Origin of the sequence: Methanoculleus frigidifontis (assembly GCF_030464345.1) — an archaeon.
Classification (GTDB): Archaea; Halobacteriota; Methanomicrobia; order Methanomicrobiales; family Methanoculleaceae; genus Methanoculleus_A; species Methanoculleus_A frigidifontis.
In genome coordinates, this window is record NZ_VCYH01000008.1 from 1 (window position 1) to 109,533 (window position 109,533).

Below are 109,533 nucleotides of genomic sequence, written 5' to 3' on the forward strand. Positions count from 1 at the left end.
GAACTATCCGTATCTCTCGGTGGAGACCTCGGTCAGTCCCGAGACGGTCGCGGTGAACGGGACGATCGATACCACCATCCGGCTGCGGGGCGACGGGTGGGCGCTTCAGCCCGATCCGATCGATGTGGTGCTGGTGATCGACCGGTCGGGAAGTATGCGCTACACAGATGTCAGCCCGTCGCGACTGGGTGCGGCGCAATCGGCGGCGCTAACCTTTATCGACCAGATGAGTTCTGTACGGGATCGGGTCGGTCTCGTTTCTTTTTCCTCTTCCACGACGAGGGACGATGATCTCACCTGTTCCTTTGAGACGGTGAAGAGCGATATTAACAGTCTCTCGCCCAACGGTGCTACACAGTTGCGGCGAGCCATCTATGAGGCGATCCTGATGGAGCAGGAGCAGGGAAGAGCCGAAGCCGTCAAAGCGGTAGTCGTCCTGACCGATGGCGACTGGAATTATGACGGCAGCCCGATCGGTCATGGAAAGGGGTATCCTGCGAACTCCTCCTGGGCCTATACGTTCAGCGGGAGCAGCCTAGAGCCGGACCACTACCGCTACTACGACGGCCTCGGCGGCACGCTCAAGTGGAAGTATACGTGGGGGGGAAATTATCTGTATTGCACCGATGGCGAGTGGACTAACCAGAACATGTCCCGGTTTGCCGATGCCAACGGAGTGAAACTCTATACAATAACCTTCGCTTACAACCCGAGCACGACGGTCCGGGATACGATGAGAGTTCTGGCAAACGCGACCGGAGGGTTCTACGAGCACGCGACCGATGGAACCCAGCTCACCGACATTTACCGACGCATCGCCGGCGAACTGAAGGTCGAAGCAGGCGTGAACACGACGATGGACGTCTGTTTCGAGAACGTGGAGGTGAACGGCACTCCGAAGAATGGCGCAGACGTCTTCGACTACGTCTACGCAGAGGATTATTCGACCCGCATCTGTAGTTACCGCACCTATCCCAACGGCACTACTGTTGATATGTTCCCTGAGTATACCCGGAGCGATGCTCAGAACTGGACAGGAGAAAACCCGGTACTGCATTTCGACGTCGGCACGGTGCGGCTGAACCAGACCTGGGAGACGACGTTCCGCCTGAAGGTGCTTGCGGACGGGAACATCAACGTCTTCGGTTCCGGTTCGACCATAATCTTCAACGACGGCACCGATACCCTCGACCTGCCGGACCTCTTCATCACGGCTATTCCCGACCTGAACAACACCGGCGTGGAGACGGGCTCGCTCGACATCGCGAACCTCCGCTGCACCGGGAGCGGGCCGTACCTGGACTTCCTGCCGCTCGCCTGGGATCTGACGTATACCGGGGCGGACGAGGTTACCGAGGATATCTACTGTCAGAACGACGGCGTTTCCTGGATCTACGCCGCCTCAAAGACACCTGAGATGGCGGGCGGCACGACAATCACCGAGAACTACCTGCTCGACGTGCGGCACCTTCCGCCCGGCACCTATACCGTCCGGGTGAGGGTGACGGCGCCCGATGCTCCGGTAGATCAGGAAACTCTGGCCGTCGTTGACCGGGTCGGCCCGAGTGAAAATTCAGTTTATATCCGGATCCAATAATCCTGCTTTTCGTTCCCCGTCGGGCAACGTCCATCTGCGAGATGGGGTGCTGCACGAAAGATCAATTCCCTTCGGGCAATGCTTCCTGCACCCTGCCTGCCTTGTTTTGAAAAATATTCTGCATGGGTCTGGGCACTCCGAATTCTTTTTAATCCGGATAAATATCTTTTAAATCGTAAAAAGTCTATTCTAAAACGATATTTCTTATAGAAACTTATTAATATTATTATTCTGAACTAGTCCTAGGATGGGGCAACCTTGTCTGGGAGGCATATGAATATGAAATACTGGATCTTCGGCTGCCTGCTGCTCGGTGTCGTCATGCTGACATCTCCGGCAGGGGCTCAGGTACCCGATCAGGTCGGCATCACCGGCAGCACCGCATGGCTGGTCGCCGGCGGGGACGGGAGTGCAGAGATCACCGCCACGGTGCAGAACGGCAGCACCCCGCTTGCGGGGCTGGACGTCGCCTTCTCGGTCGATGCCGCATACGGCAGCATCACGCCGGCGACCGGCGTCACCGATGCGAACGGCCGGGCGACGGCGACGTTCACGCCCGGGACGCTGAGCGGGGACGCCCCGATCACCGTCCGGGTCACCTATCCCGGGGGAGAGATTGTCCGGGATTACCTGCAGCAGATCGACCACGCCGCACCCTATGCCCTCGCTGGTCTCTCGTATGCGTCCGAGGCGACGGTCGGCGAGGAGACGGATATCGTCGTCCGGCTGGCCGACCGCTACGGCAATCCGGTCGATGGCCGGAATGCGGCCGAGTCGGTCGTCTTCGGCGTCAGTTCGGCCGGGGGAACGGCCGGTTTTGTAAACGGCGAAGCATACGAAACTCCGGTTGCCGTTGCGGTGGACGCTGCAGGGGATGCGACCGGCACCCTGCGGGTCTGCGAGCGTGCCGGAGAGAATTTTATCGTCATCGATTCACCCGGACCGATCCCGGATACCTATATCTCCATTCTCGGGGTGGCGAACGGAACGCCCGCGAGCATCATCTCTGTCGTGTCGCCGTCGACGGGCTCGCCGCCCTCCGTGCCTGCCGACGGAACGAGCAACTTTTCGTTCACCTATACCCTCTACGACCGCTACGGCAACCCGACGGAGGGACAGCAGCTCCGGATCACCACCATGGGCGGCGAGGACGCGGTGCTGACGACGAGCTCATCCGGGCAGGTTGCGATCACCTACGGGCCAAAGGACACGACCGGAACGGTGACGATCACCGCAACCGCGGCGGCGAATGCGAGTGTGAGTGTTTCGCAGGAGGTCGCGTTCACCAGCACCGATCCGGTGAACATGCTGCTGACCGCAAGCCCGCAGACGATGCCGAGCCGGGATGCAAGACCCGATTCGGTCGCTCTCGTCCGGGCGAAAGTGATGGATATCAAGGGCAATCCGGTATCCGGCGAAGTTGTCGAGTTTGCCATTGCGAATATCGCCTGCGGCACCTCCGTTCTCGTCGAAGACCCGTACTTCACCTCCCCCTCCAAGCAGACGGCTTCGGCTCAGACAGACGAGGACGGGTATGCCACCGTCCGGTTCTATCCGGGCTCGTTCATAACGGACCGGGACAACCCGGCCTGGAACGGCACCGCCACGGGCACATGCACCGTCCGGGCAGAATGGGGCAATATAAGCCGGATGCTGGCGGTTTCGTGGAAGAATTATCCTTACCTCTCGGTAGAAACGTTTGTTGAGCCCGAGACGGTCGCGGTGAACGGGACGATCGATACCACCATCCGGCTGCGGGGCGACGGGTGGGCGCTCCAGCCCGACCCGATCGATGTGGTGCTGGTGATCGACCGGTCGGGGAGTATGGATGGCACCGATCTCTATCCGTCGCGGATGGCCGCCGCCAAGAATGCTGCGAATGAGTTTATCGGCCGGATGAATCTGGACACCCGGGATCGGGTGGCGCTGGTTTCCTTCGCATTCGATGCACGGCTGGATCAAGGACTGGTCGACGATGCTGGCGTAATCCAGTCGGCAGTCAACGCATTACATGCAAATGGTGCGACGAATATGCGACAGGCCTACTATGAGGCTATCAAATACCTCAAGGGCAATGGGAGGCCTGAAGCGGTGAAAGCGGTTATTCTGATGAGTGACGGCAACTGGAATTATCATGGCTCCCCCCTCGCGGCAGGAACCGGTTATCCGGACAGCGACACCTATCTGTCAACACGATATCCGTCGTATCCCGATGCAATTCTATCCGGGTATCCCTGGAGTGGAAGCAGTTACTCATTCAGCAGTGAAAAATACGAGTGGTACAGCGACCTCCCCGATCCGAAAGGTACATTGAACCGGTGGCTTAAATGGTATCGGTATGATCCTGTTAACGGAGACCGGTGGGGCAAGGTCTGCGATGATGGTCAGTTCACCAATCAGAATATGTCCGTATATGCAACCAGCGGTGATGCCGCTGAGAACGTGCGAATCTATAGTATCGGTTTTGCGTCAAATCTGGATGACAATGTTGAGCGCGATCTCACTGTGCTTTCGGAGGCAACCGGAGGCAAATACGTCTGGGCTGGAAATGAAGATGAGCTGCGACAAGTATACACCGACATCGCCGGAGAACTGAAGACCGAGGCCGGTGTCAATACTCAGATGAGCGTCTGTTTCGAGAATGTGGAGGTGAACGGCACTCCGAAGAATGGCGCAGACGTCTTCGACTACGTCTATGCAGAGGGCAGCTCGACCCGCATTTACAGTTTCAACAACACCGTCGACATTATCCCTGAGTATACCCGGGACGACACTTCCGCGTGGCAGAACGACCACACTCTCACCTTTAATGTCGGCACGGTGCGGTTGAACCAGACCTGGGAGACGACGTTCCGCCTGAAGGTGCTTGTCGATGGAAACATCAACGTCTTCGGTTCCGGTTCGACCATAACCTTCAACGACGGCACCGACACCCTTGACCTGCCTGACCTCTTCGTCACGGCCATTCCCGACCTGAACAACACCGGCGTGGGGACAGGCTCGCTCGACATCGCGAACCTCCGCTGCACCGGGAGCGGGCCGTACCTGGACTTCCTGCCGCTCGCCTGGGATCTGACGTATACCGGGGTGGACGAGGTTACCGAGGAGATCTACTGTCAGAACGACGGCGTTTCCTGGATCTACGCCGCTTCAAAGACGCCTGAGGTGGCGGGCGGCACGACGGTCACCGAGAACTACCTGCTCGATGTGCGGAACCTCCCTCCCGGCGAGTATTCCATCAGGGTGAAGGCGACGGCTCCCGATGCTCCGGCAGATCAGGAGACTCTGGATGTTGCGGACTGGGTCGGCCGGGGGGAGCGCCCGTATATCCGGATCCAATAATCCTGCTTTTCGTTCCCCGTCGGGCAACGTCCATCTGCGAGATGGGGTGCTGCACGAAAGATCAATTCCCTTCGGGCAATGCTTCCTGCACCCTGCCTGCCTTGTTTTGAAAAATATTCTGCATGAGATCCGACACTCCGAATCCTATTTAATCCGGATAAATATCTTTTAAATCGTAAAAAGTCTATTTTAAGACGATATTTGTGGTAGAAAGTTATTAATATTATTGTATGGAACTAGTCCTAGGATGGGGCAACCGTGTCTGGGAGGAGCATATGAATATGAAATACTGGATCTTCGGCTGCCTGCTGCTCGGTGTCGTCATGCTGACATCTCCGGCAGGGGCTCAGATCCCTGATCAGGTCGGCATAACCGGAAGTACGCCCTGGCTGGTCGCCGGCGGGGGGGAGCGTGCAACCATCTCTGTTGAGGTACTTGACGGCACCACCCCCCTTGCGGGGCTGGACGTCGCCTTCTCGGTCGACGCCGCGTACGGCAGCATCACGCCGGCGAGCGGCGTCACCGACGCGAACGGCCGGGCGACGGCGACGTTCACGCCCGGGACGCTGAGCGGGGACGCCCCGATCACCGTCCGGGTCACCTACCCCGACGGGGAGATTATCCAGGACTATCTGCAGCAGATCGATCATGCTGCGCCGTACAGCGTTGCCGGGATAGACTACGCAGCGGAAGTGCCCGTCGACACGACAACGAATGTAACCGTCCGGCTGGTCGACCGCTACGGCAACCCGATCGATAACCGGAACACGGCAGAATCGGTCATCTTCTCCGTCGGATCGGCTGACGGAACGGCCGGATTCGTGAGCGGTGAGGAGTGCGTCTCGACGGTCTCGCGGGAGGTGGACGGTGCCGGGGCGGCTCTCGCCGTCCTTCGGGTCGGCCAGCGTGCAGGTGACAACATTGTCGTGATTGATGTCCCCGATCCCCTTGTCGATCCGCCGTTTGTATCCATTCTCGGTGTGGCCGATGGAAACCCCGACAACATCGTCGGCTATGCCGAACCGAACCCGGCGGTGCTGCCGGCCGATGGCGAAAGTATGTTTTTCCTGACCTTTGTCGTGCGCGATCGGTATGGGAATGCAGTGCAGGATACACCTGTCAGCATCACAAACTCCCGTGGCGGTGAAGCGAACACGTTCCTCACGAATTCGCTCGGCCAGGTAACCCTCAGTTACGGGCCGACGGTGCGTATCGGGGAGGTGACCCTCACCGCAACCGCCGCCGAGAACGATTCGGTCTCTGCCGCTCGAACCGTCGAGTTCGTGAGCGACGATCCGGTAAACATGGTTCTCACCGCCAACCCCGAGGTGATGGCAAGCCGTGATGTGAACGATTCCATCTCCTCTATCATCCGGGCGAAAGTCGTGGATATCAGGGGCAACCCGGTTGAGAACGAACCTGTCTCGTTTGCTCTCCGGAATGTCGACATTGGTGGGTATACAGAGATCGCCTCGCCGGAACTGTCGTCGAGCGTCGCCGTCACCGACAGCAACGGGTATGCCGATATCACCTTCCGGCCCGGCGCCTTCACAAACGACATTCTCGATCCAGGTTTCAACAGCACCGCGAGCGGCACCTGTGAGGTCGCCGCCACGTGGGGGGAGATCACCCGGAACGTAACCCTCACCTGGAAGAACTACCCGTATCTCTCCATTGAAACCACCGTTGACCCGGAAAACGGGACAGTAGACGTGAACGAGACCATTGATGTCGGTATCCGCCTGCGCGGGGATGGGTGGGTGGTTCAGCAGATGCTGCCGCTCGATATCGTGCTCTGCATCGACCGCGGTGAGGATATGCTCCTGAACGATACCGCAAACAAGAAAGAAGGGTGGGATCGGATGATCTATGCCCGTGAGGCTGCCTGGAACTTCACTGAGTTCCTGGCGCTCGGGGACAACCGCGTGGGGCTGGTGACGTTCGGCGACATGTCTATCGATACCCTGCAGCATGCAGCCCCGGCGGAATTTGTCGACGGGTATGTCGACCTTATCAACCTCCCGAACACCTATAACTGGAAGAAGAATCTTGCCAAGGACGGCAACGCGAACGATGACGTGATAGCGGTGAATTCCTACTATCCCGGCAACGGCCGGATCCGGTACCTGGACTTTGCTGAGGTGGTCAAGCCCCTGGACAGCGGAACCTGGCTTGATATCAGGACATCTCTCTGGGACATCGTTCCGGCAAACAGGGAGAAGACCGGCGAGGCTACTGCCCCGCTTCGGAAAGGACTGCATGCCGCAATCAAGCACCTCGAAGTGAACGGCAGACCCGGGGCCGTCAAGGCCGTTGTCGTGCTGATGCAGAACAAGTACTGCTACTACGGCGATCCCTTCGGGCCGGAGAACGGCGGGAGCCCGATGGCCTGCGACCCCGACGATAAGAGCCTCGCTTCGGGAACGGCGGATTACTATGCGTTCGGCGACTGCGACGACGAGAACATGGCGGCGTATGCAAGCGCTCACGGCATCAAAATCTATCCGATCTACTACGCAAACAGCGGTTCGACATCCGAAGAGGACGTTCCCCGCGAACTGGCCGGTCAGACCGGCGGCCGGTACTTCATGGCCGAAGATTACTTCGAGCTTGAAGCGGCACTGCGGGATATCACCCTCCTGCTCCGCGATGAAGCCAGTGTGAACACGGAGATGGACGTTACGTTCGAGTCGGTGACGGTGAACAGCAATCCCGTGCCGGGCGACGATGCTTTCGCATACGTCTACGCGCCGCCGACCGACTCCACGCGGATTTACAGCTACAACCGGACGGCGACGATCATCCCGGCATACGCACGGGACGATACCCTGAACTGGACTGAAAACCAGACGCTGCACTTCGACGTCGGCACCATCCGGGTCGGCCAGATCTGGGAGACGAGCTTCCGGCTGCGCGTGCTCGAAGCGGGCAACATCGAGATCTTCGGGGAGAACTCGTATGTCACCTTCAACAACGGCACGGATACCGTGAAACTGCCGGCGCTGGCGATCACGGCGCTTCCGACAGGTGTATCCGCGCCCCTCGGCGTGGTAAACCTGAGCGTGGATGATCTGCAGTTCACCGGTGATCCGGCACGGCCGGTCTACGACCTTCTCCCGCTTGCCTGGAACGTGAACTACACCGGGGTGCATGAAGTTGCCGAAGACCTCTATTACCGGAGCGACGGGGTTTCATGGATCTACCTCTGCTCCAAGACTGCGGACAACACGACGACCGCTGATACCTATACGGTCGACGTGACCGACATGGCCGCAGGAGAGTACACCTTCAAAGTATACGCAACAGCCCCGGACGCACCGGACAGCGCGACGGTGCTCGCGGTGCCGGTGCGTGTCAAAGACTTGAGCCGCGCGTATATCCAGATCCGGTGAGAAGCGATCCTCACGTCTTTTCTTTTGATGCTGCCCCTTTCCGCTGCCCTGATCTGCTGCGGCATTTCTCCTGCAGAGCGGCCGGAAGCGGATGGAAGGTAGTGCCCTCCGAAACAACTGATACTACCTTTGTTGCGATCGCGTCCGGGTGTTCCCGATTGATTGCAACCCGGAGCACGGCTTTCCCCTGGGTATCGCCATGACTGCCCTCGCCCCTTGAGGGGCGGGGGAGGAGGCCGGAGGCCGGGTAGGGTGGGGTTGATAATGTCTGTGGATCTTCGGGGAGACGGGGGACCCCTCCCCGTCAGCCCCACCCTGGGGGCGATTAGCCACCACGGTCCACGGCATGAGGGCATGCTTTGAGATCACGTATCAGGTATATGCTGGAGCACTACCCGCTGGAATGAATACCTGTAGAGAAAAGCGACGGATCCAGCGGGAATCGAACCCGCGTCCTTGGGTTCGAAGCCCAAGAGGATATCCTCTACCCCATGGATCCCCACACCGTTTTCTATCAGAAGATATTAAGCGTTTTCTTGCAATTATTGTATAGAATGATCCTTTCAGCAAGTGAGATCTCCCGACGCCTCTCTGAGGGGAACCTCATCATCGACCCCTACAGCCGGGAATCCCAGCAGCCGGCATCGTATGATCTCCGTGTTGCGGAGGATACTGTCCTTCCGAAGGGTGCGTGCACGCTCGTCCATAGTATCGAGTGGGTTGAGCTGCCGACCGATGTCGCGGCGACCCTGCGGTGCAGGTCGTCATTTGCCCGGAGAGGAGTCCTCCTCGGTGGTGGCTTTGTGGATCCGGGTTTTCGCGGGCAATTGACGCTCTGCCTCGTCAACGCGGGGTCGGAGGACGTCTGCCTGGAGCAGGGAAACCGTGTGGTGCAGATGATCATGCAGACCGTGTTGAACGGCGATACGTTGTACCAGGGCAGATATCAGGACAGCAGGGGCACGGTGCAGACACGATGAGTATGTCAATTCGATCGGAACGCAAGTATCTCGAGATCCTGCGTATTCTCAAAGAGGCCCATGAGCCCATGGGTGCAAAGCGGCTGAGCGAGCTGATGGCGGAACGGGGTTTTATCCTGAGCGACAGGGCCGTGCAGTATTATCTCCGCTACCTCGACGAGATGGGGTTCACCGTCAAAGTAGGCAACCGTGGCCGCATCCTCACCGAAGAAGGCACTGCCGAGACCGAGAGCGCCCTGGTCGATGAACGGATCGGGTTTATCATATCGAAGCTGGAACGGCTTGCGTTCAGGAGCACCTTCGATCCGGTGACCTGCACCGGAAACCTTGCCTACAACCTGACGCTGGTGCCCGAAGCGGATCTCGACGGGGTGACCGGTGCATTCGATGAGGTTATCCGGGCGGAGTGCGGCTTTTTTGACTCGTACAGGGTGGTCGGCGACGACCCGAGGGTGCCGGACGGTCACGCGGGGATCATCACCATCTGCAGCGTTACGCTGGACGGCGTGCTGCAGAAGATGGGTATTCCGACACGCCTTGAGTATGCGGGAAGACTCGCCGTCAAAGAGGGGTCTGCTGCAGAGTTCGTCGATCTCATCGGATACCGGGGAACCAGCATCGACCCGCTACAGCTCTTCATATCCGCCGGCCTGACGGAGGTAAACCGCCTGGTGACCACGAACTGCGGGATCGCGCTGGCCAATATTCGTGAAGTTCCTCTTTCTGCCGAGGATCTGGTGAAGGAGACCATCAGGCTGATGATAGACAGTGGATTTGCCTTCCCCGAAGGTATCGGCATCGGGAAGTTCAATCTTCATCCGCACCCGTACCGCCTCCCGGTCGTGGCATTCAGCGGCATGAACCTCATCGCAAACGCCATCGAGAAGGGATATCAGATCAGGACGGAGATCGGCGCCGGGAATATACCATTCTCAAAAATGTCGGGTTCTATGTGATCCAGACGATACTATCGTCATCCGGATCGTCATCGCCTTTTCTCTCTTTTTTCTCCGGCTCCGGCTGCACGGTCTCGATGACGTTCAGCCTGCCGCGGGATGGGACCACTTCTTTCGGCCTTCCTCCCCCTCGCTCGAGCCCGCGCCCCGATCTGCCGAGGAGATCGTCCGACGGCCGTGGCTGCCGCGCCCCGATCCGCACCTCGCCGCCGGTGAACCCGTCGTCCCGGGCACGCGGCCCGGCACCTTTCATCGCGATGGCCTCTCCGGTCATGGTGCCGTCCTTCGGCCGCTGCACCTGCTTGACGGCTGCGGTGAATCCTCCGCCGGCGTCCAGCTCCTTCGGGGCATTGACGGTCTTCATCTCCTTGGGTCCGAAGGCTCCTTCCTTCGGTGCGGGGGTTGACGAGACGGCGGTCTGCCGGGTAATATCGATCTCTCGCTTCTGTTCACGCCCCGGGAGTATGATGGCATCGTCCCCGTCCCTCTGCGGAGCACGGGGAATGGTCTCGATCGTATCGTCCTTCGATTCGCCCCGGTTTTTGGATCCGGGAAGCGACAGCATCTCGTCCTTCTCATCAGCGGATGATCCCGTCATCTCGTCATCAGTCTCCTCGTAGTAGTATGGTTCCGTGGGTGTGAGGTCTTCTTCCGCCTCGTCCGGCCATCGGGACTCGTCATCTCCGGCACCGGCCGGTTCCGGCCGTCCCTCCTGCTGTTTCTTCTGGAGTTCCTCCTCGCGTTCCAGCTGATACTCCGTCCTGATCTCCTTCAGCTCTTCGACGCGTGGGATGTTGTGCAGACCCGAGAGCATGACGATGATCCCGACATATGCGGTGCTCTTCACCGGGTAGTCCCCCGAGCGCATCTCAAGGCCGGCGATGCTCCGGTCGATCCATTTGCGAACGGTCTGGAAGCCTTTCATGGAGAGTTCGGCCGATGGGCCGGCGATGAGCACCAGGGCTTTGTCGGCGCTCGTCAGGTCGGCGGGAATCGAGACCTCTTCGTAAACCGCTTTTTTCGCCAGCGAAACGATCCTGGCTGCTTTCTCGTGTGAACCCTCGATGAAGTACTTTGACGACCGCCAGCGGTTGAAGACGTCAAGCCAGCTTCTGGGAAGGGGCTCTGAGGCGTATCCGATCGAGACGTATCCGCTGTTTTTCAGGGTGTTGAGCACTTCCCCGGCATCCAGGACGACCTCCGCGACCTCCACCCCGGACTCATTAAATTCCCCTGCACGAAGGAGCAGTCCCACCTGCCGGGCAATCCGCTCGTTGATGAGGTCGTACATATCCCTGGGGTTCTGCGGGAATGCGGGCGTTCTCCGCTGTGCCTGATTTTTGAGGCTGGTCTTCTCCTTTGCTGCAGCGGTAAGCGAAACTTTCAGCTTGTCGTGCCAGGTCTCGTTGTCGAAGAGAATAACGCCGTCGGTGATCTCTCTGAGGTGTTCGAGATCGTCTGCGGCTTTTGCAGAGATCTTCTTCCCCTCGTTCAGTTCCGGCAGGATGGCAAGCGAGAAGATCGGTTCGATGTAGGACGTGCGCAGCTCCCGTATGATGATCGGGGCGAAGTTGACCATGTTGCCCCCGAGCCCCGTACACAGCAGAATTGCATCGATCTCCAGCGTATCCAGCCGCTGGATGCGGGTCATCACCTCCTCGATGTCGATGGTGCAGGTGACGTCATACGGCCGCTCGGGATCGATAGGGGGGAAAAAGATTCGTGCGGAGTCGGGCAGATGCCGGAGCTGCAGAAGGGTATTTGGTTCAATGTCGATGGCAACTGCGTTCATGCAGCATACCCTGCTTCGCTGATCGTGGTTGTGGAGTTTATCCACGACCCGTGCTCCGGCACCCCCGAGGCCAATTGCCAAAACCCGCATATTGTATCCCTGTATCTGTCTGTGACGGTGCACCCGGAAATGAGCCGACTGCTCTCCGTGATGCACCGGTAAATCATTGTTGTGTTTGGAGGGGCGTGATGATATACATTTCTCCATGGTTCTTTGGGATCGGGGTTTTGCATTCGTTGGATATATCTAATTTTTGGAATTCGCGATCGTTAGTTTATTCTTTTTTTGAATATTCCGACTGTCTGGTTGGAATTTAATGGCAGGGCTGAATTAGCGCCCTGTTTGAGTTCCCAGCAGCGGAGATGCCGTTTGAGCGAACTCAAAATGATAATATATTTAAATCTCGGTAGAGTAACTACTCAATGAGGTGAAAAGGCCTTGAGTTATGGTATTGAATTTGTGCCAGGAAATGTCAATGTCAAGCAGGTTGTAAATTACTGCAAACTTGCGGAATCAAAAGATATTGACTTCGCGTGGATCACCAACCACTACAACAACCGTCACTGCTACCCGACCCTTGCTGCAATCGCAATGGAGACCGATACGCTGAAGATGGGCCCGGGGATCATGAACACCTTCACCGACACCCCGGCCGCGATCGCATCCTTCATGGCGACCCTGAACGAGATCTCCGACGGACGTGCCGTGCTCGGTATCGGACCCGGCGACCTGTCCACCCTCCCCAAGCTCGCGATCGAGCCCACGAAGCCTGTCGCCCGCCTGCAGGAGGGCGTTGTTCAGATCCGTGCCCTCCTCTCCGGAGAAGAGGTCAAGAAGACCGGCGATATGGAGTTCTTCGACTATGACGGAGCAAAGCTGACCGGTGTCACCCTGCCGGGCAAGAAGGGCATCCCGATCTACATCGGTGCACAGGGCCCCAAGATGCTCGAGCTCGCCGGTACTATCGGCGACGGTTCGCTGATTAACGCATCCAACCCGAAGGACTTCGAGGCAGCCATTCCGATCATCAAGAAGGCTCAGGAAGCCGCCGGCAGGAAGAGCCACGATGTCGGTGCATACACCGCCATGTCCATCGACCAGAGCGAGAAGAAGGCACGCAATGCAGCAAAGATCGTTGCCGCATTCATCGCCGCCGGATCCCCGCCGCCCCTGCTGCAGCGCCACGGACTCGACATGAACAACGTCGCGAAGATCAAGGAAGCCCTCTCCCGCTTCGACTTCAAGGCGGTCGGCGGTCTCGTCGGCGATGCAGAGATCGATGCATTCACCATCGCAGGCACCCCCGAGATAGTCAAGCAGAAGTGTGATGACCTCATGGCGGCCGGTGTGACCCAGATCATCTTCGGTTCCCCGCTCGGTCCCGACATGACCAACTCCATCCGCCTGCTCGGCAAGTACGTCGTGTAAGACCAGGGAGTAAATACCCTTCACTTTTTTGCGCCGGTGCTTTGCTGGCATTTATTACGATCAGGCTCCTATCTCTGGTGTGAGGAGCAATGTTCACGGCACAGGAGATCCAGACTGCGCGGGGGACGATACAGTACCGGCGCGAATCACTGACCGGTATCCAGTGCCGGATCAGTCCGGTCCGCCTGAAACGGCGGCTTGATGCAGACGTGTCGATGCAGTATACCGCCGACGGGTGCCCTTTCTGTCCCGGGAAGATCGACGCCGCGACGCCGACGTTCGACGGCGGCTTTCGGATCCTGCACGGCGAGAGCGTCACGTTTCCGAATCTCTATCCCTACTCCGCCGTTCATACGGTGACGGTGATAACGAAAGCTCACACCGTCGACCGCTTCCGAAAGGAGCAGCTCTCTGACGCCTTCCTCGGGATGATCGAGTCGCTCCGGGGCTCGGAGGGGTATCAGAGCATCAACTGGAACAATCTGCCGTCGGCGGGGGCGAGCCTCGTACACCCGCATCTCCAGGGCATCGTCGATCCGGTTCCGTCGTACCTGGCAGGCCGCTACCTGGCCGGCAGCGCAGCGTATCTGCGCAAGCACAACCGGGTCTACTGGGACGATCTGCGTGCACGGGAATCCGGATCCGACCGTTTTCTCTTCGAGGACGACGAGATCTTCTGGTCGGCAAGCCCGGTCCCGCTCGGCGAGCGGGAGGTGCGGGGGCTGCTTCCCATTGCCACGCTCGATGAGCTTGAGCCGTACGTCGACCCCCTGGTTTCAGGGCTTCTCACCGTCATCGATCTCTACCGGAGCCTCGGGACGTATGCCTTTAATGTTGCTCTTTTCTTCGATAAGCCGGGTCATGACCGGGGGTATCGTGCCTTCTGCTCGGTCATATCGCGGATAAACCCGAACCGGCTCTGCATCTGCGACTCGGCGTTTATGGAGCGGCTGCACCAGGAACCGGTCATCCTCACCCTTCCGGAAGATCTCGGGCGGCTCTTCCGGGAGGGGCGCACCCGATCCTGAAACCTCAAATCGTTGAACGGCCCAACGATAGTTTATGCGTGACCCTGTTCCCTTTCTGATCGGCGGCGAGCGGCGCCGGAGTGCCGATGTCGCTGATATCCGTTTCCCGTATACCGGCGACGTGGCCGGGTGCGTCTTCCTCGCGGGAGACGGCGACGTCGAGGATGCCGTCCGTGCTGCGACCGCCGGCTTTGCGGTGACCCGCAGGCTTCCTGCGTATGCCCGGTCGCGGGTCCTGGATCGGCTTGCGGATCTGATTGAAGAGCGCGGGGACGAACTCGCCGAAGCGATCGTCCTCGAGGCGGGGAAGACGAAGACGCTTGCCCGGGGCGAGGCGGCACGCGCAGCCGAGACGATCCGGATTTCGGCCGAGGAGGCGCGCCGCATCCATGGCGAAATTTTGCCGCTCGACTGGAACAGTGCAGGCGAGGGGTATACCGGCTACACCCGCCGGTTTCCGATTGGCCCTATTCTCTGCATCACCGGGTTTAACTTCCCGCTGAACCTGGCATGCCACAAGGTCGGGCCGGCGATCGCCGCAGGGAACCCGGTCATTCTCAAACCCGCGACGAAGACACCCCTCACCGCTCTCCTGCTCGGCGAGATGGTCTTGGACGCCGGTTTCCCGCCGGAAGCGATCAGCGTTCTCCCCTGCACCACCGGGCGTGCCGAACGCCTGGTGGCAGACGACCGGATCGCCTACGTCAGTTTCACCGGCAGCCCGGACGTCGGGTGGCATATCAAAGCGATCGCCGGGAGGAAACGGGTGGGGCTCGAGCTCGGGGGCAACGCGGCGGCGGTCGTCTGCGAGGATGCCGATATCGTGCATGCCGCATCCCGGGTAACCGCCGGGGCGTTCTCGAACGCCGGACAGGTCTGCATCTCGGTGCAGCGGGTCTTCGTGCATGCGTCGGTGTACGATCGCTTCCTCGACGAGCTCCTGCCGAGAGTCCGCAGCCTGAAGGTCGGCGACCCCCGGCAGGACGATACGGACGTCGGGCCGATGATCTCGCCGGAGGCGGCCGCCGGGGCGCACGAAAAGGTCGCGGAAGCAGTTCGAGAGGGCGCACGCGTTCTGGCGGGAGGCTCGTGCGACGGCACGCTCTTCGAACCGACCGTCCTCGTCGATACGGCACCCGCGATGCGGGTTAACAGGACGGAGATCTTTGCGCCGGTCGTCACGGTCACGCCGTACGACGCGTATGCCGAAGCGCTGGCACGTGTCAACGACTCGCCCTTCGGACTGCAGGCCGGGGTCTTCACCCGGGATATGCGCCGCATCATGCAGGCGCTTGAGGAGCTGCGGGTCGGCGGGGTGGTGATCGGCGATATTCCCACCGTCAGGATGGACCATATGCCCTACGGCGGGGTGAAGGCGTCGGGGCTCGGGCGTGAAGGCCCGCGCTACGCCATCGAGGAGATGACCGAGATGCGGCTGATGGTCGTCAACGCGGGCGGTTGGGAATCGTAATCGGACTTGCGTTCTTTTTGGAAAACAGGACCCGTGAAGGTGGGGTCAGGGGAGAGGGCGAGCCCCCTTCTGCCCCAAGATGCTCGGAAATTGGTAATGCCCGAAGAGAATGCTGACAACCTCTATGCGGGCATCTGATGCGGTGTGCACAGCCACTGTCTGTCCCGACCTGGTGATTGCAGGGGCAATCGCGTTGGGGGAGGGTACCAGGGGAGGGGAGGCATCCCCCCATATACGCTAGCGTACCCTATGGGTGCACTGAATTCCTGTTGAGGGTATCTCAATACTCTCTGGCAGGAGGGGGAGACCCCCTCCCGCACCCACCCCCCGCACGATACCCCCAGAAATATCGTGCTTATAGGTTCTGCCTCTGATGCACTTCCCTTACGGATACATCGAGAGGAGTGCGTCGATTCAGATCGAACGTTTCCATCCACGAATCTTTTTGGGATGTGCTCGTTGCTATCGGTGGGGCTCAGGCAATTGATGCGGTCGGAGCTATTGCTCCGGATGACCGCAATCCGGGGTATCCGGGGCACGGCTTTCCCGTGGGTATCGCCATGACTGCCCCCGCCCCTTGAGGGGCGGGGGAGGAGGCCGGAGGCCGGGTGAGGTGGGGTTGATGATGTCTGTGGATCTTCGCAGGAGACAGGGGAGGGGAAAACCCCTCCCCGTCGGCTCCGCCCCGGGGGCGATAGCCGCCACGGTCCACGGCATGGGAAGACGCCCGGGAAAAAGGTCGTCCCCGGCACCAGCCTCGTCAGGGGAAGGACGCGGGAGACGCGCAAATCCCCGTATCGGAGGGTAGCGCTAATGGGGCCCGGCTCCTCCCCTGGCCCCACCCCCGCGAAGATCTCCCTCACGGATCCGGAGAGTCACCGCGAGACCATTACTCCAGGTTAGTCCGGTTTTCCGAAATTTTTGTATTCTCCTATGGGGTTCTTCAGGAAAATTCCGGCCTGCGCAGCCCGTTCAGGAGAAAACCTCCACTCCTGGATCCCGGCTCATTCCAGAAGAAACTGCCCGCCGCCCGTGGTATCCCGGGTGCGTGTCTGCTTCGCTGCGTGCACACCGGTGCTCATCCTCCACGGGGACAAACCAGCGCTAGCCGGGAACCTCCCGTCCCCTCTGCAGGAACGTCGCGGTAAAGCCGGCTGCCCGCCGGCACACAGAAAAAAAGTGTATTGTGGTTTACTCGGGTTTGCTGATGAGTGCCGTCTTGCTGACGATCTCACCGGTCTTCTTGTGGGGTTTGCGGATGACTGCATCCATGCCCTTCTCGAGTTCGCGTGCCTCTTCGCAGAGGAGCATGGCCTGGCGCATCATCTCGTGGGCGCTGGAGACGATCGGGATGTACTTCTCCCACTCCTTGGTCATGAAGCAGCCCTTGACGTTGACACCGGCGACGGCCTGTGCGATCTCGTATGCCGCACGTGCCTTTGCAAGTGCGTAGGGGTTCGAGAACTCGCCGTCGACGGCCTTGTCGGAGGTCATGACAACCTTGGGGAGTGCGAGGTCTGCACCCTTCTTGCCTTCCTTGACCTGGTCGATGACCTTGTCGAGTTCCAGCTGCATCTTGCGGAATGCGCCGGTGACGGAGAGAACCTTGACGAGGTTGCCGTTGTAGTCGGCCATCTCGATGGGGTCGAGGAATTCACGGCGGGCACCGATCATGGCGTCTGCCTTCATGATGATGTAGCCGAAGGCGCTCTCCTTGAGTGCGGCGAAGTCGTCCTTCTTGGTGGTGATGTCGTCGGTGATGACGACGCAGGGTATGCCTGCAGCGGCGAGGGCCTCGCGGGCACCCTTCGGTCCGGGGAGCACACCGTTCGGGGAGACGACGATACAGAAGTCGGGCCCCCATGCCTTCATATTGTTGACCACACGGTCGATGTCCTCGGGCTGCAGTTTGGTGCCGGACGTGGCCATGAACGTGATCATGTCTTCACGGTCTGCACGCTCATCCAGAAGCAACTCAGCCATGACACCGCTTGCGATGTTGCCCAGTTTGGCAATTCCTACTTTAACTACCATATTTACACCTCTCAATTTTGAGAACACGATAATATCACTCATTTCTCATATAAACATTTTGAAATCTCCCTTGTCGGGGCTTCTTCCGGGGGAGGATGTTAAGGAAAAGTGTTTAAGTCGGTGGATTGTATATAATACCTGATGAAGCAGGGTCTCCTCACCGATCGCCAGAAAGAAGTGCTGCGGTACCGCAGGAAGGGTCTTACCCAGCAGCAGATCGCCGAGATCATTCATACATCCAAGGCAAATGTCTGCACGATTGAAAAGGCAGCTTTAGAGAATATCTCCCGTGCACGGGACACGATTGAATTCCTCTACACCCTTGATGCAGCACACCTCTGCACGCTGAAGGCGGGTACGGACCTTTTGAAGACGCCGGAGCTCATCTACGATGAAGCCGAAAAGGTCGGCATCAAAGTCAAGTACGATACCATTTCGCTCATCAACCGGCTCCGCGACTCAAATCCCGAGCGATTCAGGGCTCGATACATCCGCGAGGATGTCGAGGTCTACATCAACGAAGACGGCGAACTTTACTTCGGGTGAGCTCCAGCTCCCGTGCCGCCTGCTCCGGGAGCGCACATCCCGAATGCCTGCTCAGGAGCTGCCCCGTTCATCAAAACACCCGGTGCAGACCTGGGAAACAGGTGCCTGCTGCCTGTTGCAGGTACAGCCCGGGCGGAAACGGCTCCGCAGAATTTCCGGATTCTCGCTTTTTTATGAGAAAGTTTATATTCGATTTAAGGCTATGTTTAAGAAACCGCTCTGCGAAGCGCCGCTATTTCACGTGAACAAATGGGTCAAAATCTGGCTTCTGTTTCACGTGCCAGGAGTTCTCCGGCATTTCATGCCGGGGGATGGGTATGCGGCGGCGGGTCGCAGGCTCCAGCGGGTGACAAACACACATGGTCGAACCCTCCGTCGGGAGGGCGATATCGAGAAGGAGTTGTGCTTTGCACAACGGGTTGACAGAAGCTGGATCTGACTGAGGTGGTGGGCGAACGCTTGTGCAGCGAGCCCGGTTCCGGATTGATCTTTCGGAAACACCAAAAAGATGTCAGGATCTATTCGCGATGACTGGACGTGCCGGTGCACGCCGGACTGAATCGTTGGCTGGTGCCGTCGGGGAACGAGCGGAGTGACAGGAGCGCCTGTCGCGGATCGCAGGAAACCTTCGGTGAACTTCGAGCCGATACTACAGTCATATACCGTTCCCTTCACGACATACCGCGCCGGGAACCGCAGAGAGGCGGGTGAATGCTCGAGCTGCCTCTCTTTGCCCGGTGCCGTATTGATGTCATGCCCCTTGCGGGTTCGCCGACATTGAATTGACAACTGTGCCGGATCACTCCGGCAGACCGCGCGCGAGAATCCATGCAGGGAAGCAGTCCGTGCAGATCGGCGCAGCAGAATGCAACACATGAAGGGCTGATAGAAACATGCCGAAGATTAACAGACCACGCAGGGGTTCTCTTGCATACAGTCCCAGGAAGCGTGCAAAGAGCCAGGTTCCGAGATACGGTGCATGGCCGGAGTACGCCGGGACGCCGATGATGCAGGGATTTGCAGGGTACAAAGTTGGTATGACCCACATCGTCATGGTGGACGATCACAAGAACAGTCCCAATGAAGGCAGAGATGTGATGGTTCCGGTGACGGTCATCGAAGTGCCGCCCATGAAGATCGCGGGGGTACGTGCGTACACCAGCGATACCTACGGGAAACACGCACTGACCGAGGCCTGGGCCGACTCGTTTGACGACGAACTCGGGCGCCTGATCACCGTACCCAAGAACCACGACCGCGAAGCAGCCGTAAACGCTATCAGGAGCGCAATCGAGGCGGACAGAGTCGCTGAGGTCTACGCCCTTGCGTACACCCGGCCGTCCGAGCTGACCGGCGTTCCGAAGAAGACCCCCGATCTCATGGAGATGCGGGTCTCGGGCGGCAGCATTGCGGACCAGTTTGCATACGCAGAGGCTCTGCTCGGCAAAGAAGTGTCCATCTCCGACCTCGTTGCCAACGGGGCGTACGTCGATATCACCGCTATCACGACCGGCAAAGGCACGCAGGGCCCGGTCAAGCGCTGGGGCATCCAGGTGCGCAAGCGTAAACACTCCCGCGGCGGGAAGAAGCGCCACATCGGGAACCTTGGTCCCTGGACACCGCACCACGTGCGGTGGCAGGTCCCCCAGATGGGGCAGTGCGGATACCACCAGCGTACCGAGTTCAATAAGCGCGTCCTGAAGATCGGAACCGACGGCAATGAGATCACGCCGGCAGGAGGGTTCCTCCACTACGGCCTGGTTCGCGGCCCCTATGTCCTGATCAAGGGATCCGTTCCCGGCCCGACAAAGCGGCTCGTTCGGATGAGACCCGCTATCCGGCAGGGTGAGCACGAGGCCCGGGCACCTGCGATAAACTTCGTCAGTGTCCAGAGCAAGCAGGGGTGAAGCGTCAATGAAGGCATACATTCACACACTCAAAGGGGAGCGCGGACCTGAGGTCGATCTTCCTGCGGTATTTGCCGAAGAATACCGGCCGGACCTGATCAAGCGCGCAGTACTTGCGTTGCAGAGCACCCGGTTCCAGCCTCACGGGACAAACCCGTATGCCGGCCTGCGCACCTCCGCAGAATCCTGGGGGAGCGGCCGCGGTGTCGCACAGGTGCCTCGCCTGAAGAACGGCAGCAGGGTCGCCAGGATCCCGCAGTCCGTGGGAGGGCGTGTTGCGCACCCCCCGAAGGTCGAGAAGATCCTCGTCAAGCAGATCAACCAGAAAGAGAAGCAGAAGGCCGTCCGCTCGGCGATCGCCGCTACGGTGAACCCCGAACTGGTCAGGGGACGCGGACACCTCTTTGCAGGAGACCTCCCGCTTGTTCTCGAGGACGGGTTCGAAGCGCTGGCGCGGACCAGCGATGTCATCGCCGCTCTCTCTGCAGTCGGCGTCTATGCCGACGTCGAGCGTTCGAAGGGGAGCAAGAAGGTCAGAGCCGGCCGTGGAACCATGCGCGGCCGCCGTTACAAGCAGCGTAAGAGTGTCCTGATCGTGACGGGAGACGAACCGCTCCGCGCCGCCCGGAACCTTGCCGGTGTCGACGCGGTGACGGTGGGGCAGCTGAACGCGGAACTGCTGGCACCCGGTACGCAGGCAGGACGCCTGACGATCTGGACGGAAAGCGCGCTCCGGAAACTGGAGGGATACTAAATGGTTCTCGAATATCCGTTCGTCACTGAAAAAGCGACGATGATGCTGGAAAACGAAAGCAAACTCCAGTTTATCGTTCGGAATAGTGCATCCAAGCAGGACATCAAGCGGGAGCTTGAGAAGGTGTTCGGCAAGGAAGTTACGCAGGTCCGCACGATGATGACCATGAAAGGCCGCAAAAAGGCGATTGTGAGCTTTGCGGACGAAAAGGCCGCTGAAGAGATCCTCAGCCGGCTTGGTATAATGTAAAGGTGAGTGGCAATGGCACATCGAATTATCGCACAGAACCGTGGACGCGGAGGGCCGACGTATCGGGCACCTTCGCACCGGTACAAGGCTGCCCTGCGGCACATCGGAAACAACAGGACGACCCTCACCGGGCGCGTCGTCGATATCGAGCACGACCCGGCACGCCACACCCCGATTGCCCTCGTTCAGATCGAGAACGGGAGCAAGGAATACATGCTGGTGACCGAGGGTGTCGGTGTCGGCGATGCGGTTGCCTGGGGGCCTGATGCAGAGGTGAAGAACGGAAACACGCTGCCTCTCAAAGGTATCCCTGTCGGGGCATATGTCTGCAACATCGAGGCCCGGCCGAACGACGGCGGCAAGTTCGTCCGCTCGGGCGGTGTTCAGGCACTCATCATCGGCAAGTCCGAGGATGGCAGGGTCGGCGTCAGGATGCCCAGCGGCAAGAACAAGTGGTTCAACGGCGCCTGCATGGCGACGGTCGGCATTGTTGCCGGCGGCGGACGCGGCGAAAAGCCGTTTGTGAAGGCTGGTAAGAAGCACTATCACGTCAAGTCCTCTGCAGAGAAGTGGCCTCGCGTGAAGGGTGTCTGCATGAACGTCATCGACCACCCGTTCGGCGGCGGTGGGCACCAGCACTGCGGTCGGCCGAAGACCGTTGCGCGCGGCACGTCCCCGGGAAGAAAGGTCGGACACATCGCTGCCCGGAGAACCGGCAAGTGGAAGAAGTGAGGGGTAGAGTATGGCAAAGAAGACACAGAAGCGACTGCCGAGACGGCGGGAGGAGTTCACCTACCGCGGTTTCAAGATTGAGGAACTGCAGCAGATGGGTGTATCCGAACTGCTGCCGCTCATGCCCTCTCGTGCACGCCGCAAGTATGAGCGCGGACTATCGCAGGGGCATGAAAAGCTCCTCTCCGAAATCCGGGCAGGGGATGAGAAGATCCGGACGCACCTGCGTGACGTGGTGATCATGCCCGAGATGGTCGGCAAGACGATCGAAGTCTACAACGGCAAGGAATTCATGAAAGTGGAGATCCAGCCCGAGGCGATCTTCCATTATATCGGCGAGTTCGCCCTGACCCGCAGAAGAGTATCGCACGGAAGTGCCGGTATCGGTGCAACCCGGTCGAGTAAGTATGTACCGCTGAAGTGATGACTATGGCAAGGACGGATTATTCGGTTCAGACGCAGGGTGACAGCACCGCACGGGCGAAAGCCAATGAGCTGCCGGTTTCACCCAAACACTCCATTGAGATTGCCAGGTTCATCCGGAACAAGAACACTGTCGAGGTCCGGGCGTATCTCGCGGACGTTGTGGCGCTGAAGAAGGCGATACCCTTCAAGCGGTTCAACCGCAACGTCGCCCACAAGCGCGGTCTTGACAGGTGGGACGGCGGCCGCTACCCGGTAAAGGCTGCCGAGGCGTACATCAGGCTGCTCGAGTCGGTCGAGAAGAACGCCGAGTACATCGGTCTCGATACGGAAAAACTGGTTGTCGACCACGCTTCGGCAAACCGCGGCCGTGGTTTCAAAGGCTTCTTCCCCCGTGCAATGGGTCGGGCGACACCGAAGCGCAGGGAGACCGTGAACATCGAGATCGTCGTCAGAGAGGTGGAGTGATGGCAGTAGAGAGGAAATTCATCAGTGATGGCGTTCGCAAGGTCTGTGTCGAGAAGTACCTCTCGAAGGAGCTCAAGCGCGCCGGCTACGGCGGCATGGACATTACCCGGACGCCGCTCGGCACCCAGGTGACTATCTGGGCTGAAAAGCCCGGTATCGTCATCGGGAAGGGCGGCAAGCAGGTGCGCCAGATCACCCAGGACCTCGCAACCGACTTCGACATCGAGTCGCCGCAGGTCGAGGTTCAGCAGGTGCAGAACCCGAACTTCAACGCACAGATCATGGCGGAACGTCTGGCGAACGCGCTTGAGCGCGGCTGGTACTTCCGCAAAGCCGGTCAGAGCACGATCCGGCGTGTCATGGAATCCGGTGCGCTCGGGTGTGAAGTCATCCTGGCCGGCAAGCTGACCGGTGCACGTTCCCGGACGCAGAAGTTCGTCGAGGGCTACGTGAAGCACTCCGGCGAACCCAGTGAGACCATCGTCGAGAAGGGCTACGCAATCGCCATCAAGAAACTCGGTCTCATCGGCGTCCAGGTCAAGATTGTTCCGCCGGATGCACGGCTGCCCGACTCCTTCGAGGTCCTCCCGCCCGTCCGCAAGACGGTTGAAGAGCAGCCTCTTGAAGTCGAAGAGGTCGGCGAGGAGTTCGAAGAGGAGCTTGAAGAGTTCACCGTGGAAGAAGAATTCGAGGAGGAGCGGTAAATGGCAATCTTCCGTGCGGAAGAGGTGCGCCAGCTCTCCGACGTCGAACTTCAGGAGCAGGCGCAGAAACTGCAGCTTGAACTCATCCAGGAGCGCGGCAAGGTCAGCGCCGGCGGTGCTACGGAGAACCCCGGCCGGATCCGTGAGATCAGAAGAACGATCGCACGGCTCAAGACCGAGCAGAATGCCAGGAGGAGTGCATGATCTCTCCCCAGAACGTTCTTCGGCACGAGCTGATCGGCCTGAACGTTCTGGTAGCCAGCGCCAGCAATCCGAGCCACGTCGGCGTATGCGGCCGGATCATAGACGAAACCCGAAACACGCTGGTCATCGAGACCGGGCGGGGTTTGAAGCGGATACCAAAGAAGTATAGTATATTTCAGATCCGGCTTCCCGGGGAATGCGTTGTTGAAGTCGACGGCTCGGCGCTGGTCGCGCAGCCTGATAAGCGCATTACAATGCGTATACAAGTATAAAGGTGAATCATGGCAAAAGACATTGGATTAAACGTCCCGGTTCCGGAGAAGGACTGCAGCGACGTGAACTGTCCGTTTCACGGCAGTTTGCCGGTACGCGGCCAGGTGATTACCGGCAAAGTCGTGAGCGATCGTATGAACGGCACGGTCGTCGTAGAGCGGGATTACCTGCACTACGTCAAGAAATACAAGCGATATGAGAAGCGCAGCTCGAAGCTCCACGCGCACAGCACCCCGTGCATCAACGCGGCTGTCGGCGACACCGTGAAGATTGCGGAGTGCAGACCGCTCTCCAAGACAAAGACGTATGTCGTGGTGGAGGTGCTGAAGGAATGAAGGCGAAGAAATCGACCATTCCACGAGCGCTGAACACCGGTTCCCGGATGGTCTGCGCCGACAATACCGGCGCCCGCATGGTGCAGGTCATCTCCGTCGACCGGTTCCACGGTGTGCGGCGGCGCCAGCCGTGCCTCGGCATCGGCGACATGGCGACCGTGAGCGTCAAGAAGGGTACGCCCGAGATGCGCCGCAAACTCGAGAAAGCGGTCGTCATCAGACAGAGAAAAGAGTTCCGTCGGCCGAACGGTCTTCGCGTCTCGTTCGAAGACAACGCAATGGTCATCGTGAACGAGCGCGGCGAGCCGAAAGGGACTGAGATCAAAGGCCCTGTCCCCCGTGAGGTGGCGGAGCGCTTCCCGAAGATCGCCTCCATGGCGACGACCATCGTATGAGGTGCGGAGAATGGTACGCGTAATCAGTAAGCAACCCAGAAAGCAGCGGAAGGCACGCTATACCGCTCCCATTCACCAGCGGGGCAGGTTCCTCTCCGCACCGCTCGCTCCCGAACTGCGGGAGAAGTACAACACCCGCAGGGTACGGGTGGTCACCGGAGATACCGTCAGGGTGCTCCGTGGCGATTTCGCCAATGAGGAGGGCGTTGTCGACGGGGTCGATACGAACTCGTGCAAACTGCTCGTGCACGGCGTAGCAGTAACCAAGGCGGACGGAACCGAAGTTCCGCGTCCGATCGACCCGTCCAACGTGCAGATCACGAAGCTGAACCTCAAGGACAAACTGCGTGAGACGAGGCTCGGGGAGGGTACATAATGTCCAAACATCTGAAACGTCTGGTGGCGCCCGATTCGTGGCACATCCCAAAGAAAGTAAAGAAATTCGTATCGAAGACCGCACCCGGGCCGCACAACGCCCAGGCAATGCCTATCGGGGTCTGGCTCCGGGAGCATGCCGGCCTTGCAAACAATATGAAAGAGGTCAAGCAGATCCTCTCCCAGCGTGCGGTCATTGTGAACGGCGTGCCCGCCCGCGACCCGAAGATCGGCATCGGTGTCTTTGATATCATCTCCATCCCGAAGATCGGCCGGCACTACCGGTTCCAGCTGGATATGCGCGGCAGACTCTCTTCCGTCGAGATCTCGCCGGAAGCGGCGGAAACAAGGCTCTGCAGGATCCGGAACAAGACCATCGTCAAGGGCGGCAGGGTGCAGCTGAACCTCAACTACGGTGCAAACGTCCTTGCAGACAACACCTACAAGCCGAAAGACTCGATCGTCCTCACGCTTCAGGGCGAGAACCGGTTCGCGATCGTCGATCACTTCCCCTTCGCAGTCGGCAACCCCGCCATGATCATCGGCGGCCGCCACACCGGGAAGGTCGGCACGATCGTCGAGATCACCAAGACTGCAGGCAGCGTTCCGAACCGCGTGACGCTCGAGGATACGAATACAAGCACCCGGTTCGATACCATCGACGATTACGTCTTTGTGGTCGGCAGATCCGGCTACATCCCCGGCGAACTGAACCTGGAGGCTGAAGCATGAGTGCAATGCAGGAGATCTATATCGATAAGGTCATTGTGCACATGGGTGTCGGCGAGAGCGGCGAGCGCCTGGTGAACGCCGAGGAGATCGTCAAAGCGATCACCACGCAGAAACCGGTCCGCACCATCGCCAAGAAGACGCAGCCTGCGTTCGGTGTCAGAAAGGGTGCGCCCATCGGGTGCAAGGTGACGCTGCGGAGGAAGAACGCCGAGGCATTCGTCCAGACGGCTCTCGATATCATCGAGCGCCGCCTCGCGATGTCGCAGTTCGACCGGACCGGCAACGTCTCGTTCGGTATCGAGGAGCACACCGACTTCCCGGGCATGAGCTACGATCCGACGATCGGCATCTACGGCATGGACGTCAACATCGTGCTCGAGCGGAAGGGTATCCGTGTCGCCCGGAGAGCGATCGAGCAGAGGAAACTCTCCGACCGGCAGAAGGTGAGCAAGGATGAAGCGATAGCCTTCATGCGCGAGCGCTACCAGGTGGAGGTGTAAGGCGATGGCAGAAAAGGCAACGACAGGCGGCGAAGTCAAAAAGTTCGGCCGCGGAGCAAACGAATGCCGCATCTGCGGGCGGAAACAGGGTCTGGTGCGCAGGTACAACATCTACTTCTGCCGCCAGTGCTTCCGTGAATGGGCTTCGAAGATGGGCTTTAAGAAGATGAACTGAGGGATACGACAATGGCACGATTAAACCCTATTGCCGATGCGATGTGCACCATCAAGAACGCCGGTGACGCCGGCAGGAGCGAAGTGTACGTCGAACCGGCAAGCAAAGTCCTGGGCGCAATGCTGCGCATCATGCAGGAGAAGAACTACATCGCCGGGTTCGAGTTCATCGATGATGGACGTGGCGGTCAGTTCCGTGTTCATCTTCGGGGCACCATCAATAAGTGCGGTGCGGTCACGCCGCGCTTTGCACTATCACTCGACGATATGGAATACTGGGAGTCGCAGTACCTTCCGGCAAAGAACTTCGGGATTCTCATCGTCTCCACGTCGCGCGGCGTTATGTCGCACGAGCAGGCCCGAGAGGAAGGCATCGGCGGTCAGCTGCTGGGATATGTCTACTAGAGGAGGCAGGGAAACATGGGAATTACGAGAACAGTTGAGGTCCCCGACGGCGTGAACGTCACCCTGGAAGGGACGATGCTGAAGGTCTCCGGCCCGAAAGGCACCCTCGAGCGCGACATGCGGTTCCCGCAGATCACCATCGGGATCGAGGACGGCGCGGTCGTCGTTGCAACGGACTCGAACAAGAAGAGAATCCTCGCGATGTCCGGCACGCTGGCGGCACACACCAGGAACATGATCAAAGGTGTGCAGGAAGGCTTTGAGTACCGCATGAAGGTGGTCTACAGCCACTTCCCGATTCAGATGAAGCTGCAGGCAGGCCGCCTCGAGATCAACAACTTCCTCGGCGAAAAGCAGCCGCGGATCGCAAAGGTTGTTGAGGGCGTGACCGTCACGGTCGGCAACGACGAGGTCACCGTCAGCGGCCTCGACAAGGAGAAGGTGGGTAACACCGCTGCGAATATCGAACACGCAACCAGGATCACCAAGCGGGACCCCCGCGTGTTCCAGGATGGTATCTATATTGTCGAGAAGGCGTGATGGAGATGGAAGAGAGAAAGAGATTGATCCGTGTCCGTTCACAGCACAATAAACCGAGCTTCAAGAGACGCGGTCTTGCCCAGAAGAAGAAGCTCGAGGATACGTGGAGACGGCCACGCGGTCTGCATAACAAGCAGCGGAGGCAGTTCAAAGCCAAGGGAGCACTGCCTCAACCGGGATATGGAAGTCCCGCTGCAGTACGCGGTCTTCACCCGAGCGGCTACGAGGAAGTCCGAGTCTTTACGCCTGCCGAGCTTGCAGGGCTGAATCCCGAGACGCAGGCCGTCATGATCGGCGGAACGGTCGGTGGGAGAAAGCGTGTGCTCATTCAGGAGCAGGCATTGTCGCTCGGACTGAAGGTGCTGAACGCGAAAGATCTGACGGCACCCGAAGCAGCTGAACCTGTCGAGGAGGTCGAGGAGAATGAGTGACCTCGCCAACCAGAAGCGCGTCGCTGCGTCCCTCCTCAAGTGCGGTGTAAACCGCGTCTGGCTCGATCCCGAACGGGCGGCCGATATCGAGGCAGCCATCTCGCGTGACGACCTCCGCGGTCTCATCGAAGACGGTGCCGTTCAGGCTCGCCGGGTGAAAGGAAACAGCCGCGGCAGAGCACGCGAGAATATGGCCAAGCGGGCATACGGACACCGCAAAGGGGCCGGCAGACGGAAAGGCTCCGCCGGTGCGCGCAACCCGAGCAAGAGGGTCTGGATCCGGAAGATCCGTGCACAGCGCCGGACGCTCCGCGAGATGCGTGACGATGGAACCATCGAGCGCTCACTGTATCGTCTGATGTATCGGCGTGCTGCAGGCGGTCAGTACCGCAGTGTTGCACACCTGAAAGCGCAGGTAGAACTCCTGGCAGGGAGGGTTAAATAATGGCAACCGGACCGAGATACTTTGTTCCCTTCCGCAGGAGAAAGGATGGGAAGACGGATTACTATAAACGGATGGGCCTGCTGGTCGCCGATGCGCCCCGCATGGTCGTCCGGAAGACGAACCGTCAGATCATCGTGCAGCTGGTCGTCCCCGAGATGATCGGTGACAAAACACTCGTCGCCGCGTACTCGAGCGAACTCGCCAGGTACGGCTACGAGGGTTCGACCTCCAGCACGCCTGCTGCATACCTGACGGGTATGCTGTTTGCGGCAAAAGCACAGAATGCCGGGTACGAAAAGGCGATCCTTGACATCGGGCTGCACCGGGCGAAGCCGGGTGCGCGGGTGTTTGCCGCCCTGAAGGGCGCGGTCGATGCGGGTCTTCTCGTCCCCTACGGCGAGTCGATCCTCCCTGAAGAAGAGCGCCTCAAAGGAGCGCATATCGCAGAATATGCTCCCGAAAGAGCGGGCGACCTGGTTGAGAACGTAGAGAAAGTGGCAGATGCCATCAAGAAGGAGCTGGCGTGATATGGCGTACGAGCAAGAGGAATGGATTCCGCTCACCGGTCTTGGCCGGGCTGTTGCCGCAGGCGAGATTACGAGCATCGATGAGGTGCTTGCGAGCGGTCATCCGATAAAGGAGCCGCAGATCGTCGATGCGCTGCTGCCCGACCTTGAGGATGAGGTTCTCGATATCAACATGGTGCAGCGGATGACCGACTCGGGTCGCCGCGTAAAGTTCCGCGCCGTGGTGGCTGTCGGGAACCGCAACGGATACGTGGGTTTCGGCCAGGCAAAGGATGCCCAGGTCGGCAACGCGATCCAGAAAGCAATTGCAGATGCAAAAGTCAATGTCCTGAAGGTCAGGAGAGGCTGCGGAAGCTGGGAGTGCGGCTGCGACCTGGCTCACTCCATCCCGGTGGAAGTGACCGGCAAGGCAGGCAGCGTCAGGGTGACGCTCAAGCCCGCACCGCAGGGTCTTGGTCTTGTGACCGGGGACATCTCAAAGAAGGTCCTGCAGCTTGCGGGTATCAAGGATGTCTGGGCGTTCAACAAGGGGCAGACCAGAACGACCATCAACTTCGCCAAGGCGACCTTCGAGGCGCTGAAGCAGACGAATATGATTCGGGTTGGAGGTTCGGAATAATGTACGCGGTAGTTCAGGTACGCGGCGTCGTTAACACGAGGCGCGAGATCAAGGATACCCTGAAGATGCTCCGTCTGCACCATGTCAACCACTGCGTAATTGTTCCCGATACCCCGGCATACCTCGGTATGATCCGGAAGGTGAAGGACTTCGTCGCATACGGCGAGGTGGATGCCGAGACACTGGGTACGATCCTGCGCACCCGCGGGAGGCTGCTGGGCGATCAGAAGCTGACCGACGAGTATATCCGGGAAAAAACCCGTTTCGGCAGCATTGAGGAGTATGCAGAGGCTCTGGCGAGCGGCCAGGCCGATCTGAAAGAGGTTGAGGGAATGAAGCCGGTGCTGAGGATGCACCCACCTCGAAAGGGCTATAAAACAATCAAACGAACCTTTCAGCAGGGCGGAGCTCTCGGCTACTATGGTCAGGAGATCAACGATCTTCTCTATAAGATGAGGTGAGTTTGGTGCCGGTAAACAAAACATCCAAATATCGCGGTTCGCGAACCTGTGGCGGCGGAACGCACAAAAACAGGCGCGGCGCCGGAAACAGAGGAGGACGAGGACGGGCGGGACACCGCGATCACCGCTTCTCGCACTTCCTCCTTGCTGGGAAGGTGCACAACGGGAAGCACGGATTCGTCTCCAAGACGGGCGTCTCCGTCAGCGTTCTCGACGTCGGAGAGATCGACCAGATGGTCGATGCTCTTCTGCAGAGCGGCCTTGCCTCACAGGAGGGTGACCTGATCACCATCGACGCTGCCGATCTCGGCGTCGAGAAGGTTCTTGGTGGCGGGAAGGTCACCCGTAAAATGAACATTTCCGCCGAGGCGTTCTCCGAACGTGCGAAGGCGAAGATTGAAGAGACAGGCGGTCAGGCGACCTCCGCCTGAATCGAATTTTTCCAGGTGAAACTATGGCAAGTCTGCTGGATCGACTTGAACCCTTGCTTGCAGCAATGCCTGCAGTCAGGGGCCCGGAGGGCCACGTCCACTTCAAGAATAAACTGCTCTGGACGCTGGGTATCCTGCTCCTGTACTTTGTTCTGACACAAATCACTGTCTTCGGGCTGTCTCCGCAGTCCCAGGACTTCTTTGAGCTGTACCGTGCCCTGCTTGCCGGTGCGAGCGGTTCGCTCCTGCATCTTGGTATCGGGCCGATTGTCACTGCATCGATTGTGCTGCAGCTGCTCAAGGGTGCTGAAATCCTGCAGATTGATACCAGCGAAGCGCGCGGGCAGGTCCAGTATATGGGCCTGCAGAAGCTGCTCATCCTCGTCATGATCGTCGTCGAGGCTCTCCCGATGATCGTCGGCGGCTCCATGATACCGGACCCCACGGTCGCTGCAGCGCTCTTTGGCGGGAATACCGCGATCGTCGCGTTCCTGATCTTCCTCCAGATCTGCATCGGCGGCGTTCTGGTCATGTTCATGGACGAGGTGGTCACCAAGTGGGGTGTCGGTTCCGGTGTGGGGCTCTTCATCGTCGCCGGTGTTTCACAGGGTTTGGTGAACGGCTTTTTGAACTGGGAAGCCGTCAACGATCCGTATCCGGTCGGGTTCTTCCCGCGGCTCTTCGCGGTGGTCTCCCAGGGAGCGGATTTCCTCACCAACTTCGGCCCGGAACTCCTGGCGCTCGTCACGACGATTGCCATCTTCCTGATAATCGTCTATGTCGAGTCCACGCGTGTGGAGATCCCGCTTGCGCATACGGCGGTCCGCGGCGCCCGCGCCAGGTTCCCGGTGAAACTGATCTACGCCAGTGTTCTGCCGATGATTCTCGTGCGTGTGCTGCAGGCGAACATCCAGATGATCGGGATGTTCCTCTCCAACGTCGGGATCACCATCTTCGGTGAGTTCCAGGGGCAGCAGCCGACGGGCGGCCTGATGTGGTATCTCGCCCCGATCAACAGCCCCCAGGACTGGATGTGGTGGCTCACCGACCTTGGGCACGCGCCATGGGAAATCCTGATACGTATGGGCATCGATATCACATTCATGGTGGTCGGGGGTGCCGTCTTCGCCCTCTTCTGGATTAAAACGGCCGGCCTTGATTCAAAGGACGTTGCCCGCCAGATCCAGATGAGCGGGATGCACATCCCCGGGTACCGCCGCAATGCGCAGGTGCTGGAGAAATACCTGGATCGATACATCCCCCGGATCACCATCATCGGTGGCGCGTTCATCGGTATCCTGAGTGTGGTCGCAAACCTCTTCGGTGTGATCGGCGCAGTCGGGGGTACCGGGCTGCTGCTGGCAGTGAGTATCACCTACCGTCTCTATGAGGAGATTGCAAGCCAGCAGATCATGGAGATGTATCCGTTCATGCGGCAATTCTTCGGAAAGGAGTGAGGCTGCAAGGAAGCGCTTCTTGCGGGAAGCGCACCCTGCAAGGTTCCTTCCTCTTCCGCAGGGAGCCCTGAATGCCGGGGTTCCCGATACGGGGCTGGCTGCGTTGAAGTCCGCCCAAAGTCAGGAGTGAGAGAGTTTGGGAAAGAAAGTTGTCGTTACGGGGGTTCCCGGCGTCGGGAAGACCACCGTAATCACCGGTGCGATGGAGAAGCTCGCTGAAGAGGGCACGCTCTATCAGTCCATCAATTTTGGAACGTTTATGTTCGAGGTCGCGCAGAAGGAGAATCTTGTCGCCGACCGCGACGGGATGCGCAAACTCGACAGAGACGTACAGAAGCGTCTTCAGCGCGAGGCCGCTGCCGGGATCGCCGCCGCCAGCGGAGAGACCAACGTGATCATCGATACGCACAGCAGCGTCAAGACGCCGAACGGGTATCTGGCCGGCCTTCCCGAGTGGGTGCTGAAGGAACTGATGCCCGACGTCGTCGTGCTCGTTGAGACAGATGAAGACCAGATCCTGATGCGGCGTCTCAGTGACGAGTCCCGTGTCAGGGATATGGAGGGTGCCCGCTCTATCGGCGAGCACCAGCAGTTCAACCGTGCCATCGCTGCGGCGTATGCGATGTATACGGGCTGCACTATCAAAACAATTCAGAATGATAACTTCCTCCTCGACAATGCCGTCGCCGCGATGGTCGAGGTACTGAGGTAACCTGGTATGGTAGACCTGAAGAAGCATGGTCCAATCATCGCACTTGTCTTCACCCTTCTGGTGATGCTCTCCTACAGCGTGGAGTCTATCCGGGTCGGTGTGGGTACGGCGATGAACGCGGTGCTCGGGCCGCTGCTCGATGTCTATGGGGTGCCCTTCTTTGCGGTCATCCTGATCCTCTCCGGTATCACGGGTCTGTATTCGTCGCTCGTCCAGAAGTATACCATCGACTACGACCGGATGCAGGAGGTGCAGGCGAAGATGCGGGAGTTCCAGAAGGAGTTTCGCGAGGCGCAGCTCTCCGGCGATGAGAAGAAGATCAAGAAGCTGGAAGGAAAGCGCGACCGGATGATGAAGGACCAGATGGAGATGTCCCAGCAGCAGTTTCAGCCGATGGCGATCATTCTTGTGCTCTCGGTTCCGATCTTCTTCTGGCTTCTCCTGCGGCTGCCGCCGGTCGGGGTGACGGCGCTCGATCTCTCGAACGCTATCGTGCTCCCCTATATCGGCACGGTCGCCCTCTCGGCAAATGCGTTCTGGCTCGTGCCGGCGTGGATTCTCTGGTACATGATCTGTTCGCTGACGATCAGCCAGGTGATCCGAAAGGCGCTCAACATCGGGGGTCTCTGATGCGGATCACGGTCAGCGGCCCTCCGGGCAGCGGCACGACCTCGCTGGCGCGGTATCTCGCCGGAAAGTACGATCTTCGGTTCATCTCGGCGGGTGAGGTCTTCCGCCAGCTGGCGCAGGAGCACGAGATGGACCTTGCTGCGTTCGGCGAGTATGCGAAGAGCGACCCGTCCGTTGACCGGATGATCGATGAGCGGCAGAAGGAGATCGGAGAGGACTCGGAGAGCATCGTGGTGGAAGGCCGGCTTTCGGGATGGATGGTCGGGAACGCCGACCTGAAGATCTGGCTGAACGCCTCGCTCGAGTGCCGGGCACGACGGATCGCCGGCCGCGACGATCTTACTGAAGAGGCTGCCCGGGAGAGGACCCGGGAGCGCCAGCAGTGCGAGGCCGCACGCTATCAGGCCTACTATACGATTGACATCAATGACTGTTCGCCCTACGACCTCGTGCTCTCGTCGGAGACGTTCGGGGTCGAGGACCTCGCTGCTATCGTCGATACGGCGATAGCCTGCCTGAGGGAGTAATTTTTTCTTTTTTTGGTCTTCCGTCAGGGTTGTCCTGGCCTGTACACTCCTGCAATTTCCGCTCCGGAAGTTCCTGATCGATATTCGGGCGGTTAAATGCTCCCTTTTCCTCTCCCCGCGCCCCTCACCCTCCCAGCTGCACCGAGACCGGGACGCCCCGGGCGATGATGTCGGTCACCGGCGATGTCGCGACCACCCTGTCGAGGAGCGCCTGCATCCCCCGCCGTCCGGCGTCGCACCGGAGATGCACCGTGACCCGCACCTGCTGGTACCCGGGAGGCGCTCCTTTCAGGCCGAAGAACCCCCGGACGTCAAGGTTTCCTTCGGTCTCGATCTCGATCGCATCGATCCGGATGCCCTCCAGCGCCGCCATATAGCTGATGCCGACCGTCAGGCAGGCGCCCAGGGCGGCCAGCACCTGCTCGACCGGGCTTGGGACCCGGTCTGTCCCGAAGAGCGCCGCCGATTCGTCGGCTTCGAGCGTGAAATTGCGGACCCTGCTGGTCGAACGTGCCCCGCCGTCCCAGACCGTCGTCGCCCGGAAGACAGACTGCGCCTGAGACGGGTCCTTCCTGACCTGCTCGCGTCCGGCCATCAGTGCGCCGGCATCTACGCCGTTGATCTCCATTGTCACCCCTCGGAGATATGGACTGGTATGAGAGGGTAAGAAGATTGTGGCGGTGCTGCGTGTGTTCGGTTGCCGGGGTCCTCGATCCGGAAAAACCGGTAAAAGTGGAGACGAACGGCAATCAGTTCGTCTTCAGGAACGGAGTGGGGCGCCTCCCGCACTCTTGGGCGTCGGAAGCGTCCGGGCCGTGGTGCGGGCGCCGTTGTCATGCCGGCTGCACTGGTGATACGGACCGGTGCACACCAGCATTTTTCCAAAAAAAAGCCCAAGGGGGACTGGCAACGGGAAAGAGATTTTTATACCATTAATGATTATCGTCCACATTGGTGATACCATGGAAGTGAGCTCGAGAAACCAGCTGAAAGGCATTATCAGGATGATCAAGAAAGGCCCCGTGAGCACCGAAGTGATAATTGCCCTCCCCGGCGGAACCGAAGTCGTCTCGGTCATCACGACCTATTCAGCCGAAAAGATGGACCTGCAGGAAGGATCGGACGTCTATGCCGTGATCAAGGCCACCGAGGTCATGATCGGTAAGGACTGAACGATTCAGTCCCGGGTACGCTTTTCGTCCGTGCCGGTGCATCCGGCACCCCTCTTGTGTCGTACCCGGGGCTGCGGGACAACCGTTAAAATCGCGTGCTCAGGAGGGCGTCGAGGTACTCCGATGCGACGGCGCTTTTTGCGGGATCGAACCAGACCTCTATCGTCCGCTCGCCGATAAGGCAGTTGATCTCGACAATCCCGAATTTATGGATGATCTGGACCTCTCCCGCCCCGGTCTCCCTGTGATACAGGTCCTGGTTCCGGACGAAAGCGGCGACGTCCTCCTCGGTCACCGGACGCGGGAGGCGATATATCCTCCGCCGCCAGTGCGGGTAGGGGGGTACCGGGTCGGCAAATGGTGTGGACAACGTACATTCTCCTGTGCAGCTCCGGTTGCGGAGCAACCCGGAACGTTCGGTGATCGGTATGGTGACCCGGAGGATAACAACGTATCGCATTGTATGGCCGCGCTGCGGGGGGGTCGGGTGCGGTCATGCGGTGCCCGTTTATAATGCCCGCCGGGGCATCCGGCAGGAGACGGTTCCCGGCGATACCGGCCGGGACAAGGGCCGCCGCGCCCGATGACGCGAAGCATGCCGGAGCGGTAGCCGGAGAGAGACGGACAGCACGTTTCCGGGGAGCATCGCGTCCTACCGATGCGGCGCTCCGCCGGGTACTCCCCGGCGGTTTTCCGAAGGCCGTTGCCGATCTTCAGGGGTGCCATTGATCCGGAATTGCCCGGGGAGCCGTCTCTCCTTAAAAGACGTCAACTTCATGCCGATCTTTGGTTTCGTACCGGTATGGAGTGTCTGGGAAAAAGTATTTATGGGTGGTGAGTACACAAATAATTGTTTACAAAATCAAAAAGTAAATTGATTTTTGTGAACTCGAACAGAACCGGCTGAGATCTCATCCAGCAGAGAAGGGAGAAATTGTGAGGAAAAGGATCTGCCGGAACGGGAACTGCGGGCACCGCAATGCCGATTCTGTTCCCGCCGACGCCGCTCACGCAGCGGTGGTTGAACTGCCTGACTATCGGAATCTCGCTGCCGGAATGGCGAACGGCGGCAGCGGATTTGATGATCAGGGCAACGGCAGATGCCTCACCGACCGGGGAAGCAGTGCAGGGGAACTGAAGGCGGTTCATCTCTCCAGCAGCGGCTCCGGTCGGTACAGCCGGGCGACCACGGCGTCGACGGCGTCGGAAACGTTCTCTGTCATGGATACAGGAGGGAAAAAGTACCAGGACGATGGTGGACTTTGTGTTGCAGGTAATACCTCGGATGGACCGGATGCACTCTCACTCACGATGCATGCGCTACATGCAGGGCGCCGGACGGACCGACCGGAAAATGCCGCCGGGAAGCGTCCTTCCGGTGCACGCTCCCGAGCGATACCGGTGTAGCGATACATAGGCAGGCAGACGCACCAGCAGCTTGCTATCTCCCAGATGAAATACCTTTTTTGATGCTTATCCGGCCTCCGGTATCTCGGAAAAGCAACGAATGACGTTCTGCATCCGTTGTTCGGATACCCGTGCCGGCCGGGAACATTCTGCACAGCATAGGAGAAAGCGGATCCGCACGGGAGGTGCCGGATGGGTGGGTGCGGCCTTCCGGTCGGGCTTCCTGCACGAAAAGTTAAGCAACGTTTAAATATCTGCAATCCGCGCCTGGTCCGCCGGAATTTCGATCCGCACAGAAGCCCTCAGACGGACGATCCCGGTGTTGGCCATACCTGACATCCTCCGAAAATTACCTGGGCTCATATCGCCGCTATGGCCTTGCGATCCTGCAGTATTTCGCCGTTCCGGCTAAGATCCTCCGGTTTCCTGCGGCGCCGAAATCCGCGATCCGAAAACGCCGGTAAAACCGGAAACGAACGATAACCCGGCCTTCTTTTTGGGCGGCGGGAGGGCGACCCGGGGCACCCCGCGGCGCTTTGGGGGAGTATGCCGGGATGGAAGAAGATAACCCGCCTCCCCGCCGACGGGTATATGCGGGAGGTGCGTGACCGTGAGAGCCGGCAGAAAGAAGCATCGTATCAACAATCGCTACCTGGCACTATTCCGGTATCTGGTGCGGCACAAGCGGTATGTCGCCATGATCGCCCGGGACCTCGGGATCCCGGTCAGGGGCCTCCTGCACGACCTCTCCAAGTTCCGGCCGTCCGAGTTCATCCCGTATGCCCGATACCACTTCTCGCCTGATGGCACCTTTATCCGGCGGCAGGAGACTGCGGACGTCTCCGGAGAGGAGGATGCGGCGTTCCGCCGTGCAGTTCTCCTGCACCAGCGCCGCAACCCGCATCACTGGCAGCACTGGGTGCGTGCGGGGCCGGGCGGCAGAGCCCGGGCGCTTCCGATGCCGCCCGATGTGGTGAAGGAGATGGTGGCCGACTGGATGGGTGCCGGCCTCGCCCAGAGAAGCCAGGTCGATCTCTGGACCTGGTGGGAGACGAACCGGGCGCAGATCGTCCTGCACCCCGATACGGAGGCAGCGGTCCGGGCGCTCCTCGCAGCCCTGCGTGAGCGCTCTCTGGCGGGGCGGTTCCCGCCGCACGGCCGGTAAGGGATATTTCGTTGTTTCACCCTCGCTTCCGGAAGGGATAACCCTCCGCACAGCGAAGGAAACCGTATCATGGAACGCATTGCCCGGGAGACCGACCGGATGGAGCTCCTTGCGGAGATCGCCGCGTTCGTCCGTGAACATGGAGATATTCTTGCCCGGTATCACACGTATACGCCGGACGATCTCGAGCGCATCGAGCAGGAACGCTGCAGGCTGCAGGAGGAGGCATGCCGCCGGGGTGCCTGCGGGACCGCCGGCGAGCTCGTGGAACTGGAGTATCTCATCGCCCGGGCGACAGCGATGCAGGCGAAGGGCATGGAGGAAGGCAACGCTCCGCGGTGATGCAGACCGCCGATCTCCCGGCCGTAGAAAAGATCGAAGCCCTATTCGAGTTCTTCGGATCCGGCAGGGAGATCGTCAATCTCCTCCTCGTCCGAAGGCACCATCACCTCGGGCGAGATATCGAAGTAGTCCTTGAGAGCCTCGTCGTCCTGCTCGTCGTGGTACTGTTCGCCCCCTTCTTTCATCTTCATCCAGAAGCGGATCTGCTGGAGGAGTGTCATGGTCTTCCGGTCATCTCCTCTCTCCTCCGGGAGGGCGTTTCCTTCATACAGTAATGACATATTCATGGTTCTGATACAAAACCCTGTTCAAATCTTCTTTTGCCGCTGCAGCCGTTTTTTTCAGTTGCTCATGGGAACCGGGGCTGCGGGAAAGCTCTTTTGCCCCGCTCACGTCCGGCGGAACATCGCGTCGAGCTTCCGCTTTTCGAATGCCACCACCGTCGGCCGGCCGTGCGGGCACGTCCACGGCGTCCGGGTCCGTGCGAGCTGGTCGATGATCCGCTGCTGCTGCTCCCCCGTGAGGTGCGCTCCTGCCTTCACCGCTCCGCGGCAGGCGACGATCGTCGTGATCCGCTCCTTCGCTCCGGCGGCGGCCTTCTGTTCGTCCGCCAGCACCTCGCCGATCGTGTCGCGGACGACCTGCTGGTCTTCGAGCTTCCCGAGCACCACCGGGACCGCACGGACGGCGAAGGTGTCCCGCCCGAACTCGTCGATGACAAACCCCTCGGCGGCGAGGATGGGGACCGCCTCGCGGAGGAGCGCTGCCTCCTTCGGCCGCAGGGAGAGGATGGCCGGCAGGATCAGTTCCTGGGAGCGGACGGCGGCATCGCGGCGGTCGACGATCTGCTCGTAGAGGATCCGCTCGTGGGCGGCATGCTGGTCGATCAGGTAGAGGGCGCCGTCGGCACCCTCTGCGACGATGTAGGTCGCGGCCACCTGGCCGATCGGCTCCATCGCGGGGAGGAGGTTCTGCTCCGCCGCCGCCCCCGGTCCGGGCGCACCGGTGTCGGTCCGCCGGAGCTGCCGGTCCGAGGCGGCGAGCTCGTGGTGCCGGGCGGCGTACGCCGGCGCAGGCGAGGCGACACGGTCGATCTCCGGCGGCGGCGAGACCGGCGGTGCTAGTGCGGTCTGGACGGTCTCCCGACTCTCCCCGTCGCGGGTGAGATCGCGGGCAGCGAGGGCGTCTGCCACGGCCGCCGTGATCGCGCCGAGGATCTCGGGCTCCCGGGTCAGCCGGACCTCCCGCTTGGTCGGGTGGACGTTCACGTCGACGAGGGCGGTATCGATATCGAGGGTGAGAAAGACCACCGGGTAGCGGTCCTTCGGGAGCAGGGTGCCGTAGCCTTCCCGGACGGCGCCGGCGATCGGCCGGGAGGTGACGCTCCTGCCGTTGATGCTGATAGTGATCTGCGAGGGATTCACCCGGCTCTCCGCCGGCAGGGAGACGTAGCCGCCGATCCGCAGGAAGGGCGTCCGCCCCTCCACCGGGATCAGCGACCGGGCGGTCTCGACCCCGTGCAGCCCGACAATGGCGTCGCGGAGGTCCGCCGACCGCTGGGTTGCGATCCGCTCGCGGCCGTTCTGCGTCAGGCGGAAGGCGATCTCGCTGTGGGCGAGGGCTATTCCCTCCACCACCCCGTAGAGGTGGGCAAGTTCGGTGTTTCTGCTCTTCAGAAACTTCCGGCGTGCCGGGGTGTTGAAGAAGAGATCCTCCACGATCACCGTCGTCCCGACGGGAGCGCCAATCTCCCGCTGCTCAAGCACCTCACCTCCCCTGACCACTACCTGCGTGCCGCCGAGCGTCTCTGCCTCGCGTGGCCGGGTGATCAGCGTCACCTGCGCCACGGCGGCGATGCTGGCGAGCGCCTCGCCGCGGAAGCCCAGCGTCCGGACGACGTGGAGGTCGTCGATCGTGCTGATCTTGCTCGTCGCGTGGGGTTCGAAGGCGAGGAGCGCCTCGTCGGGCGTCATTCCGCAGCCGTCGTCGGTGATCCGGATGCGGCCGATCCCTTTCATATCGGCGGTTACGTCGACGAGGACGGTGCCTGCTCCCGCATCGATGGCGTTCTCGACGAGCTCCTTGACGACCGCCGCCGGTCGTTCGACCACCTCGCCGGCGGCGATCTGGTTCACCGTCGCGGGGTCGAGTTTGTGGATCCGGGGCACGCTGCTCCTGCTCATCGCCGTCCGTCTCCTCCGTTCGCCAGGTCACGGAGCCGGTGGAGGGTGTTCAGCGCCGCAAGCGGCGTCATCTCGTCGAGGTTCAGCCGCTGGAGCTCCTCGACGGCCGGGTTCGTCACGGCCGTGCCCTCGCCGGGATCGACGAGAAGCATCTGGGTATACCGGGGCTGCCCCCCGGCCCCTGTCCGTGGCTCCTGCAGCATCGCTTCTTTGAGGACCGTCCGCGCCCGGTCGGTCACCTTCTTCGGGATGCCGGCGAGCTCCGCGACGTGGACGCCGTAGCTCTTGTCGGTCGCGCCGGGGATGAGTTTGCGCAGGAACGTGACCTCCCGTCCCGTATCCCTGACCGCGAAATGGAAGTTGTGCACCCGTTTGAGACTGCCTTCAAGCGTGATCAGCTCGTGGAAGTGGGTTGCAAAAAGCGTCCGCGGCCCGGTCACCGCTTTGCCGTGGAGGAACTCGACCACCGCCTGCGCTATCGAACAGCCGTCCAGCGTGCTCGTCCCCCGGCCGATCTCGTCGAGGACGACCAGGCTCTGGTCCGTGACGTTGTTTAAGATGTTCGCGAGTTCGAGCATCTCCACCATAAAGGTGCTCTGCCCGCTCGCAAGGTCGTCGAATGCCCCCACCCGGGTGAAGACCCGGTCGACAAGCCCGATGCCGGCGTGCCGTGCCGGGACGAAGCTGCCCATCTGCGCCATAATGCAGATGAGGGCGACCGCCCGCATGTAGGTCGATTTGCCGGCCATGTTCGCCCCCGTGATGATCATGATCTGGTTGCCGCTCCCGTCGAGCTCGGTGTCGTTCGGGACGAAACCGACGTCCATGCTCCGCTCCACGACCGGGTGGCGCCCCTCCCTGATGACGATCCGGCCGCTCTCCTCGATCGCCGGCCGGGTGTAGTCGTAGCGGGCGGCGACTTCTGCAAGGCCTGCGTAGACGTCGAGGTGCGCAACCGCCCGTGCGGTCGCCTGCAGCTCCGGCACCGCCGCGGCGAGGGTTGCCACGAGGTTTGCGTAGGTCTCCGCCTCCACCGCAGAGAGCCGCTCTTCGGCGGTCGCGATCAGCGCCTCCTTCTCCCGGAGCTCCGGGATGGTGTAGCGTTCGCCGTTCGCCGTCGTCTGGCGGCGCTCGTACTCGGGCGGCACCAGGTGCAGGTTCGCCTTCGTCACCTCGATGTAGTAGCCGAAGATCCGGTTGTAGCCGACCTTGAGCGACCGAATCCCGGTCCGCTCCCGTTCGCTCTGCTGGAACTCTGCGATCCAGTCCTTCCCCGAGGTTGCGAGTTCCCGCAGCGTGTCGAGGTCCGGGTTGAAGCCCTCGCGGATCATGCCGCCCGCCTTCGCCATCGCCGGGGGATCGTCGACGATCGCCCGACCGATGAGGTCTTCCGTTTCGGCAAGGTCGCTCATCGATGCGAGCGCTTCGGTGATCTTCGCCGGAAGATCGCCGGCAAAGCAGGCCTTCAGGGCAGGGAGCTGCCCGATGGACTCCCGCAGGGTGGCAAGATCGCGCGGCCCGGCGTTGCCGTAGGCGATGCGGCCGGCGATCCGCTCGATGTCGGCGCACCGGTGCAGGCGGGAGCGGATATCGGCCCGGACCATGGGGCCTGCGACGAAGTACTCCACCGCGTCGAGCCTTTGCTCGATCGCCTCCCGGGCGATCAGGGGGGCGATCAGCAGCGAGCGGAGCAGACGGCCGCCCATCGGCGTCTCGGTGGCGTCGAGCGCGGAGAGGAGGGTCGCCGTATCCGTATCTCCCCGGATGCTCTTTGTGATCTCCAGGTTCCGGAGGGTGATGGCGTCGAGCACCATCGCCTTCTTCGGGAGCCGTGTTGCAAGGCCGGTGATATGGCAGAGCTCCGATCGCTGGGTCTCCCGGGCGTAGTGGAGGGCGGCACCGGCGGCGGCGACCGCCTCGTCGAGCCCTTCGCACCCGTAGCCGGCAAGCGACGCCGTCCCGAACTGCTCGCAGAGGAGGGCGGCTGCTGCTCCGGGTGCGAAGGCCTCGTCCCGGTAGCGGGAGACGAGGACGCCCTGTGACCTGAGCCGGTCGATGACTGCATCTCCGCAGCTCTCGGGGACGATGCATTCGGAGGGGCGGTAACGGACGACCTCGGAGACGATCTCGTGGCAGTCCCGCCCGCCGTCGCCGGTCGAGACGAAGAACTCGCCCGTGGAGACGTCGAGGAAGGCCATCCCCCACGCGTCCTTTTTTCCGGGGGCGATCGCCATCAGGTACTTGGCGCCGGACGATGACAGCATGGCGGAGTCGATGAGCGTGCCCGGGGTGATCACCCGGACGACGTCCCGCTTCACCACGCCCTTCGCCTTCTTCGGGTCTTCCACCTGGTCGCAGACCACGACCTTGTAGCCCTTGTTCACCAGGCGGGCGATGTACCCGTCTGCCGCGTGGAGCGGAACGCCGGCAAGCGGCATCCGCTCGCCGTTCCGGTCTCGTCCGCGCGCAGTCAGGACGATGTCGAGCTCCCGCGCTACGACGGCGGCGTCGTCGCCGAAGGTCTCGTAGAAGTCGCCCATCTGGAAGAAGAGAATGGCGTCCGGGTGCGCTGCCTTGACCGTGTAATACTGTTTCATCGCCGGGGTTGGTCCGTCCTTCATCACTCTTCCATAGAAAGTCCCCCCGACGGCACATAAGGTTCACCACTCCGGAACCGACCTGCACCAGATCGGCGAAAATCGCCCGGTGCAGCCAAACTAGATACGTCTGAAGCGCACACCTCTACACGATACGACATGGAAGCGACGATAGCTGAGAAGATTTTCTCGTCGCGCTGCGGCAGAGAGATACGTGCGGGGGATGTGGTCATGGCGCCGGTCGATGCGGCGATGATCCACGATATCACGGGCCCGCTTGCAATCAGGGTCTTCCGCGAGATGGGCGGAGAGCGAATCTTCGATCCACGGAAGATCATTATGCTCTTCGATCACCAGATTCCGGCGGACTCCATCCCTGCCGCCGAGAACCACGTCTTTATGCGCGAGTTCGCGCGTGAACAGGGAATCCACAACTACGACCTCCGGGAGGGTGTCTGCCACCAGGTGGTCATGGAGAAGGGGCGTGCGGCGCCGGGGGAGATCGTCGTCGGCACCGACTCCCACACCTGCACCTACGGTGCGGGCGGCGCATTCGCCACCGGGATCGGGTCGACCGATATGGGCTTTGTCTTAAAGTTCGGGGCGCTCTACTTCCGCGTCCCCGAGAGTATCCAGGTCGAGGCGAACGGGACGCTGCCCCGCCGTGTCGGTGCGAAGGATCTCATCCTCTCGATCGCCGGGGACATCGGCGCCGACGGCGCCACCTACAAGGCGCTCGAGTTCGTCGGCGAGACTTTCCGGTCGATGGATATGCCGGGGAGGATGACCTGCGCCAATATGGCGATCGAGATGGGAGCAAAAGCCGGGATCGTGCCGCCCGACGAAGCGGCCTGGGAGTATATCACGGCCCGGCGGGAGATCGAGCCCTTTGACCTTGCGAGCGATCCCAATGCGGAGTACGCCGAGTACCGGCAGTACGACGTCGCCGACCTCGCACCGCAGATCGCGGTCCCGCACAACGTCGACAACGTCGTCGACGTCGACGAGGTTGCCGGGACGAAGGTCGACCAGGTCTTCATCGGGTCGTGCACGAACGGCCGGTTCGAGGACCTCGCCGAGGCTGCCGAGGTGCTCGGAAAAGAGCAGTTCGCGGAGGGCGTCAGGGTCATCGTCGTCCCGGCGTCCCGGGACGAATACCTGAAGGCGCTCAGGGCCGGGCTCATCGAGCGGTTCGTCGAGGCCGGAGCCCTCTTCGAGGCGCCCTGCTGCGGCCCCTGCATGGGGGGAGCCTTCGGGCTGCTCGCGCCGGGCGAGGTCTCGCTCTCGACGTCGAACCGGAACTTCAAGGGCAGGCAGGGGAGCACCGCCGCGTCGGTCTACCTCTGCTCCCCGGCGACGGCGGCGGCGAGCGCCGTCTACGGCGAGATCACCGATCCGAGGGAGGTGTAATACATGCGGGTATATCTGCGGGTCTGGAAGTTCGGCAACGACATCGATACGGATGCGATCATCCCGGGACGGTTCCTGACGATCTACGATGAGAAAGAGCTCGCCCGGCACGCCTTCGAGGGCACCCGCGACGAGTTCAGCGCTGCGGCGGCGGAGGGCGACATCGTCGTCGCCGGGAACAACTTCGGGTGCGGGTCGTCCCGCGAGCACGCTCCCCTGGCGCTCCGGGGCGCCGGGATCCGGGTCGTGATCGCCAGATCCTTTGCCCGGATCTTCTACCGGAACGCGGTGAACACCGGGCTCCTGCCCCTGGTCTGCCCGGAGGCGGACGCGATCGAGGAGGGAAGCGCAATTACGGTGAACACTGCCGAAGGCTACATCGAGGCGGACGGCAAACGGCTCGCCATCGAGCCGGTGCCGGAGTTTCTCCGCATGATCGTCGATGCGGGCGGGCTCGTTGCATACGCGAAAGAGATGGACGAGGTGGAGACGTGTACCGGATCGCAAGCATAGGCGGGGACGGCATCGGCCCCGAGATCCTCGAAGCCGGCAAGGTCGTCTTGGACGCGGCCGGCGAGAAGTTCGGGTTCGATATTGCGTGGGAAGACTTCGACATCGGGGCGGACTGCTACCTTGCCACCGGTGACCTCGTGACCGAAGACGACCTGGCCGACCTCTCGCGCTTCAAGGCGATCTACTTCGGCGCTATCGGCGACGACCGGGTGCAGCCCGGGATCCTCGAGAAGGGGATCCTGCTCGCCCTCCGGTTCCACTTCGACCAGTTCGTCAACCTCCGGCCGATCAAGCTGCTGGAGGGCGTACCGACGCCGCTGGCGAACAAGGGTCCGGAGGACATCGACTTCGTCGTCGTCCGTGAGAACACCGAGGACTTCTATGTCGGGATCGGGTCGCGGTTCGCCGGCGGGAGAGAAGAGAAGACGCTCGAGGTCGTCCGCGACATCTACCAGGTGAAGTTCGGGATGGACGTTGAGACCGATGCGGAGGAGCTTGCCTACCAGATCGGTGTCATCACCCGCGAAGGAGCCGGGCGGGTGATCCGCTACGCCTTCGACCTTGCCGCCCGGCGGGAGAAGAAACTCGCCTCGGTGGACAAGGCGAACGTCCTCTCCGACGTCTACGGCCTCTGGCGCGACGTCTTCACCGATGTCGCGAAGGACTACCCGGACGTCGCCACGGAGTTTTCCTTCGTGGACGCGGTCACGATGTGGTTCGTGAAGAACCCGGAATGGTATGACGTCGTGGTCACGCCCAACATGTTCGGCGACATCATCACCGACCTCGGGGCGATGATCCAGGGCGGCCTCGGCCTTGCCCCCGGCGGGAACATCAACCCGCAGGGCACCTCGATGTTCGAGCCGATCCATGGCTCGGCGCCGAAGTACAAGGGGCAGAACGTTGCAAACCCGATGGCGACCATCTGGGCGGGCTCGCTGATGCTCGACCACCTTGGCGAGCACGAGGCTGCAGCGGCCGTCCTTGCCGGGATCGAGCAGAGCATCACCGGGCGGTTCGTCACCCGGGACATGGGCGGGACGGCGACGACGAGCGGCGTCGGCGACCATATCGCCGCCCTGATCCGGGCGATGTAAAAAAATACTTATTTTTCAGCTATCTTTTCGAGCAGCTGCCGGATCGCACGCAGTTCCCCGACGACGTCGCCTTCTGCGGCAGCCTCCGGCACACGCTGCTCCGGCTGCCCCTCGGTCGCGACGGGCGGCGCGCCCCGGACGAAGCCCATGATCTTCTCCCGGAGGGCTTCGGCATCCTCGATGCCGCTCAAGTTGATCTCGGCCCGCGCCTGCGCGGAGTAGCCTGCGGTCTGGACGCGGAGGGAGGAGAACCCGAGGTAGCGCATCAGGGGCCCCTGCGAGATGTCGACGTTCGTGATCCGGTTGTAGGGGACGATCCCGGTCTGTCGGAACCAGACGCCCCGCCGCCACGAGATCTCGGTCGGGGTGAGCTCGTACAGGACGCTTCTGTAGTAGAGGGGAATCCAGGCTGCGACGAAGACGAGGACTGCGGCGAGCGGGACGGCGACGATGAGGATGGCATCCAGCGACTCCGAGAGCGCCGCCGGCAGGACGACGAAGGGGAGGATGACGATTGCGACGATCAGAAAGAGCGAGATGTACATATACGTCCGGTATGCCGGTTCGGGCCTGAACGGCTCACCGATGCGGAACGGTTCGGCGGTCATGGTTGTATCATCTTTCTGTTGTGTTCTCTTTCGTGTTGAAGGTTTCACCGCTTCGAGACGGCGAGGCGGTAGTAGTCGCCGCCGTACTCGAGGATGATATTGTGGACGCCCAGGTGCTCGTCGAGGTACCAGGCGTAGCCGGAGATCAGCGCCTCTTCCTCTGCCGGGGTGATCGAAAGCGTGCTGTACTCGGTCGTATTCGTAAAGCGCGGAAGCCCGTCGAGAACCGTGTCGGTCGGTCGGATGACCCGTTTTCCATCCAGGATCATCTCCCGGAGGGCCGGATGCCGGGCAAAGTCGTCGCCCGCAAGGTGGTAGACGGGATCGCCTCCGAGCTCTGCGACCTCCCGATCGACCGGCAGCACGGTGATGCAGCCCTGGGAGAGGCTCGCGACGGCGTATGCCGAGACGAGCGTGATCGCGCTGAGCGAGACAAAGAGAATCAGTATGTAGCCTTCGGTCCGCATATGCCTGCTACCCGATCAATCTCCTGATGAGCATAAATATCCATGGGATGGAGGGCGGAAGAGAATCTCCGGGTTTTATCCGATTATTCTGCTCATGATGATTCTATCCGCCCCGGTCCCGAAGTACCCGGCGTGAAATCCGACGTTGGCAAATCCGAACGTTTCGTACAGGCTCCGTGCGGCAAGGTTCTCGGGTGAGACCGAGAGCAGAACCTCACGGATGCCCATCCGGCGGAGTGCGTCGATCACCGTTGCGACGAGGTCTCTTCCAAGACCCTGCCGCCGTTCTTCCTCGTTGACGGCGAGCCGGATGATCCAGGCGCGTGACGGGTCGTGCTGCAGGCAGGCGCCGATGGTGTAGCCGATGATCGCGCCCCCCTTCTCGGCGACGAAGAACGTCGTCGGGAAGAGGACGCCTGCCTGCCGGACGAAGACCGCCGGTTTGCACTCGCCGGGGGTGTTTTTCTGTTCGAGCGAGCAGAGTGCGGCATAGTCGGCATCCTGGTAGAGGCGGATGGCAGGGTCCATGGAGTACATGCGTGCGCCGTCTAAAAGAAATTCTGCAGGAGCTGTGCGGCAGAAGGGGTGGGAGGGATAAACTCCCCCCTTACAGTCTCTTTTCTCCGCCGGATTTTTCTTCTTTCTTCTGCATGCCCTGCTCGAGCATCTCGCGTGCCATCCGGTAGGTCTCTACCTTATACTGCATCTGCTCGATCCAGTGCTCTTTCATCCGGATCCGTGAGTCGATCATCCGGATCATCAGCTGCCGGATCTGGTCCTCATCGAGGCACTTCCACATCATCTCCACAAGCTGGGAGTGTGCGTCGTATCCGCCGCTGTGGTGCATCGTATGAATCCTCCTGCATGTCATCCGCGGGTACTCGGAAACCCACGGATGACTCCCAGTCTCGGTGCGGCTATATAATACCTTGCGGGCAGGGTGGGTGCTACTCCGGCCTCTGCGAGCCGCTGCTCTGCCGCAGGTCCATGCAGGCGTTCAGGACGTCGTCGAGGAGGCGGAGCGTTCCTTCGATGCCGGCGAGCGGCCGGGCATGCAGGAGCACCCTTCCTCTGACCGGCGGCGTGAGGGGGACGAAGGCGGCCTCTGGGCGCACGGTCTGCTCGTACGAAGACCCGATGATGAGGTCAGGCTCGCCGGCCGTGATAAGCTCGGAGATCCGGGAAAAGTCGGTCGTCTGTTCGATCCGCCGCCGGGGAGAGGCCGGCCGGTTCCGGGAGCAGATGCAGGCGATCTCGGCGTCGAGGTAGCGCTCGAGGGTCTCCGCGGCGTATGCCGCATAGGCGCATTCGCCGAAGACGGCCACCCGGGGCGGTTCGAAACGCCGCAGGTACTTGTCGCAGGCTTTTTCGATCCTCTTCTCCGCCTCTGCAATCTCATGGGCGACCGGCGAGGGATCGATACCGTCGCAGGTGGCGGCGAGCCTCTCGAAGGTCTCCGCCACCGCATCGAGGCCGAGCAGCGACCCGCACCACTCCCCGACACCGCTCGCAAGGTCGGGGTTCGTGCCGACGGTGAACGGCGCCGCCCTCCCCGCAGCACCGAGGGGCCCTGAGCAGAAGGTGGTGCCGACAGCGCCCCCCGCAGCTGTGAGCAGCCGCTGCGCCTCCTGGATGTTTCCGCGGCAGAACGGATCGAGGAGACAGATGCCGTCGATGTTGACGCCGGGACGGTTCGGGTCGACCGCCGGGCGGATCGCTTCGAGCGCTGCATGGTAGCCTGCTTCGAGGTCCCCGAGGAACCCCGGGGCATCGACGAGCAGCAGGTCGCGGTCATGGGCGACGCCGGCGAGGTCTTCTCCCAGGATGGCGGGGACGCAGGTCGTTACGACGGCGACATGCTCCCGGGTTCCTGCAACAGTATCGATCACCTCTCTGAGCCGCTCTTCGGTTCCGAAGATGATCTCGTTCTCCACAAGAAACGTCCCGTGCAGGGGAGCCGTGAGAAGAGACGCCGGGTAGAAGTAGCAGCCGCTTGAGCCGTGGACGATGACGGCGAGATCGTCGAACCCGGCAAGGCAGGCGACCGCTCCCGTCATTGCGCACGGCCAGAGCGGATTGGTGCAGTCCTGGTGTGGGGGGTCGGGCATTGGTTGTCAAGATCATCGCTGCCGCGGAATAAAAGAGTGGCGTAGACGGGCGGGCGGTTCCCGGTTCCGGTTGCAAATGGTAGGGTATTATCTCTCTATTGGTGAAAATATCCGTATATGAAGATTTACAGCCGCACCACAGGCGCTCTTGCCGTGCTGGTGCTTCTCATCGCATGCTGCGCGTCTCCTGCCGCCTCGGCCGCCGGCACTGCCGGTCTGACGATCGTCTCCTCTCCCGGCGGTGCCACCGTTACCATCGACGGCTCATACGTCGGGACAACCTCCGCAGGGTCGACCGCTCCGCTCGCCGTGACGGTCAATGCAGGGACGCATGCCATTGCCGTATCGAAAATGGGCTACCAGCCCTCCGTCACCACCCTGCAGGTGAAAGCGGGCGAAGCGCAGACGGTCTCGATCACCCTTGCCCCGTCTCCCCCGTCGGGCACGGTCTCCGTCGCCTCGACACCCGGGAGCGCATCGGTGACGCTGGACGGCGGGTCGGCGCAGACGACTCCCGAGACTTATTCCAACGTGGAACCCGGGACTCACTCGGTGAAGGTCACCAAGCCCGGGTTCGTCCCCTGGTCGAAGACCGTGACGGTCGAGGCCGGCAAGACGGTGCAGGTCAACGCAATCCTGACCGCCGCACCCGATGTCGGGACACTCTCGGTCACGTCGAGCCCGTCCGGCGCCGATATCTATCTCGACGGGACCTACTGGGGCCACACCCCGATGACCCTCGGGAACGTTGTCCAGGGCGGGCATGAGATCCGCCTGCTCTGCGCCGGCTACCAGGCATGGACGCAGACGACGTCGATCACCGGGGGACAGACGACGCAGGTGACCGCCGTCCTCGTCCCGATGGTGGCAGGAACAACCGGCGATATCGCAGTCTCCTCGTCCCCTGCCGGTGCGGCCATCTACCTCGACGGTGCCTTCCGCGGCACGACCGCCGCCGGCAACCCGATCGACATCACCGGCGTCCCGGCCGGGACGCATACGATCACCCTGAAACTCGCGGGATACGCCGATTACGTGACCGGCGTCCAGGTCGGCGCGGGGCAGACGGCGACGGTCTCGGCGACGCTCACGCCCATGCAGGGTTCCGGGTCGACCGGTTCGGTGAGCATCACCTCGTCGCCGTCCGGTGCGGACATCTACCTTGACAACCAGTACCTCGGGATCACGCCGCTCACCCACTCGGGCGTCGCTCCGGGCTCGCACGAGGTGCGCCTGGCACTGGTCGGGTATCAGGACTGGTCGAACCAGGTTCAGGTGACGGCAGGGCAGACCACCCAGGTCACGGCAGGCATGGCCGGGACGCCGAGTCCGCAGCAGTCGGGAAGCCTCCCGGTTCTGCTGCCGTGCGCCCTCGGCCTTGCCGCGGTGCTCGGCCTCCTCGGCAGGGCGAAGAAAGAATAGATCTCTTTTTTATTCCGGGCTTTTCCGTTTTACGACCATCACCGGCTGGTGGGCGTTCTTCACCACGTACTCGGAGACGGTGCCGAGCAGGCGGTCGCGGAGATTGCTCCTGCCGTGCGACCCCACGACGATGAGCGATGCGTTCTCTTCATCGGCCGCTTTCACAATCTCTTTTCCAGGGTCGCCAAGGGGTGTCCGGACGTGAACCGCCAATCCTTCCCGCTCGAGCTTCCGGCGGGCATCGACGATGCTGCTCTGGATATCTTCGCGCAGCCGCTGCTGGACCTCGGTCTCGACGTCCGGTACCGTGCCGAGGAACCCGGCGCCGCCGGCCGCTATCTGGGTGATGTCTTTCTGGTCGATGACATGCACCAGCACGACCTCGGTCGTTCCGGCATCCTTCAGCTCCGCGATGTACTCCATGGCCCTCATCGAAGGTGCGGAGAAGTCGGTCGGGAATAGAACACGCGTAAACATTGTGGATCACTCCTGTGCGGATATCCAATCCTTTGTGCGTCCCCTATATAACAGTGCGGTCGACTTTCGGCGCCTGCAGAACAGGCCTGTTCAAAACGACCGGCGTCCGTTTGTCCGGATCGCCCGCCGCCACCGGTGCAGCAGCCGCCGGACGCCTGCGGTTCCTACCGGGGCGGGATAAGGCGGCGGAAGCGGGATCCCGTCCTGTGCGACCCGGAGATCGAGTGCGGCTGCAAGTTCGGCGACGACCTCTCCTGCTGCGGCGTCCTCTTCGAGCAGCGGTGAGAGCCGGTCGAACCGGACCCGTGCCCCGGCGAGATCCGCAAAAGCGGCGAGCATCTCCTCCTGGTATGCCTCCTCCTCCCGGACCGCATCCCGGGTGTCGCGGCCCGTGAGTTTTCCGGCCTCTCTGAGGAACCGGAGCGTCCCGGCGAGGCCGACCGGGAAGGAATCGATAAAAGGCGTCCCGTGCCGGCGGTGCAGCGCCTCGCCGACCTCCCGGAGGGCAGGCTCCCGGAGGATGTTGAAGGCACCGGTTCCCAGGCGGGAGAGTGCGGCCGTATCGGTATCCCTGACGAACCGGAGGTTCACGGCAAGGTCGAGATACGCGAGCAGGCGGACAACCTCTGCATAGTTCTCGTCGACGTCGTACTCCAGGTTCTTCTCCCCGATCAGGGTTACGCCCTCGCGCTGGCCGGAGCCCTGCTCTGCGAGCGTTCCCGCCGCGAGGAGTGCGCCGACGAACCCGGTCTGGAAGACGCCCCCGAGGAAGCCCGATGTCCGGATGGGTATGACGGGCGTCTCCCACCCGCGTGCGCAGACGGCGGCGGTGTCGTCGCCGATGGTCTCGACGATGCAGGTGGAGAGGACGAAGATCGCGGCCGGAGCCGGGGGTGCCTCGTGGACGCGGGCGATGCAGCGCTCGAGCGCGTCCTCACCGCCGAAGATGATCTCGTTCTCGCCGAGCCGGGTGGAGATGAGGCGCGGGATGGCTGCCGTATCGTTCCCGAGCAGCGTTGCGTGAAGGAGCGAAAAATTGTGGTGGGTGCACCCGGCAGGGCCGTGGATGATGCAGGCGGCGTCCCTGACCTGGGTGACGACCGCGAGCGCCCCGGTCAGGGTGCACCCTTCATACCTGGATGGATTCGAGGGCGAAGGCATCGAGTTCATCGTCGTCCAGGGGGGTGGGGATGCTTGTCCGGGTGTTTCTGGCGAGCTCGTCCGCGAGCCGGCGGTAGACTGCCGCCTGCTCCGAATCTGGTGCGTATTCGAGGACCGTCTGTTTGTGCACTTCGGCGAGCTGGACGACCCGGTCGCGGGGGATGTAGGCGATCAGGGATGAGTTGATCCGTTTCGCGAACTCCGCGACGAGCTCGCGCTCCCCCTCGATGTTCTTTGCGTTGCAGATGACGCCGCCGAGCCGGCAGTTACTGCGCACCCTCTTTGAGAGGCGGGTGATGGCTTTTGCGATGTTGTTGGCGGCGTATATCGACATCAGCTCGCCGGAGGTGACGAGGTAGACCTCCTGGGCATAGCCTTCCCGCATCGGCATGGCGAATCCCCCGCAGACGACGTCGCCCAGCACGTCGTAGACGATGACGTCGCCGTCCAGGGCGGAGAGGCGCTCCAGCAGCTGGAACGTGGCGATGATGCCCCGGCCCGCACAGCCGATGCCGGGCTCCGGCCCGCCTGCCTCCACGCAGCGGACGCCGGAAAATCCCTGGTGAACGACGTCGTCCACGGTGAGGTTCTTGTCTCCCTGTTCACGGATGAGGTCGAGCACGGTCGGAATCCGGCTCCCGTGCATTAGCATGCGGGTGCTGTCGTGCTTCGGGTCGCATCCGATCTGCAGGATGTCGAGGCCGCTTTCCGCCAGTGCTGCCGAGAGGTTTGCCGAGGTGGTTGATTTTCCGATACCACCCTTGCCGTAGAGGGCGATCTGTTTCATTGAGAACCCATCTGTAGTGGGCGCTCCGGGCTGAAATAATTAATCCGGACTTTCGTAAAGACAAGTGGATGTGCGGGAAGGGTTCTTTGGTCGGTCCCGCCCTGCTGGCCCGGCACGATCGGCACTTCTGCCCTGTCTCCGGTGGTTTTCGGGCGAACGAATGACTGTTCGTGCGCGATCTTCGCGAGAGTCGTTTGGGGTGCCGGTGCGCTCTGCCCGGCGGCCGGGACGTCGGCAGGAAAATGCATATTCTAGGATATATTGTTTTGCAAAACCCTCAGGTGAAGAGAATCGTCCCGTTGCAGCTGCAGAGATTGAACGCTGCTCTTTTTGATAAAAGGGCTCTTATAACTGCCCTATTATTCTCCAAAAACTATATTAAAAGCGAATTGAAAACCTACGAGAAGCAGATGGGAGATTGACGATGGACCCGCACTACCGTTCAAGACTGATTGCCGTTGTTATTATCATGATCGCTGTCTGTTCGGCGTTCTCGGTCAGCCCGGTAGCCGGATTCCGACTTGAAAACAGGGATGGGAGCGGCACCGGTGCTACACTCGCCGAGGCACTGGTCATGCAGGAGAGTACGAAGATCAAGGAGGTGTTCCTCGAGAACGTGACCGTCTACATCGACAGCCGGAGCAGCAAGTTCGAAGAGTACCGGAACACCTCGCTCGAGAAGCATGTAAACGGCGTCTACTGCCCCGAAGAGGATGCCATATATCTCCGCTCCGACATCAACCCGGAGAAGGCGGACGAAACCCTCGTCCAGCAGCTCGGGCACCGCCTCTACATCCAGCAGGGGCTCGCCGGGAGCGATATCCTCGCGTCGCTCTCGCCGAATCCGGACTCCTACTTGAGCCGGCTCTGCGAGCGGCCGGGCGACGTCACCGGCGAGGAGGTCTTTGCGAACGCGTTCATGCTCTACCACACGTCGCCGGACGTCCTGCAGATGGACGATCCTGCGATCTACACTTACATCGATCTCTTCGTGAAGGCCGGCGGGGACGCGGCCGCAGCCGACGACCTCTACCGCCACTACGAGCCGGAGTAATCCGGCCGGGGTTCTTTTTTCGAGCATATCCCAAAACGCCTATGATGCCGTCTCGGCCACAGGCTCAACCGATGAAAATCCTCATCTCGTTATAGCCCAAGCCGAGGGCGTGGGTAGAGGAGGTTGAGGAAACCTTTATGGCCGGGATCCTGTTCCCAAAAGGATTCGTCGATGGAACAATCGATCTGAATCGACGCATTCCTCTCGATGTATCAGTAAATGAGGTGCATCAGAGGCAGAACCCATAAGCACGATATTTCCGGGGGTATCGCGCGGGGGGAGGGTGCGGGAGGGGGTCTCCCCCTCCTGCCAGAGAGTATTGGGATGACCTCTTTCCTTGCCCAGCAACCTCTGACGCGATTACATCAACTTTCTCGTTGCCACTCACGCTCAATGCAATATTTTTACGTGAAATCTTCCGAATGCTCTTTTGGCAACAAACTTCTCGTCACCATGATAGATTCAACCGGAACGATTCCGGATGACCTGGTTGTGGAGATCCACCAGGGGTAACTATCGTAGCGTACGGTTGCCCCCCACCGATCGCAAACCCTGATTGCGCCCGCCGCCCTATATTCCCGCAGGACGTGGGCGAGCATGACGACCGATACCGGCGACTACGATACCATCATCATCGGGGCAGGGCCTGCCGGGCTCTTCTGCGCCCTGCAGGCTGCGGCTCCCGGCCGGAAGATCCTCATTCTCGAGAAGAAACCCGCCTGCGGGAGAAAACTTCTCATCACCGGCTCCGGGCAGTGCAACCTCACCCACGGCGGCAACATCCGCGAGTTTCTCGCACGCTACGGCGACCACGGAGCGTTCCTGCGTCCGGCGCTCCTCGGGTTCACCAACCGCGATCTCATTGCCTTCTTCGAGAGCCGTGGCCTCGACCTGGAGACGGACGAAAACGGCAAGGTCTTCCCCGCGACCCGGAAGGCAGCGGACGTCCTCGACCTTCTCCTCCGCGAGTGCAGAGAGCGGGGCGTCCGTGTCCGGTGCGGCGAGGCGGTCATCGCCGTCGAACGGACGGACGGGGGCTTTCTGGTGACGACCGGCGCCGCCCGGTATACCGCTTCGCGGGTGGTCATCGCCACCGGGGGTGCGTCGTACCCGGCCACGGGCTCCACCGGGGACGGCTACCGGCTCGCCGCCGCGCTCGGGCATACGGTGACGCCCGTCCGCCCCGCCCTCGCACCCGTCGTTGTCGAAGACTACCCGTTCGCCCGCCTCGCCGGGATATCGTTCGAGGGAGTCACGGTCTCGCTCTTCCGGGACGGCCGCAAGACCCGCGAGCTCGCCGGCGACCTGCTCTTCACCCACACGGGGCTCTCCGGCCCGGCCGTCCTCCACCTCTCCCGGTATACTGCCGCCGGGGACGCGCTGAAGGTCTCCTTCCTCCCTGGAATGACCCGTGAAGGGCTGGAAAAAGACCTGCTCGCAAAGTTCGCGGCGCACGGCACCCGGCAGGTGAAGACCATCCTCGCGGACTACGGGCTTCCCGAGCGGTTCGTGCTGGCGCTGCTGGAAGCGGCGGGGATTCCTGCAGATCGTGCGGCGGCGCACCTTGCAAAGAAGGCGCGGGGGGCGCTCATCGACCGCCTCACGGCGTTTCCCTTCGGCGTGAAGGCTGTAGGCGGATTTCGCGAGGCGATGGTGACCGCCGGCGGCGTCGCCCTTGAGGAGGTCGATAAGAAAACGATGGCGTCAAAGAGGGTGCCCGGGCTCTATGTCATCGGCGAGGTGCTCGACGTCGACGGCGACACCGGGGGCTACAACCTCCAGGCCGCCTTCTCGACCGCCGTCGCCGCGGCGCGGGCGATTACGGGTGCGCAGGGCAGGTAAGCCCGCCCGCTTCAGTCAAAGCCCTTGAAGATCCCGAGGAAGAGCACGATCACCGGGATGATCTCGAGACGCCCGATCCACATGAGCAGGATGAAGAGCGCTTTCGCCGAGTCGGTCATGTCGGGGGAGACGAAACCGGTGCTGATCCCGTTGTTGCACATCGCCGAGACGACCTCGAAGATGACGTTGCTCGACTCGAACCCCGTCGGCTGCAGGTGCATCACGAGAACGGTGGCGATGAAGATGAGCAGGAAGTAGAGCATGATGATCAGCATGTTCCGCGAGACCTCGAGGTCGGCGATGTTCTTCGGGATGACCTTCCCCTCGTACTTGAAGGGGACGAGCACCTTGCCGGAGACGAACATCCTCTTGAACCACCAGAGAAGGCTCTGCGTCCCGAGGACGACGCGGGAGAGTTTGATACCCCCGGCGGTGCTCCCCGACGCTCCGCCGATCACCATCAGCATGGAGAGGAAGAGCACCGTGACGCTCGCCCACTCGTTCGGCGAGGCGACCTGAAACCCGGTGCTGGTGGCGGCGGCGGTCGCCATAAAGAGTCCCTGGCGGATAGCGGTGGGCAGGTCAGCGAACGTGAGGGTGACGAGGTCCCAGGTGATGACCACGATCCCGAGGGCGATCAGGATGAAGAGCAGGCGTGCCTGGGCATCAGCAAAGAACCGCACCCCCTTTTTGTTGTACATAAAGTAGTAGAGCTTGAACGGCAGGGCGCCGGCGATCATCACCGGGATGATGAGGATCTCGAGGAGCGGGTTGTCGTAGTAGGGTATCCCTGCGGCGTGGACCGAGAATCCGCCGGTTGCGATCCCGACGAGGGCGATGTTGACGGCGTCCCAGACCGGAATGCCGGAGAGGAGGACGAGCCCGATGGAGGCCGCCGTCAGGACGAGGTAGATCTTCCACATCTCCATGCCCGTCGCCACGACGCTCGGCATCAGCGCCTCGCTCCTTCCCTCCGACCGGTAGAGCCGGAACTGTGTCAGGCCCGTCCTGCTCGCCATGGCGATCGTGAACGCCACGATCCCGATCCCGCCGAGCCACTGCATCAGCGACCGCCAGAAGAGCAGGGTCTTTGGGGCAGCATCGACATCGGGGAGGAGGGTCAGGCCGGTATCGGTCCACCCCGACATCGCCTCGAAGACGCTGTCGAGGTAGGGCATCCCGATGCCGAGGGTGAACGGCAGGGCTCCCACGACGGCACAGACCAGCCAGATGAGGGCGACCGCCATGAGGGCTGCGGAGAGGGGCGGTTCGCGTTCTCTATGGGGGACCTGCACGAGCAGCGTGCCGAGGAGAAAGAGCGTGACCGGCACCGAGGCCATCGGGAGGATCATCGCCCACTCCTGGTATATCACGGCGATGAGGAGCGGCACTGCTGTGCCGATGCTGATAAACCTGAAGATATTGCCGATATCGGGTGCGATGATCGAGAACTGCTCGATCCGATCCATCGATACAACAACGTTCTATCGCGTATTATCTCTTTGTGTAAAAGACGATGCGGGAGAGGGTGTTCCCGGAGGAACTGCGGGGCAGGGCGCGATCGGGCGCATCAGGGGTAAGTTCCGGTCTCCTGGCCGGCTTCGATGAAGATGCGCCGGTTGATGATCCGCCAGCTTAAGATCAACTGGACCGCCTCGCCTGCCGTGACGTACCCGCTCTCCGTGGGAAGCCGGATTGGGTGAACCTTCGTCTGATCCTCGATGTTCTTCTCGAGTTTTCTGATGACGTCGTAATTCAGCTCGCCGTCGAAGGTGAGCGCACCCATCGGCCTGTCGTAGCGGTTCTCGACCGAGTATTCGAGGAGGAAGTTTCTCTCCGAGAGGGAGAGGAGCGAGAAGAGATCGATGGAGAGGTCGATGTCGCCGATCGAGCGGTCAAGCCTGCTCTGGCAGAGCGAGACCTGGTAGATGTTCCGCTCCTCGCTTGCCTCCCAGCCGTACTTCGTGTGTGCGATCCTGATGATGGCGTCGGCGTGGGCGCACTGCGGGGCGACGTAGCGCTCGTAGTCGGGTCTGCGCTGTACCATCTCCCGGATGACAGCTTCTGGCCGGTAGCCTCTGCGTTCGACGTCGCGCCGGATCTTCCAGGCGCGTTTGACCTCCGCGTCGGGATCGACGTAGAGTTTGAAGTCGGTCAGCTCCCGCAGGCGGGGGGTGAAGAACGGGTGCAGCCCTTCGAGGATCACGAACTTCGTGGGCGTGAACGGCACCGGCTCTGCGAAGGTGCCGTCGTCGTGGTTGTAGACCGGCTTTTCGATGGTCTTCCCTTCCTTTAGCGCCGCGACGTGCTGCTCGAGGAGGTCGAACCGGTTCGCCTCCGGCACGAGCGGGGTGACGCCGAGGTCTCTGCGCTGCTCTCGATCGAAGGCGTGGTAGTCGTCGAGCGAGATGGTGGAGACGAGGTCTTCACCCAGGATCTGCCGGAACGTCCGGGTGAAGGTCGTCTTCCCGGACCCGCTGTCGCCCGCGACGCCCATCACGAAGATGTAGGGCGACGCTGCGATGACGTCTTTGAAGTTTGCGGGCTGCATACTCAGGTGAGGATTGGATGACGGGGATGTTCATGATTTCGGTACGGTCTGCGGAAAAGACGGGGGGCGGTTCCCCGGCATGCCGGAGCTACTTCCGGTTCGTCCAGAGATCGTGGACGTTGCAGTAGATCCGGGCCTTGACGTTCGTGTCGTCGACCCAGGGAAAGACCGCCTCGGGCGGCCCGGTCGGGTCGAGTTTCTGGATGAAGAGGTATGGACCCTTCCTGACCTCGACCCACTCAATATAGTGTTCGGGCTGCATGGGGTGGGGCGTCGAGCCGATCTTCACCCGGATGCCCTGCTCCGCCTTCTCGATCACCGGCACGTGCTTCTCCTCAAGGCCCTCCTCCTGCGTCTTCTCCTGCAGCCGCTGCCACTCACAGGTGGTCTCGCCCGTGCAGATGGTGTCTTTTGGACTGTCTCCCGCGTGCGAGACCTTCACGACGTCCCCCGTGGACGGGCACTTGTAGAGTTCGAGTAGTCTGCTCATCTACCTCTCCTCCTGGAGGACGAGGGTGTCGTCACGATGCCTTTTAACGATTTCGTCGGCAAGCCGGTCAAGCGCGGCGAACTCGTCCTTCCCCGGTTTCCCGAGGACGATCACCGGTTCGATGACCTCGGCCCTGAGACGGTCGAGCATGCCCGCGATCGTATCGGCGGCTTTTCCGCCCCAGCCGTAGGAGCCGATGACGGTGACGTAGCGGGTTTTGGGGCGGAGGAGGTTGGTGACGTAGGCGGCCGAGACGACCGCCGGGTGCGGGCCGAAGATGACCGTCGGCGTGCCGACGACGATCGTGGCGGCGTCGACGATCGCCATGGCGAGATCGCCGAGGTCGGTGCGGGGCAGGTTGAACGGCTTGACCGTGACCCCCCGGCCGATCAGGGCGCCGATCAGGTGGTCGACCATCTCCCGGGTGCTGCCGTGCATCGAGACGTAGGGCAGCACGACCACGTCCCTGACGGTATCGCCCGTCCAGTCGCGGTAGGCGTCGAGGATGACCGACGGCCGGTCGTGAAGCGGCCCGTGGCTCGGGGCGATGATATCGATCCCGCCGATCCCGTCGAGGCGAGCCAGGTGGCCCTGGATGCTTTTGCGAAACGGCATCATGATCTCGGCGTAGTAGCGTTTCGCCGCCGGATGGATGGCCGCCTCGTCGCCGACGAAGAGATTGCTCGTGGCGTAGTGGGAGCCGAAGAAGTCGCACGAGAAGAGGACCCGATCCTCCTGCAGGTACGTGACCATCGTCTCGGGCCAGTGCACCCAGGGCATGATGAAGAACTGCAGCGTCCGATCCCCGAGCGGGAGCGTCTCGCCGTCCTGGATGACCCGGACCCGGTCCTCCGGGATCTGGAGGAGCTCGACCAGAAGGCCGCGGCATTTTTCGTTCGTGACCACCGTTGCGCCGGGGAAGCGCTCCAGCATCGCCGGGAGCGACCCGGAGTGGTCCTGCTCGGCGTGGTTGGCGACGATGTAGTCGATCGCCGTGACGCCGAGGTCGTCGAGGTTCCCGATAAGCTCTTCCGTCTTCGTCGGGTCGACCGTATCGATGAGCGCCGTCTTCTCGCTGCCGCGGACGAGGTAGGCGTTGTAACTCGTGCCGTCGGGGAGCGGGATAAGTTCGTCGAAGATCTCCCTGTCCCAGTCGATCGCCCCTACCCAGTGCACACCGGGGCGGATCTCGCGTGCAGGCATGGTCAGACCGCCCCCGTCGCCGTGCCTGGCAGGTCGGTCTTGTGTCTTCCGGTTGTCTGGCTCTTCATCGTCTGCATCTCCATGCACCGTATCCTGCGGCGTTTCTGATAAGCATTTCGCCCGTTACTCCTGCATGAGCGTCGTCTGCAGACTCTCCCGGCTGCGGCCGCCGGTGCGGCGAACCTCGTTTGCGTAGAGGTGCGCCTGCCGGGTCGGTTCGGGCAGCCGGTATCCCCGGTCGGCGGCAAGGACGATCCCGACCGCCGCTTCGAGCCCGATCTTATGGCCGACCGAGACGTAGACCGGTCTGACCCGGTCCTTCGTCCGCACCGCCATCCCGATCGTCACGCCGTCCCGGACGATCGGGCTCGTGGCCCCCCGCCGTTCTGCCGGGTCGGCGGCCGTGCCGGTGAGGAGTTTCTTTGCGACGCCGATCGTCGGCCGGTCGAGGATCACCCCCATGTGGCTCGCGATGCCGAGCGCCCGCGGGTGGGCGATCCCCTGGCCGTCGAAGAGGACGACGTCAGGATCCGACTCCACATCTTCGAACGCCTCAACGAGCGCCGGCCCCTCCCGGAAGGTCAAAAGCCCCGGGATGTAGGGAAAATCGGTCTCCTGCCGTGTCCAGACCCGTTCGACGATAGCGAGGTCCGGGAAGGAGAGGACGACGACGACGGCGTAGATGACGTTCTCGCCCTTCTCGTACGATGCGTCGACGCCGGCGATGCGGCGGATAGTGCCGGGATCGCCCCCGGTCACGACACGCTGGCGCAGCCTCTCCTGCAGGCGGACCGCTTCTGCCGGGGTGCAGTCGAAGGAATGGATGCCGGGAACCTTCATGGCAGCCCCGCGACGCCGTTCGCCACCGCCGCATCGCGGACCGCCGCCGCCACCTCCGCCGTCACCCTCTTGTCGAGGATGCTTGGGAGGATATGGTCGCGGTGCGGCCGGACCACGAAGTCGGCGAGGGCATGCGCCGCGGCGAGTTTCATCGCATCAGTGATGGTTGCGGCCCGGGCATCGAGCGCCCCGCGGAAGATCCCCGGGAACGCGAGGACGTTGTTTATCTGGTTTGGGTAGTCGGAGCGTCCGGTGCCGACGACGGCCGCCCCGGCACGCCGCGCCGCCTCCGGCAGGATCTCAGGGGTAGGGTTTGCCATGGCGAAGACGATCGGGTCCGGCGCCATGGAGCGCACCATCTCCTCGGTGACGATCCCGCCCGCAGAGACGCCGATGAACGCGTCCGCCCCTGCCATGGCGTCGGCGAGCGTTCCCTGCCGGTTTCCGGTGTTGGTCTCGTGGGCGAGGATGTACTTGTACTTGTTCTGCAGGAGGTCGGGCCGGCCCCGGTAGATGATGCCGGTTCGGTCAACGGCGATGACGTCCCGGACGGTGCTGCAGGCCTCCCGGTCCATCCCGAAGCAGGCGAGCATCCGGGTGACGGCGTACCCCGCCGCCCCGGCGCCGCTGACCGCGACCGTCAGATCTTCGAACCGTTTCCCGGTGACCCGGCAGGCGTTCAGGAGCGCAGCGAGGACGACGACCGCCGTCCCGTGCTGGTCGTCGTGCATCACCGGGATGCCGAGGTCCTGGAGCGCCTCCTCGACCGCGAAGCACTTCGGGGCGGCGATATCCTCCAGGTTGATCCCGCCGAAGACCGGCGCTATGTTCCTGACGTCCTCGACGAAGTCGATGTGGTAGCCCGCAAAGCAGATCGGGATCGCGTCGATCCCGGCGAACTCGCGGAAGAGGATCGCTTTCCCCTCCATCACCGGGATGGCGGCGGTCCCGCCGATGTTGCCGAGGCCGAGTACCGCCGAGCCGTCGGTCACGATAGCGACCGTGTTCGCCTTCATGGTGTAGTCGTATGCCCGGGCAGGGTCATCCTGGATCTCGCGGCAGACCCGGGCGACGCCCGGGGTGTAGGCGAGGGAGAGGTCATGCTTCGTTTTCAGGCGGACCTTGGAATGAACCTCGAGTTTTCCCCGGTGCTGCCGGTGCAGCTCAAGCGATTCGCGGTAGAGATCCTCGTCCATACTCCCTCCTCACCCGCGGATCAGATGTAGGTTTCTCTGCCGGTGGCAGGCCCTGGAGTACCTTTATATCGGATCGGTGACGGGCAGTATCCCGTGTCCTGGGGATGGTGAGAGGTATGGCGCAATGGGTCTGCAGTGTCTGCGAGTACGTCTATGATGAAGAGCTGGGAGATCCGACGGCCGGAATTTTGCCGGGGACTCCCTTCGAGGATCTCCCCGACGACTGGCGGTGTCCCGGGTGTTCGGTGGGGAAAGAGGCGTTCGTCCGCTACGAGGGGGAGGAGGAGGTGAACGAGAATGACTCCCTCTGAGGTTGTCACGGTCGCCGATGCCCTGGCGGCAGAGCTCGCGGCATGGGGCGTGCGGCTGGTCTTCGGGATGCCGGGTGAGTCGTCGCTCCCGCTCGTCGACGCGGTCAGGAAGCGTGACGATCTGCGGTACATCGTCGTCAGGCACGAGGAGGCGGCGGCGATGGCGGCGTCTGCATACCACAAGCTCACCGGCGGGGTGGCGGCCTGCCTGACCATCGCCGGCCCCGGCGCCACGAACCTCGCGACCGGGCTGTACGATGCAAAAGAAGACCGTGCTGCGGTTCTCGCCCTCTGCGGACAGGTGCAGACGCAGTACACCGGCCCGGGCGGATTCCAGGAGATCGACCAGGACGCGTTCTTCCGGCCGGTGACGGTCTTCAACAACACCGTTGCCGATCCCTCGACGGCGATCGAACTGCTGACCCGCGCGCTGCGGTATGCCGTCATCAACCGCGGCGTCGCCCAGCTCTCGGTGCCGGGCGACGTTCAGCGGGATATGGTCAGGCCCGCGCACTGCAGGCGCGAGTCCTGCCTCCCGGGCGGCGTGATCGCCCCGGCGGACGATGCAATCGAGCGGGCCGCGGGCGTGATCGACGGAGCAAAGCAGCCGGTCATCGTTGCGGGGTGGGGGGCGATGAAGGCCGCAGCGTCCGTCCTCGCTCTCGCCGGGAAGCTTGCGGCGCCGATCGTCACGACCTTCCGCGCCAAAGGGATTTTTCCCGACGAGAACGAGTGGCTCGTCGGCATCCACGGCCCCCTGGGCCCGCCGCAGGCCCGGAAGGTCGTGGACGAAGCCGACCTGCTGATAGCCTGCGGGGTCGGGTTCTCGCAGTACACCGGTCTTCCCGCCGACAAACCGACCGTCCAGATAGAGGTCGACCCGCTCCAGATCGGAAAGCACCCCTTCGCCGCCGCGCTCTGGGGGCACTGCGAGGTGATCCTCCCCGCACTCGCCGGACGCGTCCGGGAGCGGCGGGACGATGCCGTCCTTCCGCGGATCGCCGCGATGAAACAGGAGTGGAATGCCACGCTCGAGCGTGAGGCGAACCCGAACGCGACCCCGCTCCGGCCGCCGTTCATCATGCAGGCTCTCTCCGAGACCGTGCCTGCCGACGCGGTCATCACCGTCGACGTGGGCGAGAACGGGTGGTGGTTTGGCAGGAACTTCGTGATGAAGCGGCAGCGGTTCGCGATGTCAGGCTACCTCGGGACGATGGGGTTCGCCCTTCCCGGTGCCATCGCGGCAAAGCTCGCCTACCCTGAAAAGACCGTGGTCTGCATCACCGGCGACGGCGGGTTTGCGATGGGAATGGGAGACTTTACCACCGCGGTCAAGTACGACCTGCCGATGGCGGTGGTGATCCTGAACAACCACGAACTTGCCATGATCACCGAGGAGCAGCGGGAGGCGCACTACCCGCCGTATGCGACCGATCTGACCAACCCGAACTTCGCTGCATACGGCGAGCTCTGCGGCGGCGCCGGAAAAAAGGTGAGCCGCCCGGGCGATCTCCGGGCGGTGCTGGCCGAGGCGATGCGTGCCGACGTGCCGTTCATCGTGGATATCGAGACCGACCCGCGCAGGTTTGTATAAGCCGGGCGTCCTGGCGGCACGCGGGAAGAGAGGGGAACAATGGTTAAATGTCGGCACTGCCCATGGGAGGCCGATGAACCAGGCTGACGACCAGACGGCGTTCCTCGCGGAGAAGATCCGGCCTGCCCTCCGCGGGCTTGCCCACCGGGAGGCGGAGGAGCGGGAGAAGGCTCTTAGAGAGCTCCGTTCCGTCTGCATCTGTCCGACCTGCCCGACGTACAACGTCTGCGCAGGGCAGGCGAAAGAAAAGTTCTTCTGCGCGCAGGGCGGGAGCATGCAGTGCATCCAGAACGAGATCGCCTGCCTCTGCCCGGACTGTCCCGTGCACGCGGAGCTCGGGCTCGATCACATCTTCTTCTGCGTGCGGGGCTCGGAGACCGTCCAGGGATACGGAACGGAGGGCAGGGAGGCAACAAGTATTAAGTAGGCGTCGCGGCATCGACTCTCCCGGAGGAACGAGAATGCCGAAGTTCGAGGCGCAATCACGGGAGATGGCAGCGTGGAACCGGGAAGAGCGAGCCCGGATGATGGAATGGTTCCGGGTGCAGTGCCGCTGCCCGAAATGCCCGACGCACACCGAGTGTGCGAAACGGCAGCAGGAGAAGGTGTTCTGTTTTCACGGGAGGAGCTTTATCTGCATCGATGCGGAGAAGGGGTGCCTCTGCCCGGACTGCCCGGTTCACGAGGAGATGGGACTCAAACACGACTTTTTCTGTACGCGGGGGTCGGAGAAAGCCCAGCGCTATGAGCAGGAGGTCTGGAACATCCAGCACTGATGATCCGAAACCTGCCTGCCGTCCCGGCGGTCTTTCCCGCTCCCTCTCCGGATCACTTCTGCCCGCCGAATGCTTCGTAGCATTCCGGACAGAGGATTCGCGCTACCTGCCGTTTCATCTCGTGTGCCGGGAAGGGGTAGCCGCCCTCCCAGAGCTCGACGTCGTCCCGTATGGCATGCTCAACGCACAGACCCATCCCACAGACGATGCAGACGGCAGCGGCATCGCTCACCGCCCCTTCCATGGCACATACATAGCACCGCATCGGTAATCTCTCCCGTCCCATCGGCAGTGTGCATGTTCGGTCAGGGGTGCGCATGGCTCGATGGGGAGTATACGTGTAGCGGCGATCAAGAGCCATATACGTTTCGGTGGCGCGGCGGTGCCGTAAGATCGGATACTGCCCGGATGCACCGGTTCCGGGGAACGCCTCCGACCGTCTGTTAGAACCACTGGTCCAGCGTCTGCTGTTTCGCCTTCACGGAGAGTTTCTCGAGAGCCCCCTCGACGCGTTCCGGTGAAAAGTCGAACCTGCCGGAGAGCATTGCGACGACGCCGTCCGTATCCGGCGCAGACCAGGAGAGGTTGTAGTCGTCGGTGACCGGTGGGGCCAGGAAGAACTCCCTGATGGAGGCGGGATCGAAGTCGGGCAGCTTCTCCGCGACCGTGGACTCGAATTCGCCGTTTCTGACCAGTTTGAGGGCGGTCTTCGCCCCGACGCCCCGCACGCCGGGGTGGTAGTCGGTGCCGGTCAGGAGGGCGATCTCGATCAGTTCTTCGCGGGAGACGCCGAGGTAGTCCAGCAGATTCGCAAGGACGATCCGCTCGGGGCTGACGGTGATCGTCCGCCCCCTGACCCGGCGCCGCCCGCTCACGGTGAGGTTCCGGACGAGCACCGGAGATCCGAAGAGAAGCGAGTCGTAGTCCTGCGAGACGGCGAACTGCACGCTGCCCTTCCCGGCCATATGCGCGGCCTGTGCCTCGCCCTCGCTCGGCGCCTGCACCCAGGGGATGCCGAGAAGGCCGAGGAGTTCCTGCGCGGTCTCGATGACGTAGGCGTCCACCCGTGCCGAAGCGCTCGCCTGCTTGTAGGCCTCGGCGATATCGCCCACCGCCAGCGCTTCCTTCCAGGCGTTCCCGGCGCGGGTGCGGACCTCCCGGCGCTGGTCGAGCGTCTCCTGCTTGAAGGTGGGGGGCGTGCCGTCGAAGATGTAGACCGGTTTGATCCCTTTCTCGACGAAGTTTGCGGTCCGGAAGAGGATGCCGGTGAGGTGGGATGTCACCTGCCCCTCGGCGTTCATCAGCGGCGTGCCGTCGGGCTGGCGGATGATGGAGAGGAACTGATAGAGTGCATTATGCGCGTCGATGGCCGCCACGCCTTTGAGCGCGTCGAGGTCAAGGGTCTCTTTGCAGTCGGCTATGATATCGCGGAGAGCAACACCCATATAACCTATCAATGAGAAGGAGAGGGGGTATAAAGGTGATGATCGGTCAGCGGTACATGCGTCGGTTGAGACCGTCGACGATGCCCTCGATATGGGCAACGGTATTGTCGTATTTGGTATTCATGGTATTCGACATCTCTTCGAGGTTCACGCGCATGGTGCGTTCCCTGTTGATGACATTCTGTTCGAGGCTTATGATCTTCATGCCAAGGGAGATGATCAGTCCGCCGAGAGAGAGCATCATAAAGGTGGCTGCCACCGCAAGGATCAGGTCCTGCCAGAACCGCATCACCAGAACGACGGTAGAGATTACCATGACGATGGTCAGAACTATGTCTGTGATGAGTTCACGAATATCCATGCTTTTAGATAATGAAAATGAACTAATTAACCTACCTATAAGTAACGGAGATGTGTGATGCAGGTACGTGACTGGTTGCCGCTGCTCGGGATGCCCCTGATGCTCCTGTTCGTTCAGATTATAGCAATACTCCTCTCAATCCCCATGCAGGAGGCAGGGCTTGCGGCCTTTGAGGATCCGGAGTCGGTGACAAACCCGCTGATATTCATCGGCATGCTGCTCGCCTTCACCCTCGTCCTGCTGTTCCTGATAAAGAAGGGCGGGAAGCGCATTATTGCGCTGTTTATTGCGTTCTCGATCTTTCTGACGTTCACGTATATCTTCAGCTCGCTCTCCCTCTGGTTCTTCGGGCTCTCCGACGCTGCGGCGTTCTTCGCGCTCCTGCTCGCCGTCGGAGCGACCGCGCTCCTCTACTTCTATCCGGAGTGGTACGTCATCGACGTCCTCGGCGTGCTGATAGCCGCCGGCGTCGCATCCATCTTCGGAATATCCCTCGCGGTTCTGCCGGTGCTGGTGCTGCTCGTCCTGCTCGCGGTGTACGATGCAATCTCGGTCTACAAGACCAAGCATATGATCACCCTTGCAGAGGGCGTGCTCGAGATGAAGACGCCCATTTTAGTGGTTGTTCCGAAAAGGAGGGATTATTCGTTCCGCAGCGAAGGCGTTGATATCGGCAGGGACAAAGAGGAGCGCGGCGCGTTCGTCATGGGGCTTGGCGACCTGATCATGCCCTCGATCCTGGTCATCTCCTCATACATCTTCGTGGCCGCGCCGCCCGTCATCTGGGAGCTGTCGTATCCCACCCTCGGCGCGATGGCGGGATCGTTTGCGGGCCTGGCGGTCCTGCTCTACTTTGTCAACACTGGCAAACCGCAGGCCGGCCTTCCTCCCCTGAACGGGGGAGCGATCATCGGTTTTCTGCTGGGATGTCTTCTGGCGGGGACGCCTCTTTCGTGCTTCGGTATCTGAGGAGGGTCTCCAGCACTTCCTCGACCCCCTCGCCGGTCACGGTCGACATCGTGGGGTATTCTTCGGCGCCGCAGATATCGGCTTTGTTCACGACCGGCACGATCGGCACGCCCACCATCTCCCGGACCTCGGCGAGGAGCGCCTGCTGATCCGCCATTGAGTAGCCGCACTGTTCGCTTGCGTCCAGCACGAAGAGAACGACATCGGCGGTGTTCACAAGCGCGCTCAGTGCCTGCTGCTCGATGACGTTCCGCTCCTCGGCGGGCCGGTCCAGAACTCCCGGGGTGTCGACGAGCTGCATCCGCTCCCGCCCGAGCTCCCGGTGGCCGACGATGACGCCCTTGGTGGTGAACGGGTAGCGCGCCACCTCGGGTTCTGCCGAGGAGACGAGCCTGATGAAGGACGACTTTCCGACGTTCGGGTAGCCTGCCACGACGACGGTGAAGTCCTCTTCGCTGATGTGGGGGATCTTCCGGAGGATGTTTCTGGCCTCGTTGAGGAAGAGCAGGTCGTCGCCTACCTGGTTAACGATCGAGGCGATCCGCGCGACCGCCTGCTTGCGCACCTCACTGGTATTCCGGGCTGCCCGCATGGCGCGTGCGTGCTGGATGCCGACGGTGTATGCCTGCTCCGCCGCCCAGGAGACGGCCCCGAGGGACTTTCTCAGGCGATCGACACCGAAGAGTATCTCTGCAAGGTCGCGGTAGAACGGAGGAAGCTGTTCAAAGGTCGGAAATGTCTTGACGGTGCTCTCGAGTTTGTCCCTGACGGAGCTTGCGACCGCCCTGACGAACTCCTCGTTTGCAGCGTCTTTGTTCGTCTTCAGTTTCTTTTTTGCCGCAGCCCGGCGAAAACTGCGGTCAAGCACCTCTTCTGCAGTAGGTACGGTCGGTATGGTTTCAAATTCCACAGAATGCACAACCTAATGTATTTAATACCGTAATATAACTGATAATTATGGATTTATCGCTCATCCAGAAAGATATCCTGATAACTCTTATTACTCTATATCATCAGTCGTCTCACTCTATAAAAGGTGAGGAGATCGCCGAGGTGCTCAAGCGAAACCCCGGCACCGTCCGCAACCAGATGCAGGCCTTAAAAGCCCTCGGGCTCGTCGAAGGGGTTCCCGGCCCGAAGGGCGGATACACGCCGACTGCCATGGCATATAAGGAGCTGAACCTGGTCAGCTACGAGCATCAGTCGGAGGTGCCGATCGTCCGCGACGGGGAGACGGTCAAAGGAGTGCGGGTCGCGGAGCTCGATTTTACCACGCTCTGTCATCCCGATCTCTGCCACGCGGTCGTGAAGATCATCGGCAGCGTCAAGCATTTCAGGGTGGGCGATCACGTCACCATCGGGCCGACACCGGTCAACAAACTGCTCGTCCGGGGCGAGGTCTACGGTATGGACGAAAACCAGCAGGCGCTCCTCATCAGCATCTCGGAGATGATCTCGCTTCCGAAGCAGCCGATCAGTTTCTTCATGAGTACGCCGCTGATCACCCTGCCCGAGGCGGCCACACTCCGTGATGCGGTGCACCTCTTCAACGCGCACCGCATTCACGGTGCTCCGGTGATGAACGACAGCATGCTTCTGGGTATCGTAACGATGAGCGATATCATACGGGCTCTGGACGAAGGGCGGTCGCTTGACGGCATGGTGACCGAGGTGATGACCCCGGACGTGGTGAAGGCTCCATCGAACGTCAGGATCTTTGAGGTGGTCGGCCGGTTTAAGGAACGGGAGATTGGGCGGCTGATTGTCATCGATGATGGCAGGCCGGTGGGGATCATCACTCAGTCGGATATCATCCGGGTCTTTCCCTCACTTTGATCCTCTCTCATCGGGGAATTTCAGCCCATGAACCCCTCGTGCGACGGATAACTATTTATATGAGTATACATATGTTGGTTCTGTAAACCGAGTTCTGATACCGACTACATCGACCGGAGCTCGAGAGAAAAGGGGGAAATGATATCATGACTGATTTACCACTGGCACCTGTTGGCAGAATCGTTAAAAAATCGGGCGCTGAGCGTGTAAGTTCCGATGCGAACGAGGAACTTGCAAAACTGATGGAAGCGTACGCATCACGGATCGCCAAAGAGGCGATCAAGCTCGCCGGGCATGCAGGGAGGAAGACGGTCAAGGCGACCGATGTGCGCATGGCCGCTGAGACACTGAAATAAACAAACCCTAATTGCTCTCTATTTTCAGATTCCTGCGTTTTGGAACAGTTTATATAGTAATACCTCCCCATCATTGGTATGAGCAAAACCTTCTCCCGGACGATGGCCAGGAAGAGAGTGATGAGCACCGACGGCGTGCTCATCGGCACCATCAAGAACGTGATGGTGGACCTCGGAACCGGTCAGGTCGTAGACCTGATCGTCAAGCCGGACGAGTCCTTCAGGACGGAAGGATACCGGATGGACGGCGACAAGATGTTCGTGCCCTTCGAGGCTGTCAAGGACATCAAAGATTATATTGTGGTCGATCGCTATCTGCTGCAGAAATCGGCGTAATACATTTTCACTGCTTCCACAAAGCCGTCCCCGTACTTTTTTTCCGAAACATAGTCGGCAGCGGCGCGCGTAGCCCCGGTCGAGTTGGCGACGGCGACGCCGATGCCGGCGGTGCGGATCATCTCGATGTCGTTTTCCGAGTCGCCGACCGCCATGACTTCGGCAGGAGCGAGCCCCATGAGCCCCACAAGTTCCGATAGCGCCGTGCCCTTGTTCACCCCGAGCGCCTGGAGGTGGATGGCAAAGCCGGTGTCGAGCACCCTCACCGGGTGGCGGTGCTCGCGGACGACTTCCCTGACCTCATCCGGGTCGACGTTCCGGGCGAACGCCACGTCGGCGAAGCGGTAGTCGGGACTGTAGAGTTCGAGCGTGACCGATTGTTCAGAAAAGTGGGCTGCCAGGGTGTCGAACGCCTCCCGGCAGACCGTCTGGTCGCCGGCGATCCGGAGGGTGCCGTCGAAGGTCCGGCGGTAGACCCCCCCGTTCTCGCCGATGATGGTTCCGTTCGTTCCGATCATCTTGCAGAGGCCGTCCATGAAGCAGACGGTGTTGCCGCTGGCGATGACCACCTCGATACCGCCGTCGACGAGCGTGCGGATGCACTCGATCGCCGCAGTGCTGATCCTGCGGCGCGAGTCGGTGATGGTGCCGTCGACGTCGGTGACGACCGCTTTCAGCACGACTTGAGCCCTGCCTGTTCGAGCATGAACGCCGCTTCACCTTCGGGAAGGTTCGGGCTGTCTACGAGGCGGGCGACACGTTTGCCGGCTTTGCTCTTGCGGAGATAGAGCCGGAACGTGGCGGTATGGCCGACGATGTTTCCGCCGATGGGCTTTGTCGGGTCGCCGAAGAGGACTGCGGGGTTCGACATGACCTGGTTGGTGACAAGCCCGACGGCGTTGTGCTCGTCGATGAGTTTGAAGAGGTCGTGCATGTGCCGGTTCAGTTTCTGCTGCCGTGCGGCCAGGGTTCCACGCCCGGCGTACTCGGAGCGGAAGAGCGACGTCAGCGAGTCGATGACGAAGAGCCGCACCGGCCGGTCCGAGGTGCGCAGTTCGTTCGCAAGCTCCCGTGCCGTGTCGATCAGCAGCATCTGGTGGTCGGAGCTGTGCGCCCGGGCGACATGGATGCGCGCGAGCACCTCGTCGAGGGTGCCGAGATCGGCGTCTCCGGTGCCGTCCAGCCCGGCCAGCATCTGCTCGATACGCTCGGGGCGGAAGGTGTTCTCGGTATCGATGTAGATCGCGCTTCCGTCCAGGCCGCCGAGTTCCTCGGGGAGCTGGACGTTGACCGCCAGCTGGTGGACGAGCTGGCTCTTCCCGGACCCGAACTCGCCGTAGACCTCGGTGATCGCCTGGGTCTCGAGGCCGCCTCCCATCAGGTCGTCGAACTCGGGCACACGTATCTGGAGTTTTTTGATCTCCTTGCGCTTGTCCATGATGTCGCGGCCGGTCTTGAACCCGCCGATGTCGGCCATCTTCCGGGCGGCCAGGATCACTTTCTTTGCGGTCGACTCTCCGAGTTCGGCGGCTTCCGCAAGGTCGGAGGTGGTCGCCGTTGCAACGCTCTCTACGGTTCCGTAGCCTGCTTCACGGAGTTTGTCGGCGGTGGTTGGTCCGACGCCGGGTAAATCTTCCAGATCAATCTCTGACATAGTAACCTCACTTGATCTCCTGGTGCTTTCTGCTCTGGTATCATCTATGCTATTTGTCCGGAACCATAAAGGTCGATGCCCATGCGGTGTGAAAGTGTATCGCCGGCACTATCGGAGACCGCCGGAGCGGTGGATGGTGGCTGCCGGTCACCGGAACGCCTCCTTTGCCGTTCCGCTCGAATCAGGCGTGCCGCTTTCCGGGATGGGGACGCCTATCTCCCTCCGCTGCAGCTCGTTTCCGGTTGTGAGAAAATCCGTGCGGATCGATTGTATGTGCTCTCCTTCCACACTCTCTGACGCTGCAGACCAAAGAGGGCTGTCGTGTTTGGGGAGGGGGATGCCCCCCATATACGCTACCGTACCCTCTGGGTGCACCGAAATTCCTGGTGCTATCGGCGGGGTCCAGGCAATTGATGCGGTGCCATCTCTTGCTCCGGATGACCGCAATCCGGGGTATTCGGGGGCACGGCTTTCCCTGGGTATCGCCATGACTCCCCCCGCCCCGTGAGGGGCGGGGGAGGAGGCCGGAGGCCGGGTGGGGCGGGGTTGATGCTGTCTGGGGATCTTCGCGGGAGATAGGGGAGGGGAAACCCCCTGCCCGTCGGCCCCACCCGGGGGCGCTTAGCCGCCACGGTCCACGGCACGGGGAGACGCCCGGGAAAAAGGTCGTCCCCGGGACAAGCCCGGTCAGGGGAAGAACGCTGTATACGCTTGAATCCCTGTATCGAAGGGTAGCGCTAATAGGCCGGCCCCCACCCCTCTGAGGATCTCCTCCACGATCCCGCATTCCGGAGAGCATGTTCCAGACGTCCGTGGAGTGAGAGCCTATCTGAAGAGATGCACTCTTCCGCATCTATCAGACCCGCATCGCCGGCATATCCGCCGAATTACGTGACGAGCCGGCGTGCCCGCATCATGAGACATTCTGCATCCGGGATGACGGCTTCGTAGTGCCGGACGGCGATCCGCTTCCTGTGCAGCGTCCCCTGTATCCGGACCTCGACGCCGACGGGCAGCGGGACGTCGATGAGGTAGCATGCCGCGCCGGTGTCGATACAGACACCGAGCGGCGTGGCGATGACCGTCCCGGCGAGATCGATCTCTTCCGCTTCATCGCTCCGCACCAGGAGAGCGCCTCCCCTGCCGAGGCTGAGTTCGAGGGGGTTGTAGCGTCCGCTGCGTGCGGCGGCATTGTAGACCTCGATCGTATCGCCGGAGACCAGGTGCTCCTGCGCGTCGTCTCCCCACAGCACCAGGGGCACCTCCCCGGTCGCGTCGGCGATCTTCAGGTTGCGCACCCAGGACGTCCTCCCGTCACGGGTGGTGAAGCACCGCGGCGGCTGCAGGCCGACCACCCGGCCGGAGACCGAGTAGGTCTCCCCCTCCCGCACCTCGGCGATCGGTGTCGTGGGGACGGCGATCTCTGCGTCCTCGAAAGCGACCGTCCCGGACTCTCCGAGGCTGTACTCGGCGCCCTGCTCTCCCGTCTTCACCGCCGCTCCGGTGATCCGGATTGTTGCTCCCGGTTCAAACTCCTCGAGGAGGGCGGGCACCCAGGCAACCAGGCGGGCGACACCGGCGGCGTCGCCAACGACCGCCTCGACCATCTCGCCCGGCGTGCCGTCGCGGCGGGTGAACGTCCGCAGAGGCCTTTTTGCGATCAGTCTGACCAGCAGGTCGCCGTCGGCAGGTGCCGCCCGGGCGGAGCCTGCCGCCGTCTCGGTGCAGGTGATCTCGCAGGCGGCCTTCTGGAGAGCAGTCGCGTGCACCTCCGGGGGAACACCTCCCTTCGGCCGCCCCAGCACCTCCAGGACGTCGCCTGCCGCGATCTCGCCCACCGCCTCGGCTTTTTCGTCCCAGAGCACCACACGAGCCCGTCCGGTCTCGTCGCCGACGACTACGTTCGCGACGGCGCCCGTTGTCCCGTCCTCCCGCTCGAACTCGCGGGCCGCTCCGACCGAGACGACTTTCGCAAAGAAGCAGACGAGGCTTGATGCCGCCGAGACGTCCTGGATCTTGACGTGCGCCCGCCCCATCTCCCGGACGACGACCATTGCAGCCGTCTGCTCGTCCAGGAGATCGCCTGACGCGGCTATCGTCTCCCCGACCCTTTCTTCGAAGGCCTCCCGGGTGACGAGGTCGTCGACGAGGAGGTAGTGAAATCTCACCGGACGGGTTCCTCCCTTACTGCTGCCATGCAGGCTGCTGCATCGGTGCCGTCAGGTCGTCGACATCCTCGGCCCGGCGCATCAGGGCCGCATCGTCGCCGCGGACGATGACCTCGGCGCAGCGCGGCCTGCTGTTGTACTGCGACGACATGGCGAACCCATAGGCTCCCGTATCGAGAACCGCGATCAGGTCGCCCGCCGCCAGGGCCGGCAGCATCCGGTCTTTCGCCAGGAGGTCGCCGGTCTCGCAGATCGGGCCTGCGATGGTGTACTCCCGCTCCGCAGGGGCATCGGCCTTGTTTGCGGCGACCACCGCATGGTAGGAGTCGTACATCGCCGGCCGGACCAGGAGGTTGAACCCGGCGTCCACGTTGGCGAAGGTCTTGTAGGCCTCCTTGACGGAGTTGACGCGGGTGAGGAGGATCGTCGAGTCCGCGATGAGCGAGCGGCCGGGCTCGACCCAGAGTTCGGGTTCGATCCCGAGGTCCCTGATGCCTGCAAGGAAGACCGGCATGACGGCGGCGGCGTAGTCCTGCGGTGTCGGCGCCCGGTCGGTCTCCCGGTGGTAGGGGACGCCGAGCCCGCCGCCGATGTCGATGAACTCGATCGTGACGCCGAGTGCAAGGAGGTCGCGGGCGAGATCGATCAGCACCTCCATCTCCCGGACGAACGGCTCGACCTCCAGGATCTGCGAGCCGATGTGGCAGTGGACTCCGACCGGGTCGATGTTGCTGCAGGCGAGGGCCTCGCGGTAGGCGTCGAGGATCTGCCCTGCGGGGATCCCGAACTTGGTGGTTGCAAGCCCGGTGGCGATCTTCGGGTGGGTGGGCACCTCGATCGCCGGGTTGACGCGGAACGCGATCCTGACGGTCTTTCCTGCGGCCGCGGCGGCGGCGTTCAGCTGCCGCAGTTCGTCAAGCGAGTCGACCGAGACCTTAACCCCGGTCTCGACCGCAAGGGCGAGGTCGGCGGTGCTCTTCGAGCTCCCGTTGAAGAGGAGTTTTTCGGCCTGCATCCCTGCGGCGAGGGCGAGGCAAAGCTCGCCTGCAGAGAAGACGTCGGCGCCGGCACCGAGGTCGGCGAGGATGCGGAAGACGGCGAGGTTGCCGTTGGCCTTCGCCGCGTAGAGCACCCGAACTTTCGGGTAGTGCGCCGTCAGGGCATCCTCGAGGCGGCGGTAGTTTGCCCGGATCCGGTCTTCGTCGGTGACGTAGAGCGGGGTGCCGTGGGTATCGGCGAGGGCGACCGTGTCGTGTCCGCCGATATGCAGCCTCCCGCCCGCGACGGTGAGGTGCTCCGGCAGCATCAGAGGCTCATCCCCTGCATGCGTTCGACCGCCTCCTCTATCCGCTCCACCGACCGGGTGATGGCGAACCTGACGTAGCCCTCGCCGTGGCTGCCGAACCCGATGCCCGGCGTCGCCACGATGCCTGCCTCGTCGAGGAGTTTTGCCGCGAACGACATGCTGTCGTCCACCGGCATCCAGACGTAGAAGGTCGCCTTCGGCGCCGCAACCTCGAACCCGAGCTCCCGGAGCCCCTTCACCAGGACGTCTCTGCGCTCCTGGTAGATCTCACAGGCCGCCCCGACACACTCCTGCGAACCCGTCAGGGCGGTGATCGCGGCGTGCTGGATGGCGTCGAAGGCCCCGGAGTCGATGTTGGTCTTCACCCGGCCGAGGCCGGCGATGATCTCGGGGTTGCCGCAGGCCATGCCGATGCGCCATCCGGTCATATTGTAGGTCTTGGAGAGCGAGTGCATCTCGACACCCACCTCCATCGCACCGTCGACCTCGAGGAACGAGGGGGCGACGTAGCCGTCGAAGGTGATCTCGGAGTAGGCATTGTCGTGGACGACGACGATGCCGTGCTCCCGTGCAAACTCGACGACCTCTGCGAAGAAGGACTTCGGTGCGATCGCCGCCGTCGGGTTGTTCGGGTAGTTGATGAAGAGCAGTTTCGCCTTTGCGACGACCTCTGCCGGGATATCCTCGAGGACCGGGAGGAAGTTATTCTCGGCGGCAAGGGGCATCTCGTGGACCTTCCCCTCCGCAAAGAGGGTCGAGGTCTTGTAGACCGGGTAGCCGGGGTCGGCGGCCAGCACGTAGTCGCCGGGGTTGACGAACGCCTCGGGGATGTGGGCGATCCCCTCTTTGGAGCCGATGAGCGCCACCACTTCGCTCTTCGGGGCAAGGTCGACACCGAAACGTGCGGCATACCATTCTGCGACCGCCTCGCGGTAGGCGAGCATCCCGGTGTAGGAGGGGTAATGGTGATTCGCAGGGTCGCGTGCTGCGGAGCAGAGCGCGTCGACGATATGCTCGGGAGTCGGGAGGTCGGGGTCTCCGACGCCGAGATCGATGACGTCGACACCCTGGCTGATCTTCTCTCCTTTCATCGCATCGATGCGGGCAAAGAGATAGGGTGGAAGGTGATCCAAGCGTTGCGCGTACATCATCTGATCATTGGTAATGAATCCCTATGTATGTTTTGTGCAGCTATTCCCGGGATTTTGAGGGGCCGCATACCCGGCGCCGGCGGGTGAATCCGGCATGCCCGATCGGTAACCATGTTACCCCTGACGGACAAGTACCTCTGTATCTATGAGAGCGGAGAACGAGCGTCCCGTCTATATGGATCATGCGGCAACGACACCGGTCCGCCCGGAGGTCTTTGCCGCCATGGTCCCGTACTTCTCGCGGTTCTTCGGCAACCCGTCGTCGCTGTACACCTTTGCGCGGGAGTCGCGGGAGGCCGTGGAAGAGGCGCGCGGCCGCGTCGCAGCGGCGATCGGGGCAGAACCTGCGGAGATCTACTTCACCGCCGGCGGAACGGAGTCGGACAACTGGGCGATCAAGGGGGCTAGCGCCGCACACCGGCGGGGCGGCGGCCACATCATCACTTCATCGGTCGAGCACCACGCCGTCCTCCACACCTGCCAGCACCTGGAGAGGCAAGGTTTTTCGGTCACCTATCTGCCTGTGGACGGCTACGGCCGCGTCGACCCCGGCGCGGTCGCCGATGCGATCACCGACCGGACCTGCCTGATATCGGTCATGAGCGCGAACAACGAGATCGGGACGGTTCAGCCGGTTGCCGAGCTTGGGAAGATCGCCCGGGAGCATGCTATTCCCTTCCACACCGATGCGGTGCAGGCGATCGGGTCCGTGCCCGTCGACGTCGACGTAATGAACGTCGACCTGCTCTCGCTCTCAGCCCACAAGTTCTACGGCCCGAAGGGGATCGGAGCGCTGTATATCCGCAACGGAACAGAGATCGAGAACCTGATCCACGGCGGCGCCCAGGAGCGGAAGATGCGTGCCGGAACCGAGAACCTGCCCGGGATCATCGGCCTCGGGAAGGCGATAGAGCTTGCTGCGGCCGATATTGAGGGGTATACCCGGCGGATCGGCGGGATGCGCGACCGCCTTCTTGCGGGCATCCTCGACGCTGTCCCGGACGTGGCATTGAACGGCCATCCTGAGATGCGGCTTGCGAACAATCTCAATATCAGTTTCCGCTACGTCGAGGGAGAAGCCATCCTCCTCCTGCTCGACGCCCACGGCATCTGCGTCTCAACCGGCAGCGCCTGCTCGTCCGGATCGGGCGAGATGTCGCACGTTCTTACCGCAATCGGCCTTGCGCCGGAGATGGCACGCGGCGCCGTCCGGCTGACGCTGGGGGACGCCAACACCGACGACGACATCGACTACGTGCTCGACGTGCTCCCCCGCGTCATCGAGCGGCTGCGGAGCATCTCACCGCTGGCGCCGCCCTGCGGCGACCGGGAGGGGACCTGATGTACAACGAACTCGTTATGGACCATATGCTCAACCCGCGCAACGTGGGCGAGCTTGCAGATGCCGACGGTGCCGGCGAGGCCAGGAGTGCATCGTGCGGCGATGTCATGAAACTCTACCTTGCGATCGACGACGGCGTCATCACCGACGTCCGGTTCCAGACCTACGGGTGCGGTGCCGCCATCGCATCGAGCAGCATCGCAACAGAGCTCATCCGGGGCAAGACCCTCGACGAGGCCTGGTACCTCTCGACCCACGACGTGGTGAATGCCCTCGGAGGCCTTCCCGAGGCGAAGGAGCACTGCTCGGTGCTTGCCGAGGATGCGATCCGGGCGGCGATCAACGACTACCTGGCCAGAAACGGGCTTCCTGCACGGGAAACCGCCGCCGGAACCTGCAGCGACTGCTGCCGGCACGATGACGGCTCCTGTCCCGGACCGGAGAAGCGTTAATACGGCCGGGGGGTGAAGGTAAACCTATGTCCTCTCCCGAGTACGTGGTGGTCTTCTGCACGGCGCCCGAAGCGGATGCAAAGGCAATTGCAGATTCCCTCATCGATGCACGGCTGGCTGCGTGCGTGAACATCGCGCCGGTCGCGTCCTGCTTCCGATGGGAGGGGGAGGTCTGCAACGAGCCCGAGCACCTGCTCGTCATCAAGACACGCACGAGCCGGCTTGACCCGCTGATCGAGCGGGTCCGCGAGGTGCACCCGTACGACCTCCCGGAGATCATCGCTCTCCCTATCGTGGGCGGGTTCGCGCCGTACCTCGACTGGATCGGGGAGGAGACGGGCTGATGGAGATCCTCTGCCGCACCGCCATCCAGGTGAAGGGCGAGAGCGTCCGGGAGATACACGACGACATCATCGTCGAAGATCACTTCAGGCTCTTCTTCAACGGCCGCTATCTCACGGCGCTGGTGGCGAGCCCGGACCGCCTGGAGGATCTCGGTGCGGGTTTCATCATCTGCGAGGGGCTCGCGGACACCATCCTGTCGGTCGAGGTTGCGGGCCGGGATATCTACGTCTCCGCCCCGGCACACGGGGACATCAGCCTGGAGCTCGAGTCCTCCGGAGGCTTCCGGGTCATGGGAGAGCCAAAAAGCGTCGAGTCGTCGATCGCGATCACCGCAGACGGCGTCCGTGCCGTGACGGCGGCGATCGAGTCCGACGTATGGCGGCGGACCGGGGCAGTTCACTGCTCGGTGCTCTTCTGCGGCGGCGACCTGGTCACCCGGGCGTGCGATGTCGGGCGGCATAACACCGTCGACAAGGTGGTCGGCTACGCCGCGTTGAACGGCATCGACCGGTCGTCCTGCATCATCGGCTGCACCGGCCGGCAGCCGGCAGGGATGGTGGCGAAGATGGCCAACGCCGGGATTCCGATCGTCGTCTCCCGGGCGGCGTCCACCAACCGGGGAATCGCGGCGGCAGAGCGGGCCGGGATCACCCTTGTCTGTTTCTCGCGGGGCGACCGGTTCACCGTCTACACCCATCCGGAGCGTGTTTGGGACGTCTTTGAACAGATACAGAAGGAGATTCCATGACAGAGAGTGACGAGCGAGGAACGACTGCATTGATCCTGCTCGGCTGCCCGCAGGTCCCGGTGCAGACGAGCGTTGCGCTGTACTGTGCACACGGGCTGCGCCGGAACGGTATCCGGCCGATCGTCGCGGGAACGACGGCGGCGCGAAAACTGGTGGAGATCGCCGACCCGGAACGCCACTACGTGGACACCTTTGAAGACCTGGATGCGGTCATCGGTGAACTTGCCGAGAAGAAGCGGGACGCTGACTACTGTTTCGTCTTCGCCCACAACGATTCCGGCATCGCGTATGCCGGCACCATCTCCTATCTCTCGCAGGCACGGCTCTACGTGCTGCTCTTCGGGGAACACCCGGAAGAGGTCGCCGCGGCGATTACGTTCCCCTGCGAGCAGATAACGGCAAAGGCCGTTCACAACCCCATGCCGCTGAAGCGGAAGATCGATGAGGTGCTACAATGGGTTGTCTCGAAGCAATGAAGCCGGAGGTGCTCCTGTCGCGCTGCTCGTTTGCAGAAGCGCGGGAGTACATCAAGAAACACGTTCGGGAATACTACGAGGTGGAACCGGGCTATAAGATCCACGACGTCCACCTGATCGGCGTTCCGCCGCTGTACGTCGGCATCGACGGAGAGGACGTCGTATTTCCCTATACCAAACCCTGCCACGGCACCTTTGTGGTGAAGGTTGCAGGCGGGGATGCGATCGGGCGGTTGCGTTCCCGCAGAAAATAGCCCTCTTTTTCCCGCTTCTCATATCCGTCACCCATAGAGCAATCAGCATCCGCGACAGATGCTGCTACGGAGCTTCCCGATGACATTCGCCAGTGCCGGAACCGGCTTGGTACACGACCATCGATGCCCCGCTCTGCGGGTGAGGAACCTCTCCCGGGTTTTCGGAGAGAGGTCTGTGCTTGTCGGCGTCTCGTTCTCGGTCGAGGCCGGAGAGACCCTCGCCGTGACGGGCCCTTCGGGTTCGGGCAAATCAGTGCTGCTCAAATGCCTCAATCGTCTCATCGAACCGTCGGGTGGAACGATCGAGGTCTTCGGCACCGATAGTATGCACTGCGATCCGGTCGAGATCCGGCGGCGCGTCTGCCTTGTCGGCCAGGTGCCGGTGCTCTTTCCCGGCACGGTGGAGGAGAATCTTGCCTATCCCTTCTCGTTTCAGGCGAACCGGCACTGCCCAAGACCCGACTTCGGCGGCGTTCTGGAAGCCGTGGGTCTGGGGCGGACGTACCTTGCAAAAGATGCGCAGACGCTCTCGGGCGGCGAGGCGCAACGGGTCTGTATTGCCCGGGCGCTCTGTCTCGATCCCGAGGTGCTCCTCCTCGACGAACCGACGTCGGCGCTCGACCGGGCATCCGCCGGGGTTGTGGAGGAGACGATACGCCGGCTCAATGCCGGAGGGCGGACGATTGTCGTGGTCACGCACGATCTCCGCCAGGCAGAGACGCTCGGCAGGAGGGTCATGCGGATGCGGGACGGTCGTGTGGAGGATATCGTATGACCGATCCGCTGTACGATCCGGCAGTCGGGCTCGTGAACCTCGGGCTTGCACTGCTGCTCATCGGCCTGGTTCTCATCCTCTCCTGGTACAAACAGCTCGGGCTGTCGCGGGAGATCGGGGTCGCAACCCTGCGCGCCGTCGTCCAGCTGCTGCTTGTCGTGCTCATCGTCGTGGCCGTCTTCGAGTCCGAAAATCTGCTCCTGATCGTCCTCGTCCTCGCGGCGATGATGGGAATCGCTGCAGTCATATCGGCAAAACGGGCGATGGGGATTCATCGTCCGCTCCGGATCACCTTCCCGGCGATCTCGGGAAGCTCTTCGGCCGTCCTGCTGGTGCTGATCCTCCTCGGTGTCATGCCGGTCACGCCCGAGTTTCTCATCCCTATCGGGAGCATGACCGTCGGGGCATCGATGATCGCCTGTTCGCTTGCCCTGAACCGGTTTACCGGAGAGATAGCGTCGAATCGTGCGAAGATCGAGACGGCGCTCTGTCTTGGGGCAACGCCGGAGGAGGCCGTCGCCCCCTTCACCCGGGAGAGCGTGAAGGCATCGCTCATCCCCTCCATCGACCGGCTCAAGGCGCTCGGCGTCGTCGTCCTTCCCGGTGCGATGTCAGGGATGATCGTTGCAGGCGTCGATCCCATCTGGGCTGCCGAGTACCAGCTGGTGATCATGTTTCTCCTGTTTTCGGCGGAGGCGTTTACGTCTGTCATTGCCACGGGGCTGGCACGGGGCGCCCTTCCCCTGCCATATGCCGGCATGAGCGCAGCCGGGTCGCCGGAAACAATTCTGCAGAAGAGCGCGTAGCACAGGACCCGTGCGCACCTGGCAGAGGTATATGCAAACTCCTATATCCGAAAACCTGTCTATGTTGAACTGGTTACCAGTGGTCATACATGCGATCGAAGACTTCGACCGATGCCCGGCGACTCCCTGCACAGAGTGATACCATGGACGAAAGAGTGAAGCTGCTGCTGATTGAAGACACCCTCTCCGACCCTTCTTGCATTCGCGAAATACTTGGTTCGTGCACCGATCTCTGCGAGGTCGTGCAGTGCGGACGAATTGAAGCCGCAATCTCCGCTATTTTTCAGGATACGTTCGATATTGCAGTGCTTGATCCGAACCTTCCGGGCAGCACCGGCGTCGAGGCCGTTCGTGTGCTGCACGATCGCGCACCCGACCTTCCCATCATCATCCTGTCGGAGCATGCAGACCGCAATCCGGCTCTTCACCCCGCGCAGAGCGGGGTTCGTGAGTATCGGATCCGGGCTGCAGCGAACGCGGGCTTCGTCCGCCGCGCAATAGGGCACGTCCGTGAGCAGAAGAGGGTGACCCGGGGGCTTCGCCGCCCCGAGGGCTGCTACCGGCAGATCGTGGAGAGCCTGAACGAAGGGGTCTGTGCCGTCGATCCCTGGGGCACCATCACCTTCTGCAACCCGCGGATGGCGGAGATGCTGGGCTCCGTGCCGGAGGAACTTGCCGGCAGATCCGTCTATGATTTTGTCTCCGGCGAGTGCTGGGAGGAGATGGAGCGACACTTTGATCTCCCGCAGCAGTATGAGTGCACCTTTGTCAGGCAGGACGGCAGCCGGATGACCGGGCTCGTTGCAGCATCGCTGCTGACCGGTGGCGACGGCATCCCCTGCGGCTCGATCATCGGCGTCATGGACATCACCGAGCGCAAGCGCGCCGAGCACCGGATGCAGATCATGGAGATGGCCGTTGCATCGTCGGTCAGCGCCATTGCATTCATCGATCCTGCCGGGAAGGTTTCGTACGTCAACCCGGCGTTTCTCGCTCTCTGGGGGTACGATTCGGCGGATGAGGTTCTGGGCAGGGCGGCACCGTCTTTCTGGGACGACGAGTGTGCGGCCGGGGAGATGCTGCAGGCTGTCTGGCGCGACGGGCAGTGGACCGATGAGATGGTTGGCAAACGGCGGGATGGCACGACGTTCGATCTCCGGTTCTCGTCGAACACCGTCACCGATGAGTCCGGTGAGCCGGTCACGATCATGGCCTCGTTCGTCGATATCACCGAACGTAAACGCGCTGAGCAGGAGATCCTGACGCGGAACCGGCAGTTGATCGTTCTTAACCGGATCATCGGTTCGTCCGCCTCGTCGCTCTCGCTTTCGGAGCTCCTGGAGACCGGGATGAAACGCACGCTCGAGCTGATGGAGCATGACGTCGGGCTTGTATACATGCTCGATGCGGAGCGGAAACGGGCGCTGCTGCAGTACCATGAGAATCTCCCGGCCGACGCACTTGCGCGCAGCCGTATCATAAAAGTGCATCACTGGCCGCTCAACTTTGTCTTCATCGCCGGGCAGGCGCGGTATATCGAGAGCAGCGCTGCGTTAAGTTCTATCGAGTCAGCTCTCCTTCACGAACTCGATATCGCGTCTCTTGCCTGCATCCCGCTTACCGCGGAATCGGTCGTTGTGGGGGCGCTCTATATCGGCAGCAAGACCGGGCAGTCGTTCTCGGGTGAGGAAAAGACGCTCCTTGAGGCGATCGGCAAGGAGATCGGGTCGGGTATTCTGAAAGGGATGCTCCACAAACGGCTCGAGGCGGCGAACCGGGAAGCGAACCTCTACCTGGATATCATGACCCACGATATCAGGAACGCCGAGAACGTCGCGAACCTCTATGCCGATCTCCTCATCGAGATGCTCGACGGAGAGGCGGCGGCGTATGCCCGGAAGCTGCAGAGGGGTCTTCGAAAAAGCATCGAGATCCTGGCGAACGTCTCGACGATACGCCGGATTCACCGGGCTTCGCCAGAAATGACGCCGTGTGACCTCGAACGGGTTATCCGCGACGTGATCGGGATATTTCCGGATGTCCGGATCGTCTATGAGGGGACGGCCTGCGAGGTATGGGCGGACGACCTCATCTCCGAAGTCTTCGGAAACCTGATCGGCAACAGCATCAAGTTCGGCGGGCCGGATGTCACAATCGGCATCCGCGTCGAGGAGTACGACGGCGAGAATGTGCTGGTCTCGGTCGAGGATACCGGGCCCGGCGTGCCGGATCTCCTGAAGAAATCAATATTCCACCGGTTCGAGCGGGGGCGGTCGCATGGGAGCGGCGATGGGCTGGGTCTGTATATCGCAAAGAAACTCATCGAGCGCTACGGGGGGCACGTCTGGGTAGACGACCGTGTGGAGAACCGTCCCGAGCTCGGGGCGGCGTTCCGGTTTACCCTGCGTGAAGTGTTCCATGCAGGGGATGGCAGCGCCGCAGACGACGAGTACGTTCTCGAAGAGGAGTAGGGTCAGATCGGCGGCTTCGACCGATACGCGTTGGCGCCCTGCTCCGGAGTGACGCGATCGCCGCTACAACTCCGGGATCGGAGGGCCGCCCCGGCATGCCGGGGTAGTGCTCCAGCATATACCTGATACGTGATCGCAGAGAATCCGACCGAATTCCGCTATCCACCAACCCGCGTTCATGACAAAAATCGGGCTTTGGTGAAGCTCTCTTCCGGCTGTCATTCTTCCCTGACGAGATTGGTGCTGGACCGGGCTTGTCCGGGGACGACCGTTTTCCCGGGTGTCTCCCCTGTCTCCCGCGAAGATCCACAGACATCGTCAACCCCACCCCTCAAGGGGCGGGGGCAGTCATGGCGATACCCAGGGGAAAGCCGTGCCCCGGGTTGCAATCAATCGGGAACACCCGGATGCGATCGCAACAAAGGGAGTATCAGTTGTTTCGGAGGGCACTACCCCGGGAGGGTGTGCAACCGACCAATCACCTGCATGAGGAGTATCATATCTTTCCTGAAGCACTGTCGCCGGGGTGAGGTTTGCTCTGTGCCCCTGCCCGGGGCGGCACTTCTGTTTCTCCTCCCGAAAAAACCGTTTTTTCTGATAGATAGTGGCCAAACGTCGGACGATTCGGTTGAATCTCAAAAGATTTATAAATCTGTCGGAGTATTATTGGCATGAGTATGCCGTTCACTAAAATACTTAAATTCATTGCTGCAATCGCAGTCTGCCAGGCCGCAGGCCTCATCGGCACGATATTCACGACGCCTGCGATTCCCACCTGGTATGCAGCCCTGACAAAACCCGATCTCACGCCGCCGTCATGGGTCTTCGGGCCGGTCTGGACGATCCTCTACCTCCTGATGGGCATCGCGCTCTACCTGGTCTGGCTGCGGGGGTGGGAGAAAAGAGATGTGAAGGTGGCCATGTCTATCTTCGGTGTCCAGCTCGTCCTCAATGTTCTCTGGTCGTACTTCTTCTTCGGGCTTCAGATGCCCTCCGTTGCCTTCATCGAGATCATCATTCTCTGGATTGCGATCGCCCTCTCGATATGGAGTTTTGCCAGGGTATCGGTACCTGCGGCGATCCTGCTCGTCCCCTACATAATCTGGGTGAGTTTTGCCGCGTATCTCACCTATGCCATCTCGGTTCTGAACCCGTGAAGAGCCGTTGCAGGATCTCCTGACCCTGGATTCCTTCTTTTACCGCGTTGAAAAGAGTTATTCCTTCTCGATCTGTCGCCAGACGTGGCCGAACCGCTGCAGTGCGGTGTAATGTCCGAGGGCACCGAAGATGACCAGCAGCCACCCGAGATAGTTCAGGCCGAAGACTGCGCCCGGTATCAGGATCGTCAGGATGCCGGCGATGATGATCAGCACCAGGCGGTCGGCCCGCCCGAGCAGCCCGCCGTAGTAGCGGCCGACGCCGACTGCCTGCGCCTGAGTCCCGAGATAGGACGACATCAGCACTCCTGTCAGGGCGAAGACGCCGATCTGCCAGGATGCGGCTCCCCCGGCGAAGATGCCGGTGATGATGAAGATGTCGGCGTAGCGGTCGATGACGTGGTCGAGGAAATCCCCGCGAAGGCTGGCGGTCCCGAGGTCGCGTGCGAGAGCCCCGTCGAGGGCGTCGAAGAGCGCGTTGAGGGCGACCATCAGGACACCGAGAGCGACGGCTCCCGCCCAGAACGCGGCGCCGGCTGCGGCTGAAAACCCGAGAGCTGCAACGGTATAGGTATTCGGGGTCAGTCCGAGCCGTTTGGAGATTGCCACCAGGGGCCCGAAGAAACCCTGCACATGCGGTCGAAATTGATCGAGCGTCATCTAATCCAGCACCAGATAGTCGGTCCAGTCGATATGTCCGTAGGATGATGGCAGTTTTCCTCTCATAAACTGCTCGATCCTGTCCGCGCACTCCGGGGCGGTCTGCTCCGTCGTATCCAGTTCGAGAATGGTATCTTCGGGGCGCTCTTCGAGCGTCTCGACCAGGACGACGTCCAGTGCCTCGGCCTCCGTGTTCTCGGCGATCTTTTCGGGCGCATATCCCCGGGGGAGGAGCCTTTGCTGCAGGACGTCGGGACGGCACCGGAGTACCACGATCCGGTCGCAGGGGAGGAAATGGGCGAGGTGCCCCTCGACGATCCCGTCGATCGGTGGAAACTCCTCTGCCCACCGCTCGACGTCGACGACGAGGGTGTCCCGGTCCCGGTCTTCTGCGAGGACGTAGTCCCGGATCGTATCCTTGATCCACACGACGATATGCCCCCGCCGTTCGAGCTCGCGAGCGACGGAGGTTTTTCCGGTGCCGGGCGTCCCGGTGATGCCGATCATCATAGCGCCGTTATCGCCTCGAGGAACCGTATGTTCTCCCAGTCGTCGCCGATGCTGACCCTGATGTAGTGATTGCCGAGATCCGGGAAGCTCGTGCACGACCGGACGAGGACGCCCCGCGTGGCGAGGAGGTCGACGACCTCGTCCCCGGTATGGGGGGCGACGTCCAGCATGACGAAGTTTGCGTCGGAGGGGCATGCCGCAAACGGCGTCTCGGTGAGGAACCGCTCCCGCCACCGGCGGACGTGGTCGCAGGTCGCCGTGACGTGCTCGCGGTCGCGAAGCGCCCCGGCGGCGGCCGCTGCCGAGACCGCGTTCAGCGCGAACGGGGTCGCCGCCCGCTGGTAGTAGGGAGCAAACCACCCGGGGACGAAGGCATAACCGACCCGAAGGCCGGCGAGGGAGAAGATCTTGGACATCGTCCTGCCTAGGATGAGGTTGTCGTACTCCCGCATCAGCGGCCGGTAGTCGATCGCGGAGAAGTCGACGTAGGCGTTGTCGAGGAAGAGGAGGCAGTCGATGCCCTCGAGGATCTCCCGCACCGCTTCGGTCGGGGTTGCGTTGCCGGTCGGGTTGTTCGGCGAGCAGAGGAAGGCGAGCCTGGCGCCGCTGCAGGCGTCGATGAAGGTCTCCGGGTTGACCGAAAAGTCCTCGCGCCGGGGCACGTTCCCAACGGCGGCACCGTGGGCGGCGCCGGCGATGCCGTAGAACGAGAAGGTCGGCGTCGCCACGACGATCCGCCCGCCGGGTTCGACGACCGTCCGGATGACCGTTTCGATGACGCCGTCCATGCCCGCGCCGGTCACGAAGTGGTAGTCGCCGTGGTAGCGGCAGAGTGCCGTGCAGAGGTCCGCCGTCCGCTCGTCGGGGTAGCGGTTCCCCTCGAGCAGGGCGGCGCCTGCGGCCTCGATGGCGAGGGGAGAGGGAGGGCGGGGGTTTTCGTTGCTGGCGAGCCGCGCGATGCGGTCGAAGCCGTGCTCACGTGCCACGTCCTCCGCCCGCTTTGCGTACGAGTAGCCTTCGCGGCAGAAACACGGTCTAATCAAGTGCTGCATTCAGGACCTCGACCACGTGGTCGATCTCCTCGTCGGTGATGACCAGCGGGGGGACAAGACGCAGGTTGCCGTCTGCGGCGCAGTTCACCAGCACGCCCTCCTCGGCGCAGCGCTGCTGCACCTCGGGGCACCGCTCCCCGACGGAGATGCCGATCATCAGGCCGCGGACGCGGGGTTCGTGAGCGGCGAGCCCCTGCCGGAACCGCTCGCCCTTCTGCGGGATGTCGGGGAGGATCTCCTCAACGACGCCGAGGGTGGCGAGCGCCGCGGCAGAAGCGAGGGGGCCGCCTGCAAAGGTGCTCCCATGCTCGCCCTTCCGGAACTCAAGCCCCTCACGGGCGACGAGCGCCCCGATGGGGAACCCGCTTGCAAGCCCCTTGGCGAGCGTCACGATGTCGGGCGTAACCCCGGTCTGCTGGATCCCGAGCCATGTTCCCGTCCTGCCGATGCCGGTCTGGACTTCGTCGACGATCATCAGGGCGCCGGCATCGTCGCAGATCTCCCGGATGCCCGCGAAGAAGCTGTCCGGCGGGACGATGACGCCGGCCTCGCCCTGGATCGGTTCGACGAAGACGCCGGCGGTGCTTGCGTTCACCGCTTCCGCGACGCCGTCGAGGTCGCCGTACTCGACGAAGGTGCAGGCCGGTTCGAGCGGCGCGAAGGGTTCGCGGATCGCCGGTTTGTGGGTGACCGCAAGCGACCCGCAGGTCCGGCCGTGGAAGCCGTTGGTGAACGCGACGAAGTTCTTCTTGCCGGTCCGAACCCGGGCGAGCTTGACGGCGCCCTCGTTCGCCTCGGCGCCGGAGTTACTGAAGAACGCCTTTGCCTGATCCGTTATTTCCACAAGCTTTGCTGCAAGCTCCGCCTGGTGAGGTACGTAGTAGAGGTTCGAGCAGTGGATGAGCTCGGCCGCCTGCCTGCTGACGGCCTCCACCACCGCCGGGTGGCAATGGCCGGTGCTGCAGACCGCGATTCCTGCCACGCAGTCGATGTACTCCTTTCCGGCATCGTCCCAGACGCGGGAGCCCCGGCCGCGGACGATCTTCATCGTCCGGCCGAATGCCGGCATGACGTAGCGGGCGTCGAGCGCCCGGGTGTCCTGTTCTGCCATGTTTTCTCCCTCACTCGTACTCGATGGTTGCCGGGGGTTTCGGGGTCACGTCGTAGACGACGCGGGCGACACCCGGGATCTCGGAGGTGATCTTCGAGGCCATGCTGGTGAGCACGTCGTAAGGCAGCAGGAGCGGGTCGGCCGTCATGCCGTCGCGGGAGAAGACCGCACGGACCGCCACGATCCAGCCGTGCAGGCGGACGTCGCCCTTCACGCCGGTTCCCTGCCCGACGAGCGCGGCAAAGCACTGCCACGGCAGGAACTCCTCGACGAGGTACTCCTCGACGATGGCGTTCGCCTCGCGCACCATCTCCACCTTCTCGCGGGTCACCTCGCCGATCACCCGGACGGCGAGTCCCGGACCCGGGAACGGCATCCTGTGCTGGATCTCAGCCGGAAGGCCGAGGGCACCGGCCACTTCACGCACTTCGTCCTTGTAGAGGTCTTCCAGCGGTTCGATGACCGATGCGAACTCCATGTGGAGGGGCATCCCGCCGACGTTGTGGTGGCTCTTGATGCCGCCTTCGCTCTCGATCCGGTCGGGGTAGATGGTGCCCTGCAGGAGATGGGTCGCCCCGGTCCGCTGTGCCTCGCGTTCGAAGACCCGGATGAACCGCTCGCCGATGGCTTTGCGTTTCTCCTCGGGGTCGGTGACGCCTTCGAGGACGGCGAAGAACTCGTCCGCCGCATCGACGATGTGGAGATTCATGTCCCCGAAGAGGGTGCGGATCCGGTCGGTCTCGCCTTTGCGCATGAGGCCGGTGTCGACGTATATCGGCACGAGGCGGTCGCCGATGGCGCGTGCTGCGAGGGCGGCGCAGACCGAACTGTCGACGCCTCCCGAGAGCGCCATGACGACCTTGCCGTCGCCCGCATCCTTCTGGATCCGGGCGATTGCCGTATCGATAAATTTCTGGGTGTTTACCATTGTTTCAGTCACCTGGTCTGGGTGGTAATTTTATTCTTCCGGCACGCCGCCACAAACCCGAGGTAGGGGGGCGAGGGGTGTGTCGGGCTTGATCTGAATTCGGGGTGGAACTGGGTTGCGAGGAAGAAGGGGTGGTCCGCTATCTCGCAGACCTCCATCCTGTTTGCACAGGTCCCCGAGAAGACGAGTCCTGCCTCTTCGAGCGTCGGGATATACTCCGGATTGACCTCGTAGCGGTGGCGGTGCCGCTCCACGATCGGGTTTGCGCCGTACAGATCGGTGATTCGGGTGCCTTTCTCAAGATCGATCGAGCAGTCCCCGAGCCGCATGGTCCCGCCGAGGTCGACGACATCCTCCTGCTCGGGAAGGATGGCGATGACGTGACTCCCGCCGCCCATCTCTTCGCTTGTGGCGTCGGCTATCCCGACGACGTCGCGCGCGAACTCGATCACGGCGAGCTGGAACCCGAGGCAGAGTCCGAGATAGGGGATCTGCTTCTCCCGCGCGTAGCGGATCGCCTGGAGCTTCCCGTCGATCCCGCGCTTCCCGAATCCGCCCGGAACCAGAATGCCGTCGACGTCTGCGAGCTGCTGGATGGTGCAGGTCTCGGCATCGAGCCAGCGGATATCCACCTCGGTCGAGAGCGCTCTTCCCGCATGCTTGAGCGCCTCTTTGATGGAGATGTAGACGTCTTCGATGCCGTATTTGCTGACGATGGCAACCGTAATCCGGTTGGTGTACTCCTGCGAGACGGTGCGGTACCACTCGGTATCCGGTTCGCTGTTTTTGAGGTTCAGGTACCCGGTCACGACGTCGGCGATCCCTTCCTTCTCCATCTCCATCGGGACGTGGTAAATGTCGGGCACGTCTTTCGCGCTGATGACGGCCTTCGCCGGGACGTCGGTGAAGGCGGAGATCTTCTTCTTGGTCTGCGGGCCGATCACCACTTTGCACCGCCCGACGATGATGTCGGGGTGGAGCCCGAGCTCGCGCAGCGCCTTCACCGAGTGCTGGGTGGGCTTTGTCTTGAGGTCGCCCATCGTGTCCACCGGAACGAGCGTGACATGCACCAGAACCATGTCCTCCCGCGCAATCTCGGCGTGCATCTGCCGGATGGCTTCGAGGAACGGCATGCTCTCGATATCGCCGACGGTGCCGCCCACTTCCACCAGGCAGATGTCGGCCTGTTTCCCGGGCTCGATCTCCTCCTGTGCGGCTTTTGCGATGCAGTGCCGGATCTCGTCGGTGATGTGCGGGATGATCTGGACGGTCGCTCCCAGGTAATCTCCCCGCCGCTCTTTGTCGATGACGTTCCGGTAAACCTTCCCGGTGGTGATGTTGTGGATGGATTTCAGGTTGATATCCAGGAACCGCTCATAGTTGCCGAGATCGAGGTCGACCTCGCCGCCGTCGCTGAGCACGAAGACCTCTCCGTGCTGTGCGGGGTTCATGGTGCCGGCATCGATGTTGAGGTAGGGGTCGATCTTCACCGCGGTCACCCGGTACCCGCGGTTCTTGAGCAACCGGCCGATCGATGCGGTGGTGATGCCCTTCCCAAGGCCACTCATGACGCCGCCAGTAACCACAATATACTTCAAAACTTTCCTACTCCTGCAAGGTAGATTGCAATCCAGTGTACCTATTTGTCCGCGCAGTATAGAGAAGTTATTGCTCCGGGAAAGGGATGCGAGGCCGGGGCTCCAGGCCGTCCGCCACGCTCCGCGTATCATTCCTGCACAACGGCGAACGCCGCGGATGTGCGGGAGAGCAGTGTTCCGTCCTCCGCGCAGACGTCGCTTTCGGTGAAGGCGACCCGGCGGCCTTTCCGCACCACCCGGGCGGTCGCGGTGATGGTGCCGCGGTTGACGCCTTTCAGAAACCCGGTGTTCTCCGAGATGGTGGCGATCCCCTCTCCAGGTTTGAGGGCGGTGGTGAGGGCGAGAGCCATGGCTTCGTCGGCGAGGGCGACGTAGAGCCCGCCCTGGAGCCAGCCAACGCCGTTCAGCATGTCGGGGCGGACGGCCATCGAGAGAGCCGCGGTGCCGTTGCCGTAGCTGCCGACCTCGACCTCCATCAGCCGGAAGAAGGGGTTTGCGTCTCTTCCCTGCTGCGCAAGTGCTTCGAGATACTCCATTGTGTCACTTCAAAATGGCGTGAGCGATCCGGCGGGATAAGCGTTGCGTCTCCCGGCCGGATTGGAAATATTGATGCTGCTCTTCTTCCTTTGATCCTCTATGGACGAAGATACGAAAGAACTGCTCCGCGATCTTGTCTGGCTCAACGCCGTCATTGCGACCGAGCTCATCCAGATAACCGAGAATACGTCGGCGATTCTCCGGAAGGAAGCGCCGCCGGAGAGTTGCCTCGTCGAGCACGCGGCGCTCCGGGCGACGGCGCTCGAGATAGCTGACCGCTGCCGTCCCGGGACGATGCTCCGCCAGCACCTCGAGAAGCATCAGTGAAAAGCGGGGGGGCAGTTCTCCACTTCGGGTTTTTCCGGGATCATCCGGGAGGGGATCTTTTCCCCGGGACCCCACAGGAATCACACCCTGGACGATCCGTCCCCTTCCGGCGTCACTTCCCCTTCCGGCGTCATTTCCTCTTCCGGCGTCACTTCCCCTTCCGGCGTCACTTCCTCTTCCGGCGTCACTTCCCCTTCCGGCGTTACTTCTTCTTCGGGTGTCACTTCCTCTTCCGGCGTTACTTCTTCTTCGGGTGTCACTTCCTCTTCGGGTGTCACTTCAGCAGTCGTCTCTGTCGGGGTCGGAGCGGTCGTCGGTGCGGCCGGGTTGACGTAATGGCTCACGCCGGTTGCGGTCACCTGGTGTCCGGTCGGATCGTCTGCCGTGGCCGTGGCGGTGTTTTCATAGACGGCGCCCTGGAGGTCCTGTGCCACACCGTTTGCGGTGTACGTCCACGTCTCGCCGGGGTCAAGCTGTCCGTTGCCGTTATCACCGGTGGGCTGTCCTGCGATCGGAACGGCTTGATCGTCGGTCACCCGGACGTCTATGAGCGGCACCGTTCCAGGGTTCGTCACCTCGTATGTCCACGTTACCGGGTCTCCGGCCGCGATCTCCGGGTACGGCGGGTTACTGGCGTCTTCGCCGTTGGTGTACTTGGTGACGGCGATCGTGCCCTCTGCCGGCGGGTTCGTGTAGTGGCTTACGTCGGTTGCGGTCACCTGATTGCCGCCCGGGTCGTCTGCCGTGACCGTGGCGATGTTTTCGTAGTAATCGCCCGGCAGGCCTATCACGATCGCCGCCCTGGCGGTTATGGCGTAGATCCACGTCTCACCGGGATCGAGCTCGCCGTCACTGTCCGTATCGCCTGAATCCGGCCCGTCTACCGGGCCGACCCCATCGTCCGTCACCCGGACGTTCGCGAGCGGCACCGTTCCAGGGTTCGTCACCTCGTATGTCCAGGTTACCTCGTCGTCGGGGTAGATGGCCGGTCCCGGCGGTTCTTTGGCATCCTCACCGTTGGTGTACTTGGTGATGACGATCGCGCCCGTTTCGGCGGCGCTCGTGTAGTGGCTCACGTCGCTCGCCGTTATCCGGCTCCCGCCCGGAAGGTCTGCCGTGATCGTGGCGTTGTTCGCGTAGTATCCACCCGGCAGGGTCGATGTGTCGACGGCCACGCCCTTGATCTCAAAGATCCAGGTCTCTCCGGGATCGAGCAGGTCGTCGGAGTTGCCGTTGATCTCATGCGGCGGTCCTGCCTGTGGTCGAACCGGCCCGAGCTGGTCGTCGGTCACCCCGACGTTCGCGAGAGAGACCGCCCCTGTGTTTATGATCCGGTACGTCCATGTCACCGGGCCTCCGGCAGTGACGTATGGTCCGGGCGGAGTTTTTGCATCCTCACCTTCGGTGAGTTTGGTGACGTTGATGGCGGCGCTGGTGTAGTGGCTTGTGTCGGTTGCATTGACCCGGGTTTTGCCGGCATCTTCTGCCGTGACCGTGGCGTTGTTTGTGTAGGAGCCGCCCGGCAGCGTCGCGGTGTTCACCGCCGTGCCGTTCTTGCGGTAAACCCAGGTCTCGTTCGGGTCGAGTATGCCGTTCCGGTTCGCATCGCCGGCATCCGGCCCGCTGATCGGGCCTACCTGATCATCGATCACCGAGACGTTCAGCAGCGGGGCGGTCCTGTTGTTCGTGACGTTGTAGGTCCACGTCACCATATCCCCGACAGTGACATTCGGTCCCGGCGGCGCTTTTGCGTCGATGCCGTTCGTATATTTGGTGAGATTGATGCCGGGACGGAGCGGAGCCGTCGGCGTTGGTGTCGGTGTTGTTGGCACTGGTGTCGTCGGTGTCGGCGTCGGCGCCGCGACCTCTTTCAGCTTCACGACCCATGCGTCGGTGACGTTCGACGCACGGGCCGTGAACGTTCCGGCGAAGACGTACTCGTCCGTTGCGGTCTGCAGAACGGCGTTCGCCCGGTCTGCAAAGACGCCGCCGTAGGTCCGGTTCCAGATCTCGTTGCCGTCGGCGTCGAATTTGACGAGCAGCGCATCGGTATTCTCCCCCTGCGCTCCTCGCTCACCGGCGACGAGGACTCCCGCGTCGTCCGTCGGAATAACGGCGTTCGCCGATGTATTCTCGCCGGGTGCTGCGTAGGTGACGTTCCAGACAGTGCTGCCGTTGCCGGCGAGCCGGAGGACGAATGCGTCGGTACCGGTGCGGTTCTGCTCTCGTGTTACGGCGGACGTCCCGGCCACGAGAAGGCCGCTGTCCGGCGTGACGGCGAGTGCGCGGGCTTCATCGTCCCCGGCGCTGCCGTAGGTCGCGTTCCAGACTTCACTGCCGTTTTCGTCGATCATGACGATCCAGGCATCGGCTCCCCCGGACGCTGTAGATGCGGCCGCTCCCGCGAAGGCGTAGCCGCCGCCGGGCAGGGCGACGATGACGCCCGCGGTCTCGTTCGCGCCGGATTGCCCGTAGGTTCTGTTCCAGACCTCGCCGCCGGTCCCGTTCACCTTCACGACGAGAGCGTCGGTGCTCCCCGTCCCGTAAGGTTCCAGCGAACCGGCAAGGAGGTACCCTCCGTCGGAGGCGTTCACAACCGACGCTCCCGTGGCGTTGACCTCTCCCCCGCCGTATTTCCGGTTCCAGATCTCGCCGCCGGAGCCGTTGATCGCGACCGCCCAGGCATCGGTGTCTCTCCTGACGCTGTCGGTGATGAAGGTGTAGGTGCCTGCGAAGAGCGCTGTGGCGTTATCGGCAGGGATTACGGCACGGGCGGTGTCGTTCTCCCCCCTGCCGTAGGTCATATTCCAGATCTCGTCACCGTCTCCGGTGATGTTGACGACCCAGGCGTCCGTGCCGCCTGCGCCGTACGTGTCGGTCTCTCCGGCAAAGAGGTATCCCGTCCCGTTCGGGTATTCCATAACGGCATACGCGGATTCATTCCCGTCGGCTCCGCCGTAGGTTCTGTTCCAGACAACCGTCAGATCGGCTGCGGCAGTCGCGGTTATCGGAACCGCGAGACAGAGTATGACAAAAACAAGGTAGGTGTATCGTCGATCCCATTCCATAGGTACGCACCTCCGGATCACTGAGCCGCCAGGCAGGCGTGGCAGCCTTCAGGCATCTGCAACCGGCAGGTGTCGTGAGATCGCCTGCTGTAGCTCAGAATGTGAAGTGGGTGGATGCAGTGCAACATCTCGCGATTATTATAATAATGTTGCTATAACCATGCCCCGCCGATACCTGCCTGCCATCGCCCGGCGCTGCCCCGGCTGCCTGCAAAAGGAGGGCGCACCGCGGCCGGGGTCGGGCGACACCAACACTCTTATTGGCGGACTGCGATCAGTACGTATCTATGAAGCTGCTGCTCGTCATCGCGCCGGAGCACTACCGCGATGAAGAACTCGACGAACCCGCCCGTGCCTTCAGGGAAGCCGGTGTCGACTACGACATCGCCTCGACGGCATCCGGGACGTGTACCGGGATGCTGGGGGGCACCGCAGAGGCCGCCCTGGCGCTTGACTGCGTCGACCCCGGAGCGTATGCGGCCATCGTCGTGGTCGGGGGTGCCGGTGCGCCCGGGCACCTCTGGAAGAACGACCATCTCATCTCCCGTGTCCGGGAATTTGCGGCGCAGGGGAAAGTCGTCGCCGCAATCTGCCTCTCGCCGGTCGTCCTGGCACGGGCCGGGCTGCTCAAAGGTCGGCAGGCAACGGTCTACCGGACCGACGTATCGGTCAGGGAGATGGAGAGGGGCGGTGCACACCTCCTTGACATGCCGGTCGTTGCCGATATGCAGTACGTCACCGCGAACGGGCCCGCAGCCGCTGCTGCATTTGCCGACGTGATCCTATCGAAACTGGAATGATACGCGACGCTGCCGGGGCGCGGGTCGACCCGCAGGACTGCACGCTGGTAATCCCTGCCTATAACGAGGAGCGGCGGATATGCACGCTCCTTGACGACGTGTCGTCGTTTCCGGGCGAACTGATCTTCGTCTGCGACGGGACGGACGCCACCGCAGATGTCGTCACCGCATTTGCGGCCATGCATCCCGATCTTTCGATCCGCTGCCTGCGCTTTGCGCAGCGCCTTGGGAAAGGCGGCGGAATCCTTGCGGGCATGCAGGCTGCGACCGGCCGTTACGTCGGGTATATGGACGCGGACTGCTCGACACGGCTCGACCAGATGCGCCTGCTCTTCGACCGTCTCGGAGAGGCGGACGGCGCTATCGGGTCGCGGTGGGTGCCGGGAGCGGTGCTCGTCGTCAGGCAGAGTTTCATGCGGCGGGCGCAGAGCCGGTTCTTCAACCTGATCGTGAAGGTGCTCTTCGGGCTCGACTATCGCGACACCCAGTGCGGGGCGAAGGTCTTCCGCAAAGAGGCGCTCGACGCCGTCTCTGCGGACCTGCGGGCAACCGGGTTCGAGTTCGACGTGGAACTCCTCTGGCGGCTCCGGCAGAAGGGGTACACCGTCGAGGAGGTATCCATCGTCTGGCAGAACATGGACGAGTCGAAGGTCGGCACCTCCGACGTCGCCGCCATGCTCACCGGGATGCTCCGGGTCAGGTTCGGGAAGGGATAACGTCCGGCCGCTCTTGTGAAGAATCGTGGTAAACTGTATTCTGCTATACGAAAAATAGTCCTGATTCTCGTTGTTTTCCAATAAATCTCTATTCTTCTTCGAATATTTCATTCTGCCGATCCGGGTGTCCGCCCGTTTTGATACAGCGTTCTGCAGGATTTGCAGATCACCCGTACGCAGTACGCGTCGAGATTCTTCCCGACGATTGAGAAGAGGGGCGATCCGTCATCCGGGCAGCAGTACCTGCTTCCGAAGCATGAGCGGCGCAGCGCTCTCTCCCGGTTCCAAAACTTCCTCCCTGACAATCTCCACGGTCCCGCTGGTTGTGCACCTGCAGGTAACATCGTACCAAAGCGAGGCGTCGGTCGTATAGCAGAGGTGTCCGACCGTCGCCCCGCACCCGGTGCAGGAGATCCAGCTGCCGTGCCTCTTCAGCATCCGGCTATTGACGAGATTCTTCCCTATCGGCTCTTCATTCCGCACGCCTGCTGCCACAGATGATCTTGCGCGGCGGCGGGAGAAAAAGGGTTCGGGCTTGGGCTTCACCGGAGAGGTGGGGGCGGTTACTCGTTCAGATACTGCCCGGGATCCTTCTCAAAAAGTATCCGGCACCCGGGAGCGCAGAAGTAGTACTTCTTCCCCTCATACTCGGCCGTGTACTTCGCGGTCGCCTCATCGACTTCCATTTTGCATACCGGATCGATCGCCATACGCCAATCAGCCTCCCTGCACTGATACTTCCTTCTTTGCAGGTGGTATATATGCCTTGAGCAGCAGCGAGAGCGAGATCACCGTGACCGAGCTCAGCGCCATCGCGAGCGCCGCCAGTTCCGGCTGGAAGGTGATCCCGAAGAACGGGTAGAGGACGCCGGCCGCGAGCGGGATCAGCGCGGCGTTGTAGGCGAACGCCCAGAAGATGTTCAGCTTGATCCGGCCCATCACCGTGCGTGCCAGCTGGATGCCTGCGACGGCGTCCATCAGGTCGTCGCGGATCAGCACGATGTCCCCGCTCTCGATGGCGACGTCGGTGCCGCTCCCGATAGCGATGCCGACATCGGCCTGGGCGAGCGCCGGTGCGTCGTTGATCCCGTCCCCGACGAAGGCGACCCGCTCTCCCCGTTCCTGCAGGTCTTTCACCGCACGTGCCTTGTCCTGCGGCAGCACGTCGGCGAGAACCCGTTCGATGCCGGTCTGCCGCGCAATGGCGTCCGCCGTCCGGGCGTTGTCGCCGGTGATCATCATGACGGCAAGCCCCATCCGTTTGAGGTCCGCGACCGCAGGCGCGGCCGCCGGTTTGAGGGTGTCTGCGATCCCGATGATCCCGGCAAGTACGCCGTCTGCGGCAACGAGGACGGCGGTCTTTCCTTCGTCCTGCAGGCGGGCGATCTCCCCGGCCGCCTCCGGCGCCAGCGTCACGCCCCGCTCCTCCATGAGTGCGGGGTTGCCGATGAGCACCCCAACCCCGTCCACGGTTGCGCTGACGCCCCGGCCGCCGAAGGTGGTGAACTCCGTGGCCTCGCCGGGGGAGATCCCCGCCGCCGCCGCCCGCTGCACGATCGCCTCTGCGAGGGGGTGCTGCGAGTTCCGCTCGACACTGGCGGCGAGGCGGAGGAGCCGCGCTTCGTCGGTGCCGAGAGCGATGCTGTCGGTCACCTCCGGCCTTCCCGCCGTGAGCGTTCCGGTCTTGTCGAAGACGATGGTGGTCAGCTTCTCCGAGACCTCGAGGGCTTCGCCGTTCCGGATCAGCACGCCGAGTTCGGCACCCCGGCCGATCCCGACCGTGACCGCCGTCGGGGTTGCGAGGCCGAGGGCGCAGGGGCAGGCGACGACGAGGATGGAGATGAGCACCGTCAGCGAAAAGAGGAGCGTGGCGCCGAGGCCGGCGTACCAGACCAGGAATGCGGCGACGGCGATGGCGAGGACGGTCGGGATGAAGTAACTGACTGCAGTGTCGGCGATCCGCTGCACGGGCGGCTTCGACCCCTGTGCGTCCCGCACCAGCCTGATGATCTGGGAGAGTGCGCTGTCCCTGCCGATCCGCTCGGCCTCCACCTGCAGCACGCCGTTTCCATTGATCGTGGCGCCGACGACCCGCTCGCCGGGCTCTTTGTAGACCGGGATGGCCTCGCCGGTGATCATCGACTCGTCCACGGAACTCGCGCCGCCGACGACCCGGCCGTCGACCGGCACCTTCTCGCCCGGCCGGACCAGGATGGTGTCGCCGATCTGCACGTCCTCGATCGGGACCTCCTCTTCCTCACCGTTGCGGATGCGGGTTGCGGTCCTCGGCTGCAGGCCGACGAGTTTCTTGATCGCTTCGGACGTCCGGCCTTTCGCCCGCGCCTCCAGGTAGCGGCCGAGGGTCAAAAACGAGGCGAGCATGATCGCCGTGTCGTAGAAGTTGAAGGCGGCCGTGAGGACAATCCCGAAGGTGCCGAGGACGCTCGCCCCGAAGGCCACGCCGATCCCCATGGCGTACATCACGTCCATGGTCAGCGACCGGTGCCGGAGAGCGGCGGATGCAGCCTGAAAGATGGGGTAGGCGACGTAGACGAAGACCGGCGTGGTGACGAGGAGCAGAATGAGGTTCCAGGAGACCGGCAGCGTGAGCATCGCCGGCACCTGGAAGAGCATGAGCAGAAAGAGCGGGATGCTGACGGCGAACCCGATGGAGAACCGCCGGAACTTATCGGCCAGATCGCGCTGCCGGGCGATCTCTTCGGCGTCCTCCGCAACCTCGCCCTCGATGCCGAGGTACTGGTAGCCGGTATCCTCGATGGCGGCTTTGATATCGGCGACGGTTGCGACTGCAGGGTTGTAGGTGATGCGGGCGTTCTCGGCGGCGAGGTTCACCTGCACGCCGAGGACGCCGTCGAGGTCACGCAGGACGGACGCGATCACCTGGACGCAACTCGCGCAGACCATGCCGCCGATCCTGACGGTGATCTCGCTTGTGACGATCCCGTACCCCGCTTCACCGATCGTTCTCTCGAGATCGGCGATGTCCGTTGTCGTCGGGTCGTATTCGACGGTTGCGGTCTCATCGGCAAAGTTCACCCGCGCATCGTAGACGTCGGCGCGGTTCCGGAGGGCCTTCTCGACGTTGAGGGCGCAGGACGCGCAGTGCATTCCCGATATCCTGAGATCCGCCTTCTTTCGCTCCTCCGGCATACTATGCCCCTTGTCCTTTGGCGTAATAAATCTGCATGCCCGGTGCCGGTTCTGCAGAAGCCTGTACGGCGTCCTCGATCCCGGCACGGGATGCGCACCGTGACATTCACCATCTTTTATAGAAAAGATTATTATATTTATCGCCCGCAAAGGGGCACCGCACGGAGGCAATATCGATGCAGAGACGAGATGTAACTGTAGAAGAGACGCAGGAAAGAAAACGGTACAACGTCGACCTGCTGCGATCGGAGGGGGATGTAGACGGTCTGATCGCGGCGCTGGATAGTTCCGATGTGCTGACCCGCCAGCGTGCCGCCCTGGCGCTCGGCACCCTCGGCGATCCTGCGGCCGTGAACCCCCTCATCAGGGCGCTCGGCGATCCGGCGGTGAGTGTGCGGGAAGCGGCCGCCGATTCGCTCGCCCTGATGGGGGGGCCGGCGGTCGAACCGCTGATAGACGTACTCGAGCATCCCGAGTGGTCGGAGCGGTATGAGTGGCGGGGCGAGAGCCGGGAGGGTATGGCGCAGCACGAGCTCTTCGGCGGCCCCGCGGCTGTGAGCCCTGCGGAGAAGGAATCGCTCCGCCGGGAAAACCTTCCGCAGCACGATATGTATGCCGGCCCGGGAGACATCGGGCCGAAGAAGGGGCTCCGGGAGGGGGACATGACCCAGCAGGACCTCCTCGGCGGCCCTGCCAATGCGGAGCGGAAGGCAAAGGAGCAGTTCCGCGAAGAACCCCTCACCCAGCACCAGATGTTCGGCGGCCCGACGGACGTCGGGAGCAGAAAGCCCCTCCGGCATGGAGAGATGGCGCAGCACGACATCTTCGGCGGCCCCGCCGACGTGAGGGGTCACGAGGCGCTCCACCGTGAGCGGGGGCTCGCGGGTGCAGAGGCGGCATGGACGGCCGGGATGCGCCACGAACTGCGCCGGGTGTATGCAGCGGCCATCCTCGGGGAGATCGCCGATCCGCGGGCGATAGGGCCGCTCGTCCGGGCGCTCACGGACCGGAACGACGATGTCCGCTGCCAGGCGGCGGGCGCTCTTGCCAAGTTCGGCACCGCTCCGGTGGAACCCCTGACCGATATGCTGCAAAGCCCTGACCCCGATGCCAGGATCACCGCGGCAGGCATCCTCGGCGATATCCGTGACCCGTTCGCCGTTGAACCGCTCATCGATGTGCTGCACGATGAGAACGACGACGTCCGCGGCGCCGCGGGCGGTGCGCTGGTTCAGATCGGCAGTCCTGCGGTTCCATTGCTGATCGATGCAACGCAGGATCCGAACCGGTGGGTGCGGCTATACGCGGCAGGTGCACTCGGGTTCATCGGCGATCCGCGGGCGGTCGATCCGCTCAGGCGGCTGACGCACGATCCCGACGATGACGTCCGGAACGTCGCCGAGGATGCGCTCCGCAAGATTCAGGTGCGGCAGAGCGCGATGCAGGCGCCGCCGCCGCCGCCCACCTCGCGCTGAAGAAAACGATATTTCTTTTTTCTCACCGTCGGCGGATGCGCACGGATTCCGCATGAGCGGTGAGCCCCTCTGCATCGGCGATACCTTCGACGGTATCGCCGATCGCCTCAAGCCCCTCGCGACTGATGATCTGCACCGACGAGGTCGTGCAGAAGTGCCGGACGTCAAGGCCCGAGTACTGGCGGGCGTATCCGGCGGTCGGGAGGACGTGGTTCGTCCCCGAGGCATAGTCGCCGCAGGCGACCGCTGCGTAGGGGCCGACGAAGATCGACCCGGCGTGGCGCACCCGCGAGAGCACCGCGAGCGGATCGGCGACCTGGATCGAGAGGTGCTCGGGCGCGATGATGTCTGCCGCTTCGATCGCCTCATCGAGGTCGCCCGCGACGACAAACCCGGAGTTCTCAAGTGCCTGGGCGATGACCTCGCGCCGTTCTGCAGAGGCTGCCATCCGCTCGACGGCCTGTCCGACGGCCTCTGCAAGCGCGGCGTCGGTAGTGATGAGGGCGCAGGCCGCCCGGGGGTCGTGCTCCGCCTGCGCCAGGATGTCGGCGGCGATGAACTCGGGGTTCGCCGTGCCGTCCGCGACGATCGCGATCTCGCTCGGGCCTGCCGGGAAGTCTATCTCTGCCTCTTCGCGGAGCAGCATCTTCGCCGCGGTCACGTAGACGTTCCCGGGCCCGACGATCTTCTCGACCTTCGGAATTGTTTCGGTGCCGAGCGCCATCGCCGCGATCGCCTGCGCCCCGCCGGCGCGGTAGATCTCCTCGACGCCGGCGATGTCGAGCGCCACCAGGGTGATGGGGTGAACGGGCGGCGGCGTGCAGCAGCAGATCTCGGGCACCCCCGCAACCCGGGCGGGCACGGTGCACATCAGGGCGGTCGATGGGTAGGCAGCCCTTCCGCCAGGAACGTAGGCGCCGATCCGCCGGAGCGGCGAGACCTTCTGGCCGAGGATGATCCCGGGCTCGATCTCCCGCAGCCAGAGGTCGTCCGGCCGCTGCATCTCGTGAAACTCCGTTATCCGGGTCTCCGCCTCGATGAGGCTCTCGACGAGCCGGGTGTCGACCTGCTCGTAGGCCGCTTCCCGCTCGTCATCGGTGACCGCGATCCCCGTCAGGTCAATGCCGTCGAACCGTCTGGTGAGATCGATGAGGGCATCGTCACCCTCAGCCCGCACCCTGCCGATGATCCCGGATACGGAGCCCTTCACCGCGTCCAGGCTTGAACGCCGCCCGGCGATCCACGTATCGATATCCAGCGCCTTCCACATGGGAGAGATGGTTATCGGGCTCTGATTATTACGGTTTCGATGCAGGGATGCCGGCGGGGACAGGTGTCGGGCCAGCAGGCGGAAAAGGTAATCGGGTTTGTTTAACATGATCTCTGTATTAAAGAAACCATTATATCCTGGTGCAATCTTTCTGACAGCTGGCATGAAGCCGAAAATTATGCTGCTTATGGCCGGTATCGCCGTACTCGCTGTCATCGCTGCCATGTCGGCGGGGTGCACCGAGGTGACGCCGGGGAACGAAACGCCGAATGCAACGGCGAACCAGACGCCGACCGGAACGACGGGGGCCGCCGGCGGCGACGGTGTCCTCCGCATTGCCACGACGACGAGCCTTGAGAACACCGGGCTGCTCGCCGAGCTCGAAGTCATGTACGAGAACACGACCGGTGTCGACCTGCAGATCACCGCACAGGGCACCGGGCAGGCGCTCGAGCTCGGGCAGCGCTGCGACGTGGACGTCGTGCTGGTGCATGCCCCGCCGCTCGAAGAGGAGTTCATCGACGGAGGCTACGGCACCGATCACCGCTGCTTCGCTTACAACTACTTCATCATCGTCGGGCCTGAGGACGATCCCGCCGGAATCCGGGGGGCGCAGCCCGAAGAGGCCTTCCAGACGCTGTATCAACTCGGGACGAACAACACGGAGGGTGTAGCGTTCGTATCCCGCGGCGACAACTCGGGAACCCACTCCAAGGAGCAGGAGATCTGGGAGGCTGCCGGATACAACTACACCGAGGAGATCCAGAACTCCGGTGCCTGGTACATCGAGTCCGGCAGGAGCATGGGCGAGACGCTGGCCCTCGCCAACGAGGAGCAGGCGTACGTCCTGACCGACGAAGGGACGTATCTGTCGTTCCGACAGGATCTTGAACTCGTCCCGCTCGTTGAGCAGGGTGACGAGCTCTTAAACCGCTACAGCGTCATGGCGGTGAACCCGGAGACCTGCCCGAACGCGAACTACGCCGAGGCGGTGAACTTCACGAGCTGGCTCACGTCCGAGGAGACGAAGCAGTTCATCGGTGAGTTCGGTGTCGAAGAGTTCGGCCAGCCGCTCTTCACGCCGCTGTATGCGCCGCAGTGCACGGAGCCGCCCTTCAACTGCACCTGCGCCGAGAACGTGACCGCATAACGCCCTGAGGAGGCGTCCGGGGAGGGGAGGATGGCTGAGAGGAGAGACGTCTGTTGCATCGGTGATCGCGCATGGTAGACGGGATCATGGACAGCACCATCGTGCAGGGGTTCATCCAGGCGATCGAACTCATCGTGACGGGCAACCCCGAGGTGGTGGAGATCACCATCCGGTCACTCTACATCTCCCTCTCTGCAACCCTTATCGCCGGTCTGATTGCGCTGCCGCTCGGGGCGCTCATCTACTTCAAGGAGTTTCGGGGCAAGCAGGCGCTCGTCAACATCCTGCAGACGCTCTTTGCGATGCCCACGGTCATCATCGGGCTTTTCGTCTTCCTGATGCTCTCCCGGTCCGGGCCGTTCGGATTTCTCGACCTCCTCTTCACCCCGGGGGGGATGGTCATTGCGCAGACGATCCTGATCATCCCGCTCATTATGGGGCTGACCGTCTCGGCGCTCTCCAGCATCGACCGGGAGATGCGCTACACGATCATCTCGCTCGGGGCAAGTTCGCTCCAGTCGATCGTGACGGTCATCAAAGAGAGCCGGTTCGCCATCATGTCGGTCATCCTTCTCGGGTTCGGCCGTGCCATCTCCGAGGTTGGGACGGTGATGATCGTCGGCGGCAACATCCGCGGGTTCACCCGCGTCCTGACGACGGCGATCGCCCTGAACACGTCGATGGGGAACTTTCCCTTCTCGATTGCGCTTGGGATCATCCTGCTCACCGTGGCGCTCGGGGTGAACATCGTGCTGAGCGTGGTGCAGCGGAGGTGAGTGCCTGTGATAATCGAAGCGCACGATATAACAAAAGAGTACGGCGACCAGCGTGTCCTGGACGGTGTCAGCCTCGCCGTCGAGGAGGGCGAGGTGCTCGGCATCATCGGCCCGAGCGGGTCCGGGAAGAGCACGTTTCTGCGCATCCTCGACCTGATAGAAGCGCCGACATCGGGGGAGCTCTCGCTCTTCGGCGAAGACGTCCTCTCGATGCAGAACCGGTGGCTTGAGATCCGGCGGCGGATGGGAATGCTCTTCCAGAAACCGATCGTCTTCAACGCCAGCGTCTACGACAACGTCGCGATGGGCATGCGCTACCGCAGCGAGAACCGGGCCGAGATCGATCGAAGGGTGCAGGAGACGCTGGAGGCCGTCGGCCTTTCCCGGTACATCAAGAGCTCCGCCCGCGACCTTTCCGGCGGCGAACAGCAGCGGGTGGCGCTCTCCCGGGTGATCGTCACCGAGCCGGAGATCCTCTTCCTCGACGAGCCGACGGCGAACCTCGACCCGGCCTCCACGGCCACCATCGAGGAGATGGTGCTGCGGCTGAACCGTGAGCGTGGAACCACGATCGTCGTGAACACTCACGACATGCTCCAGGGCCAGCGGCTCTCGCAGCGGGTCGGGGTGATGATAGCGGGCGACATCATGCAGGTCGGAAAGCCGAAAGAGGTCTTCAACAATCCGGCGAACCTCCAGATCGCACGGTTCGTGGGCGTCGACAACATCCTCTCCGGCAGGGTCGCATCGGCGGAACCGGGCGGGCTTACCGTCATCGAGGTGCAGGGGAACCGGCTTGAGGTTGCAGAGCCGCCGCCGGACGGGAAAGGCCGCGCGGTGAAGGTTGTTTTCCGGGGAGAGGACGTCACGATCGGGGTCGGTGAGACGGCCACGACGAGCGCCCGGAACGTCTTTTCAGGCTCTATCACCGGCATCGAGTCGACCGCACCCTTCGTCGGCGTAACGGTCGACTGCGGCTTTCCGGTCACGGCGCTTGTGACCGCCCGTTCTGCGGATTCCATGGATCTCGAGGCCGGAAAAGAGGTCTGGGTCTCCTTCAAGGCCAGCGCCCTGCACCTGATAGCGGAGGAGCAGGACGGCGGTGACGAGAGATAGTATCATGGTGCAGCATGTAAGAAATGTCTGCAGGAGCAGAGACAATGAGTCCGAGACGAGAGATGGTATCAAAGCTCCGCGGCGAATCGCTGGTGCGGCGTGGACTGATGCGGCGGTATGAGGGCAGAGAGCCGCTCCGGATAGCCCCGGAACTGAACGTCGTCAAGATCGGCGGGCACGGCATCATCGACTACGGCGCAGATGTGGTGCGGCCGCTCGCCGACGAGATCGGGGAGCTCGCGAAGACGTACAAGATGCTCGTCGTCACGGGCGGCGGCGTCCGGGTGCGGCATATCCTGGACATCGGCCTCGACCTCGGGATGCCGACGGGCGTCCTTGCCGAGCTGACCAGCAAGATCAGCGAGCAGAACGCGATCATGATGGCGGTGATGCTCTCGCGGTACGGCGGCATGCGGATCCACACCGCCGATCTTCTGGATATCCCGATGCTGCTCAAGATGGGGATGCTGCCGGTGACCCACGGGACGCCGCCCTACGGGCTCTACGAGTACCCGCCCGAGGTCGGGATGATCCCGCCGCACCGCACCGATACGGGAGCGTTCCTCGCGGCAGAGGTCGTCGGGGCGAAGAGCTGCATTCTCGTCAAGAACGTCGACGGCCTCTATACGGCGAACCCCTTTGAGAACCCCGATGCGGAGCTGATCCGGGAGATCTCGGCGCGGGAACTCCTGGACCTGCAGATGGAAGACCTCGTGCTCGAGGACAAGGTCGTCGAGCTGCTGATCCACGCCAGGAACGTCCATGAAGTGCGGATCGTCAACGGGCACAAGCCGGGCATGCTGGCGGCGGCGCTCCGCGGCGAGAACGTCGGGACGGTCGTCAGGGTGTAGGCGCTTCGGAGGGCGGCGGGGAGCCTCTCTTCCCTTTTTCGGAGCCTGTAGTAATTTTTAGTTCTTAATAAATTTCCTGAGTATACTTTGTTCAATAAATCACCTTTACATGGGGCAAATGTAGAAACTATATAATGGTGCTCGTTCATGACTTTCTATGAGAAATTTGCGCATATGGGCAATTCTGTGCCTTTGCGTCTGCGCTGCAGTCATGTTCTGCGGCTGCACCGGCACATCGACCGGAGAGACTCCCGAGCAGGGAGCGACAACCGCTACGCCGACCCCGGCCGAGAAGATCCAGGTCAAGGTCTTCCATGCCGGAAGCCTCACCGGGCCGTTTGAGAAACTGAAAGCGGCATACGAAGAGGAGTTCCCGAACACCGAAGTCCTCCTCGAACCTGCGGGCAGCGTCGACACCATCAAGAAGGTGACGGAGAACGGCAAGCCTGCCGACGCCGTTGCCTCTGCCGACTACGCCCTCATCCCGAAGATGATGGTTCCGGACCACGCCGACTGGTACCTCACCTTCGCCAAGAACACGATGGTGCTCACCTACACAAGCGACAGCAAGTACGCTGACGAGATCACCGCAGAAAACTGGTACGAGGTCCTCGGCCGCGACGGTGTCAGGTGGGCGTTCTCGGACCCGAACTCCGACCCCTGCGGTTACCGGACGCCGATGGTGATCCAGCTCGCGGAGGCCTACTATGAGGACGACCAGATATTCGAGAATCTCATCGAAGCGCACAGCGACATCACCGTCACCGAGGAGAACGGCACTTACACCATTCACGCCACCGAACCGAACCCCGACAGCACGACCCTGACCATCCGCCCGAAGAGCGTCGAGCTCGTCCAGATGGTGCAGTCCGGCGGCCTTGACTATGCATGGGAGTACCGGAGTGTTGCGGTGCAGAACGATCTCGAGTTCATCGAGCTGCCGGCAGCTATCGACCTCTCCGACATCGAGCACGCCGACACCTATGCGACTGTCCAGATCGAGTGCAAGAAGGGTGACGGGACGACCATCTACACGGGTGCCCCCATCGTCTACGGCGTGACCGTCCCCGCGATCGCCGAGCACCCTGAGATGGGTATCGAGTTCGTCAAGATGCTGATCGGCCCCACCGGACAGGAGATCCTGACCGGCGACGGACAGCCCCCGATCGTCCCGGCCGGCGGCTATGGCGAAGTACCTGCGGCGCTCAATTCCCTGGTCGCCATGAAGGTCTAAACCCTCCCTTTTTTAGTACTTTCCTGACACAATTGAGATCACCGAGAGGACGTTTTTACCGATGAAGATGGCAACACTCCTGAAAGATCTCTTCCCGCCGTATGCGAGCCTGTCCGGGTGGTCGCGGCGCAGGACCGACCGCTGTATTCTCGGCTTCTGTCTTCTCGGGTCGGTGATCGTCGGCATCACGGTGCTCGCGCTCGCGAACATCGCGATCACCGAACTTGCCGATCCCGTGCACCTCTTTGAGGTGGCGACGAGCTCGGAGGTCGTCGGGTCGATCCTCCTGACCTTCGGGGCGGGTTTGAACGCCGTGCTGCTGCTGATCCTCTTCGGCACCCCGCTCGCGTACGTGCTCGCCCGGTCGCAGCCTTCGCGCAAAAAAGAGATGGTGGAGAGCATCATCGATATCCCGCTCATCCTTCCCCACACCGTCGCGGGTCTCCTCGTCTACCTCCTCTTCATGCGCCGCGGGTGGCTCGGAGCACCGCTCTCGGACGTCGGGCTCGCCTTCGAGGACGCGTATCCGGGCACGGTCGTAGCGATGCTCTTCGTGGCGTCGCCGTTCTATATCAACACGATGCGGGAGGGGTTCGAGAAGGTGCCGGTGCACCTGGAGAACGTCGCCCGGACGCTCGGGGCGACGCGGCTGCAGACGTTCTGGAAGGTAACGCTGCCCTTAAGCTTCCGGCACATGTACAACGGCTCGATCCTTGCCTGGGGGCGTGCAATCGGGGAGTTTGCCGCCGTCATCATGATCGCCTACTACCCGTTCATCGTCTCGACGCTGATCTACTACTCGTTCACGACCGACGGCATCCGGACGAGCAGGAGCATCGCGTTCACCGTCATCATCGTCAGTTTTGCCGTCTTCCTGGTGCTCCGGCGCCTGACGCGCTACGTGGGGAGATACGATGATAGAGTTTGACCGGGTATCGCTCTCGCTCGGGCAGTTCGCCCTGAAAGATGTCAGCCTGACCATTAACGAGGGGGATTACTACTTCATCGTCGGCCCCTCCGGAGCCGGGAAGACGGTGATGCTCGAGGCGATCGCCGGGCTCCACCAGCCCGGGCAGGGTCGGGTCCTCCTCCGCGGCGAGGATATCACCGCTACCCCGCCGGAAAAGCGGCGTATCGGGCTTGTCTACCAGGACTACTCGCTCTTTCCGCACATGACCGTCTCCGACAACATCGCCTTCGGGCTCCGCCTGCAGGGGGCGAAGGCCGACGCCGTCCGCCGTGAGGTGGACGCTCTTCTGCGGCAGTTCGGGATCGAGCACCTGGCAGAGCGCCATCCCCTGACGCTCTCCGGCGGCGAACAGCAGCGGGTGGCGCTCGCCCGCTCCATTGCGGTGAAGCCGGACATCCTGCTCCTGGACGAACCGCTCTCGGCGCTCGATCCGGTCACGCGGGAAAAGTTCATGCAGGACCTTGCACGGCTGCACCGCGAGCGGCACCTGACGGTCGTCCAGGTAAGCCATGAGCGGAGCGAAGCCCGGCGGCTCGGCACCCGGATGGCGGTGATCATCGACGGCAGGCTTGTGGCGGAGGATCGCGTCGCCACGGTGCTGAACGCTCCAAAACGTCCCGACGTCGCCAGGTTCGTCGGCATCGAGAACGTCCTTGAGGGTTGTGTCGTCGAGAACGCCGGCGGCCTCGCTGTGGTCGATGTCGCAGGTCTCCGGTTCGAGGCGGTTACCGGCGCCGCGCCGGGCGAGCGCGTCTCTCTCTGCATCCGGGGTCAGGACGTCGGCATCGCACTCTCGGAGAACCCTGCATCGAGCTCCCGGAATGCCCTCTCCGGAACAGTGGCCGGGCTTGTCGGCAACGGGCCGCTCGTCGACGTCAGGGTCGACTGCGGTGTTGCGATAAACGCGCTGCTGACCGAGCGGTCGGTCGAAGAACTCGGCATCAGACCCGGTTCCGGCGTGGTCGTGCTCATCAAAGCGAGTGCCATCCACGTGATTGCCGGAGACGCCGGCGGGCCCGACTGATCAGTCGGGGACGGTGCCGTCCTCGCCGTCGG

The 109,533-nt window shown here is 62.3% G+C and carries 119 protein-coding genes and 1 tRNA gene (1 of these 120 only partly in view); 75 read left to right on the top strand and 45 right to left on the bottom strand.

Annotated elements, in window-relative coordinates; all coding sequences use genetic code 11:
• The 3 genes from FGU65_RS11630 to FGU65_RS11640 all read left to right on the top strand — a co-directional run.
• On the top strand, positions 1–1,597 hold a 1,597-nt coding region (locus tag FGU65_RS11630), incomplete at its 5' end, for a vWA domain-containing protein (RefSeq protein WP_301664642.1).
• A gap of 279 nt (positions 1,598–1,876) precedes the next feature.
• Complete coding sequence (locus tag FGU65_RS11635; RefSeq protein WP_301664643.1) at positions 1,877–4,939, top strand: Ig-like domain-containing protein; 3,063 nt, start codon at positions 1,877–1,879, stop codon at positions 4,937–4,939.
• 230 nt (positions 4,940–5,169) lie between these two features.
• A complete protein-coding gene (locus FGU65_RS11640) occupies positions 5,170–8,331 on the top strand; it encodes an Ig-like domain-containing protein (protein WP_301664644.1) in 3,162 nt (1,053 codons plus the stop codon).
• 427 nt (positions 8,332–8,758) lie between these two features.
• Here the strand turns inward: FGU65_RS11640 and FGU65_RS11645 are convergent.
• Positions 8,759–8,830, bottom strand: a tRNA-Arg gene (locus FGU65_RS11645).
• Between the two features lie 55 nt (positions 8,831–8,885).
• On the opposite strand from FGU65_RS11645, the gene FGU65_RS11650 reads away from it, so the two are divergent.
• Together FGU65_RS11650 and FGU65_RS11655 are read left to right on the top strand one after the other, a co-directional pair.
• Entirely contained in the window at positions 8,886–9,311 is a 426-nt protein-coding gene (locus FGU65_RS11650; RefSeq protein WP_301664645.1) for a dCTP deaminase, read from the top strand.
• Positions 9,308–10,267, top strand: a complete 960-nt coding sequence (locus tag FGU65_RS11655; RefSeq protein ID WP_301664646.1) for a DUF128 domain-containing protein — start codon at positions 9,308–9,310, stop codon at positions 10,265–10,267. The genes FGU65_RS11650 and FGU65_RS11655 overlap by 4 nt, the downstream gene beginning before the upstream one ends.
• Here the strand turns inward: FGU65_RS11655 and FGU65_RS11660 are convergent.
• Complete coding sequence (locus FGU65_RS11660; protein WP_367652385.1) at positions 10,260–12,149, bottom strand: tubulin/FtsZ family protein; 1,890 nt, start codon at positions 12,147–12,149, stop codon at positions 10,260–10,262. The genes FGU65_RS11655 and FGU65_RS11660 overlap by 8 nt on opposite strands.
• Positions 12,150–12,497: 348 nt before the next feature.
• On the opposite strand from FGU65_RS11660, the gene FGU65_RS11665 reads away from it, so the two are divergent.
• The 3 genes from FGU65_RS11665 (at position 12,498) to FGU65_RS11675 (ending at position 15,986) form a co-directional block, all read left to right on the top strand.
• Entirely contained in the window at positions 12,498–13,487 is a 990-nt protein-coding gene (locus tag FGU65_RS11665) for a 5,10-methylenetetrahydromethanopterin reductase (RefSeq protein WP_301664648.1), read from the top strand.
• An 89-nt stretch (positions 13,488–13,576) separates the two neighbouring features.
• On the top strand, positions 13,577–14,515 hold the full coding sequence (locus tag FGU65_RS11670) for a galactose-1-phosphate uridylyltransferase (protein ID WP_301664649.1): 939 nt from the start codon (positions 13,577–13,579) through the stop codon (positions 14,513–14,515).
• 34 nt (positions 14,516–14,549) lie between these two features.
• A complete protein-coding gene (locus FGU65_RS11675) occupies positions 14,550–15,986 on the top strand; it encodes an aldehyde dehydrogenase family protein (RefSeq protein ID WP_301664650.1) in 1,437 nt (478 codons plus the stop codon).
• A gap of 1,191 nt (positions 15,987–17,177) precedes the next feature.
• Here the strand turns inward: FGU65_RS11675 and FGU65_RS11680 are convergent.
• Positions 17,178–18,020, bottom strand: coding sequence for a F420-dependent methylenetetrahydromethanopterin dehydrogenase (locus FGU65_RS11680; RefSeq protein WP_301664651.1), 843 nt, complete (start codon positions 18,018–18,020; stop codon positions 17,178–17,180).
• 141 nt (positions 18,021–18,161) lie between these two features.
• On the opposite strand from FGU65_RS11680, the gene FGU65_RS11685 reads away from it, so the two are divergent.
• The 28 genes from FGU65_RS11685 to cmk all read left to right on the top strand — a co-directional run bounded on the left by FGU65_RS11685 (position 18,162) and on the right by cmk (position 33,976).
• Positions 18,162–18,566 carry a Tfx family DNA-binding protein gene (locus FGU65_RS11685; protein ID WP_301664652.1) on the top strand — a complete coding sequence of 135 codons (405 nt, stop codon included), beginning with the start codon at positions 18,162–18,164 and terminating at the stop codon, positions 18,564–18,566.
• A gap of 893 nt (positions 18,567–19,459) precedes the next feature.
• Entirely contained in the window at positions 19,460–20,473 is a 1,014-nt protein-coding gene (locus FGU65_RS11690; protein ID WP_301664653.1) for a 50S ribosomal protein L3, read from the top strand.
• A 7-nt stretch (positions 20,474–20,480) separates the two neighbouring features.
• Entirely contained in the window at positions 20,481–21,227 is a 747-nt protein-coding gene (gene rpl4p, locus FGU65_RS11695) for a 50S ribosomal protein L4 (RefSeq protein WP_301664654.1), read from the top strand.
• Complete coding sequence (locus tag FGU65_RS11700; protein WP_301664655.1) at positions 21,228–21,476, top strand: 50S ribosomal protein L23; 249 nt, start codon at positions 21,228–21,230, stop codon at positions 21,474–21,476.
• A 12-nt stretch (positions 21,477–21,488) separates the two neighbouring features.
• Positions 21,489–22,208 carry a 50S ribosomal protein L2 gene (locus FGU65_RS11705; RefSeq protein WP_301664656.1) on the top strand — a complete coding sequence of 240 codons (720 nt, stop codon included), beginning with the start codon at positions 21,489–21,491 and terminating at the stop codon, positions 22,206–22,208.
• A 10-nt stretch (positions 22,209–22,218) separates the two neighbouring features.
• Positions 22,219–22,632: a 30S ribosomal protein S19 gene (locus tag FGU65_RS11710; RefSeq protein WP_301664657.1), complete on the top strand. Its 414-nt coding sequence runs from the start codon at positions 22,219–22,221 to the stop codon at positions 22,630–22,632.
• 5 nt (positions 22,633–22,637) lie between these two features.
• Positions 22,638–23,099, top strand: coding sequence for a 50S ribosomal protein L22 (locus FGU65_RS11715; protein ID WP_301664658.1), 462 nt, complete (start codon positions 22,638–22,640; stop codon positions 23,097–23,099).
• Positions 23,099–23,803 (top strand): 30S ribosomal protein S3, encoded by a 705-nt coding sequence (locus tag FGU65_RS11720; RefSeq protein ID WP_301664659.1) that lies wholly within the window; start codon positions 23,099–23,101, stop codon positions 23,801–23,803. Before FGU65_RS11715 ends, FGU65_RS11720 begins: the two co-directional genes overlap by 1 nt.
• A complete protein-coding gene (gene rpmC, locus FGU65_RS11725) occupies positions 23,804–24,007 on the top strand; it encodes a 50S ribosomal protein L29 (RefSeq protein ID WP_301664660.1) in 204 nt (67 codons plus the stop codon). It begins immediately after the preceding gene.
• Entirely contained in the window at positions 24,004–24,279 is a 276-nt protein-coding gene (gene rnp1 / locus FGU65_RS11730) for a ribonuclease P protein component 1 (protein WP_301664661.1), read from the top strand. Before rpmC ends, rnp1 begins: the two co-directional genes overlap by 4 nt.
• Before the next feature lie 9 nt (positions 24,280–24,288).
• Positions 24,289–24,615 (top strand): 30S ribosomal protein S17, encoded by a 327-nt coding sequence (locus FGU65_RS11735; RefSeq protein ID WP_301664662.1) that lies wholly within the window; start codon positions 24,289–24,291, stop codon positions 24,613–24,615.
• Entirely contained in the window at positions 24,612–25,010 is a 399-nt protein-coding gene (gene rpl14p, locus FGU65_RS11740; RefSeq protein WP_301664663.1) for a 50S ribosomal protein L14, read from the top strand. Before FGU65_RS11735 ends, rpl14p begins: the two co-directional genes overlap by 4 nt.
• A gap of 10 nt (positions 25,011–25,020) precedes the next feature.
• Complete coding sequence (gene rplX, locus FGU65_RS11745) at positions 25,021–25,386, top strand: 50S ribosomal protein L24 (RefSeq protein WP_301664664.1); 366 nt, start codon at positions 25,021–25,023, stop codon at positions 25,384–25,386.
• Positions 25,386–26,117 carry a 30S ribosomal protein S4e gene (locus FGU65_RS11750; protein ID WP_301664665.1) on the top strand — a complete coding sequence of 244 codons (732 nt, stop codon included), beginning with the start codon at positions 25,386–25,388 and terminating at the stop codon, positions 26,115–26,117. The genes rplX and FGU65_RS11750 overlap by 1 nt, the downstream gene beginning before the upstream one ends.
• Entirely contained in the window at positions 26,114–26,617 is a 504-nt protein-coding gene (locus FGU65_RS11755; RefSeq protein ID WP_301664666.1) for a 50S ribosomal protein L5, read from the top strand. The genes FGU65_RS11750 and FGU65_RS11755 overlap by 4 nt, the downstream gene beginning before the upstream one ends.
• A gap of 4 nt (positions 26,618–26,621) precedes the next feature.
• Positions 26,622–26,792, top strand: coding sequence for a 30S ribosomal protein S14 (locus FGU65_RS11760; protein WP_301664667.1), 171 nt, complete (start codon positions 26,622–26,624; stop codon positions 26,790–26,792).
• Between the two features lie 11 nt (positions 26,793–26,803).
• Positions 26,804–27,196: a 30S ribosomal protein S8 gene (locus FGU65_RS11765; protein WP_301664668.1), complete on the top strand. Its 393-nt coding sequence runs from the start codon at positions 26,804–26,806 to the stop codon at positions 27,194–27,196.
• 15 nt (positions 27,197–27,211) lie between these two features.
• On the top strand, positions 27,212–27,736 hold the full coding sequence (locus FGU65_RS11770; RefSeq protein ID WP_301664669.1) for a 50S ribosomal protein L6: 525 nt from the start codon (positions 27,212–27,214) through the stop codon (positions 27,734–27,736).
• A gap of 5 nt (positions 27,737–27,741) precedes the next feature.
• The gene (locus tag FGU65_RS11775) at positions 27,742–28,167 is read left to right on the top strand and encodes a 50S ribosomal protein L32e (protein WP_301664670.1); all 426 of its coding nucleotides are present in this window, start codon (positions 27,742–27,744) and stop codon (positions 28,165–28,167) included.
• Entirely contained in the window at positions 28,160–28,612 is a 453-nt protein-coding gene (locus tag FGU65_RS11780) for a 50S ribosomal protein L19e (protein ID WP_301664671.1), read from the top strand. Before FGU65_RS11775 ends, FGU65_RS11780 begins: the two co-directional genes overlap by 8 nt.
• A complete protein-coding gene (locus tag FGU65_RS11785) occupies positions 28,612–29,139 on the top strand; it encodes a 50S ribosomal protein L18 (protein WP_301664672.1) in 528 nt (175 codons plus the stop codon). The genes FGU65_RS11780 and FGU65_RS11785 overlap by 1 nt, the downstream gene beginning before the upstream one ends.
• Position 29,140: 1 nt before the next feature.
• Positions 29,141–29,758: a 30S ribosomal protein S5 gene (locus FGU65_RS11790; RefSeq protein WP_301664674.1), complete on the top strand. Its 618-nt coding sequence runs from the start codon at positions 29,141–29,143 to the stop codon at positions 29,756–29,758.
• Entirely contained in the window at positions 29,758–30,219 is a 462-nt protein-coding gene (locus FGU65_RS11795) for a 50S ribosomal protein L30 (protein ID WP_301664675.1), read from the top strand. Before FGU65_RS11790 ends, FGU65_RS11795 begins: the two co-directional genes overlap by 1 nt.
• Before the next feature lie 5 nt (positions 30,220–30,224).
• Positions 30,225–30,650, top strand: a complete 426-nt coding sequence (locus tag FGU65_RS11800; protein ID WP_301664676.1) for an uL15m family ribosomal protein — start codon at positions 30,225–30,227, stop codon at positions 30,648–30,650.
• A 23-nt stretch (positions 30,651–30,673) separates the two neighbouring features.
• A complete protein-coding gene (secY, locus tag FGU65_RS11805; RefSeq protein WP_301664677.1) occupies positions 30,674–32,107 on the top strand; it encodes a preprotein translocase subunit SecY in 1,434 nt (477 codons plus the stop codon).
• 136 nt (positions 32,108–32,243) lie between these two features.
• A complete protein-coding gene (locus FGU65_RS11810; RefSeq protein ID WP_301664678.1) occupies positions 32,244–32,819 on the top strand; it encodes an adenylate kinase in 576 nt (191 codons plus the stop codon).
• Positions 32,820–32,825: 6 nt separating this feature from the next.
• Complete coding sequence (locus tag FGU65_RS11815; protein ID WP_301664679.1) at positions 32,826–33,449, top strand: DUF106 domain-containing protein; 624 nt, start codon at positions 32,826–32,828, stop codon at positions 33,447–33,449.
• The gene (gene cmk / locus FGU65_RS11820) at positions 33,449–33,976 is read left to right on the top strand and encodes a (d)CMP kinase (protein ID WP_301664680.1); all 528 of its coding nucleotides are present in this window, start codon (positions 33,449–33,451) and stop codon (positions 33,974–33,976) included. The genes FGU65_RS11815 and cmk overlap by 1 nt, the downstream gene beginning before the upstream one ends.
• Positions 33,977–34,100: 124 nt before the next feature.
• Here the strand turns inward: cmk and FGU65_RS11825 are convergent, their stop codons facing one another.
• Positions 34,101–34,604, bottom strand: coding sequence for an OsmC family protein (locus FGU65_RS11825; RefSeq protein ID WP_301664681.1), 504 nt, complete (start codon positions 34,602–34,604; stop codon positions 34,101–34,103).
• Positions 34,605–34,938: 334 nt separating this feature from the next.
• Here FGU65_RS11825 and FGU65_RS11830 point away from each other — a divergent pair, with 334 nt between their 5' ends.
• Positions 34,939–35,148 (top strand): TOBE domain-containing protein, encoded by a 210-nt coding sequence (locus tag FGU65_RS11830; protein ID WP_301664682.1) that lies wholly within the window; start codon positions 34,939–34,941, stop codon positions 35,146–35,148.
• 85 nt (positions 35,149–35,233) lie between these two features.
• Here the strand turns inward: FGU65_RS11830 and FGU65_RS11835 are convergent, their stop codons facing one another.
• Together FGU65_RS11835 and FGU65_RS11840 are read right to left on the bottom strand one after the other, a co-directional pair.
• A complete protein-coding gene (locus FGU65_RS11835; RefSeq protein WP_301664683.1) occupies positions 35,234–35,518 on the bottom strand; it encodes a hypothetical protein in 285 nt (94 codons plus the stop codon).
• 455 nt (positions 35,519–35,973) lie between these two features.
• Positions 35,974–36,297, bottom strand: a complete 324-nt coding sequence (locus FGU65_RS11840) for a hypothetical protein (protein ID WP_301664684.1) — start codon at positions 36,295–36,297, stop codon at positions 35,974–35,976.
• Positions 36,298–37,159: 862 nt separating this feature from the next.
• On the opposite strand from FGU65_RS11840, the gene FGU65_RS11845 reads away from it, so the two are divergent.
• Together FGU65_RS11845 and FGU65_RS11850 are read left to right on the top strand one after the other, a co-directional pair.
• On the top strand, positions 37,160–37,720 hold the full coding sequence (locus tag FGU65_RS11845; protein WP_301664685.1) for a DUF5662 family protein: 561 nt from the start codon (positions 37,160–37,162) through the stop codon (positions 37,718–37,720).
• Positions 37,721–37,789: 69 nt separating this feature from the next.
• The gene (locus tag FGU65_RS11850) at positions 37,790–38,062 is read left to right on the top strand and encodes a hypothetical protein (RefSeq protein ID WP_301664686.1); all 273 of its coding nucleotides are present in this window, start codon (positions 37,790–37,792) and stop codon (positions 38,060–38,062) included.
• A 41-nt stretch (positions 38,063–38,103) separates the two neighbouring features.
• Here FGU65_RS11850 and FGU65_RS11855 read toward each other — a convergent pair whose 3' ends face one another.
• From FGU65_RS11855 to mutS, 3 genes are all read right to left on the bottom strand, one after another.
• On the bottom strand, positions 38,104–38,343 hold the full coding sequence (locus tag FGU65_RS11855; protein ID WP_301664687.1) for a hypothetical protein: 240 nt from the start codon (positions 38,341–38,343) through the stop codon (positions 38,104–38,106).
• Positions 38,344–38,451: 108 nt separating this feature from the next.
• Complete coding sequence (mutL, locus tag FGU65_RS11860; RefSeq protein WP_301664688.1) at positions 38,452–40,245, bottom strand: DNA mismatch repair endonuclease MutL; 1,794 nt, start codon at positions 40,243–40,245, stop codon at positions 38,452–38,454.
• Positions 40,242–42,866, bottom strand: a complete 2,625-nt coding sequence (gene mutS / locus FGU65_RS11865; RefSeq protein ID WP_301664689.1) for a DNA mismatch repair protein MutS — start codon at positions 42,864–42,866, stop codon at positions 40,242–40,244. The genes mutL and mutS overlap by 4 nt, the downstream gene beginning before the upstream one ends.
• Positions 42,867–43,001: 135 nt before the next feature.
• Here mutS and FGU65_RS11870 point away from each other — a divergent pair, with 135 nt between their 5' ends.
• The 3 genes from FGU65_RS11870 to FGU65_RS11880 are packed head-to-tail and all read left to right on the top strand — an operon-like array spanning position 43,002 to position 45,862.
• Positions 43,002–44,252 carry a 3-isopropylmalate dehydratase large subunit gene (locus FGU65_RS11870; protein WP_301664690.1) on the top strand — a complete coding sequence of 417 codons (1,251 nt, stop codon included), beginning with the start codon at positions 43,002–43,004 and terminating at the stop codon, positions 44,250–44,252.
• Positions 44,253–44,267: 15 nt separating this feature from the next.
• Entirely contained in the window at positions 44,268–44,765 is a 498-nt protein-coding gene (locus FGU65_RS11875) for a 3-isopropylmalate dehydratase small subunit (protein ID WP_301664823.1), read from the top strand.
• Positions 44,744–45,862, top strand: a complete 1,119-nt coding sequence (locus tag FGU65_RS11880) for an isocitrate/isopropylmalate dehydrogenase family protein (RefSeq protein WP_301664691.1) — start codon at positions 44,744–44,746, stop codon at positions 45,860–45,862. The genes FGU65_RS11875 and FGU65_RS11880 overlap by 22 nt, the downstream gene beginning before the upstream one ends.
• Before the next feature lie 8 nt (positions 45,863–45,870).
• Here FGU65_RS11880 and FGU65_RS11885 read toward each other — a convergent pair whose 3' ends face one another.
• The 5 genes from FGU65_RS11885 to FGU65_RS11905 all read right to left on the bottom strand — a co-directional run bounded on the left by FGU65_RS11885 (position 45,871) and on the right by FGU65_RS11905 (position 49,045).
• Positions 45,871–46,470: a PH domain-containing protein gene (locus tag FGU65_RS11885; protein WP_301664692.1), complete on the bottom strand. Its 600-nt coding sequence runs from the start codon at positions 46,468–46,470 to the stop codon at positions 45,871–45,873.
• Positions 46,471–46,514: 44 nt separating this feature from the next.
• Positions 46,515–46,937: a hypothetical protein gene (locus tag FGU65_RS11890; RefSeq protein ID WP_301664693.1), complete on the bottom strand. Its 423-nt coding sequence runs from the start codon at positions 46,935–46,937 to the stop codon at positions 46,515–46,517.
• 75 nt (positions 46,938–47,012) lie between these two features.
• The gene (locus tag FGU65_RS11895; protein WP_301664694.1) at positions 47,013–47,465 is read right to left on the bottom strand and encodes a GNAT family N-acetyltransferase; all 453 of its coding nucleotides are present in this window, start codon (positions 47,463–47,465) and stop codon (positions 47,013–47,015) included.
• Positions 47,466–47,544: 79 nt separating this feature from the next.
• Entirely contained in the window at positions 47,545–47,784 is a 240-nt protein-coding gene (locus FGU65_RS11900) for a hypothetical protein (RefSeq protein WP_301664695.1), read from the bottom strand.
• A gap of 100 nt (positions 47,785–47,884) precedes the next feature.
• Entirely contained in the window at positions 47,885–49,045 is a 1,161-nt protein-coding gene (locus FGU65_RS11905) for a nitrogenase component 1 (protein ID WP_301664696.1), read from the bottom strand.
• A gap of 117 nt (positions 49,046–49,162) precedes the next feature.
• On the opposite strand from FGU65_RS11905, the gene FGU65_RS11910 reads away from it, so the two are divergent.
• Positions 49,163–50,467, top strand: a complete 1,305-nt coding sequence (locus tag FGU65_RS11910) for a PEGA domain-containing protein (RefSeq protein ID WP_301664697.1) — start codon at positions 49,163–49,165, stop codon at positions 50,465–50,467.
• Between the two features lie 9 nt (positions 50,468–50,476).
• On the opposite strand, the gene FGU65_RS11915 is transcribed toward FGU65_RS11910, so the two are convergent.
• From FGU65_RS11915 to cfbC, 3 genes are all read right to left on the bottom strand, one after another.
• Complete coding sequence (locus FGU65_RS11915) at positions 50,477–50,944, bottom strand: universal stress protein (protein WP_301664698.1); 468 nt, start codon at positions 50,942–50,944, stop codon at positions 50,477–50,479.
• Between the two features lie 90 nt (positions 50,945–51,034).
• Positions 51,035–52,114 carry a nitrogenase component 1 gene (locus FGU65_RS11920; protein ID WP_301664699.1) on the bottom strand — a complete coding sequence of 360 codons (1,080 nt, stop codon included), beginning with the start codon at positions 52,112–52,114 and terminating at the stop codon, positions 51,035–51,037.
• Entirely contained in the window at positions 52,074–52,892 is an 819-nt protein-coding gene (gene cfbC / locus FGU65_RS11925) for a Ni-sirohydrochlorin a,c-diamide reductive cyclase ATP-dependent reductase subunit (protein WP_301664701.1), read from the bottom strand. The genes FGU65_RS11920 and cfbC overlap by 41 nt, the downstream gene beginning before the upstream one ends.
• 281 nt (positions 52,893–53,173) lie before the next feature.
• On the opposite strand from cfbC, the gene FGU65_RS11930 reads away from it, so the two are divergent.
• From FGU65_RS11930 to FGU65_RS11940, 3 genes are all read left to right on the top strand, one after another.
• Positions 53,174–53,314 carry a hypothetical protein gene (locus FGU65_RS11930; protein ID WP_301664702.1) on the top strand — a complete coding sequence of 47 codons (141 nt, stop codon included), beginning with the start codon at positions 53,174–53,176 and terminating at the stop codon, positions 53,312–53,314.
• A gap of 2 nt (positions 53,315–53,316) precedes the next feature.
• Complete coding sequence (locus FGU65_RS11935) at positions 53,317–53,946, top strand: hypothetical protein (RefSeq protein ID WP_301664703.1); 630 nt, start codon at positions 53,317–53,319, stop codon at positions 53,944–53,946.
• Between the two features lie 597 nt (positions 53,947–54,543).
• The gene (locus tag FGU65_RS11940; protein ID WP_301664704.1) at positions 54,544–55,788 is read left to right on the top strand and encodes a BaiN/RdsA family NAD(P)/FAD-dependent oxidoreductase; all 1,245 of its coding nucleotides are present in this window, start codon (positions 54,544–54,546) and stop codon (positions 55,786–55,788) included.
• Positions 55,789–55,799: 11 nt separating this feature from the next.
• Here the strand turns inward: FGU65_RS11940 and FGU65_RS11945 are convergent, their stop codons facing one another.
• The 6 genes from FGU65_RS11945 to FGU65_RS11970 form a co-directional block, all read right to left on the bottom strand.
• Complete coding sequence (locus FGU65_RS11945) at positions 55,800–57,257, bottom strand: TrkH family potassium uptake protein (protein ID WP_301664705.1); 1,458 nt, start codon at positions 57,255–57,257, stop codon at positions 55,800–55,802.
• A gap of 101 nt (positions 57,258–57,358) precedes the next feature.
• Complete coding sequence (locus FGU65_RS11950; RefSeq protein WP_301664706.1) at positions 57,359–58,339, bottom strand: phosphoribulokinase; 981 nt, start codon at positions 58,337–58,339, stop codon at positions 57,359–57,361.
• An 88-nt stretch (positions 58,340–58,427) separates the two neighbouring features.
• Entirely contained in the window at positions 58,428–58,829 is a 402-nt protein-coding gene (locus tag FGU65_RS11955; protein ID WP_301664707.1) for a desulfoferrodoxin family protein, read from the bottom strand.
• A complete protein-coding gene (locus FGU65_RS11960) occupies positions 58,830–60,032 on the bottom strand; it encodes an FprA family A-type flavoprotein (protein ID WP_301664824.1) in 1,203 nt (400 codons plus the stop codon).
• Positions 60,033–60,155: 123 nt separating this feature from the next.
• Positions 60,156–60,872, bottom strand: coding sequence for a deoxyribonuclease V (gene nfi, locus FGU65_RS11965; RefSeq protein ID WP_301664708.1), 717 nt, complete (start codon positions 60,870–60,872; stop codon positions 60,156–60,158).
• On the bottom strand, positions 60,869–62,068 hold the full coding sequence (locus tag FGU65_RS11970; RefSeq protein ID WP_301664709.1) for an NAD(P)-dependent malic enzyme: 1,200 nt from the start codon (positions 62,066–62,068) through the stop codon (positions 60,869–60,871). Before FGU65_RS11970 ends, nfi begins: the two co-directional genes overlap by 4 nt.
• 116 nt (positions 62,069–62,184) lie before the next feature.
• Here FGU65_RS11970 and FGU65_RS11975 point away from each other — a divergent pair, with 116 nt between their 5' ends.
• From FGU65_RS11975 to FGU65_RS11990, 4 genes are all read left to right on the top strand, one after another.
• The gene (locus FGU65_RS11975; protein ID WP_301664710.1) at positions 62,185–62,379 is read left to right on the top strand and encodes a rubredoxin; all 195 of its coding nucleotides are present in this window, start codon (positions 62,185–62,187) and stop codon (positions 62,377–62,379) included.
• On the top strand, positions 62,366–63,973 hold the full coding sequence (locus FGU65_RS11980) for a thiamine pyrophosphate-binding protein (protein ID WP_301664711.1): 1,608 nt from the start codon (positions 62,366–62,368) through the stop codon (positions 63,971–63,973). The genes FGU65_RS11975 and FGU65_RS11980 overlap by 14 nt, the downstream gene beginning before the upstream one ends.
• A gap of 73 nt (positions 63,974–64,046) precedes the next feature.
• Entirely contained in the window at positions 64,047–64,400 is a 354-nt protein-coding gene (locus FGU65_RS11985; protein WP_301664712.1) for a DUF2769 domain-containing protein, read from the top strand.
• Between the two features lie 34 nt (positions 64,401–64,434).
• The gene (locus FGU65_RS11990) at positions 64,435–64,749 is read left to right on the top strand and encodes a DUF2769 domain-containing protein (protein WP_301664713.1); all 315 of its coding nucleotides are present in this window, start codon (positions 64,435–64,437) and stop codon (positions 64,747–64,749) included.
• A gap of 52 nt (positions 64,750–64,801) precedes the next feature.
• Here the strand turns inward: FGU65_RS11990 and FGU65_RS11995 are convergent, their stop codons facing one another.
• From FGU65_RS11995 to FGU65_RS12005, 3 genes are all read right to left on the bottom strand, one after another.
• Complete coding sequence (locus FGU65_RS11995) at positions 64,802–65,014, bottom strand: DUF2180 family protein (RefSeq protein ID WP_301664714.1); 213 nt, start codon at positions 65,012–65,014, stop codon at positions 64,802–64,804.
• A 178-nt stretch (positions 65,015–65,192) separates the two neighbouring features.
• Positions 65,193–66,194, bottom strand: a complete 1,002-nt coding sequence (gene fen / locus FGU65_RS12000; protein WP_301664715.1) for a flap endonuclease-1 — start codon at positions 66,192–66,194, stop codon at positions 65,193–65,195.
• A gap of 46 nt (positions 66,195–66,240) precedes the next feature.
• Entirely contained in the window at positions 66,241–66,555 is a 315-nt protein-coding gene (locus tag FGU65_RS12005) for a hypothetical protein (RefSeq protein ID WP_301664716.1), read from the bottom strand.
• 57 nt (positions 66,556–66,612) lie between these two features.
• Here FGU65_RS12005 and FGU65_RS12010 point away from each other — a divergent pair, with 57 nt between their 5' ends.
• Positions 66,613–67,524 (top strand): presenilin family intramembrane aspartyl protease PSH, encoded by a 912-nt coding sequence (locus tag FGU65_RS12010; RefSeq protein WP_301664717.1) that lies wholly within the window; start codon positions 66,613–66,615, stop codon positions 67,522–67,524.
• On the opposite strand, the gene FGU65_RS12015 is transcribed toward FGU65_RS12010, so the two are convergent.
• Positions 67,463–68,434, bottom strand: coding sequence for an NOG1 family protein (locus FGU65_RS12015; RefSeq protein WP_301664718.1), 972 nt, complete (start codon positions 68,432–68,434; stop codon positions 67,463–67,465). The two genes, FGU65_RS12010 and FGU65_RS12015, sit on opposite strands and share 62 nt — an antisense overlap.
• Before the next feature lie 47 nt (positions 68,435–68,481).
• Between FGU65_RS12015 and FGU65_RS12020 the strand changes: the two genes are divergently transcribed.
• From FGU65_RS12020 to FGU65_RS12030, 3 genes are all read left to right on the top strand, one after another.
• Complete coding sequence (locus tag FGU65_RS12020; protein ID WP_301664719.1) at positions 68,482–69,360, top strand: CBS domain-containing protein; 879 nt, start codon at positions 68,482–68,484, stop codon at positions 69,358–69,360.
• Positions 69,361–69,506: 146 nt separating this feature from the next.
• A complete protein-coding gene (locus FGU65_RS12025; protein WP_128693097.1) occupies positions 69,507–69,716 on the top strand; it encodes a histone family protein in 210 nt (69 codons plus the stop codon).
• Between the two features lie 78 nt (positions 69,717–69,794).
• Positions 69,795–70,052: a PRC-barrel domain-containing protein gene (locus tag FGU65_RS12030; protein WP_301664720.1), complete on the top strand. Its 258-nt coding sequence runs from the start codon at positions 69,795–69,797 to the stop codon at positions 70,050–70,052.
• Here FGU65_RS12030 and FGU65_RS12035 read toward each other — a convergent pair.
• The 5 genes from FGU65_RS12035 to FGU65_RS12055 form a co-directional block, all read right to left on the bottom strand.
• Positions 70,028–70,732, bottom strand: coding sequence for a phosphoglycolate phosphatase (locus FGU65_RS12035; RefSeq protein ID WP_301664721.1), 705 nt, complete (start codon positions 70,730–70,732; stop codon positions 70,028–70,030). The genes FGU65_RS12030 and FGU65_RS12035 overlap by 25 nt on opposite strands.
• A complete protein-coding gene (radA, locus tag FGU65_RS12040; RefSeq protein WP_301664722.1) occupies positions 70,726–71,706 on the bottom strand; it encodes a DNA repair and recombination protein RadA in 981 nt (326 codons plus the stop codon). The genes FGU65_RS12035 and radA overlap by 7 nt, the downstream gene beginning before the upstream one ends.
• Positions 71,707–72,593: 887 nt before the next feature.
• Positions 72,594–73,874, bottom strand: coding sequence for an OB-fold nucleic acid binding domain-containing protein (locus FGU65_RS12045; RefSeq protein WP_301664723.1), 1,281 nt, complete (start codon positions 73,872–73,874; stop codon positions 72,594–72,596).
• Between the two features lie 16 nt (positions 73,875–73,890).
• Positions 73,891–75,183 carry a diaminopimelate decarboxylase gene (lysA, locus tag FGU65_RS12050; RefSeq protein WP_301664825.1) on the bottom strand — a complete coding sequence of 431 codons (1,293 nt, stop codon included), beginning with the start codon at positions 75,181–75,183 and terminating at the stop codon, positions 73,891–73,893.
• Positions 75,180–76,328, bottom strand: a complete 1,149-nt coding sequence (locus tag FGU65_RS12055) for an LL-diaminopimelate aminotransferase (RefSeq protein WP_301664826.1) — start codon at positions 76,326–76,328, stop codon at positions 75,180–75,182. Before FGU65_RS12055 ends, lysA begins: the two co-directional genes overlap by 4 nt.
• A gap of 148 nt (positions 76,329–76,476) precedes the next feature.
• On the opposite strand from FGU65_RS12055, the gene nifS reads away from it, so the two are divergent.
• The 10 genes from nifS to FGU65_RS12105 all read left to right on the top strand — a co-directional run bounded on the left by nifS (position 76,477) and on the right by FGU65_RS12105 (position 85,157).
• Complete coding sequence (nifS, locus tag FGU65_RS12060) at positions 76,477–77,673, top strand: cysteine desulfurase NifS (RefSeq protein ID WP_301664724.1); 1,197 nt, start codon at positions 76,477–76,479, stop codon at positions 77,671–77,673.
• Entirely contained in the window at positions 77,673–78,125 is a 453-nt protein-coding gene (locus FGU65_RS12065; RefSeq protein ID WP_301664725.1) for an iron-sulfur cluster assembly scaffold protein, read from the top strand. Before nifS ends, FGU65_RS12065 begins: the two co-directional genes overlap by 1 nt.
• A gap of 26 nt (positions 78,126–78,151) precedes the next feature.
• Positions 78,152–78,469, top strand: a complete 318-nt coding sequence (gene cutA, locus FGU65_RS12070) for a divalent-cation tolerance protein CutA (protein ID WP_301664726.1) — start codon at positions 78,152–78,154, stop codon at positions 78,467–78,469.
• Positions 78,469–79,218: a formate dehydrogenase accessory sulfurtransferase FdhD gene (fdhD, locus tag FGU65_RS12075; protein WP_301664727.1), complete on the top strand. Its 750-nt coding sequence runs from the start codon at positions 78,469–78,471 to the stop codon at positions 79,216–79,218. Before cutA ends, fdhD begins: the two co-directional genes overlap by 1 nt.
• Positions 79,215–79,694: a DUF1890 domain-containing protein gene (locus FGU65_RS12080; protein WP_301664728.1), complete on the top strand. Its 480-nt coding sequence runs from the start codon at positions 79,215–79,217 to the stop codon at positions 79,692–79,694. The genes fdhD and FGU65_RS12080 overlap by 4 nt, the downstream gene beginning before the upstream one ends.
• Positions 79,673–79,948: a DUF1894 domain-containing protein gene (locus tag FGU65_RS12085; protein WP_301664729.1), complete on the top strand. Its 276-nt coding sequence runs from the start codon at positions 79,673–79,675 to the stop codon at positions 79,946–79,948. The genes FGU65_RS12080 and FGU65_RS12085 overlap by 22 nt, the downstream gene beginning before the upstream one ends.
• Positions 79,949–80,123: 175 nt before the next feature.
• Entirely contained in the window at positions 80,124–80,723 is a 600-nt protein-coding gene (locus FGU65_RS12090) for an ABC transporter ATP-binding protein (RefSeq protein ID WP_301664730.1), read from the top strand.
• Positions 80,720–81,529, top strand: coding sequence for an ABC transporter permease (locus tag FGU65_RS12095; RefSeq protein WP_301664731.1), 810 nt, complete (start codon positions 80,720–80,722; stop codon positions 81,527–81,529). Before FGU65_RS12090 ends, FGU65_RS12095 begins: the two co-directional genes overlap by 4 nt.
• An 89-nt stretch (positions 81,530–81,618) precedes the next feature.
• Entirely contained in the window at positions 81,619–84,000 is a 2,382-nt protein-coding gene (locus tag FGU65_RS12100; RefSeq protein ID WP_301664732.1) for a PAS domain S-box protein, read from the top strand.
• A gap of 677 nt (positions 84,001–84,677) precedes the next feature.
• The gene (locus FGU65_RS12105; RefSeq protein WP_301664733.1) at positions 84,678–85,157 is read left to right on the top strand and encodes a TspO/MBR family protein; all 480 of its coding nucleotides are present in this window, start codon (positions 84,678–84,680) and stop codon (positions 85,155–85,157) included.
• 57 nt (positions 85,158–85,214) lie between these two features.
• Here FGU65_RS12105 and FGU65_RS12110 read toward each other — a convergent pair whose 3' ends face one another.
• The 7 genes from FGU65_RS12110 to FGU65_RS12140 form a co-directional block, all read right to left on the bottom strand.
• On the bottom strand, positions 85,215–85,817 hold the full coding sequence (locus FGU65_RS12110) for a CDP-alcohol phosphatidyltransferase family protein (protein ID WP_301664734.1): 603 nt from the start codon (positions 85,815–85,817) through the stop codon (positions 85,215–85,217).
• Complete coding sequence (locus tag FGU65_RS12115) at positions 85,818–86,327, bottom strand: adenylate kinase family protein (protein WP_301664735.1); 510 nt, start codon at positions 86,325–86,327, stop codon at positions 85,818–85,820. It abuts the gene before it with no gap.
• Positions 86,324–87,379 (bottom strand): pyridoxal phosphate-dependent aminotransferase, encoded by a 1,056-nt coding sequence (locus FGU65_RS12120; RefSeq protein WP_301664736.1) that lies wholly within the window; start codon positions 87,377–87,379, stop codon positions 86,324–86,326. Before FGU65_RS12120 ends, FGU65_RS12115 begins: the two co-directional genes overlap by 4 nt.
• On the bottom strand, positions 87,363–88,490 hold the full coding sequence (locus tag FGU65_RS12125; RefSeq protein ID WP_301664737.1) for an aspartate aminotransferase family protein: 1,128 nt from the start codon (positions 88,488–88,490) through the stop codon (positions 87,363–87,365). Before FGU65_RS12125 ends, FGU65_RS12120 begins: the two co-directional genes overlap by 17 nt.
• Positions 88,491–88,500: 10 nt before the next feature.
• Positions 88,501–89,418, bottom strand: a complete 918-nt coding sequence (gene guaA, locus FGU65_RS12130; protein WP_301664738.1) for a glutamine-hydrolyzing GMP synthase — start codon at positions 89,416–89,418, stop codon at positions 88,501–88,503.
• An 8-nt stretch (positions 89,419–89,426) separates the two neighbouring features.
• On the bottom strand, positions 89,427–91,016 hold the full coding sequence (gene pyrG, locus FGU65_RS12135) for a glutamine hydrolyzing CTP synthase (RefSeq protein WP_301664739.1): 1,590 nt from the start codon (positions 91,014–91,016) through the stop codon (positions 89,427–89,429).
• Positions 91,017–91,144: 128 nt separating this feature from the next.
• Entirely contained in the window at positions 91,145–91,552 is a 408-nt protein-coding gene (locus FGU65_RS12140; RefSeq protein WP_301664740.1) for a PaaI family thioesterase, read from the bottom strand.
• A 100-nt stretch (positions 91,553–91,652) separates the two neighbouring features.
• Here FGU65_RS12140 and FGU65_RS12145 point away from each other — a divergent pair, with 100 nt between their 5' ends.
• Positions 91,653–91,880 carry a hypothetical protein gene (locus tag FGU65_RS12145; RefSeq protein WP_301664741.1) on the top strand — a complete coding sequence of 76 codons (228 nt, stop codon included), beginning with the start codon at positions 91,653–91,655 and terminating at the stop codon, positions 91,878–91,880.
• 80 nt (positions 91,881–91,960) lie between these two features.
• On the opposite strand, the gene FGU65_RS12150 is transcribed toward FGU65_RS12145, so the two are convergent.
• Positions 91,961–94,948, bottom strand: coding sequence for a CLIPPER-2 domain-containing protein (locus tag FGU65_RS12150; protein ID WP_301664742.1), 2,988 nt, complete (start codon positions 94,946–94,948; stop codon positions 91,961–91,963).
• A gap of 287 nt (positions 94,949–95,235) precedes the next feature.
• On the opposite strand from FGU65_RS12150, the gene FGU65_RS12155 reads away from it, so the two are divergent.
• Together FGU65_RS12155 and FGU65_RS12160 are read left to right on the top strand one after the other, a co-directional pair.
• Complete coding sequence (locus tag FGU65_RS12155; RefSeq protein WP_301664743.1) at positions 95,236–95,748, top strand: DJ-1/PfpI family protein; 513 nt, start codon at positions 95,236–95,238, stop codon at positions 95,746–95,748.
• Entirely contained in the window at positions 95,745–96,464 is a 720-nt protein-coding gene (locus FGU65_RS12160) for a dolichyl-phosphate beta-glucosyltransferase (protein WP_301664744.1), read from the top strand. The genes FGU65_RS12155 and FGU65_RS12160 overlap by 4 nt, the downstream gene beginning before the upstream one ends.
• Before the next feature lie 225 nt (positions 96,465–96,689).
• Here the strand turns inward: FGU65_RS12160 and FGU65_RS12165 are convergent, their stop codons facing one another.
• From FGU65_RS12165 to FGU65_RS12175, 3 genes are all read right to left on the bottom strand, one after another.
• Positions 96,690–96,959 (bottom strand): hypothetical protein, encoded by a 270-nt coding sequence (locus tag FGU65_RS12165; protein WP_301664745.1) that lies wholly within the window; start codon positions 96,957–96,959, stop codon positions 96,690–96,692.
• A 68-nt stretch (positions 96,960–97,027) separates the two neighbouring features.
• Positions 97,028–97,174: a YHS domain-containing protein gene (locus tag FGU65_RS12170; RefSeq protein WP_301664746.1), complete on the bottom strand. Its 147-nt coding sequence runs from the start codon at positions 97,172–97,174 to the stop codon at positions 97,028–97,030.
• Positions 97,175–97,181: 7 nt separating this feature from the next.
• Positions 97,182–99,635 carry a heavy metal translocating P-type ATPase gene (locus FGU65_RS12175; RefSeq protein ID WP_301664747.1) on the bottom strand — a complete coding sequence of 818 codons (2,454 nt, stop codon included), beginning with the start codon at positions 99,633–99,635 and terminating at the stop codon, positions 97,182–97,184.
• A gap of 176 nt (positions 99,636–99,811) precedes the next feature.
• Between FGU65_RS12175 and FGU65_RS12180 the strand changes: the two genes are divergently transcribed.
• Positions 99,812–101,110 carry a HEAT repeat domain-containing protein gene (locus FGU65_RS12180; protein WP_301664748.1) on the top strand — a complete coding sequence of 433 codons (1,299 nt, stop codon included), beginning with the start codon at positions 99,812–99,814 and terminating at the stop codon, positions 101,108–101,110.
• Positions 101,111–101,132: 22 nt separating this feature from the next.
• On the opposite strand, the gene hisD is transcribed toward FGU65_RS12180, so the two are convergent.
• On the bottom strand, positions 101,133–102,380 hold the full coding sequence (gene hisD, locus FGU65_RS12185; protein ID WP_301664749.1) for a histidinol dehydrogenase: 1,248 nt from the start codon (positions 102,378–102,380) through the stop codon (positions 101,133–101,135).
• Between the two features lie 163 nt (positions 102,381–102,543).
• Here hisD and FGU65_RS12190 point away from each other — a divergent pair, with 163 nt between their 5' ends.
• The 7 genes from FGU65_RS12190 to FGU65_RS12220 all read left to right on the top strand — a co-directional run bounded on the left by FGU65_RS12190 (position 102,544) and on the right by FGU65_RS12220 (position 109,501).
• Positions 102,544–103,530 carry an ABC transporter substrate-binding protein gene (locus FGU65_RS12190; protein ID WP_301664750.1) on the top strand — a complete coding sequence of 329 codons (987 nt, stop codon included), beginning with the start codon at positions 102,544–102,546 and terminating at the stop codon, positions 103,528–103,530.
• A 71-nt stretch (positions 103,531–103,601) separates the two neighbouring features.
• Positions 103,602–104,306 carry an ABC transporter permease gene (locus FGU65_RS12195; RefSeq protein ID WP_301664752.1) on the top strand — a complete coding sequence of 235 codons (705 nt, stop codon included), beginning with the start codon at positions 103,602–103,604 and terminating at the stop codon, positions 104,304–104,306.
• A 6-nt stretch (positions 104,307–104,312) separates the two neighbouring features.
• Entirely contained in the window at positions 104,313–105,422 is a 1,110-nt protein-coding gene (locus FGU65_RS12200; RefSeq protein WP_301664753.1) for an ABC transporter ATP-binding protein, read from the top strand.
• A gap of 44 nt (positions 105,423–105,466) precedes the next feature.
• The gene (locus tag FGU65_RS12205; protein ID WP_301664754.1) at positions 105,467–106,273 is read left to right on the top strand and encodes an amino acid kinase family protein; all 807 of its coding nucleotides are present in this window, start codon (positions 105,467–105,469) and stop codon (positions 106,271–106,273) included.
• A gap of 157 nt (positions 106,274–106,430) precedes the next feature.
• Positions 106,431–107,507, top strand: coding sequence for a tungstate ABC transporter substrate-binding protein WtpA (gene wtpA, locus FGU65_RS12210; protein ID WP_301664755.1), 1,077 nt, complete (start codon positions 106,431–106,433; stop codon positions 107,505–107,507).
• A gap of 67 nt (positions 107,508–107,574) precedes the next feature.
• On the top strand, positions 107,575–108,435 hold the full coding sequence (locus FGU65_RS12215) for an ABC transporter permease (RefSeq protein WP_301664756.1): 861 nt from the start codon (positions 107,575–107,577) through the stop codon (positions 108,433–108,435).
• Positions 108,422–109,501 (top strand): ABC transporter ATP-binding protein, encoded by a 1,080-nt coding sequence (locus FGU65_RS12220; protein ID WP_301664757.1) that lies wholly within the window; start codon positions 108,422–108,424, stop codon positions 109,499–109,501. The genes FGU65_RS12215 and FGU65_RS12220 overlap by 14 nt, the downstream gene beginning before the upstream one ends.
• Here FGU65_RS12220 and FGU65_RS12225 read toward each other — a convergent pair whose 3' ends face one another.
• Positions 109,502–109,533, bottom strand: partial view of a hypothetical protein gene (locus FGU65_RS12225; protein WP_301664758.1) — the final stretch only. It continues 409 nt past the right edge of the window; the window shows 32 of its 441 coding nt (coding positions 410–441); the start codon falls outside the window, past its right edge; its stop codon occupies positions 109,502–109,504. It abuts the gene before it with no gap.

What these genes read in the sequence shown, in the direction of transcription:
- cfbC (WP_301664701.1), bottom strand. Translation starts at nt 52,892, where the DNA reads ATGAAACAGATCGCCCTCTACGGCAAGGGTGGTATCGGAAAATCAACC.
- FGU65_RS11900 (WP_301664695.1), bottom strand. Translation starts at nt 47,784, where the DNA reads ATGCACCACAGCGGCGGATACGACGCACACTCCCAGCTTGTGGAGATG.
- secY (WP_301664677.1), top strand. Translation starts at nt 30,674, where the DNA reads ATGGCAAGTCTGCTGGATCGACTTGAACCCTTGCTTGCAGCAATGCCT.
- FGU65_RS11955 (WP_301664707.1), bottom strand. Translation starts at nt 58,829, where the DNA reads ATGAGCAGACTACTCGAACTCTACAAGTGCCCGTCCACGGGGGACGTC.
- FGU65_RS11975 (WP_301664710.1), top strand. Translation starts at nt 62,185, where the DNA reads ATGGCGCAATGGGTCTGCAGTGTCTGCGAGTACGTCTATGATGAAGAG.
- FGU65_RS11710 (WP_301664657.1), top strand. Translation starts at nt 22,219, where the DNA reads ATGGCAAAGAAGACACAGAAGCGACTGCCGAGACGGCGGGAGGAGTTC.
- fen (WP_301664715.1), bottom strand. Translation starts at nt 66,194, where the DNA reads ATGGGTGTTGCTCTCCGCGATATCATAGCCGACTGCAAAGAGACCCTT.
- FGU65_RS12220 (WP_301664757.1), top strand. Translation starts at nt 108,422, where the DNA reads ATGATAGAGTTTGACCGGGTATCGCTCTCGCTCGGGCAGTTCGCCCTG.
- FGU65_RS11890 (WP_301664693.1), bottom strand. Translation starts at nt 46,937, where the DNA reads ATGCGGACCGAAGGCTACATACTGATTCTCTTTGTCTCGCTCAGCGCG.
- FGU65_RS11870 (WP_301664690.1), top strand. Translation starts at nt 43,002, where the DNA reads ATGGAAGCGACGATAGCTGAGAAGATTTTCTCGTCGCGCTGCGGCAGA.
- FGU65_RS12180 (WP_301664748.1), top strand. Translation starts at nt 99,812, where the DNA reads ATGCAGAGACGAGATGTAACTGTAGAAGAGACGCAGGAAAGAAAACGG.
- FGU65_RS12020 (WP_301664719.1), top strand. Translation starts at nt 68,482, where the DNA reads ATGGATTTATCGCTCATCCAGAAAGATATCCTGATAACTCTTATTACT.
- FGU65_RS11945 (WP_301664705.1), bottom strand. Translation starts at nt 57,257, where the DNA reads ATGGATCGGATCGAGCAGTTCTCGATCATCGCACCCGATATCGGCAAT.
- FGU65_RS12100 (WP_301664732.1), top strand. Translation starts at nt 81,619, where the DNA reads ATGCGATCGAAGACTTCGACCGATGCCCGGCGACTCCCTGCACAGAGT.
- FGU65_RS11765 (WP_301664668.1), top strand. Translation starts at nt 26,804, where the DNA reads ATGGCACGATTAAACCCTATTGCCGATGCGATGTGCACCATCAAGAAC.
- FGU65_RS11895 (WP_301664694.1), bottom strand. Translation starts at nt 47,465, where the DNA reads ATGGACCCTGCCATCCGCCTCTACCAGGATGCCGACTATGCCGCACTC.
- FGU65_RS12105 (WP_301664733.1), top strand. Translation starts at nt 84,678, where the DNA reads ATGCCGTTCACTAAAATACTTAAATTCATTGCTGCAATCGCAGTCTGC.
- FGU65_RS12160 (WP_301664744.1), top strand. Translation starts at nt 95,745, where the DNA reads ATGATACGCGACGCTGCCGGGGCGCGGGTCGACCCGCAGGACTGCACG.
- FGU65_RS11775 (WP_301664670.1), top strand. Translation starts at nt 27,742, where the DNA reads ATGGAAGAGAGAAAGAGATTGATCCGTGTCCGTTCACAGCACAATAAA.
- cmk (WP_301664680.1), top strand. Translation starts at nt 33,449, where the DNA reads ATGCGGATCACGGTCAGCGGCCCTCCGGGCAGCGGCACGACCTCGCTG.
- FGU65_RS12125 (WP_301664737.1), bottom strand. Translation starts at nt 88,490, where the DNA reads ATGGCAGAACAGGACACCCGGGCGCTCGACGCCCGCTACGTCATGCCG.
- FGU65_RS12190 (WP_301664750.1), top strand. Translation starts at nt 102,544, where the DNA reads ATGAAGCCGAAAATTATGCTGCTTATGGCCGGTATCGCCGTACTCGCT.
- FGU65_RS11650 (WP_301664645.1), top strand. Translation starts at nt 8,886, where the DNA reads ATGATCCTTTCAGCAAGTGAGATCTCCCGACGCCTCTCTGAGGGGAAC.
- FGU65_RS11920 (WP_301664699.1), bottom strand. Translation starts at nt 52,114, where the DNA reads ATGAACTCGATGCCTTCGCCCTCGAATCCATCCAGGTATGAAGGGTGC.
- FGU65_RS12065 (WP_301664725.1), top strand. Translation starts at nt 77,673, where the DNA reads ATGTACAACGAACTCGTTATGGACCATATGCTCAACCCGCGCAACGTG.
- FGU65_RS11670 (WP_301664649.1), top strand. Translation starts at nt 13,577, where the DNA reads ATGTTCACGGCACAGGAGATCCAGACTGCGCGGGGGACGATACAGTAC.
- FGU65_RS11690 (WP_301664653.1), top strand. Translation starts at nt 19,460, where the DNA reads ATGCCGAAGATTAACAGACCACGCAGGGGTTCTCTTGCATACAGTCCC.
- FGU65_RS11700 (WP_301664655.1), top strand. Translation starts at nt 21,228, where the DNA reads ATGGTTCTCGAATATCCGTTCGTCACTGAAAAAGCGACGATGATGCTG.
- FGU65_RS12110 (WP_301664734.1), bottom strand. Translation starts at nt 85,817, where the DNA reads ATGACGCTCGATCAATTTCGACCGCATGTGCAGGGTTTCTTCGGGCCC.
- rplX (WP_301664664.1), top strand. Translation starts at nt 25,021, where the DNA reads ATGGTACGCGTAATCAGTAAGCAACCCAGAAAGCAGCGGAAGGCACGC.
- FGU65_RS12175 (WP_301664747.1), bottom strand. Translation starts at nt 99,635, where the DNA reads ATGCCGGAGGAGCGAAAGAAGGCGGATCTCAGGATATCGGGAATGCAC.
- rpl4p (WP_301664654.1), top strand. Translation starts at nt 20,481, where the DNA reads ATGAAGGCATACATTCACACACTCAAAGGGGAGCGCGGACCTGAGGTC.
- FGU65_RS12195 (WP_301664752.1), top strand. Translation starts at nt 103,602, where the DNA reads ATGGTAGACGGGATCATGGACAGCACCATCGTGCAGGGGTTCATCCAG.
- FGU65_RS11675 (WP_301664650.1), top strand. Translation starts at nt 14,550, where the DNA reads ATGCGTGACCCTGTTCCCTTTCTGATCGGCGGCGAGCGGCGCCGGAGT.
- FGU65_RS11905 (WP_301664696.1), bottom strand. Translation starts at nt 49,045, where the DNA reads ATGCCCGACCCCCCACACCAGGACTGCACCAATCCGCTCTGGCCGTGC.
- rpl14p (WP_301664663.1), top strand. Translation starts at nt 24,612, where the DNA reads ATGAAGGCGAAGAAATCGACCATTCCACGAGCGCTGAACACCGGTTCC.
- FGU65_RS11960 (WP_301664824.1), bottom strand. Translation starts at nt 60,032, where the DNA reads ATGCCTGCACGCGAGATCCGCCCCGGTGTGCACTGGGTAGGGGCGATC.
- FGU65_RS12010 (WP_301664717.1), top strand. Translation starts at nt 66,613, where the DNA reads ATGCAGGTACGTGACTGGTTGCCGCTGCTCGGGATGCCCCTGATGCTC.
- mutS (WP_301664689.1), bottom strand. Translation starts at nt 42,866, where the DNA reads ATGAAGGACGGACCAACCCCGGCGATGAAACAGTATTACACGGTCAAG.
- FGU65_RS11770 (WP_301664669.1), top strand. Translation starts at nt 27,212, where the DNA reads ATGGGAATTACGAGAACAGTTGAGGTCCCCGACGGCGTGAACGTCACC.
- FGU65_RS12025 (WP_128693097.1), top strand. Translation starts at nt 69,507, where the DNA reads ATGACTGATTTACCACTGGCACCTGTTGGCAGAATCGTTAAAAAATCG.
- nifS (WP_301664724.1), top strand. Translation starts at nt 76,477, where the DNA reads ATGAGAGCGGAGAACGAGCGTCCCGTCTATATGGATCATGCGGCAACG.
- hisD (WP_301664749.1), bottom strand. Translation starts at nt 102,380, where the DNA reads ATGTGGAAGGCGCTGGATATCGATACGTGGATCGCCGGGCGGCGTTCA.
- radA (WP_301664722.1), bottom strand. Translation starts at nt 71,706, where the DNA reads ATGTCAGAGATTGATCTGGAAGATTTACCCGGCGTCGGACCAACCACC.
- FGU65_RS12115 (WP_301664735.1), bottom strand. Translation starts at nt 86,327, where the DNA reads ATGATGATCGGCATCACCGGGACGCCCGGCACCGGAAAAACCTCCGTC.
- FGU65_RS11640 (WP_301664644.1), top strand. Translation starts at nt 5,170, where the DNA reads ATGGAACTAGTCCTAGGATGGGGCAACCGTGTCTGGGAGGAGCATATG.
- FGU65_RS11830 (WP_301664682.1), top strand. Translation starts at nt 34,939, where the DNA reads ATGGAAGTGAGCTCGAGAAACCAGCTGAAAGGCATTATCAGGATGATC.
- FGU65_RS11720 (WP_301664659.1), top strand. Translation starts at nt 23,099, where the DNA reads ATGGCAGTAGAGAGGAAATTCATCAGTGATGGCGTTCGCAAGGTCTGT.
- FGU65_RS11855 (WP_301664687.1), bottom strand. Translation starts at nt 38,343, where the DNA reads ATGTCATTACTGTATGAAGGAAACGCCCTCCCGGAGGAGAGAGGAGAT.
- FGU65_RS12095 (WP_301664731.1), top strand. Translation starts at nt 80,720, where the DNA reads ATGACCGATCCGCTGTACGATCCGGCAGTCGGGCTCGTGAACCTCGGG.
- FGU65_RS12205 (WP_301664754.1), top strand. Translation starts at nt 105,467, where the DNA reads ATGAGTCCGAGACGAGAGATGGTATCAAAGCTCCGCGGCGAATCGCTG.
- FGU65_RS11795 (WP_301664675.1), top strand. Translation starts at nt 29,758, where the DNA reads ATGTACGCGGTAGTTCAGGTACGCGGCGTCGTTAACACGAGGCGCGAG.
- FGU65_RS12080 (WP_301664728.1), top strand. Translation starts at nt 79,215, where the DNA reads ATGACAGAGAGTGACGAGCGAGGAACGACTGCATTGATCCTGCTCGGC.
- FGU65_RS12155 (WP_301664743.1), top strand. Translation starts at nt 95,236, where the DNA reads ATGAAGCTGCTGCTCGTCATCGCGCCGGAGCACTACCGCGATGAAGAA.
- FGU65_RS11660 (WP_367652385.1), bottom strand. Translation starts at nt 12,149, where the DNA reads ATGCGGGTTTTGGCAATTGGCCTCGGGGGTGCCGGAGCACGGGTCGTG.
- FGU65_RS11935 (WP_301664703.1), top strand. Translation starts at nt 53,317, where the DNA reads ATGGACCCGCACTACCGTTCAAGACTGATTGCCGTTGTTATTATCATG.
- FGU65_RS12170 (WP_301664746.1), bottom strand. Translation starts at nt 97,174, where the DNA reads ATGGCGATCGATCCGGTATGCAAAATGGAAGTCGATGAGGCGACCGCG.
- FGU65_RS11990 (WP_301664713.1), top strand. Translation starts at nt 64,435, where the DNA reads ATGCCGAAGTTCGAGGCGCAATCACGGGAGATGGCAGCGTGGAACCGG.
- FGU65_RS12145 (WP_301664741.1), top strand. Translation starts at nt 91,653, where the DNA reads ATGGACGAAGATACGAAAGAACTGCTCCGCGATCTTGTCTGGCTCAAC.
- FGU65_RS12085 (WP_301664729.1), top strand. Translation starts at nt 79,673, where the DNA reads ATGGGTTGTCTCGAAGCAATGAAGCCGGAGGTGCTCCTGTCGCGCTGC.
- FGU65_RS11685 (WP_301664652.1), top strand. Translation starts at nt 18,162, where the DNA reads ATGAAGCAGGGTCTCCTCACCGATCGCCAGAAAGAAGTGCTGCGGTAC.
- FGU65_RS11790 (WP_301664674.1), top strand. Translation starts at nt 29,141, where the DNA reads ATGGCGTACGAGCAAGAGGAATGGATTCCGCTCACCGGTCTTGGCCGG.
- FGU65_RS11785 (WP_301664672.1), top strand. Translation starts at nt 28,612, where the DNA reads ATGGCAACCGGACCGAGATACTTTGTTCCCTTCCGCAGGAGAAAGGAT.
- FGU65_RS11760 (WP_301664667.1), top strand. Translation starts at nt 26,622, where the DNA reads ATGGCAGAAAAGGCAACGACAGGCGGCGAAGTCAAAAAGTTCGGCCGC.
- FGU65_RS11885 (WP_301664692.1), bottom strand. Translation starts at nt 46,470, where the DNA reads ATGACCGCCGAACCGTTCCGCATCGGTGAGCCGTTCAGGCCCGAACCG.
- FGU65_RS12120 (WP_301664736.1), bottom strand. Translation starts at nt 87,379, where the DNA reads ATGCAGCACTTGATTAGACCGTGTTTCTGCCGCGAAGGCTACTCGTAC.
- FGU65_RS11750 (WP_301664665.1), top strand. Translation starts at nt 25,386, where the DNA reads ATGTCCAAACATCTGAAACGTCTGGTGGCGCCCGATTCGTGGCACATC.
- FGU65_RS12055 (WP_301664826.1), bottom strand. Translation starts at nt 76,328, where the DNA reads ATGTACGCGCAACGCTTGGATCACCTTCCACCCTATCTCTTTGCCCGC.
- FGU65_RS12030 (WP_301664720.1), top strand. Translation starts at nt 69,795, where the DNA reads ATGAGCAAAACCTTCTCCCGGACGATGGCCAGGAAGAGAGTGATGAGC.
- FGU65_RS11755 (WP_301664666.1), top strand. Translation starts at nt 26,114, where the DNA reads ATGAGTGCAATGCAGGAGATCTATATCGATAAGGTCATTGTGCACATG.
- FGU65_RS11950 (WP_301664706.1), bottom strand. Translation starts at nt 58,339, where the DNA reads ATGCAGCCCGCAAACTTCAAAGACGTCATCGCAGCGTCGCCCTACATC.
- FGU65_RS11635 (WP_301664643.1), top strand. Translation starts at nt 1,877, where the DNA reads ATGAAATACTGGATCTTCGGCTGCCTGCTGCTCGGTGTCGTCATGCTG.
- FGU65_RS12150 (WP_301664742.1), bottom strand. Translation starts at nt 94,948, where the DNA reads ATGGAATGGGATCGACGATACACCTACCTTGTTTTTGTCATACTCTGT.
- FGU65_RS11970 (WP_301664709.1), bottom strand. Translation starts at nt 62,068, where the DNA reads ATGGACGAGGATCTCTACCGCGAATCGCTTGAGCTGCACCGGCAGCAC.
- FGU65_RS11850 (WP_301664686.1), top strand. Translation starts at nt 37,790, where the DNA reads ATGGAACGCATTGCCCGGGAGACCGACCGGATGGAGCTCCTTGCGGAG.
- FGU65_RS11735 (WP_301664662.1), top strand. Translation starts at nt 24,289, where the DNA reads ATGGCAAAAGACATTGGATTAAACGTCCCGGTTCCGGAGAAGGACTGC.
- FGU65_RS11910 (WP_301664697.1), top strand. Translation starts at nt 49,163, where the DNA reads ATGAAGATTTACAGCCGCACCACAGGCGCTCTTGCCGTGCTGGTGCTT.
- FGU65_RS11915 (WP_301664698.1), bottom strand. Translation starts at nt 50,944, where the DNA reads ATGTTTACGCGTGTTCTATTCCCGACCGACTTCTCCGCACCTTCGATG.
- FGU65_RS11825 (WP_301664681.1), bottom strand. Translation starts at nt 34,604, where the DNA reads ATGGAGATCAACGGCGTAGATGCCGGCGCACTGATGGCCGGACGCGAG.
- rnp1 (WP_301664661.1), top strand. Translation starts at nt 24,004, where the DNA reads ATGATCTCTCCCCAGAACGTTCTTCGGCACGAGCTGATCGGCCTGAAC.
- FGU65_RS11655 (WP_301664646.1), top strand. Translation starts at nt 9,308, where the DNA reads ATGAGTATGTCAATTCGATCGGAACGCAAGTATCTCGAGATCCTGCGT.
- FGU65_RS11840 (WP_301664684.1), bottom strand. Translation starts at nt 36,297, where the DNA reads ATGAACCGCCTTCAGTTCCCCTGCACTGCTTCCCCGGTCGGTGAGGCA.
- fdhD (WP_301664727.1), top strand. Translation starts at nt 78,469, where the DNA reads ATGGAGATCCTCTGCCGCACCGCCATCCAGGTGAAGGGCGAGAGCGTC.
- rpmC (WP_301664660.1), top strand. Translation starts at nt 23,804, where the DNA reads ATGGCAATCTTCCGTGCGGAAGAGGTGCGCCAGCTCTCCGACGTCGAA.
- FGU65_RS11980 (WP_301664711.1), top strand. Translation starts at nt 62,366, where the DNA reads ATGACTCCCTCTGAGGTTGTCACGGTCGCCGATGCCCTGGCGGCAGAG.
- guaA (WP_301664738.1), bottom strand. Translation starts at nt 89,418, where the DNA reads ATGGTAAACACCCAGAAATTTATCGATACGGCAATCGCCCGGATCCAG.
- FGU65_RS11985 (WP_301664712.1), top strand. Translation starts at nt 64,047, where the DNA reads ATGAACCAGGCTGACGACCAGACGGCGTTCCTCGCGGAGAAGATCCGG.
- FGU65_RS11705 (WP_301664656.1), top strand. Translation starts at nt 21,489, where the DNA reads ATGGCACATCGAATTATCGCACAGAACCGTGGACGCGGAGGGCCGACG.
- FGU65_RS12215 (WP_301664756.1), top strand. Translation starts at nt 107,575, where the DNA reads ATGGCAACACTCCTGAAAGATCTCTTCCCGCCGTATGCGAGCCTGTCC.
- FGU65_RS12140 (WP_301664740.1), bottom strand. Translation starts at nt 91,552, where the DNA reads ATGGAGTATCTCGAAGCACTTGCGCAGCAGGGAAGAGACGCAAACCCC.
- wtpA (WP_301664755.1), top strand. Translation starts at nt 106,431, where the DNA reads ATGAGAAATTTGCGCATATGGGCAATTCTGTGCCTTTGCGTCTGCGCT.
- FGU65_RS11995 (WP_301664714.1), bottom strand. Translation starts at nt 65,014, where the DNA reads ATGCGGTGCTATGTATGTGCCATGGAAGGGGCGGTGAGCGATGCCGCT.
- FGU65_RS11680 (WP_301664651.1), bottom strand. Translation starts at nt 18,020, where the DNA reads ATGGTAGTTAAAGTAGGAATTGCCAAACTGGGCAACATCGCAAGCGGT.
- FGU65_RS11780 (WP_301664671.1), top strand. Translation starts at nt 28,160, where the DNA reads ATGAGTGACCTCGCCAACCAGAAGCGCGTCGCTGCGTCCCTCCTCAAG.
- FGU65_RS11940 (WP_301664704.1), top strand. Translation starts at nt 54,544, where the DNA reads ATGACGACCGATACCGGCGACTACGATACCATCATCATCGGGGCAGGG.
- FGU65_RS11715 (WP_301664658.1), top strand. Translation starts at nt 22,638, where the DNA reads ATGGCAAGGACGGATTATTCGGTTCAGACGCAGGGTGACAGCACCGCA.
- cutA (WP_301664726.1), top strand. Translation starts at nt 78,152, where the DNA reads ATGTCCTCTCCCGAGTACGTGGTGGTCTTCTGCACGGCGCCCGAAGCG.
- nfi (WP_301664708.1), bottom strand. Translation starts at nt 60,872, where the DNA reads ATGAAGGTTCCCGGCATCCATTCCTTCGACTGCACCCCGGCAGAAGCG.
- FGU65_RS11815 (WP_301664679.1), top strand. Translation starts at nt 32,826, where the DNA reads ATGGTAGACCTGAAGAAGCATGGTCCAATCATCGCACTTGTCTTCACC.
- mutL (WP_301664688.1), bottom strand. Translation starts at nt 40,245, where the DNA reads ATGAGCAGGAGCAGCGTGCCCCGGATCCACAAACTCGACCCCGCGACG.
- FGU65_RS12005 (WP_301664716.1), bottom strand. Translation starts at nt 66,555, where the DNA reads ATGGATATTCGTGAACTCATCACAGACATAGTTCTGACCATCGTCATG.